Origin of the sequence: Maribacter vaceletii, assembly GCF_003634105.1 — a bacterium.
In the GTDB taxonomy this organism is placed as follows: Bacteria; Bacteroidota; Bacteroidia; order Flavobacteriales; family Flavobacteriaceae; genus Maribacter_B; species Maribacter_B vaceletii.
Genome location: NZ_RBIQ01000007.1, coordinates 230687 through 346029, shown reverse-complemented (window position 1 = coordinate 346029; position 115343 = coordinate 230687). Strand labels below are relative to the sequence as shown.

The following is a 115343-nucleotide window of genomic DNA, read 5'->3' as shown; positions in this document are numbered from 1 at the left end:
CGTGTTTTTCAATTTTTGGGTGGTTAATTATATAACAAATATATATAATATAAAAATACATATATAGCTGATTGTCAGTATTTTTATGTAAAAAATTGAATTTTAAAAGTAAATACTATTTTATGATAATTATCATTTTTTATTTAAAATAATTTATATAAAAAATGAGTTTATATTACGATTTTATTATAGTTATTAATAAAATAGTGAGTTAGATTTTTGTCTTGTGTAAAAAAAAACAATTACTCCGTAATAAGTATTCCGCTTTTCATTTCTAATTCTGAAGGTTTTTCGAACCAAGTTTCCATAAAGTCAAAATTTTCCTGACTCACTTCAAATTCAAAAGTTTCTCCTTTTTCTGTATTTCTTTGAAATACTCTTTGCAGTCTTATTTCTTTAGAAATATCTAAAAAATGCGTAGTTGTTTTAAAACCTTTTGATGTAGCAAACGTTCTAAATTTTTCACGGTGTGCTAATTTAGAAAGACCTAAATCTAAAATAGAATCTACACCTGAAGCTTCTAATTGTTCTATTAAATTGCAAATCATTTTTTCTGCTCTTTCAATCCTTTCTAGGAACCAGTTTAATCCATCGGTTTCTTTTTTGTCGGCAAGAAACAAAGTATTGTTCCATGTATCTATTGAAAAAATGATACCATTGTTTTTTGTTTTTAAAGAGTTAGAGTATGTTGTTTTTCCAGAGCCAGTATTGCCAACAATTAAATGTATCATTCTATTTTTTTAAAATTATATACTATCTTCCTTATCACTAAAACGCATTTTTTTCTCCACTTTTTTAAGCATTTGTGCTATTCTATTAGCTTTAGTTTCTTCGGTTTTAGCTTGGTATATCCAATCTACATAGGTTTTTTGTTCTCCTTGGGTAAAAGAAGTGAAATTTTTAAAAACTTGTTTAGGTTCGTTTTTAAAACATTCTAAAATCTCAGCCGGAATTTCTAAAGAAGATGTATCTGCATATAAAACAACATGGACATAATCTCCTGCTTGCTTTTTAATTTTTTTCCGAATCTCCGCTTTTACTGGTAAAAACAATTTGCTATTCCCCATGGGCATTAGCTTGTATTGTTTTAGAGAATACGAATCAATGGAACCTTTTACTTTTACCCATCCAAAAGGGTTGTTTTTGTTTTGAAGGACCTCAGGTATTTCGGCATAGGTCCAGCCACCTTTACCGTGAAATTTTTGAAGTAAGTACTCTTTATTTACTAAAGGCTTTTCGTCTTGCATTATTTGCTATGGTACTAATAAACAAACCTAAAGATATAGAATTTGTTTGTTATTTAGCTAAAGCTTTTTTTCTTTTTATACGTTCTTCCGTACCAAAGTAAAATTCCGGTAACTGGTAAGGTTGCGGTAAGTAGGCTAACTAAAAAAGCAATTATTTTACCAATAATGCCACCTATAGCTCCAATATGAATATCATAATGCATACGTAGAATTTTATCTGCTACTTTAGCATTTTTATATTTGCCATAGATGCTGGTTGTCTCTAATTCTTCTAAAGTGTTTTGGTCAAAAAAACGAAAATCAGAATCGTAAAATGTACTTTTATTGTTAGAGACTTCTATATAAATACTTTCTTCTTTTGTTTTAGGGTAATGTAACTCAAAACTTTCGGCTTCTGGAGACTCTTTTAAAAGTTTAGTAATTAAAAAATCCATAGGAACTGTTTTTTCATCAATTACAGGTTCGCTTGTGTTTTCTGGGATTATAAAACGAGCATCTTTTTCTCCTCCGGATGAAATATAAACTACATATTTAAGCCAGTTATAAGAAATCATAGAACCCGTAAAGGCAAGAATTAAAGCAAAGGAACAAATGTAAAAACCAACTACGGTATGTAAATCAAAGTTTTTACGTTTCCATTTGGTGGTATCTTTCCAATCCAATTTTAGGCGTTGTTTTAAGTTTTTTCTTTTTTTAGGAATCCATAAGATAAAACCAGAAATAATAATAAGAATAAAGATTAATATGGATGCACCTACTACTTGCTCTCCAATATCTTTAGGTAGCCATAAACGCATATGTCCTTTTAAGGTAAAAGCAAAAAAACCTGAAAGGTGGTTGTCTATTTGTATTACTTTTCCAGTATACGGATTTAAAAAAACACTTTGATAAAATTCTGGTTCTGCATCATAGAAAATAACCTCAATAGCATCATCTGCTTTTCTAAAAATAGTGCCATGAATTGTATTTTCTGGAAGTTCTTTTTCGGCATATTTTTTTGCTTGTGTTGGTGTTAATATAGCTTTATCTTGTATTTCAACCTTTTTGTAGTCATCATATATACTTTCTATTTCTTCTCTAAAAGCCCAACAGCAGCCAGTTATAGAAACAATAAATACTACTATGCCAGTAGCTAAACCTAATATTTTATGGAGTTGAAATATAACTTTTTTCACTTTGTTATTTTGTTTACTCGATAATCGAGATTTAAATGCTCCGAGGCTTGCCTCGAAATCAAAATTAGTTTCCTAAAATACCTCATGGGCTTACCCCGAAGTAGATTACTAAAAAAGCCTAATTATAGGTGTGGGGAATGCCACCTATAATTAGGTTTAAAACTAAAATTTATAATTTACTGCTGCTAAAATTACTCTTTGTTGTTGTGGGGTTACAGTGCTCCATCCAGAGTAATATGTTTTGTCGCTTAAATTGTTTCCTTTAAGACTAAATCTAAAGGTATCTGTTTCATAATATACAGATGCGTTAAAAATGGTATATCCAGGAATGTAAAAACTGCCAGTGACAGACTTATAATCTACCATAGTGTCATATTCAGATGCACCATTGAACCCTGCTCCAACTCCAAACTTACTTAGGAATTTATAGTCTGCCCAAAAGTTATATGTAATTTCTGGGCCAGATTCTCCATAACGGTTGCCTTCTAAACCTGTAGCAGAAGGAGAGTCTTTAATTTCAGAATCGTTATAACTAAATCCGCTATGTAAATTTAACCCTTTAATTGGGCTTGCATTTAGTTCTAGTTCTATTCCTTGGCTATTTATTTTAAGGTCTTGTGTTTTTGTAGCCCAATAATACTTGTTATCTACATTAATATTATAGTAGCTTAAAGTAGTTTCTAACTTGTTATGAAATAAGTTGGTTTTAATACCAAATTCTAGTTGATTAGCTTCCTCTACATCATAGGATTGTAATGTAGTTTCTCCGGTACCAAAATCTGTTATGTATTGTGGGTTAACATATGAAAATCCATTTTGGTAGTTTGCAAAAACAGATACTTGATTAAGTATTGGTTGATAAACAATGCCAAATTTTGGAGACCAAGTAGATTGGGTATATTCAGTATCATCATCGGTATCTGTATTTTTATCTCCCAGATAATTAAATCTATCATAACGAACACTTCCCATAATAGATAAAGAAGGAAGTATATTTATTACATCAGAAACATAAGCGCCTAAAATATTTTGACGAATATCACTATCTAGGTTTCCTATGCCATTTAAAGCAGTATTAAGGTTTGTGGCATTAATTTCTGGCTCTCCAAAAATTAAATCTCCATCAATATTTATGGTGTGTAAATATCCCCAGTTAGAACTATTGTCTATAGTTTTTGTATCTAGATAGTCTACCCCAACAAGTAATTTGTTTTTTAAATCTCCTAATTTAAAATCTCCAGTAAAGTTTTGTTGCAGATTTAGGGTTTTTGTTCTTGCATCTGTGTCTTGGGCATATAGGCTAAAATTTTCTGTGCCAATAGGAGCTGCTGGGTTTGTCCAGTCTGCAACATTCCATAAGTAGGTATAATACCCTTTAGATTTTGCAATACCACCAGCAATAAGAGTTTGTGAAGACCAATTGTCTGTTAATTTCCATGCAATTTCTCCGCGGTAATTTTGTGTTACATTATCTATGGTTACATCATTATTGGTGAACGATAAATTGGTATCGTATCCTAATTCATCAATAGTATTAAATGCTATAGGGCCATATCTATTTAAGAATAAAAAGGTTTCATTAGTTTGTTCGTTACTAGAGGCTTCATAAGAAAAGTTAAAAGCCAATTTGTTATTTACTTTATAAGTTAATGAAGGGGCAATAAAAACCGATTTTTTAAAACCTGCATCTTGAAAACTATTATCTTTTTGAAAACCGGTATTAAAACGTAAGGATAGTTTTTCGGTGTCCGAAATATTTACATCTGCTATAAGTTTAGCAAAATCATTAGTACCGCCAGACATTGTAATTTCTCCTCCCGTACTGTTATATGGTTTTTTAGTAATAATATTTATTAAGCCACCATAAGACGTTACGGAGCTTCCAAATAAAGTTCCTGATGGGCCTTTAATAACTTCAACTCTTTCTACGTTAGAGGGGTTTATAAAACCATTGGTAATACCAGCAACACCATTTACAAGTTGTGGTTGTACTGCAAATCCACGACTAGAATAGTAACCAGCACCATCGCCACTTCTACCAGTAGAGGACCATAGTTTAGAAATTCCAGCTGCATTTTTTAATGCATCTTCAAAGGTATTTACAGACTGCGATATTAATAATTGGCTAGTAATTGTATTATAAACCTGTGCATTTTCTATGTTTTTTAAAGGCATTTTAGAAACGTATGCACTTTTCTTTCTAGAAAATTTATTAGTTCGGCTTCCTTCAACAACTACTTCATTAAGCATTTCATTCCCTTCTAATAGGAAAATAGGTTCTAGGTTTACAGAAGTATTATTGGTAATGTTAATTTTAACTTCTTTAGTTTTAAAACCAATGTAAGATATAGAAATAAGATATTCTCCGTTTGCTACATTTTCTATAATAAACTGCCCATTTTCATTAGTCTGAGACCCGTTTGTAGTATTCTTAAGTATAACATTTACACCAAATAGTGGTTCTTTAGAATTGTCAGTAATACTTCCCGTTATACTTGTACTTTGTGAAAATCCTATTTGTGTTGCTAGAAAAAGTAATAGGATTAGTAATGGTTTGTTCATTTATATTTATTTAGACTCGTTAAAAATAATTTAATTTTCGAGCAAATGTATTCTTTGGAAATCACACTTCCAAATTATTTATAATAAATCTAAATAAGAATTTTGTAAAATGCTGTTTTACTTAAGAATGGCTTTATTTATTAGCTTCGCCAAAGGGTATAATACCCCAAGGCTTGCCTCGAAATTGAAAATTTATTTCCTTTAAATACCTCTGGGCTTGCTCCGAGGTAGTTTACTTTGTAGAAAATAAGCTAATTGTATAGTCTAAAAGTTCTATACCGCCTGTTTTTCCATGGCCAGGAATAACAATTTTCACCCCTGGTTTTTCTTCTTTTATTTTAGAAACAGTTGCAGACCATTCTTTTACATTAGCATCTCCCAAATAGCCTTTTGTTGCATTAAGAGTTTTAATTAGGCAGCCTCCAAAAAGAACATTTTCTTCAGGAATATAGCCTACCACATTGTCTTTAGTATGACCTTCTCCATAAAAGCTAGTAAAAACAGGTTTTTTGCCAATAATTAATTTTAATCCTTTGGTGAACCCTTCTTGGGGTAACACTTTAACCTTATTTTTCTTTGCTAATGAAATAGTTTTAGTACTAGCGTAACTTTTTGTTCCGTTTGCATGAAACTCCTCTAGTCCTCCTAAACAATCGTTATGAAAATGAGTAGCTACTACAGCAGTAATTTTCTTTTTTTGTACGTTTTCAATCCAATGTATAAGTTGTTTAGAAATCGTGTTGTTTGTAGGAGTATCAAAAACAATAGCTTCATCTTCATTAAAATATACCATGCCATTACATGGGACATTTCCAAAGTCATTAGTTTGTAGATAGGAGGTATGAACAAAAGTGTTAGTGCTAACTTCTTTTATTTTTAAACTATCTGTAGTTAACCCTTTTACAGTTTTTTTTGGGGCAGAACAGGAGTAGCAAAGAAAAATACTGAGTAATGATAAAAATGTCTTGTTCATAGAAAAGTATATTTTTTTATTATATAAGATTTATTGGATTTAATTTTCCTGGTTATATAACTCTATTGCCTTTAAATATTTTTGCCCTCCTTTTTTAGTTTGGTCATAGATAAAACCATCCAGTTCTGGATGTTTTTTGCTAACCCAGTTTAATAGTTTTGTTCTGTTTTTAATAAATATTGTATCCTTAAAATCTAGATAATCCGTTGTTTCAATACTACTTATTTTAGTATTTTTAAAATGTATAGTTTGCTTGGTAACAATTGGTTTTTCATGTAAAAATAATATTCTCTTATCCATTTTAGAAATGGTGGCTTTAACAACTTCGTTTTCTTCTTTAATGTCAAGTGTTATGTAAGTAGGTTCAAATATAGCATCCCATTGGAGCCATTCTTTATATTCTGCTATAGAAAAAGTTTGTTTATAATTACTTTCTTTAGTTAAGAGGCTGTCTCTTAATAAAATTTCTATTCCTACATCATTAGAATTGTTAAGGGCTTTGTAGTATTCTTTTGCAATGGTAAGTTTTTCAATTTTTTCATCATAATTTTTACAGGACATAAATCCTATTAATAATAGCATTACAATTATACGTTTATTCATAAGTGATATATTACTCGATAATCGAGATTTAAATGCTCTGGGGATTGCCTCGAAATCAAAATTAGTTTCCTAATAAATACCTCGTGGGCTTGCCCCGAGGTAGTTTACTATTTCTAAGAAGATTTAGAGTCTTGTTTTATGGTATTATATACTTGTTCTAGTTTTTCCCAATAGGTGGTAAACATTCGTTTATTAATTTGAAAATAAGCTTTTATGAAAATAGTTTTTAATTTATTTCTTTTAGATAAGGAGTTTAAAATGCTATTTATTAGCCAGTCCTCATCAAAACCAGTCCAGACACCTGCACCACTTAATAAGTTATAATGTAATACCGGAAAAAGCTCATAGGTATTAATTTCTTTTACTTTTTTTAAAGAGTAAGGACTTTCTATAATTTTTTTTGCAATAGATTTTAAAGTGTATTCTTCAAGTTCTGTATCCAGATAAAAATTAGATAAGGCAATCCAAATAGGTTTTCTTTCTTCTATGTTTAAAGTTTTACTCATTTAAGTAAAATGTAATGTTTAGTCTAAAATAAGTATATTTCTAAAGTAATTAGGTTCTCTTTATTTAATGGTAATAAAGTGTATTCTCTATACTAAGTATTTATCATAGAAGAACGATATTTTTTTGTAGCTTTTTGTAAATTTTCCGACAGTGTTCTTAACCAACTCATATGGTTAGATATTAAGAAAGCTTCTTGTAGACCATGAAGGGTATCTGTATCTATTTCTGTTTTCCCTTGCTCAATGTTTTTATCTCTTAAATTAGATAATTGCGTGTATTTGTCTAATAATTTTTCATGGGCATCTTCCATAACCTCTTCTGTAATTTTATTTTTATCTTCATTAGATTCTAGACTATTTAATGATACTTGTAAGCTTGTAGAAATTTTTTTAATAAGATTATTAAAGTCCTTAGAGGCAGGAGTGGTTTTATGGTTTATTATAAAATTTCCTATAGACGCAATAGCAGAAATCATGGTTTGGTTAAGGGTAACAATTTCATAAATTAATTGAAATTCTTTTTGTTTAGATTTTGGGTCTTGGGTTAAACGTTGGAAAGCCGCATTTAAATTACTAATAGCTAAGAAGGCTTCTTTTCTGGCTAAATTATACGGTAGTCTGTTTTTTGTGGGTTCTTTGTAAAGGTTTTGCATTGCTAAAAGATATTCCCTGTTCATTTTTAAAGTCTCTAGAAGCACCTGTTTTATAGTGTTTACTTCCCAACTTGGAAAGAGTAGGTAGTTAGCAACTACAGCTATGGTTGCACCAATAATAGTATCAATTACACGGTATTGTATTACTTCAAAAGCATTAGGATTAGCTAAAGAATATAGGAATATAACACTAATGGTAATTAAGAAGGCGGCAAATTTGTAATTCTGTTGAACTAAAGAGAAAGCCAAAATTAATGATACAATTGCTAGTATAGAATAGACAATCATGTTTTGCGTAATAAGTACAATACCAACGGCAACCACGGCACCAATAAGTGTACCTATAATACGGTCTTTAGAACGTTCTTTAGTTAAACCATAGCTAGGGCGCATAATAACAATAATAGTAAGTAAAATCCAATACGTATTTTGGATATTTAAAACAAAGCCTAGCAAATACCCAAAAACCAGTGCAATAGTAAGTCGCAAGGAGTGTCTAAACATGGAAGAATTTAAACTAAAATTCTGGAGGAGAATATTTATATTATATTCCTGTAGCGTTAAAAACTGATTAGAATCTTGTTTTTTTAAAGATACTTTGGAAGCACTTTTTACATTTGCCATTACACGTCTAATGGCTCTTATTTCATAAACAAGTTGTTCTTGATAATCGTATAAATTTTTTAATACTAGAGCTCCCTCACGCGCTTCGGGTAATTTTATAGTGTCTATATAATTAGTGATAGCGTTGTTAGTTTCTGTTAGCGCCTTTAATAGGGTATTTTTATTAGGAATTTTATCTTTCTGAATCAATAATTCTGATAATCGAATTAAATGATTCCCCATAATTTTATTTAACTTTTTAGAAGCTTTTAAAAATTCTTTACGCTCGCCAAAAATGGCATCAATCATTTTATAATCTAAATGTTTTGCTTCTATTAATTCTAAAATATTTATAGAAGAAATAAAGATTAGTAGTTGTTTTTCTTCGTATCGTGAGCGCCCAGAACGTTTACGCTCTGTAAGTAAAGCTTCTCTTAATGTTTCATGTTTTTCACTTATTTGATGTTGTAGTACAAATGTTTCTTTAAGAAGGTCATCACGTTTAGTCTTTTTAGTTAATAGTTTTCCTCGTAATTTTAAATATTGACCAATAAGTAAAAGTGTGTCTGATAGTAGCTGATTTTGGTCTTTTTTAGGTGTAATTTTTTTAAAAATAAAGGTTACAATTAAATACCAAAGACCGCCAATCCCCATTAATAAAATTTGTAGTAAAATCTCTTGCGGGGTTTCTTTTTGTATTGCAAAAGCTAATACCATTGCCAATAAGCCAGAAAAGGACACTAACGATGCCCTAAAACCATATATTGATATAAGAGAAACAAAGAAAGAAATTGCAGTAAGGACTAGTAGTAAAAGAGGTAAAAAAGGTTTTGAAAAAAGAATTATGGCAGTAATAACCATAGTTAGCCCTATACTAATTAATAGGGCATTTACTTTGCGTTTTGCGCTTCCAGGAATATCTCCAGGAACATTTAAAAATAGGCCAAGAACAACTGCCGGAGCGTATTCAAAATAACCTAATATGTAGAGTAGTGTAAAAGGAACGGCAATACCAAAGCCAACCTTAATTCCTCTTTCAAAGTCGGTGCTTTTTAGAAATAACTCTAGCTGTTTTAGTTTTTCTTTCAAGAGGTTTTACTCGATAATCGAGATTTAAATGCTCCGAGGCTTGCCTCGAAATTAAAAAAAAATAGTTTCTTAATAAATGCCTCTTGGGCTTGCCCCGAGGTTGTTTACTATTATACTACAAAGTTAAGGTAATTGAGAGGAAGTACCGTTTGCTAGGGTTATTTTTAAGTTATTGTAGTTAAAATAATATATTAGGAATAGTGCTGTTTTTTCTTTAAAAAACACCTAGAATTACACCATAGCTCCGTTAACAGGTAGTACTTGTCCAGAAATCCATTTAGAGTTATCGCTTGCTAAGAAAAGTACAACTTTTGCAATATCACTAGGTTCCGCTAATCGGTTAAAAGCATTCTGACTTATAAGTTTTTTTATCAGCTCATCAGATTTTCCATTTAAAAATAGTTCAGTACTTGTAGGCCCTGGAGCAATTGCATTTACAGAAATACCTCTTCCAATTTCTTTAGAGAAAACTCTGGTCATTTGTTCTACTGCTGCTTTAGATGCGGAATAAAGAGCATAAGTAGGAAGCATTAATTTTACAGTACTAGAAGAAACATTAATTATAATACCATTGTCTGATAATTTTGAAGCACATTCTTGCAAGGTGTTGAGCGTTCCTTTTACGTTTACATCAAATTGTTTCCTGTAGTCTTCCTCGCTATTGTCTTTAACTAGTTTATTTATCATTATCCCTGCATTATTAATTACTACATCTACTTTGCCATAGTGTTTAATTGTTTCGTTAAATAATGCTGTAACTTCATTCCTTTGTGCTACGTTAGCTTTAATTGCAATAGCAATGCCACCTGTCTTTTTTATTTCTGCAACAGTATCATTTGCAGCTTGTTTATTATTAGAATAGTTAACTACTACTTTTCCTCCGTTTTTTGCCAATAATTTAGCTATTTCTTTTCCAATGCCACGAGAAGCTCCGGTTACTATTATTACTTTGTCCATTTAGCAATTATTTTTTGGAGCTGTATATTTTAATAGCTCGTTCATTACCTATTTTTAAAAGCCAAGTTACACTAATTTGGCTACGCAATAAATATACACAAGCTTTTAGATTAAACGCTAAACTTCACATTAATTATACCCATTTTTGCACAACGTTTTCTATCTTCTTAACCCTTATTTTTTCCGTTGTCTTAGTTTTTTTTGAGCAAAAATTTCAACATATTTATAGGTTAAATAGGACGAGCCAATTATTAAAGCTAATAGTGTAAATAGCCAAAGAATTTTATGAGATATGCTGAGTGTACTATCGGGGTTTTTAGGTATAAAATATAAATCTAACCACATTACCCAAAGATATATCCAAAACAGATGAATTAAATAAATGGAATAAGAAATATCTCCTAGAAAAAGCAAAGGTTTAGAATTTAATAATCTAGATGGCAACCCATTGTTGAGCGAAGCACAAAGAATAAAACCTCCAAAAAATGGTATTACAAGCACATTAAATAGATTAAAATGCAGTACAGATAAAGCGCCTAAAACCATGATATAAAATAACCAATCTTTACGCCATATAGTTTCTTTATTAATTAGGGTTTTATATGCTTGATATACGTTCATGCCAATTGTAAAACCAAAAATACACCGAAGTGTACCTAAGCCATAAAATTCATCAAGGGTAAAATTTGGGTTTTTATATGCAATATAAACATACCCTAATAAAGCCAGTATAGTAAAAATTATACTTAAATGTGTTTTACTTTTATTTAATAAAGGAATAAGTGCAATTGCAAAAATGTATGTCCACCATTCTGCAGCAATAGACCACGAGCCAACGTTCCAAACAGGGCGGTCTATAATGCCGCTAGTTTGTAAAAAAAACAAATGAATAAAAAAGTCTGGTACGGTTCTAGTCCATTGCCATTTTTCAATAGCATACTCCGGAAATAGCCAAAATAAAACAATGGTTTGCACTACAAAAAGTAACATTATAAAAACATGTAAGGGGTAAAGCCTAGAGAATCTTGCCCATAAATATTTTTTTACTGCGGTTATAGTTTTATTTTCTAATTTCTTACCGTATGCATGGCAAATTACAAAGCCACTTAGAATAAAAAAAAAGTCTACCCATAAATAACTACTAGTTATAATAGAGGAGTATTTTGTGTTAACCAACCTGGGAAATCCGCGTAACATTAACCAAACATCGTAATGGAATAGTACAACAAATATTGCTGCAATTCCTCTTAATGGTGTTAAGGAAGAAATGTAAGTAATAGATTTAGGTTTCATAGTTTAGTTTCTAGTAACAATTTGATATAGTGTAAATTAATTGAATGAAACTGAGAAAAAAGTTGAACTTGTTCAACTAGGTAACTAATTTTCTATTTTTAATACTCTTCTAAATCTTTTGTAACCAAACAAGGAGGAAAGTTTTTTTAATTCTATGCGTTACTACGACTACTATTGGTAATTATGGAGCCTTTATTCAGGACGGGTCATAACGTTGTATAGCGGTCTAGTATATGAAAAGTAGCGTTTAAAAAAACGTTTATTTTTCGGAGTATAGGAAAGCATAATTTTTTCTAAAAAATACCAAATCAAAAAATTTGGGGGACTTGGTTAAAAAATCTAAACTTTTAATTAAGCACAGTAATGCTTATAAATTATAGTTGTTGTTGGTAGTAATTTTATTTTTTTAATTCCATATGTAAAGTAGGATAAGGTTTGCTAGAGGAATCCAATTCAGAGCGACCAGTTACTTCAAATCCGCAATGTTTGTAAAATCCTACTGCTTGTTCATTCTGTTCGTTTACATCAACTTTTGTTACATCCAATTGCTTAATTGAATAATACAGTAGAGTTTTTCCTATCTTTTTTCCTCTATATTCAGGGTGAATAAATAACATTTCCAAATTCTGTTCTGCAACACCAAGAAAACCAACTATTTTTTTATCATTATTCCTTATACATCTCAATTCAACGGCATCTAAATAAGTATTTAAAATTAGTGGTTTAAAATATTCAATATCTTCCTCTTTTAAGAAGTGATGAGTTGCCCTAACCGAAGATTCCCAAAGTTCAACTACATTTTCATATTCCCCTTTTTCTATTGTATCTATTTTGTTCATTATTTTTTTCTAACGGTATCGTATAAGAATAGTTGCGTCTTTACGTGCGAGGATTTTCCGAAGGAAAATCAGACGTAGTAAACTTGCAACTACCTTTGGTTAAGCCCAAAATTGAGCAATTATTTTTATACATTGTTGGCGTGTCGTTATTTTATTCAGTTTCAAATTCGCAAATAATTGATATATGGTCGCTTACTTTTAACCAATCACTAACCTTTCCAAATTCCATTTTTTTTAGTCCGTTTATAAATGCTTTACTGCCAAAAACATAATCGATATGATATGGCTTTTCTAATTTTCTATGCAGGAAAAAAGTCGGTCGAGTTTCGGTTCCTTGTTCTTCTTTCCAATATTTATGATATAAACTTTCAATTCCGATTTCGTTCAGTTCAGCCACAACATCAGAGTGATTCCACCATCTGTCCCATTTGTCCCAAATCTTGTTACTATTAAAATCTCCAATAATTAAACTCTTATTTAAATTCGGTTTGTTAACTTGAAGATATTTCCATAATTGTCCAATATACCCAAAAGTCGGTGATTTATTGCTGTGATTCCAAACAGCTAATAAGTCAAAATCTCCATTTACAGAACAAGGTAAAAAGTGTTTTACTTTATGGTCTTTAAAATTGTCTGACCAATTCAGTCTTTTTAATCCTATATTTTTCTTCGCAAAAATTCCAATTCCTTTATTTTTCGTGTCTCCAATCCATAAATAATTTTCCGCCCATTCATTGTATTCTTTGTGTTTAGTTTCCGCTGGATTTTCACACTCTTGAATTATATGTATGTCAGCATTAAAGTCCGTTAAATTCTCAAACTTTTTTCTTAATGCTCCATTACAATTCCAAGTAATAATTTTCAATTTAAGTTCTTTTTTTCTAATGCACGCCAACTCCTTATATCAGGAACTATTCTCCTTAATTTTCCTACGCTAAAATAAAGTAATTTTTTAATTAACTACTTAGTTTTTTAAATGCAAATGAGGGTTTTATCATCAATATTATGTTCTTCTAATTGCAAAGAACCTTTATGTATATTCTGTTAAGAGCGGTTATTTTTTGAGAATTTTGTTTTTTAAACCCAAAACAATTACGATATAATCACTACGTATTTATACGTAATTTTATATCTTGCATGCATAGAATATAAGTGTCCCATAATACAAAGACAATGCAAGAAAATAAGATTCATAAAACTATATGTAGCTATTGCGGTGTAGGCTGCGGCATAGACGTATCGGTAGACAATAAAGGAACCATTGCAGTTACAGGAGACCAGGACTATCCTGTTAATAAAGGCATGTTATGCTCCAAGGGCATGAATCTTAATTACGTAGCACAAGATACTACAGACCGTATTTTGTATCCAGAAATGCGTTATAGCCGTAACCACCCTATGCAAAGAGTCTCTTGGGATACTGCTTTTAAGCGTGCGGCTGGTGTTTTTAAAAGTATAATAGAAAAACACGGGCCTAATAGTGTTGGTTTCTATGTATCTGGACAATGTTTAACAGAAGAATACTATTTGGTAAATAAACTTACCAAAGGTTTTATAGGAACTAATAATATAGATACCAACTCGCGTTTATGCATGAGTTCTGCGGTGGTTGGGTACAAAAAAACAGTAGGGGAAGATTCCGTTCCTATTGCCTATGCAGATATAGAACTTGCAGATTGTTTTTTAATAGCAGGGGCAAACCCAGCATGGTGTCATCCAATTCTTTTTAGACGTATAGAAAAACACAAAGAAGAGAATCCAGATATTAAAATAATAGTAGTAGACCCAAGAAAAACACAAACTTGTGCCTCGGCAGATTTACATTTGCAAATTCTCCCAGGTACCGATGTTATTCTTTTTAATGCTATTGCTCGTTGTTTAATAGACAAGAAAAAAATAGATAAAAAATTTATAAAACAGCATACTGTAAATTTTGAAGCTTGTAAAGAAAGTGCGTATCAACTATCGGTTCGCCAAGCAGCAGAAAAATGTGGAATTCCCGCAGAAGATATTCGTAGAGCAGCCAAATATATTGGCGATGCTTCTGGGTTTATTAGTATGTGGACCATGGGGCTTAACCAAAGTATTATTGGGGTAGATAAGAATGTGTCTTTATTTAACCTTTCTTTACTAACAGGGCAAATAGGGAAACCTGGTTCTGGACCATTTTCGTTAACAGGACAACCAAATGCTATGGGTGGTCGTGAGGTTGGTGGTATGGCTAGTTTATTGGCTGCGCATAAAGATTTAGAAAACCCGGAACACCGAAAAGAAGTATCTAATTTTTGGGGCGGTAAAGAAATACAAGCAGCGCCTGGTTACACCGCTACCGAAATGTTTGATGCTTTAGATAAAGGCGATTTAAAAGCTATTTGGGTTATTTGTACAAACCCAGTAGTATCTATGCCTAATGCTAAAAAGATAGAACGTGCCCTTAAAAATGCAAGTTTTGTTGTGGTACAAGATATATCCCATAATTCCGAAACCGCTGCATATGCAGATTTACTTTTACCAGCAGCGGGTTGGTTAGAGAAAGAAGGGACTATGACCAATTCGGAACGTAGAATAAGTTATTTGCCTAAGGTTATAGATGCTCCTGGAGAAGCCTTACCAGATGCAGAAATTCTTTGGAAATTTGCACAGGCAATGGATTATGGTGGTTTTGATTATGAATCTGCTAGTGAGGTATATGACGAGCATTGCTTACTTACCAAAGGCACAAAAATTGATATTTCTGGTCTTTCTTATGATAGATTAAAGGAAGAAGGGAGCTTTCAATGGCCAGTACCACACCGAACACACCCAGGAACACCAAGACTTTTTGAAGATAAGACGTTTTATACAGGAGATAAAAAAGCACATTTTAATGCTCCAAAAAACATATATAATAAGTCCGAAGAAACTAATACAGAATTTCCTTTAATATTAAATACAGGTAGGGTTAGGGACCAATGGCACACACGAACAAAAACAGGGAAAGTAAATAGATTACTTACTCATATACCACAACCGTATCTAGAAATGAATAAGGTAGATGCCTATTTGCGCCAACTAAAAGAGGGGGATATTGCTGTGGTAAAAAGCCGTAGGGGAGAGGTGCAAGTAAAAGTTAAGATTAACTATGATATTAGGGAGAGTGTTGTGTTTTTACCAATGCACTGGGGAAAAATATTAAATAATGATTTTGGTAGAGCGAATAACCTTACCAGTGAGTTGGTAGACCCAATTTCTAAAGAACCAGATTTTAAGTATTGCGCGGTACAGGTTGCCAAGTTTACCAAAAAAGAACAAAAAATTATTGTAATTGGAGCGGGAGCAGCTGCCTACCGTTTTATACAATCGTATAGAGAAAAGAATGAAGTAGATAAAATTCATGTTTTTTCTAAAGAGAAAGATCCTTTTTACAATCGAGTACTCTTACCAGAATATGTAAGTGATGAACTTTCTTGGGAAGCGTTAGAAAAGCTTAAAAAAGGAGAGTTAGAAAAGCTAGAGGTAGATTTGCATCCTGGAAATGGAATAGCAAAAATTAATGCAGAAGAAAAAACTGTTATAGACGAAAAAGGAAATACCCATGAGTATGATCTGCTAATTATGGCAACTGGTAGTAGGGCTTTTATACCAGCAGATGTGCAAATACAATTACCTGGACGCTTTACTATGCGAGAGCGTGGCGATGCCGATAAACTAAAAAAATATTTAGGAGATACGGGCTTGCCAGCGCAAGAGCAACATGTAGTAATTGTTGGTGGTGGTTTATTAGGTTTAGAACTTGCTGCTGCTCTTAAAAAAAATAACGTAAATATTAGTATTGTACAACGTGCACCACGATTAATGGAACGCCAATTGGACCGTGTAGCTAGTAGGTTGTTAGCCGAAGATGTTTTAGAGCGTGGCATACAAATTTATTTTGATAATGAAGTAAGTACCGTTTTTCAAGAAAAAGAGAGTAAGCATTCTCTTTTAGTAAATTTAAAAACTGGCCGTACTATTAAATGTAACGCAATTGTATATGCCATTGGTACCAGACCAAATATAGAACTTGCAAAACAAAGTAATCTAAAAACTAGAAGGGGTGTAGTGGTAAATTCTTATTTAGAAACTAGCGAGCCTTCTATTTTTGCTTTAGGAGAAATTGCAGAATTTAATAGTTCGCTTTTTGGAATAACATCAGCCGCAGAACAACAAGCAGATATTGCTGCAAACTATATCTTGGGAGATTATGGTAGTATGTATTCTGGCTCTGTTTTAATGAATATTTTAAAGTTCGAAAATCTAGACCTTTGTAGTATTGGTATGGCATATGCTCCTGCAAACGACCCTAGCTATGAAGAAATTATTTTGATGGATGTGAGCAAGCGTTTTTATAAAAAATGTATTGTAAAAGATGATATGTTAAAAGGCGCTATTTTAATGGGCGATAAAAATGAGTTTGCAGAATTTAAAAGACTTATAGAAGAGGAAATAGAATTATCAGAGAAAAGAAATGAGCTTCTTCGTGGTGCTACAAATACAGTGCCTTTAAAAGGAAAATTAGTTTGTTCTTGTAGCCAAGTAGGCGAAGGTAATATTATAGAAGCAGTCCAAAATGGTTGTACAGAATTTTCTAAATTATGCTCTGAAACAGGTGGTGGATTAGGTTGTGGTAGTTGTAAGCCAGAGATTAAAGATATTTTAAATTCCCAATTAGCAACAGTTTAAAAAGAAGTGGTATGAATGATGATTTGCATAGAATTTTAATAAAAGGCGGTATTACTTCTCCAGGAGAATTAAAAGATAGCATTACCATGCTAGAAGCTGCTGGTTTAAAAGAAGTGTATTTTGGTTCTCGCCAAGATTTGCTTTTTCCGCTTAAAGATGTAAGTGAAAAACAATTAGAAAGCTTATCGCAGTTTAATACCGATATAGAATCGGAAAGAGGCTATCAAAATATAGTGTGTTCTTACGTTTCTGCCGATATTTTTAATATGACGCATTGGTTAAAAGGTTCTACCTACCTCTATATTTTAGAAGGGTTTAATTACCAACCATTACTTAAAATTAATATTACCGACCCAAAGCAAAGGCTGGTACCAATTTTTAGTGGGAACTTAAATTTTATAGCATCAGAAAATGAAGATTATTGGTATTTATATATAAAATTACCAGAATGGGAAGAGGGTGCTTACTACCCTGTTTTAGTCTACAGTTGGGATATTACTAAAATATCTAGTGCTATAGAGGAAATTTATGAGGAGGTAGCATCTATAGACGATATCTTTTTTCTATTAAATAAAAAACTAGATACCAACAACAAAATTATGGAAAAGGAATTGCAAATTCCGTATTTAACTTTTCCGTATTATGAGGGGATGAACCGTATGGGACTAGATGAGTATTGGTTAGGTTTATACTGGCGCAACAATAAATACGATTTAGATTTTTTAAAGCATTTTTGTGATTTTTGTTTGGATAATAGTATTGGTAAAATATGTATTACCCCTTGGAAATCTTTTATTGTAAAAGGAATAAAAACAGAAAGTAGACCACAATTAGAGCGTTTTTTAGGGCAATGGGGTATTAATATACGTCATTCACAACTAGAAATGAATTGGCATTTACCTGTAGATGATAAGGAGGCTTTAGAGTTAAAAAAATTCCTAGTTCGTAGTTTTGATCAGAATGATATTAGTACCTACGGACTTACTTTTGGTATTAGTAATTCTCCTGGTAAAAGAACGCATTTTGCATCGGTATTAATAGAGAAAAATACACCGCCAACTATTGTAAAAGATTATGAGGTAAGGCCAACGTATAATGTGCTGCATTTTAAAAACTTTGACCCTAATACACAAGTGTATCAAATGTATGCCCAAGATGTAGATAAGATAGAACTTCCAGGCTTGTTAATGGAGCTTAGTAAAAAGTATTTTGGACAATTAGGAAGTGTATCGGTACCAACTAAAAAGAAAATTAAGGCAAACCCAGAAGAACCATCAGAAGTGTATCAATGTAATTCTTGTTTTACTATTTATGACCCATTTTATGGCGATAGTAAAAGAAATGTAAAAGCAGGAACCTCTTTTGAAGCATTACCAGATAATTACTCTTGCCCTGTTTGCGAGGCACCAAAAAGTAGTTTTAAAGAAACGCATTTAGTATTAGGTACTAAGTAGAAGGGTTTCCATAATAAATTAGGTTGGTCATAAAATCTAGTTCTTTAGCTGCTTTTTGGGCAAAAGAAAACAAGCTTATAGCACGGTCTAAATTTTGGTTTTTGTAACTAACTTTGTAATATTTATTCCCGTTCAAATAATCGGTTAAGGCTCTTAGACCATGTATAAAAGGCATAAAAACAACACCTAAAGGCAACGTTTTTATTTCTTCATGGGTTAAGAAATTAGAATTGGTTTTTAAGCCATTTACAAACGCAATAAATAACTCTTTGTTAAAAGTTATTTTACTCAATTCTTTTTCGTCTTCTGGAGCAGTATTTACTATGGTACGTACGGCATCTCCAAAATCATAAAAAAAATATCCTTTCATAATAGTATCTAAATCTATAAGACAAAGCGCTTTAGTATTGGTTTTAGAAAATAAAATATTATTGAGTTTAGTGTCGTTATGGCAAACTCTAGCAGGTATTTTTAAATCCTGAAGAGGGCTCAATATTGGAAAAAGAGTATTCGTAAATGTAATTGCTTTTTTTGCAGTTGTTTTTTGTTCTACAGAGGTAGTTTCTAGCGCTTTTAAAAATTGTTTTTTTCGTATTTCTAAATTGTGAAAATCCGGAATACTATCTTTATACTTTGTAGTATCTTCTTTTTCTAAAAGAGAATGAAATGTGCCAATAATTTTACCAGCTTCAAAAGCAACTTTGGTATTAGTGGTTGTGTTATAAACAACAGTATTATTTATATAAGTTAATACTCGCCAATCTCCATGCGTTGTAGAAACGTATTTTTTGTTTTCTTTGGATTTTAAAAACTCAATTTTAGCATAAGTATTGTGCTGCAAAACACCAATAGCATTGTTTATGTTTTGCATTAGAGCAGCTGTGTCTAGAAAAACGTCAGAATTTACTCGTTGTAAAATATATGTAGGGTAATTATTGGTATCTGATACTAAAAAAGTAGTGTTAATTAATCCGTTTGTTATAGGAGTAAAATAATACTTTTGAGCATTATCTATAAAGTTAGATATTATGTTTTGTAATACAGTATTAGAATACGTTTGCATACTTTAATCTTGCCACATAGGAACAGGGTATTGTTCATTATCTGTTTTTTCTTTTAGAGCTTGTACCACTTCTTCACGGTCTGCTGCGTAAGTAATACCAAACCACTGCTCGTTAGAAGGGATAGTTTTAATAGTGTCTTCGCCAGAATCCATTATTTTCTTAATAATTAGCGGTAAGTATAATTCACTGCTTTTTACTAATTTTTTGTCTTCTAAAAAGGTGATAAATTCTTCTTCTATAGTTTCAAAAATTTCTGGTTGACATACCCAAAAATTTAAACTAACTAATTCTTCTCCACTAAAATTTGCTCCAGTAGTAATATCCGTAATTACATTGGCTTTCTTTTCAATCTTTAAATGCTCATTTATAGCAATTAAATTATTGTCCCCATCTGTTTTACAAATTCCCCTAGAAACAGAACCATTAGTAGATAAGGTTTCTTTTAATGTATAGCCAACCAAACCATAGCTATTTTCGCTATCCGGATTATTTAAGAATTTTGCAGCATTAATAAAAGCTTCTTTGCCATAATAATCATCCGCATTTATTACCACAAAAGCATCTTCTATTACATTACGAGCAGACCATACGGCATGCGCAGTACCCCAAGGTTTTTCTCTATCTTCCATAAAAGCAACCCCATAAGGAATGTCTGAAGTTTCTTGTGCAATTACATCTAACTCAATATCTTCTGGAATACGTTCGTCTAAGTGGTTGTGTGTAAAGTCTACTTTATCTTTTTGGGTAATAACCACAATTTGTGTAAAACCGGCTTCTATAGCATCAAAAATACTATACTCCATTAAGAGCTCGCCATTTGGGCCTAAATCATCAAACTGTTTTAATTTTCCATATCGACTTCCGCGTCCGGCAGCCATTAATAATAATGTCATAATTTAAAAATGTTAAAAAGTAGTATTTATACTACTATAAAGATATTTCAAAATTTGGTTAGCATTAGAATTTAACGTTAAATCTAATATTTTGTTTTGTGTAAATAAAAGAAAATCATCAAAAAAAAGGTATAATAAAATAAAGGAATATAAATAGCTGTAATAAAGGCCTATTTACATGATAATTATCATATTTTGTAGAACTCTGTATGTCTATGTTTGTAGTGTAAATAACAGGTATGTGCAGTTTAATTAAAAAATATAATGTTTCGGGTCCTAGGTATACTAGTTACCCTACAGTTCCTTACTGGAATATAGATGCTTTTTCTGGTGTAAAATGGGAAACTACTCTTGTAAATAGTTTTAAAGAAAGTAATTCTAAAGAAGGAATTAGTTTGTATATACACTTACCTTTTTGTGAGAGTATGTGTACCTTTTGTGGATGCCACAAACGCATAACAAAAAAACACAATGTAGAGGAACCATATATAGATACCGTTTTAAAAGAATGGGATTTATATACCCAATTATTTTCTGAAAAACCTAAAATTAAAGAACTACATTTAGGAGGAGGAACACCAACTTTTTTTTCTCCTGAAAATTTAAAAAGACTTATAGAAGGAATTTTTAGAAAAGCTGAAAAAGCTGAAGGATATGAGTTTAGTTTTGAGGGACACCCAAATAATACTACTAGAGAACATTTACAAGCTTTGTATGATGTAGGTTTTAGAAGAGTAAGTTATGGGGTGCAAGATTATAATGAAACGGTACAAAAAGCAATACATAGAGTACAGCCTTTTAAAAATGTGAAAAACGTTACAGAAATTGCAAGAGAGATTGGGTATACTTCTATTGGACACGATATTATTTTTGGTCTACCGCACCAAACCTTAGACCACGTTAAAGAGACTATTCTAAAGACAAAAGAGTTGCGTCCAGACCGTTTAGCATTTTATAGCTATGCACATGTACCATGGTTAAAAGGAAATGGACAAAGAGGGTATAAAGACAGTGATTTACCAACACCAGAAGAGAAGAGAGAGCAATACGAAGAAGGAAAAAAGTTATTAGCACAAGTTGGGTACTCTGAAATAGGAATGGATCACTTTGCACTTTCTAAAGATAGTTTATATACCGCTATGAAATCTGGGAAATTACACCGTAATTTTATGGGGTATACGGCATCTAAAACAAAGCTTATGGTTGGTTTAGGGGCATCTAGTATTAGCGATAGTTGGTATAGTTTTGCACAAAATGTAAAAAGTATAGAGGAGTATAAGCATTTGGTAAATAATAATATAATTCCAATTTATAGAGGACACATATTAACCAAAGAAGACCAAGTAATAAGGAAACATATTTTGAACCTCATGTGTACTTACCAAACCTCTTGGGGGTATGATAATATGAGTTTTAATGATGTAGATACTGTTTTAGAAAACTTAAAAGAAATGCACTTAGATAATTTAGTGCTTATTTCGGAAAATAAATTAGAAGTAACAGAAAAAGGCAAGCCTTTTATAAGAAATATATGCATGGCTTTTGATGTGCATTTGCATAGAAAAGCTCCAGAAACCAAATTATTTTCAATGACAATTTAAACCCTACAATCATGAAAAAAATAATAGTACTTATAGATTTTTCAGAACAGTCAGAAAATGCATTAAAAGTGGCTGTTTCTTTAGCAAAAAAACACGATTCAGAAATTTTAGCATTGCATATGTTAGAGCTTAACTCTGCTTTAATTTCGTCGGAAGCAGGAATGCATCCAGAACAAACGGTGTTTTTTTTAAAGCTTGCAGAAAAACGTTTCAAAGATTTTTTAAATAAAGACTATGTAAAAGATAGTACAATAACGCCAATAATTAAGCATTTTAAAGTTTTCTCTGAAGTTAATGAGGTAGCTAAAAAGCACAATGCAGATATGATTATTATGGGCTCTCATGGTACAGATGGCTTAAAAGAAATATTCATAGGCTCTAATGCTGAAAAAGTGGTTAGAAATGCTGAAATACCAGTTTTGGTAATTAAAAAAGAGCATATAAACTTTAAAATAGACCGTTTTGTTTTTGCGTCTGATTTTAAAGAAGATAAACTACCAGCTTTTAAAAAGGCTAAAGATTTTGCAGCAATGTTGCGTGCAAAATTAGACTTGGTTTATATAAATGTGCCTGGAGATAATTTTCTAAGTACTGCGGATGCTTATGAACAAATAAATGTCTTTTTACAAAAAGGTAATATAGGAGCTGAGGTTGCTATATATAACGATTATAGTGTAGAACAAGGAATTTTAAATTATAGCGAATCTAGTGGTGCAGATATTATTGGTATTCCTACACATGGTCGTAAAGGATTGTCTCATTTTTTTATGGGGAGTATAGGAGAAGATATTGTAAACCATGCTAATATGCCCGTAGTTACATTTAAAATTTAGTGATTTTTTTAACATAGATTTTAGTTGAAGAAGAGGAGGGAGGTTGTAGTTGGCCTCCTTTTTTTGTAAAAAAAAGTAAAATATGTATTCTATAAATAATAGTATTAAAGAAACCAAGTTTAATGGCTTGCAGGTTCATAAAATAATAAAAACAGACACTATAGAAATTCTTAGTATTTGTTTAGAAAAAGGAGCTTTGTTTCCAGAACATAGTTCTCCTTTAGATGCGCAATTAATTGTTTTGGAGGGTAACATTTCATTCTCTATAAATAATGCGGTTTATAAGCTTACGGAACAACAACATTTTAGTTTCCCAAAGAATGTAGAACATTGGGTTAAGGCTAATGAAAATTCTAAATTTATAATAATTAGATAAGCCCCTAAAGGATACACAAGACTTGTGTATCCTTTAGGTTTTTTTATTGTATCTTATCTATTGTTGAAGATAAAATATTTAATTCTTCTTTTTGTTTTGTAAGTGCTTTTAAAAAAGTAGGGTCTTTACTAAAGATTGTTTTGTAATATGTTAAGCCATCTAATAAATTGTTTCTAAAAACAGATAAATATTTAACCTCTTTAGGAGTACTTAGTGTGTTGGTCTCTTTAATTTTTTCTTTTAAAAAGGAGTTATAAATGCCTAACTCTTTAATAAACATATGTGGGCGATCTTCTCTTTTAATAACGTTATTGCGCCCATAAATATGGTCCGTAATCTCATTTAGGTTCATTGTTTTAGAAAAATAAGCCATATTTGGTCCAGGGCATATAGAAACACCATCTCCTTCGGTTTTTGTATCTAACCCATAAGCTAGTAAAGCAGAAGTTCCTAGGCCAACACAGGTGCAAGATTTTTCTATAATTTTTTCGTATTGGATGGTGTATTCTTTAGGAGTTAAGGTGTCTTTTTTTAGTTCTAGTATTTTTAAATGTTGGTACTCTCTAGAGGCAGTACATAATCCAGATTCTTTGAAGTCTTTATTTAAAGAAACAAATTTTTTAGGACAAGAACTTCCAGGCCTGTTTTTGGCAATGTTTTTTTCTTTTTCTACATCCTTAGTATTTCCTTTTAAACTATGAAAAGGTATTCCTAAAGGCGATATATTACTTAGGTATAGGTCATTTTCTTTGGCTTCTACTAACTTTTTTACAGTTGCTTTATCTACGGTTGTGGCTTCTGGAACTAATAAAAAAGGGGTTCCCCAACCTACAGAATCTACTTTGTAATGGTTTAGTATAAAATTATGTTCTTCTGCTGTTCCTACACCACCTTGAGCCGTTAATTTTATAGGAAGTATATTTTGCGGAACAGTTTTTTCTTTTCTTTTTAATGCAGAAGTTAAAATGGAATAAATAGAGGTTGCTAGAGACTCTTTCTCATTTTTAAACTGTTCTAGTATAGGCCCCATTAAATAGCCATCTGTAGCAAATGCGTGTCCGCCACAGTTTAAACCAGATTCTATTCTATACTCCGATACCCAAAGACCTTTTTTTGCTAAAAATTTACCTTGGATTAAGGCAGACCTAAAATCACTAACCTTAAGAACTATTTTCTTTTTTATATACCCATTAGAATCTGGAAAAAAATCATCAAACTGTTCTATGTAGCTATACAATCTAGGATTCATTCCAGCAGATAAAATAAGAGAAGAACTAAGGTTGCTTGTGGCATATCCTCTAAGTGCGGCATGGGCATCATTGTACTCTGTTGGTAGTTGTTCTTTCTTTTTATAATTATCTTTATCTACCTTGGTCATGATATTTACATCTATACTACCCATAGAAAGATTTTCTTTAAGCCAATGTTTAATTTCATTTACATTAAAATTAGCTTTAGTTCGTTTATTAAATTCTTTTTTTAAAGAAGAAGTGTCTGGGAGGATAGAAAAATACTTTTTTATTTCATTGCTAGATTCTAGTGTAGCAATTTTTAAAGTTTCAAACTTTTCTTCTGCTAAATTTTGCATTAGATTTAAGTAAGATGTTATTCTTTTTGCTCTAAAGTCTTCCATTTTTTCTGTTATTTCTGAATATGGAAGCTTCGAAATTTCGCAATACATTTTGCGTAATTTTTCTAATAGAATATCATCTACTAAAGAAATGACAGAATCAATACCTAAGTGCGAAACCTTTAAAGGAGAATCGATAGTAAAACCAATTCCCATTACAGGAATATGAAAAGAATGTGTATTTGCCATGAATATTTTTGTTTTACAGTTTTATGAAAATAACCAACTGCAAATTTTCTATTATTCTGGCTCTTAGAATATGATATATATCAGTTCTTAAAAGGGTTTTGTTTTGTTACACCCTGTTATTTAACAATATTTTACCTACGACATTTTTTGTTAGATGCAATTGTTTTATACTTTACGTTTCGTAAAAACAAATACTCATGTTAACACCAAAAAAAACTTTTGAATTTTGCATCTTTTTATATTTTGTTTTTACCCTAAGTTCTTGTTTTGGCCAAGAAAAAACAATAAAATTAAACGGAAAAGTACAAAGCATAAGTAATGATGTTTTATTTGTGCTCATTGTAAATAAAAACTCAAAAAAATCGACAATCACAGATTCTTTAGGGCAGTTTACTATTGAAGTAAAATTAAAGGACTCGCTTCGTTTTACGGCAGTTCAATACCAAACAAAAGAAATTAGTATTACCAGTAAAATTTTTCTAGAAAAATTACTTGTAGTGGATCTTGTAGACAACGTAATAAATTTAAACGAAGTTACAGTAACCCCTTATAATTTAACCGGTAAGATAGACTTAGACATTGAAAGGTTAGCTATTGCACCTAGCGTTACTTCTTCTGTATTAGGATTGCCTAATGCAGATGTCGAAAAAATGTCTCAAAGTGAACGACTTCTAATAGAGGCAGATAGGGGTAAGTATATGCGTTTTTATGTAATAGCACTAACTATAAATACACATAAAATACTGAATAAGTTATCTGGAAGAACAGATAGAATGAAAGGGATGGTAGCTCGAGATAAAAATATGGAGATAGAAAAAGAAATAATTGCCAAGTTTTCAAAGAAAACAATGTCTGAAAGTTTTAAAATTCCTGAAGAAAAAATTGATGGATTTCTTACATTTTGTTTATCCCAAACAGACTTTTCAGAATTATCAAAAGCAACTAACACAGAAGAGATTTGGGAATATCTAAAGTTAAAAAGTATTGCGTTTAAGGAACAAGGTTTTATTAAGAAAGAATAGTTGTTTAAAAGTGTTTGTATGTAGAAAATAATGCAACCTATAATTAATACCGTAGTTTGCTGTTATAGTGAAGAGTTTATACAGTTTTTTTGTATGATTATTTAAGTAATCTAATTAGATACTTTAATTAAATAATGCCAGGTAAATTTTTTAGGTACTAATTATATTTAATATGTTATACTATTTTTTTAAAATTACAATATGAGAATACTATTACTTTTTTTAAGTGTAACAAACTTTGTTTTTGCTCAATATATGGGTGGGCAAGAGGTTAATGAGTCTGATTTTTCTAAATGGGTGCCAAAATTTGAAACTGAATACGCTGGGGTTTATCATTTTGGAGAAAGCGAGAGCGAATCTGATTTTTATTTGTTCTTTTCAGAAGGTTCTATAACTGGACAAGTAAGGAGCGGGTATTGGGAGGAAAAAACAGGAGATAGAAAGAGTAAATACATAACCCTAACTAATATAAAAATTGATAAAGTAGGACATTTTACGAGTGATCAGCATTCAGGGCAATTTGTTACATATAAAACCAAAAAAGGAGAATATTATAAAGCATTAAAGATTGATAATCCTTGGGCAAGTTGGATTGATGCTAGTGATTTTGAAATTGGAACAAAGATAGAACTTGCATTTGATGATATTTTTTACGGAAAGTATGGAGAAACATCCTATAGGAAACTAACAAAGGATGAACTAAAAAAAATAAATACTCAAGAGCTAATTATAATGAGAAATGAAATATATGCTCGATACGGATATATTTTTATTAAGAATGGAAAGATGGATAAATATTTTAAAAAGCAAAATTGGTATAGAGCAGAGCATAAGGAAGTAAGTGTTTTTTTAACAGAAATAGAATGCTATAATATAAAATTGATTAAGGAATTGGAGTAAAACACTACTTTAATAAATTCTTGTTGTGGTATAATATTATTTGCGAATTCCTCTACTCTCAAACATTTTCATAAATAACATAGTAGACATTTTTTGCGCTCTATTTTTTGCAATCCAGGCGGTTTCGCCATCAAACAAATCATCTATAGTCGCAAACCAGGTGTTTAACCAAAGCCCAAAATGCTCTGAGGTAATTGTGCCATTAGTCTTAATATCTACTTCTTGGTGTGCTGTAACAGGGTTTCCGTAGTATTTGCGCTTTAAAAAGAGTTGGGTTTCCCAAAAGTCTGTCAATAAATCTAAATGGGTATCCCAATCTTTAATAATGGCGTTAAAAATTGGGCCCAAAGTTTCGTGGGCTCTTATTTTATCATAAAAAGTATGCACAAGGATTTTTACATCGTTTCTATCTTGAATATCTTGCTTTTGGGTCATAAGCTATCTAATATAATGGTAAGATAGTTAATTATGGCATTCCATTTTTGCAGAAACAATTTCGGTAACTGGTTTTGGAGAAATATAAGGTATGCCAAGCCCTAATCCTCTTAAAATAAATAGAACTCCAATTATAATTACAAAAGCTGGAATTAATTTTTGCACCTTTTGCCTAGTAACGCCTTTTAATAAATTACTAAAATAAATTGCGGTTGTCATTAAAGGAATAGTCCCAATTCCAAAAAGCAGCATATACAAAGAACCTTCCCAAATGTTTGCCATGGCAATGGCTCCAAATAATGCCATATATACTAATCCGCATGGGAGAAAGCCATTTAAAAAACCTATAGTTAAAAAAGTGTCTGGAGTTTTTTTTTGTAATTCTTTACCTAGTTGCGATTTAACTTTGCTGATTACTTTGTAAATGGGCTTGGAAAAATTGTATTTATTAAACGTTTTGTAGGGAATAAGAATTACCAATATCATTACCACACCAATAATAATGGAGAGCTTTTGTTGTAGACCAAATACTTGTAAGCTTTTACCTAATAAACCAAATAATAAACCCATAATAGAATAGGCTACTAATCTTCCAAAATGGTAAATAAAAATTTGCGTAAATTTTTTAATATTACTTTCTCTATCTACCGGGAGCATAAATGCAATGGGTCCGCACATGCCTACGCAGTGCAAACTTCCCATGAGTCCTAATAATAAGGCAGATAGTATCATTTTTTTATTTTATATAGGTAATGCTTTCTTTGTGTAAGTAGTCTTTTTTATTATAATTCCAGAATATTTTAATATCCCAGCGACCATCTAACAAGCGTTTGTCAGGTATGAGCAAATGTGAATTGGACAGACGTAATGGTAAGTCAAAATCCAAGTGCTTATTAGATGGTCTGTAAAGGGATACTGAACCAGTAATATTTTTTTCTTCTATATTTTCTGGGAATTTAATAGATAAACCTTCTGCGGTTTTTGCAATTTCTAATTTTATATTTTTAGCATTAATGGTAGCATCTATTTCATTTTGATAGCCTAGTTCTGCTTTATAATATTCTTCAATTACTAAATCATGATTAGCTTTATGATCGGTACTCATTTTAAAAACAAAAAAGAGTATAAAACTTATAAAACCTATAAATGCGATAATAATACCTGTTCCCCAATTAATTTTCATAACCACTATTCTTTAAGGTTTGTTATTTATAACTTCTAGGCGCTAAAAAACGAGCGGAAGTAGTTTCTATGAGTTTGTCTTTACTGTAAATTCCTATTTTTAATTTGTCTTTATCACCATTTAAAGCGGCATTATTTATTTCTATAAATAATGTTCCTTCTGCTAAATCTTGTGCAGGTACCGTAAAATCGTTATGGCGAACTAACTCTATAGTGCCCTTATGAGATAAGAGTTTAAAGCTTACATCATTAATGTTCTTAGAAGTCTTGTTTACTAGTTTGTAGGTGTATACATTACTAATAATGTTCCCTTCTTTATGTTCGTATAATTGGCCTGGTAATCGCAAAATATTTGCTTCCACTTCATTTCTTAAAAAAAGCATACCTGCAAGAATTCCAATTAAAATAAAAAGTACAGCAGAGTATCCTTTTAACCTTGGTGTAAACTTAAATTTTGCTTTTTTCTCTATATTATCTTCACTTGCATAGCGGATTAACCCTTTTGGAAGATTTACTTTTTCCATAATAGTATCGCACTCATCTATACAAGCAGTACAGTTAACACATTCTAATTGTGTTCCGTTACGAATATCAATACCTGTAGGGCAAACATTTACACATTGAAAACAATCTATACAATCGCCATTACCAAGCGCAGAACGGTCTTCGTTTTTTCTAAATTTTTTTCTTCCATTTTCTCCTTCTCCTCTTTTATGGTCATAGGCAACCACAATAGATTTATTGTCTAAAAGTACGCCTTGCATTCTACCATAAGGGCAGGCAATAATGCAAACTTGTTCTCTAAACCATGCAAAAATAAAATAGAAAACTCCCGTAAATATTAACAATGAAATTAGGGTGCTTATATGGTTTAAAGGGCTGTCTGTCACATACTGTATTAAGCGGTCACTACCAATTAAATACGCAAGAAAAACGTTAGCAATAAGAAAAGAAATGATAAAGAAGATGGTCCATTTTAAAACTCGTTTTCTTAATTTTTCGGCATTCCAAGGCTGTCTTTCTAGTTTTATTTGTGCACCACGGTCACCATCAATCCAATATTCTATTCTTCTAAAAACCATTTCTAAAAAAATAGTTTGTGGACACATCCATCCGCAGAAAATACGACCAAAAGCTACCGTAAAAAGTGCGATGAATAGTACACCAATGATCATTGATATTACAAATAAATGAAAATCTTGAGGCCAAAAAGGAAATCCGAATATGTTAAAACGTCTTTCTAGGACATTAAACATTAAAAATTGATTTCCGTTTATCTTAATAAAAGGAGAAGCAACTAAAAATAAGAGAAGACCATAGCTAACCCATTTGCGATAATCATAGAATTTACCGCTTGGTTTTTTAGGAAAAATCCAAGCGCGTTTACCCTCTTCATTGATGGTGCCAATTGTATCTCTAAAATTTTCGTTTTGTGCCATTACAAACCTTTCTTTATGTTAAGAATTAGTATTGTTTGGTTGATTGTTATTCTTGCGTTGTATCTGGGTCTTCCCAAATATCTCCTTCGGGTGCTTTAGGATTAGCGGGTTCTTTTCCATTAATTTCTACTAAAACGTAACTTGCTACCTGAGCAATTTCTAAAGGTTTTAGGTTTTGTTTCCATGCTACCATTCCTTTTCCGTCCCGGCCACCTTCAGAAATAGTATTAAATATATTTTTAATACCACCACCAAGTATCCAATTCTTATCGGTTAAATTAGGGCCAATACCTCCACCACCATCTGCCATATGACAGGCAACACAATTTGCAGTAAATAGAGCTTCTCCGGCTTTTATGTCAGAAGCTTCTGTGAGAAGTTCTACAGAGTTAGCATCGACTAAATTTTTTGCTGTTTTTTTATACTCTTCAATTGCTATTTGTGCTGCAGCAACTTCTTGCTCATATTCTAAATCTTGGTTATAGTCATTAAAAACATGAAAGCGAAGCAAATAAACTACCGCAAAAATTATAGTACCGTAGAACATATAAACCCACCAAGGCGGTAAAGTGTTGTCTAATTCTCTAATACCATCATAATTGTGGTCTAGAACAATCTCACCTTCTTTTTCTATTGGTTTATTTCCGGTTAGTTTTTTGTATACTTTAGAACCATAAGCCCATTGCCATTCTTTATTTTTAGACGCTATATATTTTTTTTTCGCTTCTTCAGAAAGGGTTTGGTAAAGTACATTTTCTATAGCTTTTAATATTATTTCTATTGCTAATAAAATAAGTAGTACTAATAATAAAAAAACTAGGCTAATAGGGTATTCTATAAATGCAGGTTTGTCACCAGAATCTATGTAATATTCCATTATTCCAAAAACAAGGAAGAAAATTACAGGTATTCTTACCCACCAAGGTGCTATATTTTTCATAGTTTTTATTCTTTAGATTGGTTGTGGTTATCGTTTTCTAATGGAATATTACTTACTTCCTTTATATGTTCTTTTGATGCGGTTATTACCCATAAAAAAAGAACAACAAAAAATAAAAAGAAGATTAGTAAAGACAGCATTGGGTATGTTGCAACGCCATCTATAGTTTCCATATATCCTTTTACAAATTTGAACATAGCTTATTTATTTTCTGAGATTAGTTCTCCTGTTTCTTTAACTTTAATATCGGTTCCTAAACGTTGTAGGTAAGCAATAAGAGAAACTATTTCTCTATCTCTCATTTCTACAAAATCTTCTCCGTTTTCAGAGGCATATTTTTTATCTGCTTCGTAGTTCTTAGCAAAATCTGGATCTGCGTAAAGATTCTTTTCAATCTTTTCTGCTTGTTTGTCCATGGAGATATTTGCAAGTGTAATTTCTTCTTCAGTATATGGTACACCTAAACTCACCATAGCTTCCATTTTTGCTTGTATGTTACTACGGTCATGTTTGTCTCTTACCAACCATTGGTAAGCTGGCATAATAGAACCAGATGAGGTACTTTGTGGATCGTACATATGGTTTAAATGCCAGTTATCTGAGTATTTGCCACCTACGCGTAATAAATCTGGCCCAGTACGTTTACTTCCCCATAAAAATGGATGGTCATATACAAACTCTCCTGCTTTTGCATATTCGCCATAGCGTTCTACTTCGCTTCTAAATGGTCTTACCATTTGCGAATGACAACCCACACAACCTTCTCTTATATATAAGTCTCTACCTTCTAATTCTAGCGGTGTATATGGTTTTACACTTGTAATAGTTGGTATGTTAGATTTTACCATAATAGTTGGTATTATTTGTATAATACCACCAATTAAAATTGCAACAGTAGCCAAAATGGTTAATTGTATTGGTTTGCGTTCTAACCAAGTATGAAAAGTTTCGCCAGCAGTTCTTTTTTTAGAAACTCTAGTAAGCGGAGCAGCCTCTGCTAATTCGTCTTCTACTTTTACACCAGATTTTATAGTTAATATAATGTTGTACACCATTACTAATGCTCCAATTATATACATGCTACCACCAATGGCACGCATCCAATACATAGGAATAATTTCGGTTACAGTTTCTAAGAAGTTACCGTAAACTAAAGTTCCGTCTGGGTTAAATTCTTTCCACATTAACGCCTGTAGAAAACCAGCAACATACATTGGCAGAGCATAAAGAATGATTCCTAATGTTCCTATCCAAAAATGGAAGTTAGCTAAGCCGTTAGAGTATAATTTTGTTTTAAACATTTTTGGAGCTAACCAATAAATCATACCAAAGGTCATAAAACCATTCCATGCTAATGCACCTACATGTACATGGGCAATAATCCAATCACTAAAATGGGCAATGGCATTTACATTTTTTAAAGAAAGCATAGGTCCTTCAAACGTAGCCATACCATAACCAGTAATGGCTACTACCATAAATTTTAAAGTTGGGTCTGTCCTTACTTTGTCCCAGGCACCTCTTAGAGTTAATAAACCATTTATCATACCACCCCAAGAAGGTGCAATAAGCATAATAGAAAATGCAACCCCTAAATTTTGAGCCCAATCTGGTAAAGAAGAATATAATAAATGATGAGGTCCTGCCCAGATATAAATAAAGATTAAAGACCAAAAGTGAACAATAGAAAGTTTATACGAATACACAGGTCTGTTTGCTGCTTTAGGAACAAAATAATACATAAGCCCTAAGAACGGCGTAGTTAAGAAAAATGCTACAGCATTATGACCATACCACCATTGTACCAAGGCATCTTGTACACCTGCATAAACAGAGTAGCTTTTTAAAGCACTTACAGGAAGTTCTAAACTATTAAATATATGAAGTACGGCTACTGTAACAAATGTACCCGCATAAAACCAGATGGCAACATATAAATGACGTTGTCTTCTTTTTATCATGGTGCCAATTAGGTTTACTCCAAAAGCTACCCAAACTAAGGCAATAGCAATATCTATTGGCCATTCTAGTTCTGCATATTCTTTAGAGGTTGTGTACCCTAATGGTAAGGTAATTGCAGCTGCAACAATAATAAGTTGCCATCCCCAGAAATTAAATTTACTTAGAAAATCGCTAAACATCCTAGCTTTAAGTAAACGTTGGGTAGAGTAGTAAACTCCAGCAAAAATTGCGTTACCTACAAAAGCAAAAATAACTGCGTTTGTATGTAAAGGACGTAAACGACCAAAACTTAGCCAAGATATGCCATCTGTTACATTTGGGAACAAAAACATAAAAGCTAATAAAAGCCCTGCCGACATTCCTATAATACCCCAAAACATAGTGGCGTAAAGGAAATTTTTTACGACTTTGTTATCGTAATAAAACTGTTGTACTTCCATAATTATTTACTCTTTTTTATTTAGTTGGATTTATTTTTGGAGTCTTTTCTTTTGTAGTTTTTACTACTAGCTCATCTTCAAAAAGCATACGTACAGATGGGGTATAGGAATCCTCATATTGTCCATTTTTAACGGATATAATAAATGCTACAAAAAATAGAATAGCAACAATAATACTAATGGTTAATAACACATATATAACACTCATACCTACCTGAATTATAGTGTAAAATTACGCTTGTGATTACACCTGTAATATGACTTTTGTCAGGTTTTGAATTTATTTTTTTAAACCTGTGTTTTAACGTAATTTTTTACCTAAAAAGTTTGTTGCAATTGTTGTAAAAGCAACTACGCTTATAGAACTTAAAGGCATTAATATGGCTGCTATTACTGGCTCTAGTTGCCCTGTAATTGCAAAATATAATCCTACAATATTGTACAATAAAGAGAGGAGAAAACTCCATTTAATTATATTCATGGCTTTTTTTGAGACAAGGATATAAGTGTATAATTCCTGAAATTTTGTAGCATCTAAAATGCCATCGCAGGCAGGAGAAAATACATTTACATTTTCTGAGATTGCAATGCCAACATTACTCTGTGCTAAAGCTCCAGCGTCATTTAAACCATCGCCAACCATCATTACCGTTTTTCCTTGGTCTTGTAACGATTTTATAAACTCTAATTTGTCTTCTGGTTTTTGATTAAAATATAGCGGAGTAAGTTTTGGAAGTAATTTTTCTAGTCTAGATTTTTCGCCAGAATTATCTCCAGAAAGTATAGCTAATTTTAATGTTTTAGACATTTTGGAAAACAAATTAGAAACTCCTTCTCTGTATTCGTTTTTAAAAATAAATCTACCTTTATAAGCATCATTACTACTTATGTGTACCGATGTGTTTTTAGCATCTTTAGTGCTAGTGTTTTTCACAAAACTTGCCGAGCCAATTTTAATCGTAGCATTTTCTTTAGTACCTATTATTCCTTTTCCTAAATGTTCTTCATACGCATCTAGAGTTACAATATTTTGTTCAGAAAGCATACTATATAAAGACCTGCTTAATGGATGATTAGAAGAGCGAAGTGTATTTTTTAATAAAGCTTCTTCTTCCTTGGTGAGGGAATAACCTTCATAGCTGGCTGTGCTCTTTTTAGCTGTTGTAATGGTTCCTGTTTTATCAAAAATTACAGTGTCTATTTTTGCAAGTTGTTCTATAGTGTACGTGTCTTTTAGATAAAATTTATTTTTACCATAAATGCGGAGCATATTTCCAAGTGTAAATGGGGAAGCTAGCGCTATTGCGCAAGGACAAGCAATTATAAGTACTGCTGTAAAAACATTTAATGCCATACTTGGATTATAAAACAGCCAAAATAAAGTTGCTAAAAAGGCAATGCTTAAAACACCAATAGTAAAGCGTTTTCCAATACTATCTGTAATAGATTGGAACCTACTGGTTTTATTAGTTTTAAAAATAGAATTGCTCCATAATTGGGTAAGGTAACTTTGAGAAACTGTTTTTAAAGCTTCCATTTCTATGGCGCTGTGTAACTGTTTGCCACCAGCAAAAATTTTATCTCCAGAGACTTTGGTAACAGGTTCTGATTCTCCTGTAACAAAACTATAATCTATTCGAGAAATGGGACTTATTAAAACACCATCTACTGGAATTAATTCTTCGTTTCTAATAAGAATTTTGTCCCCTTTTTTTATATCATGAATAGGAGCAGTTTCTTCCTTTTTATTGGGTAAAATACGTGTTACGGCAATAGGAAAGTAAGATTTGTAATCCCTTTCAAAAGATAAAAAAGAATAAGTTTTTTGCTGAAAAAATTTTCCTAATAATAAAAAGAAAACAAGACCTGTAAGACTATCAAAAAAACCGGGACCCCATTGTAGTATAATCTCTGTTGTGCTTCTTAAAAACAAAACTAAAATTCCAAGTGCAATTGGAACATCAATATTTAAAAGTTTAGAACGTAATCCTTTATATGCCGAAATAAAATAATTTTGCGCAGCATAAAAAACTACTGGTAAAGAAAAAGCAAACATAATCCACCTAAAAATATCCTGGTATTTATTTAGCCAAAATTCGCCGCCATTTTTGGCACTAGAAGCTAAATCAAAATACTCTGGAAAGGATAAAAACATAACATTGCCAAAAGCAAAACCTGCAATTCCTAGTTTATAAAGGAGTGTGTTGTTAGTACTTTTTTTTGGGTTATTATAGTCTTCTAAAGAAATAGTGGGTTCATACCCAATATGCGTTAATAATAGTACTACTTCTTTTAAAGAAATAGACTCTGGATTATAGCTTATACGGACTGTTTTTTTAGGAAAATCTACTTGAGAATTACTAATGTGTTGGTTTAGTTTATTCAGGTTTTCTAATACCCAAATACAAGAACTACAATGTATATGCGGAATGTATAGGTTTATTATTTGTATGTTGGTATCCTTAAATTCTAACAGCTTTTCTGAGATATCAGTAGTATCAAGAAAATCATACTTGCCTTCTACAATATTCGGTGTAGCTCCCGCAGAAGTTTCTATATCATAATAATAAGATAAATTGTTGGTAGAGAATATTTCATAGACGGTTTTGCACCCATTACAGCAGAACTTTTTCTCATCAAAATCTACTATAGTGCTTGTACAATCGTCGCCACAATGGTAACATTTTTCCATTTTATTTAAACATTTGCTAATACCTGATACAAAGGTTGTTATATATAGAAGGAGAAAACATGATATATGTCAGGTTTTGTTTACCTTGTTAGGTGTAATTTTGTTGTGTCAGGTAAAAAGTGGTAATTATGGAAACAAGATGTGAAAATTGTATAGTCCGGAAATTTAATTCTTTAAGAGCAATGAATAAGGAAGAGTTAAAACAAGTTTCTGATGCTAAGGTTACTAAAAAGTTTAAAAAAGGCGATGCTCTTTTTGAAGAAGGCGAAAAGTTAAACGGAGTTTACTGTGTGCGAGATGGCGTATCTAAACTTTCTAAACTTAGTGCAAATGGCAAAGACCAGATTGTAAAATTAGCAACCACAGGTGAAGTTATGGGGCAGCGTGCCGTAATTGTAGAAGAACCTACCAATTTAAGTGCTGTAGCTGTAAATGATATGGAGGTTTGCTTTGTTCCTAAAGAGATTATTGTAGATAGCATGCATAAAAACCCCGATTTTACTTTAGAAGTTTTACGGCATATGGCACATGATTTAAAAGAGGCCGATGATGTTATTGTAAATATGTCTCAGAAGACGGTAAAGCAACGTGTAGCAGAAGCTTTTTTATATTTAAAAAATAATTATGGGGTAGATGAGGAAGGATTTTTAAACCTTACTTTATCTAGAGAAGATATAGCTAATGTGGTTGGTACAGCTACAGAATCTTGTATTCGTATTATATCGGAATTTAAGAAAAAAGGATTTCTTAAAACTTCAGGAAAAAGAATAGGTATAGTTAAAGAGAAAGAACTACAATCTTTAATAGATGGTTTCTAAAAAAACTAAGTAGAGCTAAAACTGACATTTGTCATAGTTTTAAAAATACTCTAAAGCTAACTTTACAACTCAGTTAAAAGAGTAGCATGAAAAAAATAGTAATACCCACCGATTTTTCGGATAACGCTTGGAATGCAACTAAATATGCATTGGAACTTTTTAAAGAGGAAGAATGTACTTTTTTTTTAGTTAACACCTATACTCCAGCAATAGCAAATAGTCGCTTTATGGCCGCAGCTATAAATGGAGTAACAATAGAGGATAGTGTTTCTTTAGCATCTAAAAAAGGCTTACAAACAGTAGTAAAAAAAATAAAGAAAAATTACGATAACCCAAGGCATAAGTTTAATATTATATCTTCTTTTAATTTATTAGTAGATGAAATAAAAGAAATTGTAGAAGAAGAGAATATAGACTTAATAGTAACAGGTACTAAAGGAAGTTCTGGTTTAGAAGAAGTTTTTATGGGTAGTAATACAGTGCGTATTATTAAATCTATTAAAAATTGTCCAGTTTTAGCAATACCAGAGCTTTTTGACTATAGTAGCCCTATAGAAATGGCATTTGCAACAGATTTTAATCGGTTTTATTCTCTGTCAGAATTACAACCATTAATTACTTTGGCTAAAACTTTTAAATCTGTAATACGTATTGTACATGTGCAATATGAGATTAAGGCATTAACAGAATTACAGCATTTTAACTTAGGAATGCTTCGTAAATATTTTAATGAGGTAGAGCATTATGTGCATACCGTGTCCGAGTTAAATTCTGTCTCTAAAACATTAGAAATTTTTAGCTCAGAGTTAGATATTCATTTATTGGCTATGCTTAATTACCAACATAGTTATATGGAAAAAATGACAAGAGAACCTGTTGTAAAACGTATAGCTTTTCATACCCAAATACCACTATTAGTAATTCCTGAACTAGGAATGGCTCCACCATCTAATGCTTTTAAAAAAGAACAAAAAGTTCTAGTTAAATAACAAGCCTTAGTTAGTTTTCCAAAACTTATCAGCTTCAGGAATGTTTTTATTGTTTCCTAAAGTAAAAGGGCTAAACTTTAATTGAGAAAAAAGATACCAAGCAGAGGAAGATATTGCAGGAGTAAGGTCTGCATGATCCCAAAGTAGACCGGCTCCATACGTTGTTCCATGGTTAGTAGTGTATGGTATTCCTTGTGCGCCTTCCAAAGAAGTACTAGTAATAAATGTTTTTTCTAAATTTTTAATAATATCGTTTGCTTCTTTATCTTTATTTTTTTGTTGAAAAGCAACTAAAATTTGTGCGGTACCTTCTAACCAAATTACATCTTTATCCTCGTCAAAAGAATAGCCTGTAATTAACTCACCATTTGTAGTGTTAATTTGTGTGTTTTTGTAGCGGTCTAGTTTAGTTAATGCTTCAATAGGAAAATCCGGAAAAATACCAATACTTAAGCCATGCAAGTCTAAAGCGTATTTGTAATCTGGGTTTTCTGGCCAAGCAGTTACTAATTTTTCAGAGCTATCCCATCTATTTAATTTTAAAAAAGAAAGAATATTAGTATGGAAATTATCATAGCCAGGTACCGCATTAAATGCGGTTATTATGCCTTCGGTTACTTTTGGAATTTCGGTTCCATCTTCATTATAACCTCCTATTAAACTGCCATCTTCTTTTTGTAATGAACGTAGCCATTGCTCTAGAGCATTAGCCATTGCACTATATTTTTGTGTTTGGGTAGCTTCATGATAGTGGTTAAGAGCAATTAGCAGCCAAGCATTATCTCCCATCCAAGTTCTACTGCCTTGTTCTCCTTTATTATTTCTAAATTGGTAAAAACCTCCAGTACCATGTAGTAATTCTGCATTTAATTTGCCATTAAAAAAATTAAATATTTTTTCAGCTTTTTTAATTTCTCCTTCTTTTATGTAGACTAAAGCAGCTAAAGAGTTATCGTATAAAGAAACAAAATTTGTGTTTTCTGCACTTTCTAAAAGTCCGTTAGCTTGTTGCATATTAGAAACCCATGTATTGGTTTTAGATGCTGCCGCAGATAAATTAATAACGTTTGGTTCTTCTATTGGAATAATTTCTGGAGTTAACTTGTCTTTAGCTATCTCTTCAAAAATTACTTCTTCTTTAGAACAAGAAGTTACTACTAAGGAAATACAAATTAGAAATAAATTAAACTTACCCATAACATATTTATTACTATATGTTTACAAAGGTAAATTCCCTTAGAGCTACATGAAGAGAATTACGTTGTAGTGTAAGGTTTTTCGTTCCATGGACGTTTTTTATTTCATAAACCCCTTTTTTTGCTTTTCATCTAGATTCAGGTATTGCCGGTTAGTACAATAGTATCGGTGAATATACTTTTCTAATGGTTTACAGGTATATTAGTTATGCTTGTTTTCTTTAAAAACTAATGTTTAGTATATTGAATTAGATAAATACTTTAGTATCTTTGATGCGTTGTGTTGTGCTTCAAATTTATTTGAAGCCAAGGTGTAGATATCGATGGTGATCGATACTATCCAATGAAAGGCTTTCCATAATGGGAGGCTTTTTTTGTGAACTGAGGTTAAATATTGATATTTAGGTGCTTATGTTTTCTTAAGACAAAATGAATCAAAGAAGAGGCTAATTTTGCTGTTTGATTATCTCGGTCGTATTTGGGATTAAATTCTGCTAAATCTAAAGAAATAAGTTTTTTTGATGCTATGATTTTATGAAGACTTATTAAAACAATATCAGGAGCAAAACCCATTGGTGAGGCAGCACTAACACCTGGAGCGTATGCCGATGAAAAGCCGTCTAAATCTATAGTTACATAAATTGCATCTACTTTATTTATAAAGGAATCCAAAATGTTATTTATTGCTTCTATATTTTGTAAGTTAAAATCATTATTATAGATAAAATCTACATTAAATTCTTTTGCGGTTTCAAATAATATTTTGGGATTAGCGTCTTCTCTAATACCCAAACATAAATAATTAAAAGGAAGATTTTCGGCAAGACAATCTTTTGCAATTTGATAAAATGGTGTTCCAGAATTTGGTCTGTTTTCATCGGAACGTAAATCAAAGTGTGCATCAAAATTAATAATACCAATACTTTTATTATTTCCTAAGTGTTTTTTAATACCATTGTAATGTCCGTAGGCAATATCATGACCACCTCCAATACCAATAGGAAAGCAATTGTCATGTAATATTTTGGCAATAGAGGTTGCTAAGTTTTCTTGCGTTATTTCTAAATTATTATCTAAACAGCTTATGTTTCCAAAATCATATAAAGATGTACTATTAGCAAGTGGGTTAGGCATTGGTCCTAGAGTTTGTTTAATCCTATCTGGTCCATGTATGGCGCCAACTCTTCCTTTGTTGCGTTTTACACCTTCATCGCAAGCATAACCAATAATTCCAAAACCTTTAGAAAGTATTTTTTTAGGATTAGAAAATAAATTTACGCACTCTATCTTTTCGTGAATATATTGTTGGTCTTCGGAGGTTCTTCCTTTCCAATTTTTTGATATGGGAGGTGCGTAGTTTTTCATTGTAACAAATTACTAAAACAGATTCTCTAAAAGTTTGTCTTCTACTAAATTAGGTAGTGTGACTTTAAGTTCTGGCGTGCGTTCCATTTCTCTTTTTATAGCAAACATAGCCTCGTTATTACGTGCCCAACTACGGCGAGAAATACCATTATTTACATCGTAAAACAACATGTTTTTTAACCGTTTAGATGCTTGTTTGGAGCCGTCTAAAACCATTCCGAATCCACCATTTATGACTTCTCCCCAGCCAACGCCTCCGCCATTATGGATAGAAACCCATGTAGCTCCACGGAAACTATCTCCTATAACATTGTGTATAGCCATATCTGCTGTGAATTTACTGCCGTCATAAATATTACTGGTTTCTCTATATGGAGAATCGGTTCCACTAACATCATGGTGGTCTCTTCCTAAAACTATAGGAGAAGAAAGCTCTCCAGATTGTACTGCATTGTTAAAAGCATCTGCTATTTTTGCTCTTCCTTCTGCATCGGCATATAAAATACGAGCTTGGGAACCTACCACAAGATTGTTCTTTTCAGCTTCTTTAATCCAGGTAATATTGTCTTGCATTTGTTGCCGAATTTCCTCTGGAGAATTCAATTTTATTTCCTCCATAATTTGGCATGCAATAGCATCGGTTTTTTGTAAATCGGAGGCTTTTCCCGAAGTGCAGACCCATCTAAATGGCCCAAAACCATAATCGAAACACATAGGTCCTAAAATATCTTGTACATAAGATGGGTATTTAAAATCGATATTATTTTTAGCCATAACATCCCCTCCTGCACGAGAAGCTTCTAGTAAAAAAGCATTACCATAATCAAAAAAGTAGGTTCCTTTTGCAGTATGTTTATTTATGGCTTCTGCATGTCTCTTTAAGGTTTTCTGGACTTCTTTTTTAAAATCTTCTGGTTGATTGGCCATCATTTGGTTAGCATCTTCAAAAGAAATATCAACAGGATAATACCCTCCAGCCCATGGATTATGGAGAGATGTTTGGTCCGACCCTAAATGAACGTAAATTTCCTCTTCATAAAAGCGTTCCCATACATTCACAATATTGCCAATAAAAGCTATTGAAACGGTTTCGTTTTTGCTTTTTGCTTCTTTAGTTCGTAGAACTAAATCGTCCATATTTTCAATAAGCTCATCTACCCAGCCTTGTTCGTGTCTTTTACGAGCGGCAGTTTCATTAACTTCCGCACAAATAGTAATACAGCCAACAATATTTCCGGCTTTCGGCTGAGCACCACTCATACCGCCCAAACCAGCGGTTAAGAATATTTTTCCATTAGGATTTTCATCTTTGTGGAGTACTTTTCTAAAAGCGTTCATTACGGTAATAGTTGTGCCATGTACTATACCTTGAGGCCCAATATACATATAGGATCCTGCAGTCATTTGTCCGTATTGCGTAACACCAAGGGCATTGTATTTTTCCCAATCGTCTGGTTTAGAGTAATTAGGAATCATCATGCCATTTGTAACTACTACTCTAGGAGCTTCAATGCCTGAGGGGAATAACCCCATAGGGTGACCAGAATAAATATGTAGCGTTTGTTCCATAGTCATGGTTGCCAAGTACTGCATGGTTAAAAGGTACTGTGCCCAATTCTGAAAAACAGAACCATTACCACCATAAGTAATAAGCTCTTCAGGATGCTGTGCAACGGCGGGGTCTAAGTTATTCTGAATCATAAGCATTATGCTGGCTGCTTGGGAGTTTTGCGCAGGATATTCAGAAATTGGTCTGGCATACATTTTATATTTAGGCATAAAACGGTGCATGTAAATGCGACCAAACTTTTTTAGTTCCGTTGCAAATTCTGGCGCAAGTTCAGCATGCCATTCTTCTGGGAAATATCTTAGAGCATTGCGAACGGCTAGTTTTTTTTCATCTTCGGAAAGAATATCTTTTCGTTTAGGAGCATGATTTGCTTCTGAAGAAAGTATTCTTTTTGGAGGTAATTTAGATGGAATTCCTTGAAGTATTGTTGTTTTAAAATCAATCATACTATTTATGCTTATCGTATACTAAAGTTCCATTTTTCCATACCATACAAGGTTTTAAGTTACCTTGGTTGTATAGAATTTCATTGTAATTATCGGTATGAAAAACGCTAAAATCTGCTAGTTTACCTTCTAATAATTGTCCTCTATCCTCTAATTGTAAAGCTGCAGCAGCACGGAACGTAATCCCTGCTAAAACTTCTGCATTCGAGAGTTTTTCAAAAGTACCTAAAATAGCCGCTTGCGTTAGTAAATCTCCCATAGGAGCAGAGCCAGGGTTATGGTCACTTGCAATTGCTAAAGAACCACCGGCATCTAGTATTTTTCTTGCAGGAGTAAAGGCACATCCCAAGCCTAGAGAAGCTCCTGGTAAAGCCATAGATATAACATTACTTTTAGCTAAAAGTTGAATTTCTTTTTCGGTACTTGCTTCTAAATGGTCCGCGCTTACAGCATTATGCTCTATTGCTGTTTGGCTGCCGCTTGTAGAAAATTGGTCTGCATGAACAGTGATATCAAAACCTAAATCTTTTGCCTTTTTAAAGTATGGGGCAATCTGTTCTTTAGAGAATGCACTTTCTTCTATAAAGGCATCTATTCTATTGGTAAGATTCTCCTCTTTTAGTAAAGGAAAAAGTTCAATACTTATTTCTTCTAAGTACTCCTCTGCTGTACCGGTATAATCTTTAGGCAACATATGAGCTGCCAAGCAAGTAGGTACCAAATCAGAGTCCGTTTTTTCGTTAGCCTCTTTTATGGCATACAACATTTTTAATTCTTCAGCTACGGAGAGTCCATAGCCGCTTTTAACTTCGATAGTTGTAACGCCATTTTTTAAATGGCGATTGGCTCTTTTAATCGTACTTTTCGTAAGTTCTTCTTGCGTAGCTTTTCTGGTTTGCATAACCGTGTCCCAGATGCCACCACCGGCTTTTGCAATTTCTAGATAAGACTTTCCAGCATTACGCATAGCATAATCATTAGCTCTTGTTCCTCCAAAACAAATATGTGTATGGGCATCTATTAAACCGGGTAGGCAAACATGTTTTCCTTTAAGTGTAATTACATGTGCATCGCTATACGTTTTTTGCATTTCGGAGTAGTTCCCTATAGCTTTAATTCTTTGATTGCTAATAAGAACACCACCTTCTTCAATCGGGTGTATTTGGTCATCATTCAATTTCCTTTTTAAAGGAAGTCCAGCCATTGTTATTATTTGCGAAAATGGCCCTATTAGTGTTAGTTTTTGCATGGGATTAATATACTTCAAATTCGTTGGAATAAACAGTTTCAAGAGATATGTTTTCTCTTTCGCATGTTTTATTGATTACATTAATAATGGTTTTATTTTGAATCATTTGAATACCTTTTTCAATGTCATCAGAAAAAACACGGTCTTTATCTGCAAAGGAAACTTTTGTTCGAAGCTCTTTATGAATTTCATCTAAAAGAATCCCAGATTTCATAGGTTTTCTAAACTCAAACGCCTGGGCAGCTGTTAGCAATTCAATGGCCAGAATTTTTTCTACATTTTCAATGACCTGTAACGCTTTTCTACCACCAATAGATCCCATGCTAACATGGTCTTCTTGCCCAAGTGATGTAGGAATGCTATCTGCACTAGACGGGAAACATAATCCTTTGTTTTCACTAGCTAAGGCGGCTGTTGTGTATTGTAAAATCATATATCCCGAATTAATTCCGGTATCTTCCATTAGTAATTTTGGTACCCCAGGGCTATTACCTTCTAAGGCTAAATATATTCTACGGTCGGATATGTTTCCAATTTCAGAAGCTGCTAAGCAAGCATAATCTAGAGCCATGGCTAAAGGTTGTCCGTGAAAATTACCACCGCTAATAGTTAATTTCTCATCTATAATAATAGGATTGTCGGTAACTGAATTTAGTTCTGTTTCTACCAATTCTTTTAAATGTAACCATGCATTTCTAGACGCTCCATGTACTTGAGGAATACAGCGTAAAGAATAAGGGTCTTGCACACGTTCGCAATCTATATGGTCTTCCATTATTTCGGAACCGTGCAAAAGAGATTTTACTCTAGAGGCAACATGTATATTTCCTTTAAAAGGACGTAACTCATGCAGCTCTTTATAAAATGGCTTAATGGAGCCTTGAAGGCCTTCAATCATCATAGCACCAATAATATCTGCTTGAGAAAGGCAGCTTTGTAGTTTGCCTACAACTTTAACTGCGTGTGCAGCTATAAATTGAGTTCCATTTATTAGGGCTAAACCTTCTTTTGGACCAAGTTCTATTGGTTTTATATTTTTTGATTGAAATAGTTCGGAGGTTTGCATTGTTTCTTCATTAAATTCAACCTTGCCTAAACCTATTAAAGGAAGAAATAAATGAGATAACGGAGCTAAATCTCCAGAAGCTCCAACGGAACCTTGCGAAGGTACAACAGGAATTATGTCATTATTAATAAGCCATAAAATTCTATCTATTGTAGTTTCTGCAATACCTGAAAACCCTTTAGTTAGGGATTGTGCTTTTAAGATGAGCATTAGTTTTGCAATCTTTGTTGCAATAGGTTTACCAACACCAACGCTATGACTTTTTAAAATATTGGTTTGTAATATTTGAGTTTCTTCTTTAGATATTTTAGTGGTGCATAATGGACCAAATCCTGTATTTATACCATAAACAGCTTCACCTTTATTTACAATGGAGGTTACTTTTTTGGCACATTCTTTAATTTTATTTCTTTGTTCAGAGGAAATTACACCTTTAGTAGTACCATTGGCAATAGATAGTGCAATACTAGTTGTAAGCCAATCTTCGCCAAAACGAAATGTAGGAGGAGTAGAAATCATATTTTTACTTTTATGAAGATAAAAATATTAATTATTTTTGATGCTCACCAATACCATTTAATTCATTTATAATAACTATGGGTTATCAAATAGAACTACGCCATTTTAAATATTTTTTAGCAGTAGCTGAAGAATTGCACTATCGTAAGGCGGCTGAGAAACTTTTTATATCGCAACCTGGTCTTAGTAGACAAATAAAACAAATGGAAGAAATTCTAGATACGCAATTGTTTGTCCGTAGTAAAAAGAAAGTGGTTTTAACTAAAGCTGGGGAGTATTTAAAAGTAGAGTTAGAGTTTATTTTAAATCATTTAGAAGTTACTACCAAACAGTTAAAACATATTGATGGTGGGGAATATGGTGAGGTTCGTATTGGTTTTTTGGGTTCTGCTATGCAAAGTGTAATCCCTAATTTATTGGTAAAACTAAAGGATAACTTTCCTAAGATAAAAACTAGCCTTGAGGAGTTATCTAACGGAGCTCAAATAAGTGCTATTGTAAAGGATAAATTAGATTTGGGGTTTATACGCTTATCTAGGGTTCCAGAAGGGTTACATATGAAAACGGTGCAGGAAGATACTTTTTCTGTTGTTTTACCAGAATCTTATCCTGTGTTAACCCGAGATTTTAATAGTGTGGCTATTTTAAAGAACGAAGATTTTATATTGTTTTCTCAAGACTATAGTCCTTTGTATTATGAAACGGTAATGAGCATTTGTGAAGATGCTGGTTTTACGCCTAAAATATCACATAAGTCTGTGCATGCGCATACCATTTTTAAATTGGTAGAGAATAACCTTGGGGTTGCTATAGTTCCTACCGCTTTGCAAAGCGGATTTCATATGCGCGTAAAGTTTATAGAATTAATTAATATTCCACAGAGAGCAGTACTTTCGGCTGTTTGGAAAGAGGATAATAGAAACAAGGCATTATTTAATTGTGTAGAGATGTTATTAAGAAACACCTAATTCATGATATAAAAAAGTCCTTTGAATACTATATTCAAAGGACTTTAGGTAAAGGGTTTATTATTCTATAACAACACTAAATGTTGCGCTAATATCTGTTTCTCCACCCGCATCTTCACTGCCAGTATTCGGTTTTTTAGGCTCATGACGTAAGATGAAAGTAATATTACCAGAACTAGCTGCTCCGGTTGTTAATGTAAACTCAGTTCCTAAATTCTCTCCGTTAGAATCAAAATTAGTATACGTTGTAGTTGCATTTAGACCACTACTAATGGCATAGAAAAACTGGTGCTCATCGCTTTCTTCTTCAACTTCTTCTGTAATATTTTCTGCAGGACTTTCTGTTTCATTAAGAAGAACAATAGTACCTTCATATGTAGTGTCTGCAGCTAAATTACCAGAAACTGTTACCACTGGGTCATTTGGCCCATCACCGTCTAAATCTTGTGTTTTTAAGGTAATGGTATCTGTACTATTACCGGGAACTAGGGTAGCAGTTAGTGTAGTTATTACTTCTTCTTCATTTACTATTTCTGAAGCTTCATCATCGTCAGAACAAGCGGTAAATGCTAAAGAAGCTAATATAGACAGACTTAATAATTTAATTGTTTTCATTTTAAAAGTTTTAATAATTGAATTTAATGTTTAACGAAAAATTTCGCCCTAAATCGTCTGCGTAATAACGCAGGCTGTTTAAGTAATCTCTGTAGGACGTATTTAAGAGATTGGTGACGTTAAAACCTAGTGTAAGATTAGAGCTTTTAGAAATGGAAAAATCCATACTAGATCTAAAATTAAGTAAGTGATAAGCATCTGGAGGAGTACTTACATCTACAAGTTCCCAATTTTCGGTTTCTGGGATATAAACCTCAAAATTGTTGTTTGGGTACTCGTTTTGACCAAAAACAAATTCACTTTGCAATGCTATTTTTAAGTTATTAGCTTTTGGGTTTTGGTATGTAAGTTCATTGGTAGTATTTACAGGTGGCATGCTAATTAATGGCTCATTTAATGTGCGATCATAGCCTTTTACTAATGAAAATTGATGGTTGAATCTTAAATTAGTAGCAAAGGTATAGGAGGCATCAATATCTAAACCTAATAATTGAGCATTGGTTTGTCTGTATTCCCAAACCTGAAAATTTCCTCTAATGGTTTGTTCTACCTCTGTTGGTTCAATAGTTACAAAATTACTAATGGTATTCATATAAGGTTGTATAGAAAAACCAAAAACATCACTCTTTTTCTGTAATGTCAAGGATAATTTGTTAGAAACTTCAGAAGTAAACTGTAAATCTCCTAACTCAATACGTGAAGCGGAATGATGCAAACCTTCGCTAAACAACTCGGAAGGGTTAGGAACCCTGGAAGCCATGGAATAATTAAAAAACAATTTGTAATCATCATTTATTAAATACGTACTTCCCAATGTTGCCGAAAGGTTATTGAAATCATATTCAGGATTCGTTAGAATTTGATTTGCAAATTCCTCAACAACAATCTCAGGGTAAAGTACATCATAGTTTCTAGATTCCCAGAAAGATGTTCTATAGAATTTAAAAACATCCATATACGTATAATCAAACCTTGCACCAGCTTCAATTAGCCAGCTAGAGTTTAATTGATAAGTACTAATGCCGTAAACACCTAAATCATACTTCTCATAATCTGGAATAAGCCTTCGGACACCTGTACTAGGGTCCGCAAAATTATCTTGATAACGAGCTGATAGACCCGATTTTAAAGTAATTTTTTCAGACAGTTTACTATCTAAGTCCACTAACAAAGTATGGGTTTTTAATACTAAATCTAAGGCAGGTTTATCGGCATCATCTCCAACACGAATATCATATTCTAACCTATGGTTTTGTTGAAAATCATATTGTATATCTAGTCTACCTAAACCATCGAATTTCTTAAAACCTTTTATACGCGCTAAATGATGCGTAATATCTTGTTTAGGGTTGTTTAAGGCATAAGTAAAATTGTTTATAACTAGCGGAACCGTACTATTAATTGCACGTACCTGGTCTTCTGCTCCTCCAATATGAGAAGCAGATAATATTCCTATTTCATTTTTAAAAAAGGAATAATACCCTTCTAAACCGTAATTAAAACGATTAACACCAAAACGTAAAGATGCATTACGTTCAAAAGCACCAGTATTACTTAACACATAATCTGGGGCTTTAAAATCTCCGTATCGTTTTAGTGTACCTTGGATAGTTGCAAACCATCCATTTTCATAGCTCTTGGTAAGTTTAGAGGTTAAAGTACCTCCTTGCCCATTAGAACTAAGAGAAAGTAAAGTTTTACCATACAGACTATCTTTAATAAAAACTTTACTAGGTTCTGTTATAATTACTCCAGCAATAGCATCGCCACTGTATTGCAAGGCACCTGCACCTTTAATCAAGGTTATATTCTCTGCGGTATTAACATCTACATTAGGGGCATGCTCTACACCCCATTCCTGGTCTTGCATGCGCACACCATTATTAATAAGAACTACACGACTACTGTGTAGACCATTAATTATTGGTTTAACTACTGTATTTCCTGTGTTTAAGGAAGATACACCAGAAATAGTATTTAAAACATCCCCTAAAGAAGCATTGCTAAATTGTTCAACTTTATCTTTAGAAATAGTCTCTTCTAGCACAGAATTGAGTTTTGTATCCTGCGATTTTCCATTAACTATTATTTCATTTAATTCTTCTAAATGATGTTCTAGTTTAAAAACTTTGGAAGTATCACCATCTACCTTTATTTTAAACCCTATAGTAGAGCAAAATGGGTGAGATATTTGAATAGCATAGGTTTGGTTACAAAGGTTAGGGATTGTAAAAGTTCCGTCACTATTGGTAACTACCATTTGTTCTGTACCTGCAACAATAATCATGGCTTCTTTTAAAGCGGTACCGTCATGTAAATCAATTACTTTTCCGGATAGAGAATTATTGCAATTTTGCGAAATAGAGGTAATACTAGTAAATAGCAGTACCATCAAGGCATAAATACGCATAAATATTCTTGATTAAATAATAAAAAAAGGTTTTTTTAATTAAGCAAGAAATTGAGGTGGCCCCCTTAATGAAGTATTGTTATTAATAAAAGTAGTAAGAACTATAACTCTTAAACTAGCAACTAGTTTTGAGGGTGTAAGTGTTTTTGCTAAGTCTGAATATTCATAAATATCATAGGAAAAAGAAAAGAAGTGAAAATCGCAGATGTTACATTCTACTACTTTTTTATGAATATGAACACTTTTTTCTGTACACTCAAAATGATTATGAGCATCTAATGTATGGATAAACTGAACAGCAGTAGGCAGCAGTAATAGCCCTAGTAATACTAGAGATAGGAATGCTTTACTTTTTTTTGTTCTTGCTGTCATTATAGAATAACTATAGTTGGGCAAAGTTAAACAAAACTATTTAAGACTTAAGTAGTATAAGTGGCTTTATATTTTTTTCTTGTAATTTGCTAAAAAAAAGAATTTTTGACGCTAAATAAAGACACATGATTTTTGATATTATAAAAAATAGACGTTCCATTTTTCCTGCACAATATAATAGCAAGCCCATAGATAAAAGTGATATAGAGAAAATTTTAGAAGCAGCTAATTGGGCTCCTAGTCATAAAAAGACAGAACCATGGCGTTTTAAAGTTATTCAAGGCGATAAAAAAGCTGCACTAGGAGAGTTTTTATCGAACACCTATATAGATATTACTGCGAATCCTAAGCAAATAAAGTCAAAAAAGTTAATTGAAAACCCTAAAAAGGCTGCTGTAATACTAGCTATTTGTATGCAAAGAGACCCTTTAGAAAGTGTTCCAGAATGGGAGGAAATTGCTGCTGTAGCAATGGCAGTACAGAATATGTGGCTTTGCTGTACAGAAATGGGAATAGGGTCGTATTGGAGTTCTCCTGGACTTATAAAATATATGGATGAGTTTTTTACTCTAAACGAAGGAGAAAAATGTCTTGGTTTTTTCTACATGGGCTATTCCGATGAAGAGCCACTTGAAGCAGAAAGAAAACCTATAAATGATAAAGTAGAGTGGTTGTAATAATATACTAGCGAAATAGATTAATTTTTTAAAGTTATGATTATGAAAATAAAAAATGTAGTAGTAATTGTTTTAGGTATTTTCTTATTAGGTTGCGATGGAGACCTTAAACAAGGAAAGTGTGAAGAGGGTTATTTTGAGCAAGATACTCCTGAAGGTGGTAGTTATTGTGTGCCTCTAGGAGAACAAGATAGTGATGTAAAAACAAAATCTGATGTTAAAGATTTGAATAAGGGGGATTAAGAAGTTAGTTTATAAAAGTAAATAACACGTTTTTATACTCCCATGTTTTAGAGATAAAGAGGCCTAAAAAAACTATAGAAACCACAAATTTTAAAAAGGTTCCGGTAAGGAAACCAAGAAAAGAACCAAAAGCAGCCTTAAGGGCTGTTTTTTGGTCTGCATTATTTACAAGTTCACCAATTAAAGCACCTACAAAAGGTCCTACTATTATACCACCTGGGATAGGTGCAATTAATCCAACAATTAACCCTATAGTAGTTCCAATCATGCCAGCTTTAGTGCCTCCAAATTTTTTTGTACCTATTGCAGGAATAATATAATCTAACGCCCAAACTACAAGTGCAACGGCTAATGTAGTGCCTAGTAGCCAGTAATCTTTTGGAATTACATTGGTTAAATAAAGCATTAATATTCCCAACCAGCCTATTGGAGGCCCTGGAAGAATAGGTAAAAAGCTACCTATAATGCCAACAAACATTAAAACTAAACCTATAATTACTAAGAAAATATCCATTTAACCTTTTTTCTATAAGACGAAAATAGTGTGTTATTGTTACATAAGAGCAAGGAATTACGAATGTTTTTAAAGTTTAAACTAAAAAATTAGTTTAAACTAGTTTTTTAGTTATATTTGTTGAACTAAAACTTTAGTTCATTATGAAACAACTAACAAAAGCAGAGGAAGAGGTAATGCAAATTATATGGCAATTGCAGAAATGTAATGTAGCTTCTATAATAGAGGAATTACCTGAACCTAAACCAGCATACAATACAGTATCTACTATAGTAAGGATTTTAGAGAGTAAAGGTTTTGTGGACCATGAGAAAGAAGGAAAAGGACATTTTTATTTTGCTCTTGTACCTAAATCAGATTACAGTAATCAATCTATAAACAAATTAGTAGATGGTTATTTTCAAGGTTCTTTTAAGAGTATGGTGTCTTTTTTTATGAAAAAGAATGAGATGAGTCTTACAGAACTAGAGGCTATTTTAAAGGATATTAAAAGCGAGGAAGAATGATACAATATATAGTAGAGTGCATAGCATTTCAATTATTGTTTTTGGTTGTGTATGACCTATTCTTAAAAAAAGAAACATTTTTTCAGTGGAATAGAGTGTATTTAATTCTTTCTTATGCATTGTCGTTAGTGCTTCCATGGATAAAAATAGCAGCTCTAAAAGCAAGTTTACCTGAGGAGTTTATATATCCGGACTATTTGTGGGAAAGAGATATGCCAGAAATAATAGTATCCGAAACAGAGGTTTCTGATTTTTGGAATATTTCTTTAGAAAACGGAATTCTATATGGTGGGATGCTCATAGCAATACTGATATTTGGCTATAAAGTGTATAAAATACAGGCTTTAAGGGCAAAAGGAGAAGTACAGTTTTTTGATGCTTTTACTAAAGTATTAGTTAAGCAGAGTACTATAGCTTTTTCGTTTTTCAAAACCATTTTTATGGGCGACCAAATAAGAGAGAAAGACTATGAAAATATTCTTAAACACGAGCTGGTACATATACGGCAAAGGCATTCTTACGATTTGTTATTTTTTGAAGTTATGCGAATTATAGGATGGTTTAATCCATTAGTATATCTATACCAAAATAGAATTTCTGATTTACATGAGTTTATTGCCGACTCTAAAGTTGCTAAAACAAACAAAAAAGAGCAATACCAGTTGTTGCTGTCTCAAGTTTTTCAGACTGAAAATATATCCTTTGTCAATCAATTTTTTAAAACCTCATTAATTAAAAAACGAATAGTTATGTTACAAAAACAAAAATCAAAAAAGAGTCAGAAATTTAAGTATTTATTATTAGTTCCAGTAATTGTTGGGATGCTGTTTTATACTTCTATAGCACATGGAGAAGGGACTTCTACCAATACTGAGACAAGTAATCCAGAAGATACAGCCTTAATCTCTAAAATTAATAAAGAGATTGATGAGGAACTAGATGAAGTAGGCTCTATGGAAAAAGTTTCTAGAAATTTTGCGAATAGGGTAAACAAAAAGAATGAAGAATATATTTTTTCTAAATATGAATATTTTAAATTCCGGATAGTAAATAGTAAGATGTCAAAAAATGTGAGATTTGGAGACGATGTAAAGAAGGATTACAAACCAAGAAAACAAACACTGCCAAGTACTTCGGAGTATGAGTTTTATGTAAACAGAAAAAAGGCTTTTCAGATTCTAGATAAAAATTTGGATATATCCATTCCAATAAAAACACACGATGCAGTTTTAGTAGAAAAAGCTAGGAACTATTCTAAGGAGAGTTATGTATATAAAGTAGCTAATATTAAAGATTTGTCTGGAGCAGAAGTAAGGGTTTTTAATAAAAAAGTGGAAGAGATATTTGCTCAAGAAAGTCAGCATAAAGATATGGTAATTACAGATGGCGAAAATGCCATTCGTGTATTTAGAAAAGTGAATACACAAATATTGCAACAAGAAATGAAAGACAAAGTCCCCTTTGCGATAGTAGATAAAGTTCCTGTTTTTCCAGGATGTGAAAACGCAGTAGATAAAAGAGCTTGTTTTCAAGAAAAAATGCAAGAACATATTAGTAAACATTTTAAGTATCCTTTAAAAGCACAGGAATTAGGTATTCAAGGGAGGGTGAGTATTTTGTTTACTATCTCTAATGAAGGAGTAATTCAGGACATTAGAAAAAGAGGGCCTCATGAATCATTAGAAACAGAAGCAGAACGTATCATTTCTAAATTACCAAAAATGAAACCAGGTATTCATAAAGGAGAGAATGTTTCTGTAGCTTATTCCATGCCAATAACCTTTAAGTTAAAGCCAACTAGCGAAATATATAAAAAATCTAGTGGTATAGAAGTTAAGGATAACACGTTTAAACTTAAAATGGATAACCCGGCATTAATTTTAGTAGATGGTGTAGAAACTATCAAAAAAGAAATGGAAAATATAGATACTGATGTGATAGAATCTATTAACGTTCTTAAAGACGAAGCCGCTACTAAAAAAAATGGTGATAAAGGTAAAAATGGGGTAATAGAAATAACCTTGAAGAAGTGAAATGAAAATATAAAGCATAATTATTTTAAGATGAATCGTCTTTTATTGAATTTATACTATTAAATACATTAATTTTTTATAGAAAATGAGAGCTTTTATATTTTTTTTTACCCTCTTTTTTTTTTCGTTTTATTCCCTATGGTCACAGACTTACGAAATAAGAGGTACCCTTGTAGATGAATTTTCTGTGCCTCTCGAAGCTGCTACAATTTATGCCGAGACAAAGAATACCAATAATTTGGTTTCTTATACAATAAGTAATGCATCGGGTATATTTGTCTTGGACTTGAATACTAAAATAAAAGGAATTAATCTTTATATATCATATATCGGCTTTAAGAAAATAACTAAGAAAATTAGCCTTTTTGACCCTAAGTTAGATTTAGGAGAGATTGTAATGGAGTCTGAATCGGAACAACTTTTAGGGGTAGATGTTATTACAGATCGTATACCTGTAATAGTAAAAAAAGATACACTTGAATTTAATGCCGATTCCTTTAAGACCAGACCAGACTCGAGTTTGGAAGATTTACTTAAAAAACTACCAGGTATAGAAGTAAGTCCAGATGGAAAGATAACAAATAATGGGCAAGTAGTTAGTCAAATTTTAATAAATGGAACGCCCTTTTTTGGTAATGATCTAAAAATTGCTACTAAAAATATTCCAAGAGAAATAATAGATAAAGTTCAGATTACTTCTACGAAAACAGAAAAGCAGAAATTTACAAAACAGGAGTCATCTTCAACAGATAAAACTATAAATGTTACTATCAAAAAAGATAAAAATAAAGGGTTAATAGCAAGGGCTTCTTTAGGGTATGGAACAGAAAACAGATATCAAGTTAATAGCATTGCCAATTATTTTAACGGAAAAGAAAGGTTCAGTGTTCTTGCCGGAGCAAATAACATTAATAATTCAGGTTTTTCTTTTGATGAAGTATATGATATGATAGGTAGCAAAAACACTCATAATGTAAGTCGAGGTAATGGAGAGCGATTCAATTTGGACAATATTTCTTTCGGTTTTGAAGAGGGGATTATCACATCATCTAATGTTGGTGCCAGTTATGTAAATCAAATGAAGGATAATTCTGATGTAGCTACAGACTACTTTTTTGGAGCTTCCGAAGTAAGAAACTCTACGACTGTAAGACGTGATAATCTCCTAGCAGAGAATAGTTTTTTTTCCAATTCAAAATCAGATTTGATTGGTTATTCAGATTCTCATAGATTCAATGCTCTTTATACCTTTAATATAGATTCAACAATTAGAATAAGCCTCCGTCCAAAGTTTATTTTATCTCAAAACAATTCTGATAATATTTCTGAAGAAGTTACAACCGATAAGGATCTGAATATTATAAATTCTAGTAACATAGAAACTAGTTCAAAAAATAATAAACGTGATTTTAATAATCAGTTTGGCATAATTAAGAAAACGGATTCTAAGGGTGGTTTTCTTAGTCTAAATATTAAAAATGCGTTCATACGAGATGATTCGAATTTAGATTATTTATCAATTCTTAATTCTTCCGATACAGGTATAATAAGTAGTATAAATCAATCCAAAGAAATAGATGAAAAAGTGGAGAAATATAATATTGGCTTAGCATATAGAATGCCAATAGTTAAAAACAAATTGTTTCTTGATTACAATCTTGATTACATTATAACTGACCAAAAAAATAAAAAAAATGTAAATGACTTAAACCAAAATGAAAGCCAAGAAGTTATTTTTAACCCTGATTTAAGTTCTGATTTTGAATATCGAAGCAATGAATTTCAACCAAAAATTGGTTTGAGTTTACAGGGAGAAAAATATAGTTTTAATATAAATACTCAATACAGAAATATACAATTAAAAAATAACGATGGGATACAAAACATAAGCCGAAGAAGTAACGATAATTACATTTTCTTTGGCGGGCTTTTTAGAGTTAAGTTAAGTAAACGCTCTGCTTTATTTGTTGATTACAAAGTAAATAATACTTTACCTTCTATTACAGAATTACAACCTATCTCTAATGTTATAAATCCTTTAGAAATTGTGATTGGCAATCCATACTTGAAACCAGAAACGCATAAAACTGTTAGATTGAATTATTCAGGATACAATTCTAAAACAAAAACTAGTGTATTTGTCTTTACACAATCTGAATTTTCCAAAAATAAAATAGTAACCTCTGTTAACACGAATAATAATTTTGTAAGAAACACTACATTTATCAATGTAGATGATTACTACAATAACTTTGGGGGTTTTAGTATTACCAAAAATGTAAAAAAAGATAGTATATACTCGTTAAAATTAAAAATAGGTGGTGGTTATGTCTATCGACGAAATATCATCTTAAATAACGATTTAAATTTTAGAAGTAAATTGTTTAGAATAATTCCAAGAATAGGATTTATATTAAATTACAAAGAAATATTTGATTTGGAGCCTTCGTATAGATTTTCATTCAATAATACATCTTATAATTTAGACAATCTAAATGATATTAATTTCAAAATGCATAGTCTAAAGTTACGAGCTACAACATATTGGGCAAAAGGGTTAGTTCTTGGAAATGATTTGACATATAATTACAATGGCAATATTCAAGGTAGTTTTGATAAATCATCACTTTTTTGGAACCTAAGTTTAAGTATAGAGGTTTTAAAAGGTAAAGGGAACTTAAAAATTACCGCTTATGATTTACTAAAACAAAACAATAACGTAAAACGAACGGCTTTAGATAACTATATTGAAGATAGACAAACTACTATTTTACAGCAATATTTCATGTTTAGTTTCACCTACAAATTTAATAATTTAAGAAAAAAAGGATAAAGCATTTTATTTTCTTAGTTTTTCAGTAATATAATTTTAGGAATAGGGATATATCGTTAAGCAAATTCATTTTAACAAAGATTAAAGTCCTTAAAAAATTGTAATTTTCCCATCAGAATAGTAGAAAATGAAAAATCTTTGGGTCTTAATGGTTGTGTGTAGCTTTGCTTCCTGTAATCCTTTTGTGTCTAAAGAAGAAAAAACTATGGAATTAGTAAACCAAGAGTTATTACAAATGGATTGGAATACTATAGATAATTATCCGCTATTTTATACTTGTGATGAAACCGCAACTAAGGAAGAACAAAGAGTTTGTTTTGAAGATGAATTGGTTTCTCATTTTTCAAAAACCCTAAGAGAATTTGAATTTACCATAGAACCAGGAATAGATTCTACAGCTTATGTTGTTTTTGTAATAGATAAATTAGGAAAAATAAGGGTGCTAGATATTGAAAAAGATATAGCCATATTAGACCAAATGCCAGAGTTTGATGGCGTAATAACACAAAGTCTTAAAAGTCTTCCAGAAATAGACCCAGCTTTAAAAAAAGGTATTCCGGTAGCTACAAAATTTAGAATCCCAATAGTATTACACTCTAACTAAAAAAATTGACAAACGAAAAAATTATATTAGGTATAGATCCTGGAACCACTATAATGGGTTTTGGTGTAATTAGAGTGGTGAATAAAAAAATGGAATTTGTTCAAATGAATGAGCTACTCTTGCAGAAGTATAAAGACCCATATACTAAACTAAAACTAATTTTTGAAAGAACTATTGAGCTTATAGATACCTATCATCCAGATGAAATAGCTATAGAGGCTCCTTTTTTTGGTAAAAATGTGCAATCTATGTTAAAGCTAGGAAGAGCACAAGGAGTTGCTATGGCAGCGGGTTTGTCTAGGCAAATACCAATTACAGAATATTTGCCTAAAAAAATAAAAATGGCGGTAACTGGTAATGGTAATGCTAGTAAAGAGCAAGTAGCAAGAATGTTACAAAGTGTACTAGGGTTAAAGACACTTCCTAAAAACTTGGATAGTACAGATGGACTTGCAGCTGCTGTTTGTCATTTTTATAATTCTGGCAGAATTGAAGTTGGTAAAAGCTATACAGGCTGGGATGCTTTTGTAAAGCAGAATGAGTCACGGGTATCGAAAGTAAAAAGTAAAAAGTAAAAAGTAAAGCAGTGTCAGGAATCTACATTCATATACCTTTTTGTAAACAAGCATGTCATTATTGCGATTTTCATTTTTCTACTAGTTTAGGAAAAAAAGAAGCTATGATTTTAGCGCTTTGTAAGGAGTTAGAATTGCGAAAAGAAGAGTTTAAAAATGAGCAGGTAGAAACTATTTATTTTGGCGGCGGTACACCTTCGGTTTTAGAAACGATAGAAATTGAACAGATATTAAATGTAGTTTATACTAATTATGAGGTAACAAAGAATCCAGAAATTACTTTGGAGGCTAATCCGGATGATTTAACATCAGAAAAACTAAAACAGCTTAATGCATCAGACATTAATAGATTGAGTATTGGTGTACAATCTTTTTTTGAAGACGATTTAAAATTAATGAATAGAGCACATTCTAGTACACAAGCGCATCAATCTTTAAAAGAAGCAACGGCACTTTTTGATAATATTTCTATCGATTTAATTTATGGTATGCCCAATATGACTAGGGAACGCTGGAAGGAAAATATAGAGACAGCATTGTCTTATGGTGTTCCACATATATCTAGTTACGCTTTAACCGTAGAGCCTAAGACTGCTTTGGCAAGTTTTATAAAAAAAGGGAAATTAGCACCTTTAGATGAAGAATTGGCACAAGAACATTTTTTTATATTAAAAGAACGATTAGAAAAAAAAGGCTTTATTGGGTATGAAGTTTCGAACTATGGAAAGCCTAATTATTTTTCTAAGAATAATACAGCCTATTGGTTGGGTAAAATATATATGGGTATAGGCCCTTCTGCACACTCTTATGATGGTAAAAATAGAAGTTGGAATGTAGCAAATAATCCCAAATATATACAAGCACTAGAAAAAGAAAAACTTCCTGCCGAGATAGAAAAACTAACTATGGTAGATAGGTATAATGAGTATGTAATGACAGGCCTAAGAACTATTTGGGGTGTTTCTTTAGATAGAATACAAACCGAATTTGGTGAGGATTATTACCAATATATAATACATCAATCTAAAAAGCATATAGATGAAGGTTTGTTGGTTGTAATCAAAAACGTTTTGCTGGTTACCACTAAAGGTAATTTTTTAACAGACGGAATTGCCTCCGATTTATTTAGGATTACAAAAGATTAGAATTTATCTTTAGCTAGTAATTAAATACTACAAAGTGTTAGCAACTATTCAGCATAAGACCAAGACCGTAAAAATAGATTTATCTAAACCATTAGATATTTCTATGCCTTTAAAAGGAGTGGCATCTAATGTAAATGCTTGGTATGTAAAACATCCAACAATAGAACCCCATACAGATGGCGATTATGTGGGAAAAGTTAGTGAAGGTAGTTCTACCAATTTTAATAACATTACATTTAATCCGCATGCGCATGGTACGCATACAGAATGTTTAGGGCATATTACAGAAGATTTTTATGCTATAAATGAGCAGTTAAAGAAGTTTTTCTTTTTGGCTGAGGTTGTTACAGTAGCACCAGAATTGTTAGAAAAAGATTTTATAATATCTAAAAAACAATTACAGTATGTTCTTGGTAATAAAAAAAGAGAAGCCATAGTAATACGTACACTTCCTAATTTAAGCGATAAAAAAGAGAAGCAATATTCTAATACCAATCCGCCATATTTAACAGAGGAAGCGGCATTGTTTTTGGTAAGTAAAGGTATAGAGCATTTGTTAATAGATTTGCCTTCGGTAGATAAAGAAAAAGATAACGGAGCGCTTTTAGCACATAAAGCATTTTGGAATATAAATGAGAATCCTAGAAAACAAGCAACAATAACAGAATTTGTTTTTGTAAATAATAGTATTCATGATGGCACCTATATGTTAGATTTACAGGTGGCACCTTTTCATAATGATGCATCGCCAAGTAAACCTGTTTTGTATAAAATTATTACTAATGAAAAATAGTCTAAAAATAGAAGAGCTTTGCATGTTTTTCCTTGGCATTTTTATGTTTAGTATTTTAGGTTACCCTTGGTGGCTTTTTTTAGTTTTAATTTTAACTCCAGATATAGGAGCTCTTGGATATGTAATAAATTCTAAAGTTGGGGCTTTTAGTTATAATTTATTTCATCATAAAGGAGTAGCAATTGTATTATATTTTATTGGAATATATTTGTCATTTCCTCTTTTACAACTAGCAGGTACTATTCTGTTTTCCCATTCTTGTTTGGATAGAATTTTTGGCTATGGTTTAAAATATGAAAAAGGGTTTAAGTTTACACATCTTGGAGAAATAGGAAAAAAATAAAAATACTATGTTAGAAAGTTTTTTAGGATTACTTCTTGGTGTTGTAGGTACATTTTGGGGATATTCTATTTTTAAAAGAAAAGAAAATAAAGAACTAACAACACACCAATCTACCGTATTATTAGAAAAGATTAAAAGTGTGTGTAAGTTAATATCTGTAGAAGGGGACTTTGCTGAAATATATAGATATGAAAATACTAAAGAACGTTTTTTAAGTCTTGTAAGTAGTAAAAAGAAAGCATTAATTGTAATTAATGCTAAGGCACAAATTGGATATGACCTTAAAAAAATATTTATGCATGCCGATACTAAAAATAAAAAAATTATTTTAGAGCAATTTCCGCAACCAGAAATTTTATCTATTGTTCCAGAATTGGAGTTTTATGATATTAAAAATGGACTTTTTAACTCATTTACGCCAGATGATTTAACATCATTAAATAAAGAAGCAAGAAAACATATTGAGGAAAAAATACCAGAAAGCGGATTAATGGATACTGCTAGGAGAGAGGCATTAGAAGCAGTTTTAGTTATAGAAAGTATAGTGCAAACAATAGGTTGGAAATTAGATTATTCTGCCCTTGAGTTAACAGAATCGCAAAGAAAATTATTAGAAAAATAAATAAAATGAAAAAGTTACTTATAATTGCAATAGTATTAATTAGTTCCGTAAAAAGTTACGGACAGACAAAAGAGAACATGAAAGAATTTGATTCTAATTTTGCACATACCGTTTATTTTTGGCTAGAAAACCCAGATAAAGAAGAGGACCGTAAAGCCTTTATTGCATCGTTAAGAAAATTTTTAAATGCATCTAAGTATGCAAAAACTAGTTTTATAGGCTACCCTCCAAAAGCAAGTAGAGATGTGGTAGATGGTTCTTTTACTTTTTCATTAATAGTATCTTTTGCCTCTGCAGAAGCACAACAAAACTATCAAGATGAAGATGTGCATTTAAAGTTTATAGAAGAGTCTAGTAAACTATGGACTAAAGTAATAGTTTATGATTCTGTAAGCGCAGAGTAAATATAAACTAATGAATGTTGAAGAATTAAGAGAATATTGTATTGCAAAAAAAGGAATTACAGAAGAATTCCCTTTTGATGAGCACACCCTTGTCTTTAAGGTTATGGGTAAAATGTTTGCTTTATGTTCTTTAGAAAGAAAACCACCGCAAGTTAACCTTAAGTGTAATCCAGAACGTGCAATAGAGTTAAGAGAAACGTATGATGGGGATATAATAGCAGGATATCATATGAGTAAGGTACATTGGAATACTTTATTTTTAGACCAGCTACCTAGAGATTTAATAAAAGAGCTCATAGACCATTCCTATGAACTAGTAGTCTCTAAGTTTACAAAGAAGCTTAAGGCGCAATTAGATACTCTTTCTTAATACTTCTAATATTTAATTATAACCCCTTTTATGCAGGAATTAATTTCCTTTTATACCCAAGAAATAAGTAAGCATCAAGATAAACTGGCACGTATAAAAAAACAATTATTCGCATCGAGTATGTTGCGTTTGTTAATTTTTTGTATTGCAATAGCAGGACTCTATTTTTTTTACGGAAACACAAAAATTATTGTTGGTATTATTTTGTTAACTGTAGTAGTATTTCTGTATTTAGTTACCCGGCATGGTGGGTTACAAAAGAAAAGGGATAAAATAAAAGCGCTTATAGCTATTAATGAAACAGAGGTAGAAGTTCAAAAAAGAGATTTTTACAACTTGCCAGATGGAAAAGAATATAAAAACCCATTACATGCATATAGCCAAGATATAGATTTATTTGGTCGAGGTTCTTTTTATCAATATTGTAATAGAACAGCTTTAGTACATGGTAGTGAAACTTTGGCAGGTTTATTTTTAGAGAATGATATAAACGCAATAAAGGAGAAACAAGGCGCTATAGAAGAGCTTAGCCAAATGCCTAAATGGCGACAAGAATACTCTGCAATAGCCTCTATGACCAAAACAGAAACCTCTGTACATGTTATTGAAAAATGGTTGGGTAATTACACACCATTTATGCCTAAAATAATGCAATACATTCCTTTGGTTTTTTCTATTTTATCTATTGGAGTATTTTGTTTTTATTTTTTAGACAAATTACCAGAATCCTCTTTAATAATTTGGTTATTTGTTGGTTTAGCAATTACAGGTATTTATACCAGAAAAATAACTAGGTTGGGTGCCAATGCATCAAAAGTTCAGAACACCTTTGAACAATACAACCAGTTACTTACAATCATAGAAAATACAGAATTTAAATCTTTATTACTACAAGAAAAGAAAAAACAAATTATTGCGGAAAATATAAAAACTTCTAAAGTTTTGCATGAGTTTTCACGCCATTTAGGAGCTTTAGACCAGAATAACAATGTTGTTTATTTACTCTTTGGAAATGGCTTTTTTTTAAGAGGATTAGCAACCTGTTTTAAAATAGAAAAATGGATAGCAGTTCATGGAAAAGCTGTAGAAAAATGGTTTCAAGTAATTGCTTTTTTTGATGCCTATAACAGTCTTGGAAATTTTGCGTTTAACCATCCAAAATATACATATCCTATTATAGAAGACAATAGCACAACAATTCTTAAGGCAAAAGAGGCTGGGCACCCACTGCTAAACCCTGAGAGTACTATTTTAAATAACATAGACATACAAAAAGAACAGTTTTTTATTATTACAGGAGCTAATATGGCAGGGAAAAGTACTTTCTTAAGAACGGTATCCTTGCAAATAGTAATGGCAAATTTAGGATTGCCTGTTTGTGCCAAAGAAGTATATTATTCTCCTATAAAACTAATTACAAGTATGCGAACCACAGACTCGCTTACCGATGATGAATCTTACTTCTTTTCAGAATTAAAAAGACTAAAGTTTATTGTAGATCAAATACAGTTAGATCGTTATTTTATTGTTTTAGATGAAATTTTAAAAGGAACCAATAGTACAGATAAAGCAATTGGGTCTAGAAAATTTATAGAAAAATTAGTTCGTTCACTGTCTACAGGTATTATTGCAACGCATGATTTAAGTTTATGCGAAGTATCAAAAGAACTTTCGCAGGTAAAAAATTATTATTTTGATGCAGAGATAATAAATAATGAATTACATTTTGATTATAAATTTAAAGAAGGCATTTGTAAGAATATGAATGCATCATTCCTGCTTAAAAAGATGCAAATTATAGATTAATAGCTGTTTGTTTTTTTTGAAAAACTATAATAGCTTAACCTTGATTTTACTTATTGCTCATCGTTTAAATGCATAGTTTAATTCTAATCTTATCTTTATTTATTTTCCATTCGTCTATAGTAAATTGCATTTTACCGTTAGATCATTTTTTTATTCCAACAAAAAGTAGAGATTTGTAGTATAAATCTTATGATATGTTAAATGTACTATTTATTGAAGACGATGCTATTGAAACAATGAAACTTAATAGAACAGTTTCTAAGTTACAATTAAAGCACAAAATTACGGAAGCTAAAAACGGTGAAGAAGGACTTGACTTCTTAAAGTCTGATGAGGTCTTGCCAGATATTATTCTTTTAGACTTAAATATGCCTAAAATGAGTGGCATAGAATTCTTAGAAATATTAAAGGCAGATCCTGTTTTAAAATATCTTCCTACAATTGTTCTTACAACATCTGAAAATAGAGCAGATTTGTTAGAATGTTATCGTATTGGTATTGCTGGTTATGTTATAAAGCCCTTAAAATATGAGGATTACGAGAAAAAATTGGAAAGTGTTTTTACATATTGGGATAATAATGAGTTAGTTAAAGCCTAACAAAAAACTACGTTTCACAACAATATTTTTAAAAAAAGAAGTATAATTCCTACATTTATTCAAGAAATTTTATATATTTTTTAGAATGAAAGGAATTGTTTTTACTGAATTTTTAGAAATGGTGGAGTTAGAATTTGGCTTAGAAGTCGTTGATTCCATTATTGAAAATTCAAATTTACCTTCAGAAGGTATCTATACCTCTATAGGTACGTATGATTTTAATGAGATGCTAAGTTTAATTACAAACCTTAGTACAGAGGTTAAAGCCCCCGTAGATGATTTAATCTATGCCTTTGGCCTTTTCTTATTTAATAGTTTAGTAACTGCACATCCTGAGGTTGTAGAAAATTACAAATCTCCTTTAGGTCTTATTTATGCTATAGAAGACCATATTCATGTGCATGTGAAAAAATTATATCCAGAGGCAGAATTGCCTACTTTTAAAATCTTAGAAACTACACAAAATTCTATATCCTTAATATATGGTTCTTCAAGAGGGTTATATAGATTAGCGCATGGTTTAATAGAAAAAACTTTTGAGCATTTTAATACTACAGCAAAAGTAAAATACACACTTATTAAAGAGGACGGTACTGAAGTTAAATTTGATATTGTGCAAAATGGATAATAAGGAAGTTACATTACTTAAAAAAGCCTTAGAACGTCAAAAGAAAGCTAGGCAACAAGCAGAAAGAATTTTAGAAGAGAAGTCTAAAGAATTATATGATGCTAGTTTACATTTAAAAGAGACTAACAAAATTTTAGAAAATCTTTTAGATCAAAAGACAGCAGAGATAGATAATGTTTTTGTAAACATTATTGACCCTTATCTAATAATGGATTTAGGAGGTAAAATTATAAAAATGAATGGTGCTGCCGAAGAATTTTTAGGATTTACCAAGGATGATAATGTAAAACTTACAGAACTTATTCATCCAAATTATAAAGAATATTCTAAAGCCTCTTTTAAATCGCTATACACAACTGGATTAATTAGAAAATTTAGACCAGGAATAATAACAAAACATAATGAATTAAAATTTATTGAAGTAAATGGTAGTTTAATAAAAGATAAAAAAGGAAATGTAAGTGGGGCGCAAGGTGTATTTAGAGACGTTACCTCGGAATTAGAAATGAAAAATCTTTTAGATTTACAAAGACAACGTTTAGATATAATTGTAGAACATTCTCCTTTAGGTATATGGTTAACGGCTAATGATGCATTAGTAAAAGTTAATGCTACCATGCAGAAAATGCTTGGTTATACAGAAGAAGAGTTGCAAACTATTAATCCAATGGATATTACATCTTTAGAATCTTTGCAAGCTTCTAAGGACTATAGGCAAAAAATGTTTAATGGAGAAATAGACGACTTTTCGGTAGTAAAAAAGTATTTGCGTAAAGATGGCACTTCTTTTTCTGCTAAAACATCTGTAAATGCTGTAAGGAACAATAAGGGAGAACTAAAATATGAAGTAGCTTTAATAGAAGATATAACCCAAGAAATTGCGCTAGAAGAAGAAAAAAAACAGTTAGTAAAAGATTTAGAATCTAGTAATAAAGGATTGCAAGAATATGCACATATAGTTTCTCATGATTTAAAATCCCCTTTACGAAGTATTAGTGCACTCACCACTTGGATGTATGAAGATTATAAAGACAAGTTAGATGAAAATGGTGTTTATAATCTAAAAATGATGCAAGATAAGGTAGAGTCTATGGACAAACTTATAGATGGAATTTTAAAATATTCTACCATAAAGAGTGATAATTTAGACAACTCTATTGTAGATGTAAATGAGGTAGTACAAGAGATAAAGGATATAATTTTTATTCCAGATCATGTAACGGTAAAAACAGCAAACAAATTACCAACAATTTATGCAGATCGCACTAAAATTCATCAATTAATACAAAACTTTTTAAGTAATGCAGTTGTACATATAGAACGTGAAAAAGGTTTAGTAGAAGTTGGCTGTGAGGATCGGGACACCCATTGGGAATTTAGTGTAAAAGATAATGGTGTTGGTATTCCTAAAGAATATCACGAAAAAATATTTAAAATATTTCAATCTATAGGGAATAAAGAAAGGTCTACAGGAATAGGACTTTCTATCGTTAAAAAGATTATAGATTTATACGAAGGAAAAGTTTGGTTAGAAAGCGAAATAGGAGTTGGCACTACCTTTTTCTTCACCTTAAAAAAACAAGATGAAAATACAACAAGCAATTAAGGAAGATAATAAAGAGTGGCGTTTTTTAGGTAATAATGAACAATTAACTAAACCTTTAGTATTAGTTTTTGGTAATAGATTTTTATTAGAAAATAGGCATATTTATGAAGAAATTAAAACACTTTTTCCAGATGGCGAGATTGTATTTGGTTCTACTTCTGGCGAGATTTTAGGGGGTAAAGTAATAGATCATAGTATTTGTTTAACTGCTATAGAATTTGAAAAAAGTACGTTTAGAATAACAAGTGCTAATAGTAAAAATTATAAAGATAATACTGAGGAATTAGGAGCAGAGCTTTTAAAAACATTACCCCAAGAAGGCCTTAAACACGTCTTTGTAGTATCGGAAGGTAGCTCCGTAAATGGAAGCACTTTAATTTTAGGATTGGAAAAGAATTTAGATAAAAATATAAATATTTCTGGCGGACTTTGTGGCGATGATTCTAGGTTTGAAAAAACTTTAGCAGCATATAATAAAAATCCCGAACAAGGTGAGGTTGTTGTAATAGGGCTTTATGGAGAAACGCTAGAGGTTAGTTGTGCAAATTATGGTGGCTGGACAGGCTTTGGTCCAGAAAGAATAATTACAAAATCTGTAGATAATATATTATACGAATTAGATGGGCAACCAGCTCTAGATTTATATAAAAAATATTTAGGTGATAAAGTAAAAGAATTACCAGAGGCAGCATTACTTTATCCGCTTAGTGTAAAAGTGCCAGGAGAAAAAGAAACAATAGTACGTACTATTTTAAACATAAGTGAAGAGGATAATAGCATGATACTGGCAGGAGACGTACCAGTGGGATCTACAGTACAATTAATGATGGCAACCGTAGATGATATTGCGGAAGGTGCTTTTACAGCAGCAAATTTTGCTATGAGAGATAGAAAAAAACAGCCAGAATTAGGTCTTTTAGTTAGTTGTGTGGGCAGAAAACTTGTAATGGACCAAAGAACGGAAGAAGAAGTGGAAGAGGTAATAGATGTTATTGGAGAACAAGCAAAAGTAGCTGGTTTTTACTCTTATGGAGAAATGGCACCTTTTGCGGGGCAAGAAAAATGTAAATTGCATAACCAAACCATGACATTAACCCTTATAAGTGAATAATGCACTCTTTACTAAAAAGACAAATAAGAAAATTTTTACCCGATAATTTAGAGGGCTCACCAGAAATGGAGGAGTTTTTATTGGCCATAAGTAAATCGTATTATAATAACGATGAAAAGTTAGAAATGATACAAAGATCTACTACGATTAGTTCTAAAGAACTTTCTATGGTAAATGCAGAACTAAGGGAAAAAATAGAAGCTCAAAAAAATATATTTATTTCTTTGAGTAAAGTTGTAAAAGTAATGGATGATGATTCTATAGATGCTGTAAATTATGAAGAAGAACATATAGATCCATTAAAAATAGCAGCAAGTATAGAGGAACAAACGGATAAAATTATTGATTTAACAGCAGAAAGAAAAGAGTTACTAAAAGATTTAGAAGAACAAAATGAGTCTTTAAATAATTATGCACATATGGTTTCTCATGATTTAAAGTCGCCAATAAGAAATATGCACACTTTAATGAGTTGGATATCTGAAGAAGAAAAAGAAAATTTTTCGGAGGAAAGTAAATTCAATTGCTCTTTAGTTATTCAAAACCTAACAAAAGTAGACAATTTAATAGATGGTATATTAAGGCATGCAACTTTAGAAGCACATGAAGAGGAAAAAACTAATATTTCTATAGCTCATTTATTAAAGGAGATAAAAAATACGATTTATATACCTCAAAATATAGAACTTATAGTAGAGGGAGAATTACCTGTTTTATTTAAGGATAAATATAAATTAGAACAGTTATTTAAAAATCTAATAACAAACGCGGTTACAGCAACAGAAGATGTTAAAGAAGGAAAAATAATAGTAGAATCCATAGAGAAAAAAGAATATTGGAAATTTAGTATTAAAGATAACGGAAAAGGAATACCAGAAAAATACCAAGAAAGCATATTTAATATGTTTAAAAAATTGGAAAATAATGCAAATGCAACAGGTATTGGGTTAGCTTTAGTTAAAAAGATAATTAATATTTATGAAGGAGAAATATGGCTAGAGTCCCAATTAGGAAATGGAACTACTTTTTATTTTACAATAAAAAAATAAAATTATGAGTGAAGAGCAACCAAATTTAAATTACGTAAAAGAATTAGCCGGCGGAGACCAATCCTTTGAGCAAAAATTTTTAGGAATAATAAAAAGCGAATTCCCAGTAGAAAAACAAACGTATATAGATTGTTTAGCAAAAGAAGATTATAATGCTACAGCAGAAATAGTTCATAAACTAAAACATAAATTTAATATCTTAGGCTTGCAAAAAGGGTATCGTTTAGCAGTTGGTTTTGAAGAACAACTAAAATTTGGAAATAGTAAGCTTAAGGATGATTTTTTAAAGATACTAATTACCATAGAAAATTATATTTTAAATATTTAATATGAAATGCATTATTGTAGATGATGAGGCAACCGCTAGAGCAGTGGTCGCTAAATTTTGTGAAGATTCCCCCGAAATATCTGTAGAGGAGGACTTTTCTAATGCAATAGACGCAATAAAGTTCTTAAATAAACAAGAAGTAGATGTTGTTTTTTTAGATATACATATGCCAGGGTTTACTGGTTTTGATTTTGTAGAGACTTTAAAAAAACCCCCCAAAATAGTTTTAATAACATCGGATAAAGATTTAGCACTACAGGCTTATGAGTACGAAGCCATTGTAGATTATTTGGTAAAACCCCTTACTAAAGAACGTTTTATTAAATGCGTTACTAAAGTAAAAACGGCAATACAAAACCAAGCAATTATAGAAAGTGCTTCTAGTGCTAATAATTCTCTAGGTTTAGGGGAGTTATATATAAATATAGACCATCGCTTAATTAAATTAAAGTTCAATGAGATACTTGTAATACAAGCTTTAGGAGATTATATTAATATAAAAACAGAAAATACCGAATATAAAGTACACAATACTTTAAAGAAAATAAAAGAAAAATTACCTACCGATATTTTCTTGCAAATACACCGTTCCTATATAATAAACTTTACTAAGATTATAGATATAGAAGATAATAGTGTGTTAATAGACAAAAACGTTATTCCAATTAGCAGGTCTAATAAGCCTAAACTTATGCAGCATTTAAATCTTTTAAAGTAATAAGATTGTAGCGTTACTTTAACGCTATTTGCTTTTGTAACTTATTGTAAAATAATGGCTTTTTAGTAAACAACCATTTTATTTTTAATCCTATCTCTGTAAACTGAAATCCTGCTGCGGTTGCAGAAGCTATATTACTGTACTTACCATATACGGAACCGTTAAGTCTCTTAGAGAACTCATGTTGTATCCCAGTTTCTGCTCTAAAAATTACAGTCATTGGGTCTTTTTCTACTTTCTGGTATCCAGAAGCAGCACTAATCATAGCTGTTGTTTTTTCTGAGAACTTTCCTCTAATATCTGCGAATAATTCTACCGCTTGGTAAATAGATGGGCTAAAGTATATAGTAGGCACTTGGTTGGCAAAACTTAAGTACTGGTAGTTAACACCAACTTTTACAGCAGGTTTTTTAAATAGATTATAATATAAAGAACTAAATAATAAATTTCTTGTGTTACTATCTGTTTGTTCTGTGTACATAAGTTGTGTGTACCATCCTAAATTAAAAGTAGTTCCTAAATTATAGGTTAAGCCATAATGGTTCATAACAATTTCTCTTTCAATAAGGTCGGCATTAAAACTCTGTACTTCTCTTGTGTAAATAAAGTCTAAGTTTTGTAAAATAAATGGTTGTGTTTGTAACCTAATATCTAAAACAGGTTGTGAAAAATCTGTGTCTATAGATATAGACTTGTTTATACCAATTAAGGCTTTAAGATTAGTTTTTGGAATAAGTTTATATTCCAAGCCAGCTGTCATTACATGAGAAGTAGCTTTATTTAGGTTTAACGTATTTTCTGTTGTTCTAAATTGATAAGAAAAGAACGAAGCAAATTTTGTGGATAATGCTAGATTTGCCGAAGTTTTACTAGAATATGCGGTATTATTGCCATTGTCAAAAGTATAGCTTGCATGCTCTTCTACACTAGGGGTATATTTTAAATCTAATTTTTCAATAAAATTAGAAGCATCTTTTTGTTTTTTATAATAAACTAAAGTTTGTTTAGCTGCTTTATAAGCAGGTATAATTTTGTCAGATGCAAATAAGGCATTTGCTTTTCCTAAATTTCCATCAAAAGAAGCACTGTCGTTTTTAAGTATTCTATCATAATTGTTAATGCTTTTTTTAAAGTTTGCGGTGTACATGCCTAAAGTAGCATCAAGAGCCATAATCCAATTTCTATTTGGTGTTGCCTTGTTAAGACTATCTATTTTTAATCTAGCTTTTTTATATTTTTGGTTCCATATTAAAGCTTGTATATATCTATTATAAGTGCGTTCTGTTAACTCTGTGTCTTTTAATTGTAATACAGCTTTTTTTGCCTTAGAAGCAATATTTAATGCCTCTTTATCTTGTTCTCCAATATGTTCTGCAAGGGCAATGCCATTTAGTGCAACTATAGAGTCTTTAGAATTAGTAGCATATCTTTTATAGGTTCTTTTCGCTTTATCTACACTTTTAGTAATTAGATAAAGATTTGCTAAATTTTTTAAGGCATCTTTATCTTCTGGAAAGTCTTTAAAAATACTTTTTAAGTATGTTTCTCCTTTTGCGTATTGTTGGTTATTAACAAATTCATTTGCATAGCCTAAACGCATATACTTTTTAGAAACTAATGCACTTTGGTTTTTAGGGTCTAACGATATAGCTTTATCTACCCATTCTAGAGCTAATTTATATTCTTTAAGATTACTTAAAGTATTAGCGTATCCTAAAACAGCACCAAACTTATCCGGAAAGTCGGCAACTAATTTTTTGTATAAAGGTTTGGCAGATTCATAATCTTTAGACCATAAATAAGATTCGTTGTAATTAATTTCTACTTCAAAATCTCCAGGGTACTCTTTAAGTAAATCTGAAAATAAAGCATTTGCTTTTTTTGGTTCTCCACTTAAACCAACTGCTCTACCATAACATAATCTTGCTGTTTTATTTGTAGGATTATTTTCTAAAATATCTTTGAAAAAAGACTCTGCATTTTCAAAATTTCCGTTTTCTAGAAACTTAAATCCTTTGCTCATATCTTCTTGAGACCTTATAATAAGGGATATAAATAGAAATAGGAGGACAGTATATTTTTGCATTTTTATAAAGTAAGTAATTTATTACATTGTGATAACGAAGGTTTCTTTAAAATATGCGGTAATTATGTAATAAATTTTTTATATAAAAATTATTGTTTTTATTTAACTTACTGAAATATATAGTTTTAAATTGTATTTTGTGTGTATTTTATATCTATTGTATAGATAATATATCTTTTCTATTTAGAAATCTATTTTTTAATTTTCGAATTCAACTTATTGAATATCAATTAATTAATTGATATTTTATAATAAAATAAGAAAAAACTTACAATTTTTTAAACAAATTACGTTATCTATTATACTGTAATTAATAGTGCAGGAAATAAATCTTAACCTATAATAATTAAATACCTATGGCAATAGAAATTAAAGAGAATAGTGGAATGTTTGAAATTTTGGGAAATATCTCTTCTCAGAATATGACATCTTTAAAAAATTATTTTGAATCTATAATTCCAATATCTGAAAGTATTACTCTTAATATAGAAAAGGTAGGCGCTATTGACAAAAGTGGTGCTTATATGTTAGAAAAATTATATAAAGGTGCTGTTGAAAAAAATAAGATTATATCTATAATAGGTAGGCAAAACAAGAAAATAGCTTCTATTATGAAAAATACTAAAACGCATTATATTTTAAGCAATGACCGCGTTTAAACTTGTATTAAAAAAAATATCCCCCGAACAATGGTTTATGGGTAGTGTACTTCTAGTAAATGGAGGGAACTACCTGTACAATCTTTTTTTAGGAAGAATTTTAGGCCCGGCAGCATTTGCAGAAGCAGCTCTTTTAGTAACCTTATTACTAGTGTTGTCTTTCATGGGAATGACTTTTCAGTTAGCAACTGCAAAATTTGCAGTTATTTTTGCAGATGAAGAGTGGCAAAATTTTAGAAACAAAATATATAAACAAGCTAGTTACGTAGGTCTTGTTATTGGTTTGCTAATTTTAGTTTTTGCAAAAAAACTGCAAATAATTTTTAATACAGAAAGTCACTGGATGTTTGTAGTCTTTGCTATAGGTATACCTTGTTACTTTTTTATGAGTGTAAATAGAGGTACTTTTCAAGGGCAATTAAAGTTTAATAAATTATCTATTACTTACCAAACAGAAATGTGGAGTAGGTTATTAATTACCATTGCTTTAATTTATTTAGTGCCTTTACAGCCAGGAATATTAGTGGCTTTAGGAATATTAATATCGTTTTTATTTGGTTTATTTCCTTCAGATGTTAAAGGGCTATCCTTTAAGAAAGTAGGGGAGATGTTACCAGAAAACACCAAAAAAGTTTCTCAATTTATTTGGTTAACAGCGTGTTATGAACTTACTCAAATAATAATTAATAATAGTGATGTTCTTTTAGTAAAACATTACTTTAATGCTTTAGATGCTGGTTTGTACGCTTCTTTGGCTTTAATTGGTAGGGTTGTTTATTTTGTAGCTTGGATGTTTGTAATGTTGTTACTACCAACGGTAGTGCAAAAACAAAAAGACGGAGAGCCAACGGCACCAATTTTATTTAAATATGTTTCCTATATAAGTTTACTATCGGCCTGTATAGTTGTAGTGTGTTATCTTTTTCCAGACTTAATTATTACGCTAATGTTTGGAGACGCTTATATATCTGTAGCAGGTTTGTTATGGCAATATGCTTTAGCAACATCACTTTTTGCAATCTCTAACATCTTTGCTTATTACTTTTTGTCTTTAGACCACTACGTACCAGTAATACTTTCTGGTTTGTTAGGAATGTCACAAGTACTATTAGTTGCATTTTTTCATGAAAATTTAGAAATGGTAGTACATATGCAAATAATTGCAATGACTATACTTTTGGTAGTACAGCTTATATATTTTATCAATAAAAAGAAAATATCTAAAAAAATAGAATAATAAACCCAAGTTATAACCTAAACCTATAAATATGAAATTAGCAATAGTAACAGCCTACCCACCTAGTAAGGTTACCTTAACTGAGTATGGCTACCATTTAGTAAAGCATTTTAGATTACAAGATCAAGTAACAGAAATTATCTTAATAACTGATAAAACTAAAGAACGTAAAGATTTAAGTTTTGAAGAAAAAGGTTGTAAAATAACTGTAAAAGAAGCCTGGGATTTTAATAGCTATTCTAATATTTTTAGAATTAATAAAGCAATTTCTGCTACCAAACCAGATGCGGTATTATTTAATTTACAGTTTTTAAAGTTTGGAGATAAAAAAGTACCTGCAGCATTAGGTTTACTTTTACCTTTTATATGTAAAATGCGTGGTATACCAACAATATCTTTATTACATAATATTTTAGAAAAGGTAGATTTAGCAAATGCTGGATTTACTAATAATAAACTATTACAAAGAATATATAACTTTATAGGAACAACGTTAACACGTTTTGTTTTAGCATCAGATATTGTAGCGGTAACTATTAGTAAATATGTTACTACATTAAAGAAAAAGTATAATGCTACAAATATTGCTTTAATTCCTCATGGAGCTTTTGAAACTCCTCCAGAGCCAGATTATAATTTGCCAGATGGGCCAAAACAAGTAATGGCTTTTGGAAAATTTGGAACCTATAAAAAGGTCGAAATATTAATAGAGGCTGTAGAGGAAATTAGAAAAAGAACATCTGAAAATATAGAAATAGTAATTGCAGGAACTGATAGTCCTAATACTCCTGGGTATTTAGATGAAATGGCTAAGAAATATGCGCAAGTTTCCCAACTAAGATTTACAGGATATGTGGCAGAGGAAGATGTGCCTAAAATCTTTGGAGATAGTGCTGTAGTTGTTTTTCCGTATACCTCTACAACAGGTAGCTCAGGTGTGTTACACCAGGCTGGTAGTTATGGAAAAGCAGTTTCATTGCCAGACTTAGGGGATCTTAGTATTTTAGTAAAAGAAGAAGGGTATAAAGGAGAGTTTTTTGAGCCAGATAGTGTAAATTCTTTAGCAAACGCAATAGAAAGTATCTTAACTAATGATGCGTATAGAAGAAGTTTAGGTAAAGCAAATTATAAAGCAGCGTGTTCTTTACCAATGTCTGCGATTACAGAAATGTACATAAATCATTTTAACAATATTATTGCTAAGAAAACAGGTTCTCCTGTTTTGGAAAGTAAGTAAAAAATAGAGTTCGTTTAGGTTAGTTGAAAAAGGAAGGTAATTTTAAATTATCTTCCTTTTTGTGTTTAAATACTTTTTACTCAATAATCGAGTATTTAAATGCTCCGAGGCTTGTCTCGAAATCGAAATTAGTTACTTAATAAATGCCTCGTGGGCTTCCACCGAGGTAGTTTACTTTATAGATAAGGCTTTAAAAGCTGGTTTTTTATTGCCTAAAGAGTCTAAGCAACCAAAAAAATGTTGTTTTTTAGATTTCCATGGCAAGCTACCTGCAACAGAACTAGGGACATTCTTAAAATCATAGAGTGTCCAGAACATATATGGTACGTTTTCTTGTTTAAGAATGTTTTGCATTTCATTGTAATATGCAAGTTGCCCCTCTTCGTCTGCCCCTCTATAAAAATTCCATAATCCTTTATAAGAAGACATACCGTATTCTTGTAAGAGTTTTGGCTTTGTAGGTATTTTTCCTTTTAATACATTATACGCTTGTATAAACTTACTAGGTTCTCTATAGTAATGAAAAGAAACAAAATCTACAGTATTGGCTAGCTCTATTCCAGCTTCAGGAGAAGACCACCCTATAGTAACCGGATGATTTTTATCCCATTTTTTTATATTCTCTACCATTTGTTCCAGCCAGCCTAAAACCCGTTCTTTTCCACGAGATTCAAAATCTAAATCGGGTTCATTTTTTATATCCCATGCAAGTAAAGCAGGATGGTCTTTTACAGCTTTAACAATTTGCTCTGCATGCCTATGTGTTAAAGTCCAGTTAGACACATCATAGTCGCCATAAAAATCAAAAAGAGTAATTAAAACCTCTAAATTAGTTTCTTCTGCTAAATCTAAAACCTTTTTTAGTAATGCTAATTTTTTTGGGTTAACTCTATTTTTTCCAAAATCTTCATATTGTATAAAAATTCTTAGCGTATTTAGTCCCATACGCTGTATTATTTTTAAATCATTTTTAATAATACTGTCGTTAAATCGCTTCCCAAAAGTATCCCAAGAAGAATCTTTGGGGTAGTAATTTATCCCTTTTATATTCTCTATTTTTTTTAATTTTCCTTGAATGTTTCGTAACTCTATTTTAGTAGTGTCTTTTGGGGTGGGTATTTCTTTTAAATGTCTTATGCGCCAAAAACCATCTTCTAATAGCATCATTACTTGGTAGCTTGTAGTATCTTTTTCTTTAAATAAAAGTTTTTCTCCTTCATAAGTTTCTTGGTATTCTTCTACATTATAATCCTTAAAAACTACCATGGTGCCGTCTGCAGTATAAAAATCTAAAGAAGATGTGTGGTTTAAGGTTGTTCTCTTATACCAGTTATTGTTTTTAAGGTTTAAATCTATATGATCATATAAACGAACTCTAGCACTATCGGTATAAAAATCTTCAATACCATAGCGGTCATTTTTTTTATAAGCTATATTGCGAACATGCCAAGCATTCATATAATCATTAGTTATTTCACCTAACGCTTGTTTTTCCATTGGCCTTCCTGGATTATCTAAATTAACCCATTCCATGTTTGGTTTATAAACATCTTCCATAGGCACTTCTAAGTGAAGCATAGAGGTTTTGTCTGCTCCAGTATTCATAAATACCCAGGCAGCCCCTATCCCTGATATTATAAGGGCATTTATAGCAATGAAAGTGGCTATAAGCACAGTTCTGTATAAGGCTTTATTTAGTTTAATTGCCATGGATATTTTTTTTAAATTCTTTAGATATTCCTGCGGCTTTTAGTTTTAAAATATAATCTCCTTCAGGTAAAAAGTGTTCTCCTAAAAAAATAATACAAACCCCATTTTTAGTGGTGGTTTTTTTGGTTTCTATAAAATTTCCGTCTTTATCATGAATATCTAATCTCAAAAGAATACCATCTGGGACTAGTTGTTTCATAAAACTCTCAAACGGTCCAATATCTATATTCCTATTTCCTTTAGAAAAATGGACTGGAAAGTCTTTAATAGCAGATTTAAAATTATAAGCTATAGTATTACTTTCTGCGGCACCTGTTATAAATGCTTGTACTTCCCAATTTGTAGCTTTATCAGGGTGTAATGTTTTGGCTTCTACTACACCATTTAGTGTAGTTCCTATAGTGTATAAGTGGGCATCTTTTTCGTTTTTAATAACAAAGGTTACCAAGGTTCCATTGCTAACTGTATTCCCAAATTCATCTTTAATAATGTTTGATGTAAAAGTTAGTATTTGATTACCATCTGCGTAGTTATGAGCACTAGAAGCACTTATAGAAAAGTTTGTTGCATTAGAGGGGTAAACGATAGTAGCAAGTTCTTTAGAAGTAGTTGCATTACATTCTGAGGTTACTAAAATTCTTCCAGATTTTAAGGTAGATCGTACATTATAAAATGCAAAAAAGTTTTGCGTAGTAATTTGTAGTTCTGTTATGTTTTCTAAAAATTGATATTTAACGGTAACCTCTGTACCATCATTTAAGGGGTTGTCAAAATAATCGGTTGGAGAAATTGTTAGCATAGAATAATCATTATACCCTGCGGTAACACTTCGTGGTCCAAAGTAAGATTCTATATAGGTAGCTTTAGGTTCGTTAGTTTCTATATGTAATTTACCATGTAGTATGGTTTTGTTTTCGTGTATAATTTTCCATCGGCATGGGCCAGCTAATCTTGTATAGTTTTTTGGTAAAGTAAATAGTATTTGGTTATTCTCTTTTTTTATGGGAGATAAAAGTGTGTTGCCATAGGCATTTTTAACTTGCAGTTTTACACTATCCTCAGTCGTTTTTATTTTAAAAAGAAGTGCTATAGAATCGCCAGCAACAAAACTATTTTTTTTAGACACTAGTTCTATTTTAGGTGTAGTTTTTTGTTTGGGTTGTTGTTCTTTTTTAGAAGAGCAACCCGCTATAATTAGACAAAAAATGATACTTATCCTAAAATACATACTACTTGGGATTACCTATATAACTGTTAATCTCGAACTTTAGATATTCATAACCTTTTCCTTTAAAGGGTTGGGTTTGTCTTACACCATGGTCTTTTTTTCTATTTGGAAATATTTTTTCAGAAATAGCTTCGTTTGGTAAACCATTTACAAAACAGTTTTTTAAACTACTGTTTATTACTTGGAGACTATCTAGCTCTAAAGGTTTGTAATTAAAAAATTGTTTTCTTTGAATACGAACTCCTTCCTTTATAAATTTATGATCTACCCAAAGTAATTCTTCATTCTCATCATAATAAGAAATTATTAACTGCGGAATTGTAACTTCCTGTACGCCAGAATTAAAAAGTACGCCATTAAAACCCTGGTCTGTATATTCTAAATCTTGTAGCGCTACATGTTTATATAAATCTGTATTTGCAGTGTTCCCGGCAGATTGTAAGTTAAATTTAGTGGGTTGTTCCTCAAAACTAACCGGTGTAAACTCGTCTGGGTTAAAAGTTGGCGGCAAGGTATCTTTGGTAGAAGACCATGCAATACCTTCAAAGTTTATTTTAAAGGTTGTTGTTTCCTTGGGCATTAACTTATGTTTAATTTGATGTTTGGCATTATAATTTGCTAGTTCTTTATTGTTATCATTATAAAGTGTGGCTTTAAGAACTATATCTGCAGGGGTGTTATCCACATTCTGAAGTTCTCCTATAATACTATACTGCCCTTTATACTTCACCAATTTTGCTGCTAATATTTCTAATACAGGCTGTTTTAATACATCTTCATGATACGTTTCTTGGGTGGTTATTTTTCTTCTGCCATGGTTATAAAAGGTAGTGCCATTAGCTGTAAAAAGTTGGTCTGGTGGAATATCATTATCAACTTTTATAGACTTTATATACCATTTATTTTTTCTTTTTATTAGTTCGTGAAAGTCATTGTTAAATACATTTTCTAAGGGGGTAATCCATCTTGTTGCAACTTTTGCTTTTGCGCTGTTTTCTGTTTTATCATAAATTTCTATACCCAAAGAATCTAATTTAGCATAGGAGCTTAAAATACCATCGGTTACAGAAACTTCTAGCATGTATTGCGCAATATCAATATTATCCTCAGGATCAATATAGGAATGTGCTCTAGAAAATTCTTTAAAATCTAAAGCATCATAATAAGATTCTACAACATTGTTGGGGGATAATTGTGTAACGTTTTTAATATAAAATATATACATACCGTATCCTATACATATTAAAATAAGTAGGGACCACCAATGAGAAAATGTTAAAAGTTTAGGTGGAAATTTATTATAAGGGAGTTCTAGTTTCATAAAAGAATGTTCTTCTATTTTTCTAGACTTTAATAAGCGTACCCATATCATTTGAATATTAACAAATATTGCTATTAATACCGTAGAAAGCGGTATTATGCCCCACATAATTTTCATTATAGTGGGTACATCTTGTTTGGGCATAATTTGCGGTATGGGAGCTACATTTAGTTTTTCCCAAACCATAATGCCATTTTCTAATTGTTGCAAGCGTTGCCAACCACAATAGTATAGAATTGGGTCATAGAATTTATCATTAGAGAAAATATATTTTAGATTATATTTTTCGGGTACGGTTAAAAATTGCTGCAAGGATCCAATACCTTCTACACCTCTAAATTTGGAGTTTTCTATACGCTCTATAGCTCTTGTTGTAAGTTCTGGTAATCTACGAGCAGAGTGGTAATTACCATCTACAGTCATAGCACCAGTTTGTGCAGAAAGCCATGCCATTTGGTCTCCAAAGCCTAATGGTAAATAACGCCACGCATCATGGGAATCTGCTCCAAGAAAGTTTACAATAGGTAGCATTTTAATTTTAGCAGGTTGGGATGGCCTAAAGTAGCCTAATGTCATAGTGAATAGTACCATGAACAACATTCCGCCAGCTATTAACCCACCTAAGACTCTGTGATAAACACCTCCAAATTTTTCTTGTACTAAGGTTTTTAAATCTCCTTCTACCATGCGGTATGCAAACTCTGCAAAAATGGGAAGAGCCATAATGGTAGCCCATAATGTAAACCTATCTAATGTAAGTATATTAAAGGCCATTTCGCCTAACATTAAACGTGGAACAGGCGTAGTGCCTCCAGTTCCTAAAATTGTTAATAATGTAAAAGATAATCCAAAGAAAAGATACCTTTTACTAAAATACCTATAGAAAAAATAGGGTAGAATAAATAAAAAAACACCCCAGGGTATTAAAAAGAAAACTAATCCAGAGGAAGTTATTTCTAAAAAGTTGTCTCTTGAGCCATGCGGAATAGCTACTTGGGTAATTGGATTTCTTTTAGAGTTGTACCAATAAGGAAAAATACAAAAAACCAATAAAAATATGGCAGTGCCACCAAACTTTGCTATGCGCCAAAAGTGTTGTAATGTGGTTTTCCAGAATACTTTAAAAGAAAGTTTTTTATAAGAATCTACCTTTTCTCTAGCAGCATCCATTACGGTCATTCCCATTAATGGAGCTATAAAAAATACCATACCAAATAGCGGGGTTACATGATGCGATGTAACCGTCACGGCAAGCATAGTTGCCGATGTAATAAAATAACGTGTTTTGCCAGTTTTAATATACAGGTATATTTCTGTCATGGAATGCAGCAAAATGGAAAGGGCAGATACACTGGGTAATTGTCCAAAAATATGTAACGTTTCTACAAACGTAGAGGAGAAAACGGCCAAAACAGCACCATAGCCTGCAATTCTTCTACTACCCGTCATTAATAAAGTGTACCTATAAGCTCCTGTAATGAATAATACAATTGCAATTAATGCCACAGTATACATTCCAAATTTTAAGCCGCCAATATAAGAGAGTATTCCAATGAGTTGATGTACTAAAGGAGGGTAAGATTGAACCGTAAAGCCAGTATACCATCGGTATTCCCATGGGTCAAACCAGCTATCTGCGTAATGGTCTGCAAAGAAAAGATGGATTAAAGCATCATAGGTGTATTCTAAAGTAAAGAAAATAGCAGAACCATGAAAGGCAAGCCCAACTATAAGGGCTAAAATTAAGAGAGTGTTCGTTTTTTTCTTCAAAAGCTATTAAAAATCCAATTCTGTATAAAGATATAAATAAATTTATGAGATGTACATTACAATAAAAGATGAATAACTTGCGTTTTATGAAAGAAATTACTTACAAATTGAGTATATTACTCTATATTTTAGAGAATTAGAAAATATTTTTTTAGAGTGAGGCTCTTTTGTAAAGTACAATTTTTTTTAAAAACCCAAACTTATTAAACAAGAACCTTAAAAAGGATCATGTTATAAACTTAAAAATGTATTTATGAGAATCCTCGCTATTGATGACCAACAACTAATACTATTATCTCTGGAGAAGAGATTAGTAGAGTTAGGGTATGATATTAAAACAGCTAATTGTGGTAATGATGGTAAAGTTTTGTTTGAATCTTTTAAACCAGATTTAGTAATAGTAGATATTAATATGCCAGACATGTCTGGATTAGAAGTGGTTAAACATATTAGAGTAGAAAAAAAATCTGATACTCCAATAATGGTTATGTCTGGTAATACAGATGAGAATGTAATTATGGATGGTTTTGATCTAGGAATAGATGATTACATGAAAAAACCAGTGAGTTTAAATGAGGTTGCAGCTCGTGTTAAACGTATTTTGGGAGATAATAAAACTTCTGTTAAAAACACGGAAGAAACTTCTTCTAGAATGTTACAGGAATACTGTGTTGGTGTTGTTATACCATGTTATAACGAAGAAGAGCGTTTATCTGGAGTAGAGTTTAGAGATTTTGCTCATCGTAATTTAGGATACCATTTATGTTTTGTAAATGATGGTAGTACAGATAAAACTTTAGAGGTTTTACAAGAGCTTAGAAAAGGAAATGAAGATACGATTAGTATATATGATTGCGAAAAAAATGGTGGTAAAGCCGAAGCAGTTAGGCAAGGGGTTTTACACTTAGCAAAAGACGAACAGTTAGATTATATAGGATATTTAGATGCAGATTTGTCTACAGATTTTAGAGATTTTGATGATTTGGTAAAAACGCTTCAAGGGTCTAATTTTAAAATTGTTAGCGGTTCCAGAATGAGTAGAATGGGAGCAAATATTACAAAAGAATCTGCAAGGAAGATTATTAGTATGACTATTAATCTTATTATAAGAACTATACTTGGAATGCCATTTAATGATACCCAATGTGGTGCTAAAATCATGGATAAAGACATTGTAGAAAATATGTTTTCTAAGAAGTTTATTACAAGATGGCTTTTTGATGTGGAAATATTTATGCGTATGCGTAAACATTATGGAAAGAAAAATGTGCAAAGTCTTATATGTGAACAACCTTTAAAAAGATGGGTGCATGCAGATGGTTCTAAACTATCTATGAAAGATTCTGTAAAAATTGTGGGGCAATTAGCAAAAATTGCTTTTCATTACAATACCTGACAGCGAGGTAATTAGTTGGTTTTGTAAAGTGCACTATAAAATAATAGTGCACTTTTACTTAAGCTTTACTAATATGCTATTTGTCTATAGTAAGTAGTTATTAGCCTTAATTTATAAAATAGTGGTTTTTATTAAATTAATTTAGAGGTGTAACTAAAACTAAAATTATGAATATTAAGAAAAAAAAGAAATACACTGGATTTATTTTAAATGATAAAATGAAAAAAATATACCAAATTCAAGAAATAAAATTAACAGATAAAGCTTTGATATTAATTACGCTTTAGAAAAGATACGAATAGTAGTTTCCCCGAGTCTTTACTATAAGACCAGTTTTATAAAACTGGTCTTTTTTTATGATTTATTGTTTTGTAGACTGTGAAATTTATTTGCTTGTACTATTAGTAGTTCTTCTGCTTTTTGCTTTTTATGATTAGAGACTTTGGTCTCTTCTTTTATTTTAGAATAGATTTTATGGTTAAGATAGGTATCTGTTTCTAGTATATGATTTCGTTGATTTATTTTCTGAGAAACCCATGTTTTAATACTGTTTTCTTGATCTTCTAGTTTCCAATCATATTCTCCTTTAGGAGCAATTAATTTTGCTATAATAGGAGAAGTTTCAATAGCTAGAAAAAGTAAAAAAATAAAAAATGATGGTAGCCAAGGAAGCTTGTTTAAGGCGTTTATTCTTGCCATTAATCCATCGAAACCATCAATTATAGGTTGGGAGGTATTTACAGAGGTTGTATATGCAGACTTTAGTTGTGCAATTTCATCTTCAATAGCTCGGATTTTAAAGTTGTTTTTTTCTTTTAATTGTTGCAATTCTGCCAAAGAAGCATCGTGTTTCTCTCTTTTTTCTTCATATACAGGTCCTTTACCTAGGAGTTTTGTTCCCGCAGTACCTTCTGCTTCTGATATATAGATAGAGTACAATGCATTCGTTCCGTTCTCTTTTAAAGCAATTTCATTTTTTAATTGTGCAATATCCTGTTCTAGCTTTTCTATTTCAGGAGTATACTGTTCTAGAATTTGTTTTTTATTGGCTAAGGTAAGTTGGTTTTTTTCTTCTAGTAAAACCTGATTTATTTCTTTTTCAAATATTTTTATTTCTAAAGGTTTTGAGATTACAATTGCTATAATTATTGCTAGCAATATTCTTGGAGTGGCTTGTAGAAACTCATGTTTAAAATGTTCTCTTTTTTTAATAGTAGAAACGATGAACCTATCCAAATTAAAAATTAAAAGTCCCCAAACTAATCCAAAAAATATGGATGTGTAAATTGTATCAAAGACTGTATATAGGGCATAGGTACTTGCTATAAAAGCCATTAATGCAGTAAAGAAAACCGTAGCGCCAATACCAGCATATTTATTTTGTTCTCCATTAGAACAAGTTTTTAAAATAGCAGAATCTGCTCCAGAACAGAGGATGAAAAATTTTTGCAGCATGATTTGATTGATTGATGAATTATATAGGACGCCAATCTAGAAAATTAGTTACATTTTTTTAATTTTTATTGCGTTAGGGATTGTAGTGGCATCCTTTTTTTCTTAAGCTTTTCTCTTAAGAAAGAAAGATATAACGGAAAGCCCGCCCTTTGGGAACGCCATAATAGTTGCTATATTTTTTATTTAGATAGTTCTGTAAAGAATTTATAAAAATAAGGTATTGTTTCTATGCCTTTTAAGTAGTTCCACACGCCAAAATGTTCGTTTGGGGAATGTATAGCATCACTATTTAGCCCAAACCCCATGAGTATTGTTTTACTTTCTAATTCCTTCTCAAAAAGAGCTACAATAGGGATGCTACCTCCACTACGTTGCGGAATTGGTTTTTTGCCAAAAGTAGTTTCATAGGCTTTAGATGCAGCACTATAGCCAATAGTATTAATTGGGGTAACATAGCCTTGACCACCATGGTGTGGAGTTACCTTTACGGTAACCCCTTCTGGTGCAATATTCTCAAAATGTGTTTTAAAAAGTTGTGTAATTTCTTCCCAATCTTGGTTGGGAACTAATCGCATGGAGATTTTTGCATAGGCTTTACTAGCTATTACCGTTTTTGCTCCTTCGCCAATATAGCCACCCCAAATTCCATTAACATCTAGTGTTGGTCTTATTGCATTTCTTTCGTTAGTGGAATATCCTTTTTCTCCATATACGGCATTAATGTCTAATGCATTTTTGTAATCCTCTAAATTAAAAGGAGCTTTAGCCATTTCAGCACGTTCCTCTGTAGATAATTCTTCTACCTTATCATAAAACCCTGGAATGGTAATATGATTATTTTCATCATGTAGAGAAGCAATCATTTTAGTAAGAATATTTATTGGGTTTGCTACTGCGCCCCCATATAAACCAGAGTGCAAATCTCTATTTGGACCAGTAACTTCTACTTCTACATAACTAAGACCACGTAACCCTGTAGTTATAGAAGGTATGTCATTAGCTATCATTCCTGTGTCAGAAATTAGAATAATATCATTAGCTAGTTTTTTTCTATTATTGGCTACAAAAACACCTAGGTTATTACTGCCAACTTCTTCTTCTCCTTCTATCATGAATTTTACATTACAAGGCAGTTGGTTGGTATTAACCATAAATTCTAACGCTTTTACATGCATGTACATTTGGCCTTTATCATCGCAGGCGCCTCTTGCAAAAATGGCTCCTTCTGGATGTTTGTCTGTTTTTTTAATTACAGGCTCAAATGGTGGGGAATCCCATAGTTCAATAGGGTCTGCTGGTTGTACATCGTAATGTCCATATACCAAAACTGTAGGTAGTTTTTTGTTAATAATTTTTTCCCCATATATAATAGGGAATCCATCGGTTTCACATATTTCTACTACATCGCTACCAGCATGCAATAAAGTTTCCTTGATTTTTTGCGCAGTTTGAATTACATTTTTGGAAAAAGCAGGGTCTGCACTTATGGAGGGTATTTTTAATAAGTCAAAAAGTTCAGATATAAAACGTTCTTTATGCTCTGATATATAAGTTTTTACGTCTTGCATTACATGTTTTAATTAGTCATGCTAAAAATACAAAAGAACTTTTTTAAAGATAGATTATTTTAAAATTGATTTTTTACTTTATATTTGCACTCCTTTTGCAGGCGTGGTGGAATTGGTAGACACGCTAGACTTAGGATCTAGTGCCGCGAGGTGTGAGAGTTCGAGTCTCTCCGCCTGTACAACGAAAACCTTTCAGGAAACTGAAAGGTTTTTTTGTTTTCCATAGTTTTTGAGAGTTGTTTGTTTGGTGAGTCTCTTTTGTGAATTACAATTCTAAGACAAAATTATATAGGTGTTTTTTCAATATGCTTAAGCGTTATAGCTGGCTGTTTTTATCAAATATTAAAAATCAGTTGAAAAAAAGTATAGTTTTTTTTGAATTTATAAAAGGACTTTCATATTTTTACGAAAGGCCTTTTATAAATTATAAATATGGATGAGTTTCTTAAGCAGTTTGGAAGATTAGTTGGAGCTTCTAGATATAGACGTATAAGTGAAAAATTATATATAGAAGGAGATCGTATATATAAAGTAGCGGGGATAGATTTTAAGACAACTTGGTATCCGGTATATTATACTCTGGCATGTGCTGAAGAAAAGTTGACAATAAATGATATTGCTTTAGAGGTTGGTTTTACACATATAACTGTAAAAAATGTACTAAAAGAGCTTGAGCAAAAAGAACTGGTTTTTATTAATATTAATCCAGAGGATAGGCGCTCTAAATTAGTTTGTTTATCGGATAATGGTATTGCGTTATTAGATAGACTTGTCCCAATTTGGAAAGAATATTCTAAAGCTTTGGATAGTATTTATAATAACAAGCATCAAGAAATTATTGAAATATTTGAAAGTATAGAATATGAAATTGATAAAATGCCAATTATTGATAGGATGACGATTGCTTCTAATAAGAATAATAAAGTGGAGAGTTTATAATAAATATTCAAAAGTGTTATAGTGAAATCCTAAATTATTTGTAAAGTGAGAAAGAAAATTACATTTGAAATATCTGGAAAACAAAGTAATTGGATAGATTCTTTAATTCAGCAAAATAAAATTGAAAATTTGGAGAATTATATTAAGAGTTTAATTGATAAAGAAATGTCTCTAAATGATAAGTGGATTAGTGTTTATAATGCTATTGAAGAAAGAATTGAAAAAGAAGATAATTTTTAATTATTTATAGTTTAAAAAACAAAAAGCTCCTTTTTTTAAGGAGCTTTTTTGACTTGTCAAAATCAATTTTTAAACAATAAATAGGAAGTTAATTTGGGGAAATCTGTGTTTTTAATCTAAAAAACACCAACGGCCCAAAGAATAAGACATACTACTACAGTAAGTAAAATACCAACTAAAGTAATTACGGTTAAACTAAGGAATCCGTTCAGTAATTTTGTACCGAATGTAATTTCCTGTTCCATAATTATTATTATTTGTTACAATGTAATGTTTTAGGAATAAATAAAGCTGCTTTTTTAAAGATAATTCGACTAAATACTTAATTTTTAGTATGTTGCATCGGTGAAATACGTGTTTTTTCGATAAAATAACAAATTTTAATCAAAAATTTAGTTGAAATTAAAGAAGATAAATGTGTGCTATTTTAGTGTTTAAATGCAATTATTGGTTTTAAAGTGTCTTTTTTCTTAGTGTTCTTTTTATTTATAGGGGAATTAATTTTTTGTTTATTTGGTTTTGATTTTTTATTGCTTTTAGAATTATCGCAAGAAAAAAGCCAAAGAAAGCTAAGCATTATAAAAAATGTAATTTGGGGTAACTTCATATGTATTGTAACAAAATGTTATAATAATTTACGAAGGTAATCTAGTATTTGGACGCTTGCTCCAGTGTTATTAATCACATAATTTTTGTTAATAACACTAGTTTCGTTAAATAATTTTTTGTCTGAAAGTAATAGACTCATTACTTCTTTAAATTCTAAAGTATTTATTATAGGTAATATTCCTTTTTGTTTAACAAGGTCTTCTACTTCTTTAAACCCATTATAATTAGGGCCAATTAGTATGGGAATTCCAAATACAGCAGGTTCTAAAGTGTTGTGTAGGCCAGTTGTAAATCCTCCACCTACATAAGCAATGTCTGCATAACTATAAATTTTAGTTAGTAAGCCAATAGTATCTACTAGTAAAACATCATAGGAGTTAATTGTTGTATGTTCTATTTCAGAATATAGTACTACCTTTTTTAAAATAGATTTTTTTAACTTATTTATGTGTTCTCCTTTTATATTATGTGGTGCTATTACATATTTTAAATTAGATTCATTTTTATTAATGTATTCTACAATTATTTCTTCGTCTTCAGGCCAAGAGCTACCAGCTATAAAACATTTAGAATTTCCTTTAAAATTCTGCATAAAATTTAGGGTGTTGTCTCTTTGGAGTATTTCAGAAACTCGGTCAAATCTAGTATCTCCACTTATAGTTGTGTTACAATAATTAATACTATCTAATAGCGTTTTAGAATTGTTGTCTTGTACAAAAATATGAGTGAATTTAGATAGTGTATTTCTCATGAAATCACCATAACTTTTAAAATATAATTGCTCTTTTTTAAAAAAAGCAGATATGAGTATGGTAGGAATTTCTCTCTTGTGAAGTTCTCTTATGTAATTAGGCCAAACCTCATACTTTACAAAAATAGCAAGTTTAGGTCGTGTAGCATTAATAAAATTCATGACATTAGATTTAGTGTCTAATGGCAAATAGGTTACTAGGTCTGCAACTTTAGTATTTTTCTTTACTTCATAACCAGAAGGGGAAAAGAAAGTGACTAAAATTTTGTAGGAAGGATAACTTTCTTTTAATTTTTCAATTATAGGAAGCCCTTGTTCAAATTCGCCAAGAGAAGCTACATGAATCCATATTACAGAATCATTTGAAGTTAGTTGTTTTTTTAATATTGAAAATACATTTTTTCTGCCCTGAGTAAAAAGAGCAATTTTTGGGCTAAAAAGAGCAATAACTCTAAGGAGCAGCCCTGCAAGTAAAACTATAATATTATAAAAAAAATGCACCTATTTGTGGTTTGTTGCTAAAATACACTTCTTTCCATAAAATCATTGGTAGAGCTGCCTTAATTTTTTGTAATTTTATACACTTAATAAGAGCAAATGAGAAAAATTCAGATGGTAGACCTCCAAGGGCAATACCAATCTCTTAAAGAACAAGTAAATACATCCATTACACAAATTTTAGAATCTTCTACATATATCAATGGGCCTCATGTACATGCTTTTCAGAAAGAATTAGAGGAGTATTTAGGCGTAAAACATGTAATACCATGTGCTAATGGTACCGATGCTTTACAAATTGCAATGATGGGCTTGGGGCTACAACCCGGAGATGAGGTTATAACAGCTGATTTTACTTTCGCGGCAACTGTTGAAGTTATAGGTTTGTTGCAACTAACACCAGTTTTGGTAGATGTAGAGTTAGATACTTTTAACATAGATCCGATAGCTATAGAAAAGGCAATTACGCCAAAAACCAAAGCTATTGTCCCGGTACATTTATTTGGGCAATGTGCTAATATGGATGTAATATTAGAAATTGCAAAAAAGCATAATCTTTATGTAATTGAAGATAATGCTCAGGCCATAGGTGCAGACTATAAATTTAAAGACGGTAGTAAACAAAAAGCAGGAACAATTGGGCATGTAGGTTCAACAAGTTTTTTTCCATCGAAAAATTTAGGTTGCTATGGAGATGGTGGAGCAATTTTTACTAATGATGATGCTCTAGCACATACCTTAAGAGGAATTGTTAATCATGGAATGTATGAAAGATACCACCATGACGTAGTAGGTGTAAATTCTAGATTAGATTCTATCCAAGCAGCAGTGTTAAGCGCAAAGTTGCCAAACTTAAATGCATATTGTGAAAGCAGAAGAACAGCTGCAAGAAAATACTCAAAAGCTTTTCAAGGGCAAGAAAATATAATAATTCCTGTTACAGTAAATAATTGTGATGGAATTTGTGATGAGTGTGATTGTCATGTTTTTCATCAATACACATTAAGAATAACTAATGGAAAAAGAGATGCATTAGTAAAACATCTTAATGAAAAAGACATTCCTTGTGGGGTTTATTACCCTATTCCTTTACATAAGCAAAAAGCCTATGTAGATGAAAGGTATTTAGAAGAGAATTTTACAATAACCAACCAACTTGTAAAGGAAGTAATCTCTTTACCAATGCATACGGAGTTAGATGATGAGCAGATTAGCTATATAACTAATGCAGTTATCGGTTTTGTTAATGAATAAACAAGCTTAATAGTATTATTGCAAAGTCTAAACATTTACCATAAAACAAAAATAAATGAAAATACTAGTTACTGGAGGTCTTGGGTTTATAGGCTCGCATACTGTAGTAGAATTACAAAATGAAGGTTATGAAGTAGTAATTATTGATGATTGCTCTAATTCTTCAGAAAAAGTTTTGGAAGGAATTACTTCTATTACCGGAAAGACTCCTTTATTTGAAAAAATAGATTTAAAAGAAAAATCTAAAGTAGAAGATTTTTTTAAACGTCATGCAGATGTAAAAGGTGTTATTCATTTTGCAGCATCAAAAGCAGTAGGAGAAAGTGTAGAAAAGCCATTGTTGTATTATGAAAACAACATAGGGACATTAGTATATTTGTTAAAAGAGTTAGCTGCTAAAAATAAAGCTAGTTTTATTTTTAGCTCTTCTTGTACAGTTTATGGGCAAGCAGATGAAATGCCAATAACCGAAAGTGCTCCGGTAAAACAGGCAGAATCTCCTTATGGTAATACAAAACAAATGGGAGAAGAAATAATAGCAGATACTTGCAAAGTAAATGAAAACTTAAATGCAATTGCATTACGTTACTTTAACCCAATGGGGGCGCATCCGAGTGTTATGATAGGGGAATTACCAATTGGAGTTCCTCAGAATTTAGTTCCTTTTATTACACAGACCGGTGCAGGTCTTAGAGAGCAGTTATCGGTTTTTGGAGACGATTATCCTACACCAGATGGTACATGTGTTAGAGATTATATATATGTTGTAGATCTTGCAAAAGCACATGTTTTAGCATTAAAGAGATTGTTAGAAGGTGATAATTCTGATAATTATGATGTTTTTAATGTGGGAACAGGAAAAGGGAGTACGGTTTTAGAAGTAATTAAGAGCTTTGAAAAAGTATCTGGAAAAAAACTAAATTATAAAATAGTAGATAGAAGAGAGGGAGATATTACTACTGCTTACGCAGATACAACTAAAGCAAATGAGGTTTTAGGATGGAAATCACAATATTCCTTAGACGAGGCAATGAAATCTGCTTGGGATTGGGAGCAAAAAATAAGAAGCTAATTAAAGAGTATGTAATTATATTAAACAGGGGAAAAATATTTATATTTCTCCTGTTTTTTTTATTTAAGAGAATAGGTGTTTTTGGAAGAGAACTTTAATAATAGCAACGAGCTAATACAACAAGCAATAAAGGAATTGTTGTATACTAAATTAATAGCGCAACTATTAAAAGACTTCTCTTTGGCAAATATTCCTTTTGATGTACCAGAGAATGTTAAGAGTAAAGAGTTGCAAAAGTTGCTTCATGAGAAATTGTATGTGCTTATTATGGAGAAATTTAATGACTATCTTAATTTGTTATATGTTGTAGATGTTCCTGAAAAAGTGTTTAAAGGAATTAAAGTAACAGATGTTGTGGAAGTAGCAGAACAAGTTTCTTTTTTAATCTTAAAAAGAGAATTTCTAAAAGTAAGACTAAAGGCAAAGTATACATAGTTTTTTAGAAATAGACTCTTACAAAAGGCATCCATGCATTAGCATAAATACTTTTGTTGTCATCATATAATACATCGTATCTAATTCCAAAAGTAACATTATTACTTCTGTACCCAGCGCCTAAAAATAAAGCAGGAGACCAATAATCGTTTTCAAATAGTGCATTACTTTCATTAACCCTTAATTGTTCTATTTCTGCAGATAGTTGTAATAAAGGTATTGGGTTATAAAAAGTAACAATACTACCACCGTAAGCTAAAAACTTATTAGCATCATATTTAGCATAATTTACAGATAGACCAACACCGGCAGAAAAATAAGTATTTACATCATAAATTGCACTAGGAGATATAGACCCATTAAAACCTCCATTGGTAAATCCTAAACCTATACCACCTCCAAATCTTACTTTTTCCCAAAAAGAATTTTGGGAAGTAATGTTTTGCGAAAAGCAAAAATTGTTACACAAGGCAAAAAAAATAAATATAATTAGAGTTTTTGATAAGATTATTAGCTTTTTTGTCATAAAAGTCTATTTATTACTAATATAAATGATTAAGATACCACTAGAAATGGTAAAAGTTGTATTTTTGATGAAATTTGTTCTAAAGTTACAGAAAAAAATTCATGGATAAATATTCCTTTTTAAATGCTGTGCATACCTCTTTTTTTGCAGAGTTATATGACAAATATTTAGTAAGCCCAGATAGTGTAGAACCAAGTTGGAGAGCATTCTTTCAAGGGTTTGATTTTGGTATGGAGAGTTCTATAGATGAGCTTGATATTGCACCTAGCAGTGGGGCAATAATTGATGCCAATGGGCAAAAAATAGAAGTCCCAGAATCCTTACAAAAAGAATTTCAGATAATAGGCTTAATAGATGGGTATAGAACTAGAGGTCATTTATTTACAGAGACTAACCCTGTAAGAGAAAGACGTAAGTATACGCCAAGCTTAGATATTGAAAACTTTGGCCTTTCAGAAAACGATTTAGATACTGTTTTTAGCGCTGGAGAAATAATTGGTATTGGACCAAGCTCCTTAAGAGAAATTATTAAAAACCTAAAAAGTATATACTGCGATTCTATTGGTGTAGAGTATATGTATATACGTAATCCTGAACGCGTTAAATGGATTCAGGATTGGTTAAATGTTAATGATAATAGACCTAAGTTAGATGCTGATGGAAAAAAGCATATATTAAAAAAATTAAATCAAGCGGTTTCTTTTGAAGGCTTTTTGCATACTAAATATGTTGGGCAAAAAAGATTTTCATTAGAAGGGAATGAGTCTTTGATACCAGGTTTAGATGCAATTGTAGAGAGAGCTGCAGAAATGGGTGTAGAGCAATTTGTTATGGGAATGGCTCACCGTGGAAGATTAAATGTATTGACTAATATTTTTGGTAAATCTGCTAAAGATATTTTTAGTGAGTTTGATGGAAAAGATTATGAAGAAGAAATTTTTGATGGAGATGTAAAATACCATTTAGGTTGGACCTCGGACCGTATGTCTGATAATGGTAATAAAATAAAAATGAATATTGCGCCAAACCCATCACATTTAGAAACGGTTGGTGCTGTTGTGGAAGGTATAGCAAGAGCTAAACAAGATGCACATTATAAGGATAATTTCTCTAAAGTATTGCCAATTGTGGTGCATGGAGATGCTGCAATTGCAGGGCAAGGTTTGGTTTATGAAGTTGTGCAAATGGCAACTTTAGATGGGTATAAAACTGGAGGTACAATTCATGTAGTGGTAAACAATCAAATAGGATTTACTACAAATTATTTAGATGCTAGGTCTTCTACGTATTGTACAGATGTTGGTAAAGTTACTTTGAGCCCTGTTTTACATGTAAATGCAGATGACCCAGAAGCTGTAGTACATTCTTTTCTATTTGCATTAGAGTATAGAATGCGTTTTAGTAGAGATGTATTTATAGATTTACTAGGATATCGTAAATATGGGCATAATGAAGGGGATGAACCTAGATTTACACAGCCTAAACTATATAAAGCAATAGCTAAACATAAAAATCCAAGAGATATTTATGCAGCTAAATTAATTGCAGAAGGAGTAATAGGTGCAGATTATGTAAAAGAATTAGAAAACGAATATAAAGCTTCTTTAGAGGAAGAATTGGTAGATTCTAGAAAAGAAGATAAAACGGTTATAACCCCTTTCATGGCAGATGAATGGAGCGGATTTGAAAATGTTCGTGAATGGGAAATGATGAAGCCTATAGATACTACATTTAGTACTAAAGATTTAACTGAAATTGCTAAAGTAATTACTGAGCTTCCATCAGATAAAAAATTCTTAAGAAAGGTTGAAAAGTTAATAAGAGATAGGAAAAAAATGTTCTTTGAGTCTAATAAATTAGATTGGGCTATGGGAGAACTTTTGGCTTACGGCTCTTTGTTAAAAGAAGGCTATGATGTAAGAATGTCTGGCCAAGATGTAGAAAGAGGTACTTTTTCTCACCGTCATGCGGTAATGAAAGTAGAAGAAAGTGAAGAAGAAGTTTTATTGTTAAACGCCATTGGTGGTGATCAAGGAAAGTTTCAAATTTATAACTCTTTATTATCAGAATATGGTGTGGTAGGTTTTGATTATGGTTATGCCATGGCAAGTCCTAATACATTAACTATATGGGAAGCACAATTTGGAGACTTTAGTAATGGAGCTCAAATAATGCTAGATCAGTATATTTCTGCAGCAGAAGATAAGTGGAAATTACAAAATGGACTAGTAATGCTTTTACCTCATGGTTATGAAGGGCAAGGAGCGGAGCATTCTTCTGCAAGAATGGAGCGTTATTTACAATTGTGCGCAAGAGATAATATGTATATCGCTGATGTTAGTACGCCAGCGCAAATGTTTCATATTATGCGTAGACAAATGAAAGCAAATTTCAGAAAGCCACTAATTATTTTTACCCCTAAAAGTTTATTAAGACATCCAAAAGCAGTTTCTACTGTTGAGGAATTTGTAGAGGGAGGTTTTCAAGAGGTTATAGATGATACTACTGTGAGTGTTGCAAAAGTAAAATCGGTAGTATTCTGTACAGGGAAGTTTTATTATGATTTGTTAGCTGTAAAAGAAGCAGATAGCAGAGAGGATGTTGCTTTGGTTCGTGTAGAGCAATTATTTCCTTTGCCAGCAGACCAAATGAAAGCAATTATTAGTAAATATAAAAATGCAGATGATTTTGTTTGGGCACAAGAAGAGCCTAGAAATATGGGAGCATGGAGTCATATGATGATGCATTTTAGTGATGCTCATAAACTTCGTGTAGCATCAAGACGTTTTTATGCTGCACCAGCTGCAGGTAGTGCTGTGCGTTCTAAAATGAGACATCAACAAGTAATAGATTATGTTTTTGATAAAACCAAAGACAATTTAACAAGACAAAAGAAATAATAATACATCAAATTAGATAAGTAATGATTCTAGAAATGAAAGTTCCTTCTCCGGGGGAGTCTATAACAGAGGTAGAAATAGCAGAATGGTTAGTAGAAGATGGTGATTATGTAGAAAAAGACCAAGCCATTGCTGAGGTAGATTCAGATAAAGCTACTTTAGAATTACCTGCAGAACAGAGTGGTATTATTACACTAAAAGCCGAGGTTGGTGATGCAGTTGAGGTGGGTGCTGTAGTTTGTTTAATAGATACTAGTGCTGCAAAACCTGAAGGTGGTGCAGCGGCGGCGGAACAAAAGAAAGAAGAAGCTCCAAAAGAAGCTCCTAAAAAAGAAGAGGCACCTGTAGTAAAGGAAAGTTATGCAACAGGAAGTGCGTCTCCAGCGGCTAAGAAAATACTAAGTGAAAAAGGAGTTAGTGCTGCTTCAGTAAAAGGAACAGGAAAAGATGGTAGAGTAACTAAGCAAGATGCGGTTAGTGCGGTTCCATCAATGGGGACTCCGTCTGGAGGTAGTAGAGGGGAAAGTAGATCTAAGCTTTCTATGCTACGTCGTAAAGTTGCAGAGCGTTTAGTTTCTGTTAAAAATGAAACGGCAATGTTAACTACTTTTAATGAAGTAGATATGGGGCCTATATTTGCATTGAGAAAACAATACAAAGAAGATTTTAAAAATAAACATGGAGTTGGTTTAGGTTTTATGTCCTTCTTTACTTTAGCGGTAGTACGTGCATTAGAAATGTATCCTTCTGTTAATTCTATGATAGATGGTAAGGAGATGCTTTCTTATGATTTCTGTGATATTAGTATTGCTGTTTCAGGGCCAAAAGGATTAATGGTTCCTGTAATTAGAAATGCTGAAAATTTAACCTTTAGAGGAGTAGAGGCAGAGGTTAAGAGATTAGCTATTCGCGCAAGAGAAGGAGAGATTACTGTGGATGAAATGACTGGTGGTACCTTTACAATTACAAACGGAGGTGTATTTGGTTCTATGTTATCTACGCCAATTATTAATCCACCGCAAAGTGCTATTTTGGGAATGCATAATATTGTAGAAAGACCGGTTGTAAAAGACGGAGCTGTAGCAATTGCACCAATAATGTATGTGGCGCTTTCTTATGATCATAGAATTATTGATGGTAAGGAATCTGTAGGTTTCTTAGTGGCAGTAAAAGAAGCATTAGAAAATCCAGAAGAAATACTAATGGATTCTAACGTTAAAAAAGCATTGGAAATGTAGTTTTTTAGCTATAATATTTATAAAAAAAACCTAAAGATTATTTCTTTAGGTTTTTTTGTTTTAGGTAGACGCATTTCTTTTTGTAATCTATTATGGCTTTTGCTTTTTTAAGTACATCTGCGCCAATTATGCCATCTACAGGTAGGCTATTGTGAGATGCTAATGCGTTATTCACGTGTTGTAAATCAAACAAAACTAGTTTTAGTTTTTTAGTTCCCCAAGCCTTAATCTCTATATTATTTTTAGTAGAAACTAGGGTTTCCATCTCGGTAGCTCCTGCTCCTGCAGCTTTAATTTTAGATTCTTTAGTGGTAAGGTTAAAAAAAGTTATTTTATCAAAACCTACACATGTGTTAGATGCCCCTGTGTCTAAGATAAAACGGCCCGTAACTCCGTTTAGAGATGCTATTATTTCAAAATGATTTGTAGCGGTAAGCGTTAAAGGTATTTTTATGTAGTTTTTCTTGTTTAAGAAACTTTTAAGGGATGTCATTTAATCTTTTTTATAAAGATAACGCTATTTTTACAAGATGATTATAACAGATACCCATACACATTTATATAGTGAAGCTTTTGATGAAGATCGTGCTGAGGTTGTTCAAAATGCTATTGATAATGGAATAGAAAGATTTTTTATCCCAGCAATAGATTCAACCTATACGCAATCAATGATAGAGTTAGAGAAATCTTTCCCAGATAATGTCTTTTTAATGTCTGGATTGCATCCTACGCATGTTAAGGAAAATTTTAAAGAAGAATTGCAACATGTAGAAGAACAATTAGAAAAAAGAAAATATTATGCAGTAGGTGAAATTGGTATAGATTTGTATTGGGATAAAACCTTTTTAAAAGAACAGCAAGAGGCTTTTAGGGCTCAAATACAGTTGGCTAAAAAATATAAACTTCCAATAGTTATACATTGTAGAGATGCTTTTGATGAAGTTTTTGAGGTTTTAGAGCTAGAGAGAGGAGAAAACTTGTTTGGAGTATTTCATTGTTTTACGGGAACATTAGAGCAAGCTAAAAAAGCTATTTCTTATAATATGAAGCTAGGAATAGGTGGTGTGGTTACTTTTAAAAATGGAAAAATAGATACTTTTTTAAATAAAATAGACTTAAAATATATTGTTTTGGAGACAGATGCTCCCTACTTGGCTCCAGTGCCATATAGAGGTAAAAGGAACCAAAGTTTGTATGTTTTAAATGTGTTAGAAAAAGTAGCTGCGGTATATGAAAAGACAAAAGAAGAAATTGCGTTACAAACAACATTAAATTCTAAAGAAGTGTTTGGTGTGTAAATTTTAGATTAAAAAAAGAAGGAACAATCATGAGTTTAATAAATAGCAAAAGTAAAATACTATTAATTTATACCGGTGGTACTATAGGTATGGTTAAAGATTATGAAACTGGAGCTTTAAAAGCATTTAATTTTGATGAACTCTTAAATAGAATACCAGAACTTAATCAATTAGATTGTATCATAAGCACTGTTTCTTTTGAGAATCCAATAGACTCATCAAATATGAATATAGAGCATTGGGTAAGTATAGCTTCTATAATAGAAGATAATTATAGTACTCATGATGGATTTGTTGTGTTGCATGGTAGTGATACTATGAGTTATACTTCTTCTGCATTGAGTTTTTTATTAGAAAATTTAGCAAAACCAGTAATATTTACGGGGTCACAATTACCAATAGGGGATTTGCGAACCGATGCTAAAGAGAATTTAATTACTTCTATTCAAATTGCGGCATTAAAGGAAAAAGGAAAAGCTGTTGTGCAAGAAGTGGGTTTGTATTTTGAATATAAGTTATATAGGGCTAATTGTACAACAAAAATTAATGCGGAACATTTTGAGGCTTTTGCATCTTTAAATCACCCTCCGTTAATTGAATCTGGAGTTCATTTAAAGATTTATGAGGAAAATTTGTTCAAACAAAAAACATCTAAAAAGTTTTTTGTGCATAAAAAAATGAATAATAATATAGCTGTATTAAAACTTTTTCCAGGTTTAAGCCCTCAAGTTGTAAAATCTGTTGTTAAAACATCAGGTTTAAGAGCAATAATTTTGGAGACTTATGGTGCAGGAAATGTTTTTACAGAAGAATGGTTCTTAGAATTGTTAAAAAAAGCAAAAAAAAACAACATATTAATTATTAATATAACACAGTGTTCTGGAGGTAGTGTAATAATGGGACAGTACGAAACTAGTAAGGCGTTAAAGGATATGCAAGTTATTAGTGGTAAGGATATTACAACAGAAGCAGCTATAGCTAAGGTTATGTATATGTTGGGTAGTGGTGTATCTTTAAAGTCCTTTAAAACTATTTTTGAAACATCCCTTCGAGGAGAAATGCGTTAAAAATAACTTAGAATATTTCTTTAACTAATATTTTTTTTGTTATTTGGCACACCTTTAAGGCTAATCTAGAGAGGTGGCCGAGTGGTCGAAGGCGCACGCCTGGAAAGTGTGTATACCCCAAAAGGGTATCGAGGGTTCGAATCCCTTCCTCTCTGCAGAATTTTTTTAATTATAATATAAATTTTAATTATCTTTAACCCTATTAACTAACTAAATTTAAGTTTGAAAAAAATGAAAAGATTATTCTCTACCCTAGCAATGACTGGGTTATTTGTTCTAAGTGCAAATACAGTAAGTGCAAAAACATCAGCAGCAGTTGTAATTTTACAAGGAGATGCTGAAGCAGCAAAAAGCTTTACACAAGTATTAAAAGAAATGTTTATCACTGGGGGCGCTGGCTTCATGGGGATAGTACTTTTGTGTTTAATTTTAGGTTTAGCGGTTGCAATTGAAAGAATTATTTATTTAAACTTGGCGAGTACAAACTCTTCTAAGTTAAAGCAGCAAGTAGAAGATGCTTTAGCTTCAGGTGGTGTTGAGGCTGCAAAGGAAGTTTGTAGAAATACAAAAGGACCTGTTGCTTCTATATACTACCAAGGTTTAGATAGAGCTGGTGAAAGTGTAGAATCTGCTGAGAAAGCTGTTGTAGCTTATGGTGGAGTACAAATGGGTCAGTTAGAAAAAAATGTTTCTTGGTTATCTTTATTTATCGCAATTGCTCCAATGCTTGGTTTCATGGGTACGGTAATTGGTATGATTCAAGCCTTCCAAAAGATTGCGGCTGTAGGTAACTTGAGTGCGTCTCTTATTGCAGGTGATATTCAAGTAGCATTATTAACAACAGTATTTGGTCTTATTACGGCTATTATTCTACAAATCTTTTATAACTACATTATCGCTAAAATTGATAGTATAGTTAATGATATGGAAGATTCATCAATCTCTTTGATTGATATGTTGGTAGATCACAAAAAATAAGTCGGACTAAATTCAAATAATGTCATGCATAAAATATTAAAAATAGTATTAATCGTAATAGGCCTTATTGGAGCTGTATTGTGGTTTATGCTTCCAGATAGTGAAATGCCAGTTGCTGAGGCGGCTGAAAATGGCGCAATGGGCGCAATGTTCTTAATTACTTATTTATTGCTAGGTGCAGCAGTTGTATTTAGTTTAATATTTACTATTAAGAATTTATTATCAAACCCTCAAGGTATAAAGAAAGCTCTATTTGTTATAGGTGGATTTTTCTTAGTTGTAATTGTTTCTTACGTTTTAGCTAGCGGTACAGATGTAGATGATAAGGCTATGGCTATGAGCGATGAGAGTACTGTGAAGAAGATAGGAATGGGATTAAATATATTTTATATCCTTACTATAATTGCAGTAGGATCTTTGGTAGTACCAGCAGTAAAAAAAATGTTTAGTAAATAATAAAATAACAGAACAACTATGGCAAGAAGAGCGGGAGCACCAGAAGTAAGCGCCGGTTCTATGGCAGACATAGCATTCTTATTGTTAATCTTTTTCTTAGTAACTACTACTATTGAAACAGATGCAGGTTTGGATCGTATGTTACCGCCAATTGAGCCGCCAGAGACCGATGTTGTAATTAAACAGAAAAATATTTTTCAGGTTAATTTAAACAAAGATGGTCAGTTACTAGCCGATGGAGAGTTAGTAAATTTAAATCAGTTAAGAGAAAAAGCAACAGCTTTTCTAGATAATGGAGGAGCAGTTTCAGGATCACCTGATTATTGTAACTATTGCAAAGGGAAAAGAGATGCAAGTTCATCAGATAGCCCTGCTAAAGCAATTATCTCTGTAAAGAGTGATAGAGAGACCAAGTATGGTACTTATATAACAGTACAAAACGAATTGGTTGGTGCTTATAACGATTTAAGAAATAGAGAAGCACAGCGTTTGTATAAAAGAAATTTTACAGACATGGAGGCAGAATATCTTAATCCAGAAACGGATGCAAGTGTAAAGGAGGATTTAAAGAAGAGAGTTAAGAGAATACAAGAATTGTTTCCTCAAAAGCTTTCAGAAGCAGAAACTTCTTCTTCATCTAATTAATAAAAGTTAAATAAAACAGTATGTCAAAATTTGCAAAAAAGAAAGATGGTGAAGTGCCTGCAGTATCTACTGCATCCCTTCCAGATATTGTATTTATGCTTTTATTCTTCTTTATGACGGTTACCGTTATGAAAGATAGTTCTGTGAAAGTTGCTAATGAACTTCCACAGGCTAATGAGATTAAGAAATTGGAGAAAAAAGATAGGGTAATTACTATATATGTTGGTGCGCCCACAAAGGAGTACACCAAGACATTTGGTACAGAACCTAAAATTCAATTGAATGATAAATTCGCTAATCCAAATGAAGTTGGAGATTATATATTAATGGAGCGCGCTAAGAAATCGCAAGAACTTCAGAATGTATTAACTACTTCTTTAAAAGTGGATAAGAATGCTAATATGGGTTTAATATCTGATATTAAACTAGAATTAAGAAAAGTAAATGCCCTTAAAGTAAATTATACTACTTACGAAGGAGATGCATTTAAAAATTAAATTAGTTAGTAAAATTTTTCAAACTTTTATAAGCGCTTCAAATTTTGTTTGAAGCGCTTTTTTTATTTCTGTAACTTTACCTTATGCTGCGGATTTTATTTTTTCTTGTATTTTCTTCTTTTTTTGTAAATGCACAAAAAGAAATAGATTCAACATTTGTTGATCCTAATTTTTTGGAAGACCAATTTTATATTGGTGTTACCTATAATTTCTTAGTGAATAAAGATAATGCTATTAACCAAAGAAATTTATCTTACGGTTTGCAAGGTGGTTTTATAAAAGATATACCATTAAATAAATCTAGAAAGTTAGCTTTAGGTGTTGGTCTGGGCTATGCTTTAAATAACTACTACTCTAATCTTAGGGCTACTGAAACTGATTCTGGTATAGAGTATTCTATATTAACTAATACTGGAAATTATAAGCGCAATAAAATAGAATCTCATGTAATTGAAATGCCTTTAGAATTTCGTTGGAGAAATGCTACTGGTACGGATTATAAGTTCTGGAGAATTTATGCTGGTCTAAAACTAGGTTATGTGCTAAGTACAAGGTCTAAGTATATTGGCAACATTATTAGATCTTCATTTTATAATAAAGACACTTCAAATTTTCAATATGGTGTGTCTTTTAATTTTGGGTATAATACCTTTAATATTCATATGCACTACTCGTTAAGTAATTTGTTTAATGATTCTACTGTTTTAAACGGAGAGAGTATAAATATGAAACCATTAAGAGTGGGTTTAATTTTTTATATTTTGTAAGTAAGTGTAAAATATAACTCTTTTGCTCAACCCATTATCTTTTGCAAACAGATAGCTTTAATAATGGAGAAAACTTCTCTATAGCTCTTATAATGCACTATAAGCTATTATAAAGCGCAGGTGTTATTGGTGTTTTATATTTTGTTGAATAGTAATTTATATTATAGCCAAAATTTAATGGTAAGTAGTTGTGAAAATACACCTACAAAAAAGCCTATTAGAATCTCCGCTTTACTATGTGCTTTTAAATATAACCTTGATGAAGCAACTAGACCGGTAGCAATTGTAAAAAAACAAAGACCAAGAATAATATTTATTTCAAAATGGACGCTAAGGCTAATTAAATACATTAATAAGCTACCCATGCTTATTAAATGCATGCTGCTTTTAAAGTTAAAAAACAGTAAAAGTAAAGAGCTAAAATAAGCACCTATAAGCCCTAAAAAAAAATAATATAACTCACTAGTGTAATTGTATGGTATGACCTTATAGACTATTATGAATAATAATGTAATGTTTATGTACAGAGGATATTTTCTTTCCTGTAAAGAAGGCATAAATATAGTATTTACTATGCCTATGTTTTTAAGGATAAAGTAAGATATAATAGGGATAACAATGGTTAGTATAAAAATTGGCAATATGCTACTGCTTTGGAGCTGAATTGGACTGTATTTTGGGGTCAATAAAAAATAAGAGAGTGTGCCAATTATAGGTGTAAATAATGGATGAAATATATAAGAAATTACTTCTTGAAAATTCTTCATTAAATCTTTTTACGTAATCTTGCTACAGGGATTCCTAACTGTTCTCTATATTTTGCAACAGTTCTTCTAGCTATAGGATATCCTTTTTCTTTTAAAATTGCAGCTAATTTATCATCTGTTAATGGTTTTTTCTTTATTTCTTCCTTAATAACAGTTTCTAAGATTTTTTTAATTTCTTTTGTAGATACATCTTCTCCTTGCTCATTTTTCATAGATTCGGAAAAGTATTCTTTTATCAATTTTGTGCCGTATGGGGTGTCTACATATTTGCTATTAGCAACTCTAGAAACTGTAGATACATCCATTTGAATTTCATCTGCAATATCTTTTAATATCATGGGTCTTAAACTGCGCTCATCTCCAGATAAAAAATATTCTTTTTGGTAATGCATTATGGCATTCATAGTAATAAACAAAGTTTGTTGTCTTTGTCTAATAGCATCAATAAACCATTTTGCAGCATCTAATTTTTGCTTAATAAATAATACGGTATCTTTTTGCGCTTTAGACTTCTCTTTAGAGTCTTTATAGCCTTGTAACATGTTGTTATACTCTCTGCTTACATGTAATTCAGGAGCATTTCTACCATTTAAAGTTAACTCTAATTCGCCTTCTACAATTCTAATAGAAAAATCTGGCACCACATGTTCAACAAGTCTGTTGTTACCTGCAAAAGAACCTCCCGGTTTTGGATTTAGTTTCTCTATTTCGGAAATAGCATCTTTTAGTTGCTCTTCTGTTATATTATGCTTTTGAATAAGTTTTTTGTAGTGCTTCTTTGTAAATTGGTCAAAAGACTTTTCAAGAATAGTTATTGCTAGTTCTATGTTTAATGTTGCTTCTTTTCTTTTTAGTTGTATTACTAAACATTCTTCTAAGGATCTAGCAGCAACACCCGGTGGGTCTAATTCTTGAACAATTTTAAATACTTTTTCAATTTTGTCTTCATCCGTATATATATTCTGGGTAAAAGCTAAATCGTCTAAAATATCGGCAACGGGTCTTCTTATATAGCCACTCTCATCTACACTGCCGACTAAAAATTCGGCAATAGACCATTCCTCTTCTGTTAGGTTAACTGTATTTAATTGGTTTATTAAATATTGATTAAAAGTGGTCCCTGCGGCATATGGAATACTTTTTTCATCCTCATCTGCACTATAGTTATTTGCTTTTGTGCGGTAATCAGGGGTTTCATCATCACTTAAATAATCATCAATATTTATGTCTTCAGCAGTTATAGTTTCGCTATCCGTTTCCTCATAAATATCGTCATAATCCTCTTCAGTATTTTCAGTATCTTCTTTACCCTTTTCTAATGCAGGATTTTCTTCTAACTCTCTTTTTAGTCTTTGTTCAAAAGCTTGTGTAGGTAGCTGTATTAACTTCATCAGCTGTATTTGCTGTGGAGATAACTTTTGAGATAATTTAAACTGTAAATGTTGTTTAAGCATATATTTATCTTGTACTATCTACTAAATTAGTGAAATTGAATTAAAATTCGGCATTTTGTGGAGTTCTCGGAAAAGGAATAACATCTCTAATATTACCCATTCCTGTGGCAAAAAGCACTAAACGCTCAAAGCCTAATCCAAATCCGCTATGAACAGCACTTCCAAATTTTCTTAAATCTAAATACCACCAAAGTTCTTTTTCATCAATTCCTAAAGCAGCTATTTTTTCTTTTAAAACATCTAAACGTTCTTCTCTTTGAGAGCCACCAACTATTTCTCCAATACCAGGGAAAAGAATGTCCATAGCTCTTACTGTTTTACCGTCTTCATTTAAACGCATATAAAATGCTTTAATATCTGCTGGGTAATCAAATAAAATTACGGGGCATTTAAAGTGTTTTTCAACTAAATAGCGTTCATGTTCACTTTGTAAATCTGCTCCCCAACCATCTATTGGGTAGCTAAATTTTTTCTTTTTATTTGGTTTACTATTTCTTAAAATGTCTATAGCTTCGGTATAACTAACTCTTTTAAAATTGTTATCGGCAACAAATTTTAATTTTTCTATAAGAGGCATGTCACTACGTTCTGCTTGTGGCTTAGTTTTTTCTTCGTCTAGTAACCTCTTTTCTAAGAAAGCCAAATCTTCTGCACAATTTTCTAAAATGTAGTTAATTACATCTTTAATAAAATCTTCTGCTAAATCCATATTAGCATCTAAATCATTAAAAGCAACTTCTGGTTCTATCATCCAAAATTCTGCTAAATGCCTAGATGTATTTGAGTTTTCAGCTCTAAAAGTAGGGCCAAAAGTATAAACTTTTCCTAATGCCATTGCGTAAGCTTCGGCTTCTAATTGTCCAGATACTGTTAAGTTGGTTTCCTTTCCAAAAAAATCTTCTTTATGGTTAATTTCTCCTTCTTCTGTTAAAGGTGGATTTTTTTGATCTAGAGTTGTTACTCTAAACATTTCTCCAGCACCTTCTGCATCTGAACCAGTAATGATTGGCGCATGAAAATAGTTAAAATCGTTTTGTCTAAAATAATTATGAATTGCAAAAGATAATGCGGAACGCACACGCATTACTGCCGCAAAAGTATTAGTACGAATACGTAAATGAGCTTTTTCTCTTAAAAACTCAAGTGAGTGTTTTTTTGGTTGTATTGGATATGTTTCTGGGTCTGCAATACCATGAACATAAATATTTTTAGTTTGTATCTCTACATTCTGACCGCGACCTTGACTTTCCACTAAAGTTCCAGTAATTTTTAAAGCAGCACCAGTTGCTATTTGTTTTAAAATGGAGTCATCAAATTCTTCAAAATCTACTACACATTGTATGTTGTTAATAGTAGATCCATCATTTAAAGCAATAAAACGATTACTTCTAAATGTTTTTACCCATCCATTAACAGTTACTTCTTGTAATAATAAGTTGCCAGATAGGAGTTCTTTTACGCTAGTAGATTTCATATTAAAATGCATCAAAATTTAAAAAGTCAAAGATATGCTTTTTAATAAAAATTTGATGTTTTCTAAGAGGTATAAATAGTATTAGTTTCTATCCTCTTCTTTAGGTAAAATGTCTATCTGAGGCTTTTTTAATACTTGTTTGTTTGCTATGCTTCTTTCTAAAGAAAGCAGTAGAGAGGGGAGTAGTATTAAATTGGCAAGCATTGCAAAAAGTAATGTTGCAGAAACTAAAGCCCCTAGGGCTACCGTACCACCAAAATTTGATATAATAAAAACTGAAAAGCCAAAAAATAAAACAATAGAGGTGTAAAACATGCTAACTCCAGTTTCTTTTAAAGCGGCATATACAGATTTTTTTATTCTCCAACGATTTGCTATTAGTTCTTGTCTATATTTTGCTAAAAAGTGTATAGTGTCATCTACAGATATGCCAAAAGCAATGCTAAATACTAAAATTGTAGATGGTTTTATTGGTACTCCAGCAAATCCCATAACACCAGCAGTTACAACCAGCGGTAAAAGATTAGGTATTAAAGAAATAACTATCATTCTAAAGGAGCGAAACAAATACGCCATAAATAATGCAATTAATAAAATTGCAAGTGCTAAAGACATAATTAAGTTTTTTACAAGGTATTTTGTGCCTTTTAAAAAAATTAAAGCGCTACCAGTCATGTATACTGTAAACCTTTCATTTGGGAATATTTTAGCAATATTTTCATTTAATCTTGCTTCAATCTCTTCCATTCTGCTAGTTTTTACATCTTTCATAAAAGTTGTAATTCTTGCAGTTTGTCCAGTACTGTCTACAAAACTTTTTAGCATGTTGCCATTATCTGCAGATTTGCGAGCAACATCCATGATAAAATTATTCTCTTGCGTAGTTGGCAATTGGTAATATTTAGGAATACCATTATAAAAAGCCTGTTTAGAGTATTTTACTAAGTTTACTACAGATACTGGTTTAGAGAGTTCTGGAATTTCTTCTATAACGGTACTTAGCCTATCTATTCTTTTTAATGTTGCAGGTTTTAAAACACCTTTAGGGCGTTTTGTGTCTACAACAATTTCTACAGGCATTATACCATCAAACTCTTTTTCAAAGAAACGAATGTCTTTAAAAAATTGTTCTTTTTTTGGCATATCCTCGATTGGGCTACCAGAAATATCAATTTGATAAATTCCTATAATACTAACTACTAATAAAACTATAGAAGTAATATAAACTGTAATTCTTTTGTGTCTAACAATACGTTCTGTCCAATTTACAAAAGCATCAACCCATCGTTTGTTTAAATGTTTTAAATGTTTTGTTTTAGGTAAAGACATAAAACTATAAATAATAGGAATTATAAGCAATGATAAAATAAAAATCCCAATAATATTTATAGAAGCTACAATACCAAATTCTTTTAAAAGTTTACTGTCTGTAATAATAAAAGTAGCAAAACCAGAAGCAGTGGTAATATTTGTCATTAATGTAGCATTACCAATTTTAGAAATTACACGTTGTAAAGAAAGTGCTTGGTTGCCATGTTTTTTTACTTCTTGTTGGTATTTATTTATTAAGAAGATGCAATTTGGAATACCTATTACAATAATTAATGGTGGTATTAGAGCTGTAAGTACAGTAATCTCATACTGTAAAAGACCTAAGATTCCAAAAGCCCACATAACACCAATTATAACAACACACATAGAGATAAATGTTGCTCTAACACTTCTAAAAAAGAAAAAGAAAATTAAAGAGGTTACTCCTAAAGCAGCTAATATAAACTTCCCAATTTCATCAATAATGTTTTGGGAGTTCATGGTGCGTATATAGGGCATTCCTGATATGCGAACATCTAAACCAGTTTCTTCTTCAAAATTATCTATAAGATGTGTCATATCTTTTAAGATAAAATCTTTTCTTACCGAGGTGTTAACAATGTCTTTATCTAAGTACATTACGGTACGTAGTGTTCCACTTTTTTTATTGAATAATAAATTTTCGTAAAATGGTAAATTATTAAATAAATGATTTTTAATACTATCTACAGCGGCTTGCGTTTTGGGGGCATTTTTTAATAATGGCTCCATTACAAACTGCATTTTAGTAGTGTCTTTTTTTAGTTCCTGTAAATTATCTGTAGATAAAACAAAATCTACTTCCGGAAAAGCACCTAATTGCTTGCTAAGTTTGTTCCAACGATTAAAATTATCTGTAGTAAAAAAGGTACTGTCTTTTATTGCAAATACAACAGCATTACCTTCTTCACCAAACTGTTTTAAAAAAGAATTGTATTCTAAATTTACAGGGTGGTCATCTGGTAATAAATTTGCTTGGGAACTGGAAAAGCGCATATTTTTCCATTGCATACCCATAAAAACAGTGAAAGCTACTATTAGTAGTAAAATTAAAATTCGATTTCTAAGGATTATGTTTGCTGTTTTAGCCCAAAATCCTTTTGTAAGTTTAGCTACCATTAATTAACACTTGTTTTTGTAAAAGCCATTGTAAAATTGCATAGGCAAAGGTAAATAATGATACCTTCTGTTCCTAAAATTACCTAGTTAGAATAGTCTTAAAAGTACAAAAGCGACCATTAAAGTCGCTTTTGTAAGAAAAATTTGTAGATAGATTATACTTTCATGATTTCTGCTTCTTTTAACACAAGAAAAGCATCAATTTTTTTAGTGTATGTATCTGTTAATTCTTGTATGTCTGCTTCTGTGTTTTTCTTTACATCTTCAGAAGCATCCTCTAAATTTTTAACTTCTTTGTTACCATCTTGTCTTGCAGAACGAATACTAACCTTTGCGTCTTCAGCTTCCCCTTTTGCTTGTTTAGCTAAATCTCTTCTTCTTTCTTCAGTTAAGGGCGGAACATTTATGATAATACTTTCCCCATTATTCATAGGGTTAAACCCAAGATTTGCAATCATAATTGCTTTTTCTATTTCTTGCAACATGTTTTTTTCCCAAGGCTGTACTGTAAGCGTTCTTGCATCTGGAGTGTTTACATTTGCAACTTGAGATAATGGTGTTTGTGATCCATAATAATCTACCATTACACTAGAAAGCATTGCAGGAGTTGCTTTTCCTGCACGGATTTTTAAAAATGCTTTTTCTAAATGTAATAAGGCAGATTCCATACTTTCTTTAGTAGCGTCTAGTATAAATTGTATTTCTTCGTTCATCAGTTAATTTTTAATATATCTAACAATAATAAAACTAAATTTATAAGTTTACTACCGTTCCAATGTTTTCACCGTTTACAAGTTTTATTAAATTACCTTTTGTATTCATATCAAAAACAACAATTGGTAATTCGTTTTCTTGGCTTAGAGTAAAAGCAGTAGTATCCATTACTTTTAGGCCTTTGTTTAATACTTCTTTAAAAGAAATAGTATCAAACTTAGTGGCAGTTTTATCTTTTTCTGGGTCAGAGGTGTAAATGCCATCTACACGAGTGCCTTTTAAAATTACATCTGCTTCAATTTCAATAGCTCTAAGAACAGCAGCAGAATCCGTTGTAAAATAAGGATTTCCTGTTCCTCCTCCAAAAATAACAACACGGCCTTTTTCTAAATGGCGCATAGCTCTTCTTCTAATAAAAGGCTCGGCAACCTCATTTATTTTAATAGCAGTTTGTAATCTTGTTTGTACATCTTTTAATTCTAAGGCGCTTTGTAAAGCTAATCCATTTATTACTGTTGCTAACATGCCCATATGGTCACCCTGTACGCGATCCATACCTGTGGCAGCACCTGCTACTCCTCTAAATATATTACCACCGCCAATTACTATAGCAACTTCAATACCTTTTGCTACAACTTCTTTAATTTCTTCGGCATATTCCGATAGTCTTACTGGGTCTATACCGTATTGCTTTTCTCCCATTAGTGCTTCGCCACTAAGTTTTAAAAGTATTCTTTTGTATTGCATGTTATATAATTAGTTGCCGCAAAAATAATCAAAAATATTTATCCTTGTAGTATTGTTTTTGGCATATGATTGCCTTAATTATTTCTAAATACATCTGGAATACTCTATTAAATTTTATATCCTTGCATTTAAGAAAATAATATAGCCTTTAGGCTACTTTAATTTAAAATTAAAAAGCATAATGAGAAAAATAATTTTTGTAGTAATGTTGGGGATGTTGTTATATAGTTGTGGTGCAACAAAAAATGTAAGTACGGTTACTAATTCTACTATAATAACGAATATAGATATTTTAAATGTTGTAGAGGATAAAGTTTTAGTTACCATTGATCCAGGAGTAATACATACAGATAAGACAACATTTTTAATTCCTAAAACAATTCCTGGTACGTATAGTATAGATGATTATGGTAAGTATATTGAGGGTTTTAGGGCGATAGATTATAATGGAAACGAATTATCTTTTACACATAATGATGTTAATTCTTGGGTAATATCCGATGCAAAAAAAATGGATAAAATTATGTATTATGTAAATGATACTTACGATACCGAGGCACAAGTATCTGATGCCGTTTTTTCTCCCGCGGGAACAAATATTTTAAAAAACGACAATTTTGTACTTAATCTTCATGGTTTTGTTGGTTATTTTCAGAATTTAAAAGAGGTGCCTTATGAGTTGCATATAACAAAGCCTAAATCTCTTTTTTCTACTACATCATTAAAGGCTAAGAGTACTAAAAGTTTACAATTAGAGAAAGATGTTTTTACTGCTAATAGGTATTTTGATGTTATTGATAATCCAATATTATATGCTAAAGCAAATACCGAAAGTTTTCAGATTAATGATATTACGGTTACTTTAAGTGTATACTCTCCTAATAATGTATATACTGCTGCTAGTTTAAAAGAGCGTATGGAGAAAATGATGACAGCTCAAAAAGCATTCCTAGGAGATATAGATGGAACAAAAGAATATAACATTCTTTTGTATTTATCTAAAATGGATAATACAGACGCAAGTGGTTTTGGTGCTTTAGAGCACCATACTTCAACGGTAGTTGTTTTGCCAGAAGCTATGCCTAGAGAAAGATTAGAACAAGCAATGGTAGATGTTGTTTCTCATGAGTTCTTTCATATAGTAACACCTTTAAATGTACACTCTAAAGAAGTGCAGTATTTTGACTTTAATGATCCAAAAATGTCACAGCATTTATGGATGTATGAGGGAACAACAGAGTATTTTGCTAACCTATTTCAAATTCAACAAGGTCTAATTACCGAGGATGAATTTTATAAAAGGATAATGGATAAGATAGCAAACTCTAAAAGTTATGATGATGCTATGTCTTTTACCATTATGAGTAAAAATATATTAAAAGAACCTTATGAAAAAAACTATGCAAATGTGTATGAAAAAGGAGCTTTAATAAACATGGCTTTAGATATTACATTGCGTGAATTAAGTAATGGTGAAAAAGGAATTTTATGGTTAATGAAAGAACTTTCTAAAAAATATGATGTTTCTACTCCTTTTGAGGATGAGAAATTAATTGATGAAATTGTAAAGATGACGTACCCGGAACTACGCACCTTTTTTGATACTTATGTTATTGGGAATACTCCAATAGATTATACTACTTATTTTACTAAAGTTGGTTTGGGAAATGTTACAGAGCAACAACAAACTGGCTATTTTTTGGCTGGAGAAATGCCATTTATAGGTATTGACCAAGAAAATAATAATGCCGTTTTTGTAAGGGAAGGGATAGAGTTGAGTTCTTTTTATACGGATTTAGGTATGCAAGGAGGAGATGTTATAAAAAGTATTAATGGTACTCCAATTAATTTAGAAGCAATAAGACCTATAATAGGAGAGAGCTTTGGTTGGACTCCTGAAACCTTAATTAAGATGGTTGTGATTCGTAATGGAGAAGAGATTTCTATTGAAGGAAAAGTTGGCTCTCCAATTTTGAATGTAACTAAACTATCTAGTTTGGATTCTGTATCAGAAAATAGTCTAAGTCTTAGAGAGGCTTGGTTAAAGAATTAATTGGTTACTCGATAATCGAGATTTAAAAGCTCCGGGGCTTGCCTCGAAATCAAAATTAGTTTCCTAATAAATGCCTCGTGGGCTTGCCCCGAGGTAGTTCACTAAAAAATTAAAAATGCTGCTTTATAAAGCAGCATTTTTTTTGCATAAAAAAACCGTCTCTAGAGACGGTTTTAATAATTGATATATTGTTGTGGTTTACTTATCCTAAAGCAACACGCTTAAAGCTTGTTACAGATAAATCTCCAGCAGAAGCAACATATTTAGCAACATTTATTTTCTCATCCTTAATAAAGTTCTGATCTAATAAACATTGTTCTTGATCTAAAGTAGTGTTATCTGCAATAAATCTTTGCATTTTACCAGGAAGAATTTTATCCCAGATTTTCTCTGGTTTTCCTTCTGCGGTAAGTTCTGCTTTTGCAGCTTCTTCAGCTTTAGCTAAGGCTTCATCAGTTAATTGTGCCATAGAAATATATTGAGGTACGTTTTTAAGAGTTTTACCTAAACGACCTAATTCAATATTATCTTTTTCTATAACTGCAATTCTAGCTTCGGTTTCAGAAGCAATGTATGCAGGGTCAAAATCCTTATAAGATAAAGTTGTTGCGCCCATAGAAGCTACTTGCATAGCAACATCTTTAGCAACTACTTCGTTCTTAGAAGTTAAACCAACTAAAGCAGCAATTTTGTTAATGTGAACATAAGTGCCAACATAAGGAGCTTCTAACTTCTCGAAAGAGTTAATTTCTAATTTTTCGCCAATTACACCTGTTTGTTCTATCAATTTATCAGCAACTGTCATTCCTCCGAAATCAGAAGCTAAAAAATCTTCTTTGTTGTCAAAATTTATTGCTTTGTCAGCAAGTTCATTTGCTAAAGCAAGAAAGTTTTCGTTTTTACCAACAAAGTCAGTTTCACAACCTAGTACAATTGCAACACCAACAGTGTTATCTGCATTTACTTTAGAAACTGCAGCACCTTCAGATGAATCTCTATCTGCTCTTTTAGCAGCAACTTTTTGTCCTTTTTTACGAAGAACTTCAATTGCTTTGTCAAAATCTCCTTCTGCTTCTACTAAGGCTTTTTTGCAGTCCATCATTCCTGCACCTGTAGCTTTTCTTAATTTATTTACTTCTGCGGCGGTAATTTTAGCCATTTTCTTTTATTTTTTTTGATTATGTAAAATAAGACACAATTATTGTATCCAGTTTTAGGGTAATGTTAAATTATAGATATTTTGATGTATCTATAAATTTATTCTACACCACCTTTTACGTTATCTTGCCATTCTTTAAGTTCGTCCCACTTACCATCAGCAGCCATTTGTGCTTGCTTTGGCCAAGAAGTTGGATCTAAATGAGCCATTCTTGAGCTTGCTTCAGTTAAGATTGTTTTAATCTTTTCAGCATCACCTTTAGCTAAGTCAGCGAAAGTAACAAATCCAGCGTTCACTAAAGCTTCAGCAGCTTTAGGTCCAATTCCTTCTACTTTTGTTAAATCGTCTGCTTTTGCAGGAGCAGCTTTAGCTACTGGAGCAGCAGGTGCTTCGGCCTTAGCTTCTTCTTTCTTAGGAGCTTCTGCTTTTGGAGCTGCTTCTTTTTTAGGAGTATCTTTCTTTGGTGCTTCTTGCTTGCTAGATTTACGTTCTGCTAATCCTTCTGCAATTGCAGCAGTAACTTGCTCCATAATAATGTCTATAGATTTAGATGCATCATCATTTGCTGGTACTACATAATCAATATCTCTTGGGTCACAATTTGTATCTACCATAGCAAAAATTGGAATATTCAATTTTTGAGCTTCTTTAACAGCAATGTGTTCTCTCATTGTATCTACAATAAAAAGAGCGCCTGGTAAACGAGTCATTTCAGAAATAGAACCTAAGTTCTTTTCTAATTTAGCTCTTAAACGGTCTACTTGTAAACGTTCTTTTTTAGAAAGAGTCATGAAGGTACCATCTTTCTTCATACGATCAATAGAAGCCATTTTTTTAACAGCTTTACGAATAGTAACAAAGTTTGTTAACATTCCGCCTGGCCATCTTTCTGTAATATAAGGCATGTTTACCTTAGATACTTTGTCAGCAACTATGTCTTTAGCTTGTTTTTTTGTTGCTACAAATAAGATTTTTCTTCCAGATGCAGCTATTTTATGTAGCGCTTCGTTAGTTTCGTCTAATTTTGCAACCGTTTTGTAAAGGTTAATTACGTGAATTCCATTACGCTCCATGTAGATGTAAGGAGCCATGTTTGGATTCCATTTTCTTGTAAGGTGTCCAAAGTGTACACCTGCTTCTAATAATTGTTTTACTTCGACTTTCGCCATTTTTGTTTTAGTTTACGTTCTTATGAATTAGCAATACTAGAGTGGTATGCATATACATGCAAGCCTCTACTATTTAGATGCTAAACTAAATGGGCGATTTTAAAAACCTACCCTTACTTATTACTATTAGAAATGGTAATAAGATTTTTAAGTGTCTCTTTTTTGAGACTTTCAATGAACTAGTTATAAAATATAAAAAAGGGTATTCGAAAGAATACCCTGGTGATTCTGTATTAACGTTTAGAGAACTGGAATTTCTTACGTGCTTTCTTCTGACCAAATTTCTTACGTTCTACCATTCTTGGGTCTCTTGTTAAAAGACCTTCTGGTTTAAGAGATAATCTGTTTTCAGCGTCTACTTCGCACATAGCTCTAGATAAAGCTAAACGAATAGCTTCAGCTTGGCCAGTGTTACCACCACCATAAACATTTGCTTTAACATCATAACTATCAACAGTGTCAGTTAATGCAAAAGCTTGCTTAATTTTGTATTGTAAAGTTGCAGTTGGAAAATATTCTTTTAAATCTCTAGAGTTTATAGTAATATTTCCTGTTCCTTCAGAAAGATAAACACGAGCAACAGCTGTTTTTCTTCTGCCAATTTTATGAATTATCTCCATTATTTAAATTCGTTTAAATTAATAACAGTTGGTTTTTGTGCTTCTTGTCCGTGATTAGGACCTACGTTTACTTTAAGGTTTCTGAATAACTCAGCACCCAACCTAGTTTTTGGAAGCATTCCTTTAACAGCCTTTTCCACAATACGCTCAGGAGTCTTAGATAACATATCTTTTACAGATGTATGACGTTGACCTCCAGGATATTCTGTATAACGACTATAAGATTTAGTATCCCATTTGTTACCAGAAAGGGTAATTTTTTCTGCATTAATAATAACTACGTTATCTCCACAATCAACATGAGGAGTGTAATTTGTTTTATGCTTTCCTCTAAGTATTTTTGCTACTTTAGAAGCAAGTCGCCCTAACGTTTCTCCTTCAGCATCAACCAATACCCATTGCTTGTCTACGGTTGTTCTATTTGCTGAAACAGTCTTATAACTTAATGTATCCACTACTGCTATTTTTTTCTATTATACACTTCTTTCCCTTTAAGAGGGCTGCAAATGTACAACTATTAAGTTGAAATACAAATGGTTGTTTCTTATTATTTTTTATTTTTTTATTCAAGATTGTAAAATTATCGATTTTCCTTTATTTTATATACAGTTTGTTGTTGTTTTTATATTGTTTAGCCAGTGCAATATTGTTTATTTGTTTACGTTTTGTTCTAGTTACCAGTAAAATAAATAACCAAATACCAAACCAATGAAAAAATTATCTTTAACTATAATTGCAATAGGTGTTCTTTTTTCTTCTTGTTCAAAAGATGCAATTTCTGATAAATTAGATGAATTAACGGGTAAAGATGCTCTCGTAGGAAAATGGGAACTTGTAGAGTTTAATGTAGATGAAGAAGCTGCAGGTACATATTTAAATTTAGCAGAGGATGCTTTAGAGAAACTTATTGAAGAAGATTGTGCTATTGTAACTTTTGAGTTTAAGGAAGATGCAACTTTAGTAACTGAGAATGCAATTGATTATCTAGAGTTCAATGCTGGTCCTACAGGATTAATAGTTGATTGTCCAAGTGAAAAAGATATTGAAACAACAATGTACACTTATGTAGACGGAGTACTAAAATTCAAAGATAAAAACGGAGAAGAAATTAGTGCAAAAGCTTCTATAGAGGCAGATGTAATGACAGTAGATGCAGAAGGCTTAGATTTACCTAATTTTAATACTAAAGGCGAGCTTATATTTAATAGAAAATAAGTACGCTCATTTTATAATATATAATAAACCGTTAAGAATTTTCTTAACGGTTTTTTTAATTACTCGATAATCGAGATTTTACTGCTCCGAGGCTTGCTTCGAAATCAAAATTAGTTTCCTAATAAATGCCTCGTGGGCTTGCCCCGAGTTAGTTTACTTTTTAAAAATTTTTGCTTGTACTTGTTCTTTGTTGGAATGTATAATAATTATGTATACGCCAGAAGCAAGTGAAGAAACGGGGATGTTTATTGCGTTGTTTTTTATTTGCCAAGAATGTTTTAATACAATATTTCCATAGGTGTCTAATACTTTAATATTTGCA

104 protein-coding genes and 2 tRNA genes (2 of these 106 running past the window's edge) are annotated in these 115343 nt (G+C 31.6%); 53 read left to right on the top strand and 53 right to left on the bottom strand.

What is annotated here, in order from left to right; all coding sequences use genetic code 11:
* From nrfH to CLV91_RS01550, 13 genes are all read right to left on the bottom strand, one after another.
* Positions 1-12, bottom strand: the beginning of a protein-coding gene (gene nrfH, locus CLV91_RS01610; protein WP_121063311.1) for a cytochrome c nitrite reductase small subunit. 585 nt of this gene lie to the left of the window's left edge; the window shows 12 of its 597 coding nt (coding positions 1-12); its start codon is at positions 10-12; its stop codon lies beyond the left edge, outside the window.
* A 230-nt stretch (positions 13-242) separates the two neighbouring features.
* Entirely contained in the window at positions 243-731 is a 489-nt protein-coding gene (locus CLV91_RS01605) for an AAA family ATPase (RefSeq protein WP_121063309.1), read from the bottom strand.
* A 15-nt stretch (positions 732-746) separates the two neighbouring features.
* Positions 747-1247, bottom strand: coding sequence for a YdeI/OmpD-associated family protein (locus CLV91_RS01600; RefSeq protein WP_121063307.1), 501 nt, complete (start codon positions 1245-1247; stop codon positions 747-749).
* 53 nt (positions 1248-1300) lie between these two features.
* Positions 1301-2422: a PepSY-associated TM helix domain-containing protein gene (locus CLV91_RS01595; protein ID WP_121063305.1), complete on the bottom strand. Its 1122-nt coding sequence runs from the start codon at positions 2420-2422 to the stop codon at positions 1301-1303.
* A 162-nt stretch (positions 2423-2584) separates the two neighbouring features.
* A complete protein-coding gene (locus CLV91_RS01590) occupies positions 2585-4984 on the bottom strand; it encodes a TonB-dependent receptor (RefSeq protein WP_121063304.1) in 2400 nt (799 codons plus the stop codon).
* A 232-nt stretch (positions 4985-5216) separates the two neighbouring features.
* Positions 5217-5957 (bottom strand): subclass B1 metallo-beta-lactamase, encoded by a 741-nt coding sequence (bla, locus tag CLV91_RS01585; protein WP_121063302.1) that lies wholly within the window; start codon positions 5955-5957, stop codon positions 5217-5219.
* Positions 5958-5996: 39 nt separating this feature from the next.
* On the bottom strand, positions 5997-6560 hold the full coding sequence (locus CLV91_RS01580; protein ID WP_121063300.1) for a hypothetical protein: 564 nt from the start codon (positions 6558-6560) through the stop codon (positions 5997-5999).
* Between the two features lie 113 nt (positions 6561-6673).
* The gene (locus CLV91_RS01575) at positions 6674-7066 is read right to left on the bottom strand and encodes a DUF7079 family protein (protein ID WP_121063297.1); all 393 of its coding nucleotides are present in this window, start codon (positions 7064-7066) and stop codon (positions 6674-6676) included.
* A gap of 92 nt (positions 7067-7158) precedes the next feature.
* On the bottom strand, positions 7159-9411 hold the full coding sequence (locus CLV91_RS01570; RefSeq protein ID WP_121063295.1) for an FUSC family protein: 2253 nt from the start codon (positions 9409-9411) through the stop codon (positions 7159-7161).
* A gap of 231 nt (positions 9412-9642) precedes the next feature.
* Entirely contained in the window at positions 9643-10368 is a 726-nt protein-coding gene (locus CLV91_RS01565) for an SDR family oxidoreductase (protein ID WP_121063293.1), read from the bottom strand.
* 174 nt (positions 10369-10542) lie between these two features.
* Positions 10543-11661, bottom strand: coding sequence for an acyltransferase family protein (locus tag CLV91_RS01560; RefSeq protein WP_121063291.1), 1119 nt, complete (start codon positions 11659-11661; stop codon positions 10543-10545).
* Positions 11662-12059: 398 nt separating this feature from the next.
* Positions 12060-12500: a GNAT family N-acetyltransferase gene (locus tag CLV91_RS01555; RefSeq protein ID WP_121063289.1), complete on the bottom strand. Its 441-nt coding sequence runs from the start codon at positions 12498-12500 to the stop codon at positions 12060-12062.
* A 151-nt stretch (positions 12501-12651) separates the two neighbouring features.
* Positions 12652-13365, bottom strand: coding sequence for an endonuclease/exonuclease/phosphatase family protein (locus CLV91_RS01550; RefSeq protein WP_121063287.1), 714 nt, complete (start codon positions 13363-13365; stop codon positions 12652-12654).
* Between the two features lie 308 nt (positions 13366-13673).
* On the opposite strand from CLV91_RS01550, the gene CLV91_RS01545 reads away from it, so the two are divergent.
* Positions 13674-17201 carry a nitrate reductase gene (locus CLV91_RS01545; RefSeq protein ID WP_121065634.1) on the top strand — a complete coding sequence of 1176 codons (3528 nt, stop codon included), beginning with the start codon at positions 13674-13676 and terminating at the stop codon, positions 17199-17201.
* 11 nt (positions 17202-17212) lie between these two features.
* A complete protein-coding gene (locus CLV91_RS01540; protein WP_121063286.1) occupies positions 17213-18655 on the top strand; it encodes a rubredoxin in 1443 nt (480 codons plus the stop codon).
* Here CLV91_RS01540 and CLV91_RS01535 read toward each other — a convergent pair.
* Positions 18648-19718, bottom strand: coding sequence for a phosphotransferase enzyme family protein (locus CLV91_RS01535; RefSeq protein WP_121063284.1), 1071 nt, complete (start codon positions 19716-19718; stop codon positions 18648-18650). The two genes, CLV91_RS01540 and CLV91_RS01535, sit on opposite strands and share 8 nt — an antisense overlap.
* Before the next feature lie 3 nt (positions 19719-19721).
* Positions 19722-20612 (bottom strand): nucleotidyltransferase family protein, encoded by an 891-nt coding sequence (locus tag CLV91_RS01530; RefSeq protein WP_245987117.1) that lies wholly within the window; start codon positions 20610-20612, stop codon positions 19722-19724.
* A gap of 239 nt (positions 20613-20851) precedes the next feature.
* On the opposite strand from CLV91_RS01530, the gene hemN reads away from it, so the two are divergent.
* From hemN to CLV91_RS01515, 3 genes are all read left to right on the top strand, one after another.
* The gene (hemN, locus tag CLV91_RS01525) at positions 20852-22213 is read left to right on the top strand and encodes an oxygen-independent coproporphyrinogen III oxidase (protein WP_121063282.1); all 1362 of its coding nucleotides are present in this window, start codon (positions 20852-20854) and stop codon (positions 22211-22213) included.
* Between the two features lie 11 nt (positions 22214-22224).
* Positions 22225-23046: a universal stress protein gene (locus CLV91_RS01520; protein WP_121063280.1), complete on the top strand. Its 822-nt coding sequence runs from the start codon at positions 22225-22227 to the stop codon at positions 23044-23046.
* Between the two features lie 82 nt (positions 23047-23128).
* Positions 23129-23422, top strand: coding sequence for a cupin domain-containing protein (locus CLV91_RS01515; protein ID WP_121063278.1), 294 nt, complete (start codon positions 23129-23131; stop codon positions 23420-23422).
* Between the two features lie 43 nt (positions 23423-23465).
* On the opposite strand, the gene CLV91_RS01510 is transcribed toward CLV91_RS01515, so the two are convergent.
* The gene (locus tag CLV91_RS01510; RefSeq protein ID WP_211333180.1) at positions 23466-25241 is read right to left on the bottom strand and encodes a hypothetical protein; all 1776 of its coding nucleotides are present in this window, start codon (positions 25239-25241) and stop codon (positions 23466-23468) included.
* A gap of 197 nt (positions 25242-25438) precedes the next feature.
* Here CLV91_RS01510 and CLV91_RS01505 point away from each other — a divergent pair, with 197 nt between their 5' ends.
* A complete protein-coding gene (locus CLV91_RS01505; protein ID WP_121063276.1) occupies positions 25439-26263 on the top strand; it encodes a carboxypeptidase-like regulatory domain-containing protein in 825 nt (274 codons plus the stop codon).
* A 201-nt stretch (positions 26264-26464) separates the two neighbouring features.
* Positions 26465-27163 (top strand): YARHG domain-containing protein, encoded by a 699-nt coding sequence (locus CLV91_RS01500; protein ID WP_121063274.1) that lies wholly within the window; start codon positions 26465-26467, stop codon positions 27161-27163.
* Between the two features lie 36 nt (positions 27164-27199).
* Here the strand turns inward: CLV91_RS01500 and CLV91_RS01495 are convergent, their stop codons facing one another.
* The 9 genes from CLV91_RS01495 to CLV91_RS01455 form a co-directional block, all read right to left on the bottom strand.
* Complete coding sequence (locus CLV91_RS01495) at positions 27200-27598, bottom strand: group III truncated hemoglobin (RefSeq protein WP_121063272.1); 399 nt, start codon at positions 27596-27598, stop codon at positions 27200-27202.
* Positions 27599-27625: 27 nt separating this feature from the next.
* Positions 27626-28330 (bottom strand): sulfite exporter TauE/SafE family protein, encoded by a 705-nt coding sequence (locus CLV91_RS01490; RefSeq protein WP_121063270.1) that lies wholly within the window; start codon positions 28328-28330, stop codon positions 27626-27628.
* Positions 28331-28334: 4 nt separating this feature from the next.
* Positions 28335-28781 carry a FixH family protein gene (locus CLV91_RS01485; RefSeq protein ID WP_121063268.1) on the bottom strand — a complete coding sequence of 149 codons (447 nt, stop codon included), beginning with the start codon at positions 28779-28781 and terminating at the stop codon, positions 28335-28337.
* 22 nt (positions 28782-28803) lie between these two features.
* Positions 28804-30219, bottom strand: coding sequence for a cytochrome c oxidase accessory protein CcoG (gene ccoG, locus CLV91_RS01480; protein ID WP_121063266.1), 1416 nt, complete (start codon positions 30217-30219; stop codon positions 28804-28806).
* Positions 30220-30265: 46 nt separating this feature from the next.
* A complete protein-coding gene (locus CLV91_RS01475; protein ID WP_121063264.1) occupies positions 30266-31159 on the bottom strand; it encodes a cbb3-type cytochrome c oxidase N-terminal domain-containing protein in 894 nt (297 codons plus the stop codon).
* Between the two features lie 5 nt (positions 31160-31164).
* On the bottom strand, positions 31165-31356 hold the full coding sequence (locus CLV91_RS01470) for a CcoQ/FixQ family Cbb3-type cytochrome c oxidase assembly chaperone (RefSeq protein ID WP_121063262.1): 192 nt from the start codon (positions 31354-31356) through the stop codon (positions 31165-31167).
* Between the two features lie 3 nt (positions 31357-31359).
* The gene (gene ccoN / locus CLV91_RS01465) at positions 31360-33561 is read right to left on the bottom strand and encodes a cytochrome-c oxidase, cbb3-type subunit I (protein WP_121063260.1); all 2202 of its coding nucleotides are present in this window, start codon (positions 33559-33561) and stop codon (positions 31360-31362) included.
* A gap of 16 nt (positions 33562-33577) precedes the next feature.
* Positions 33578-33769, bottom strand: a complete 192-nt coding sequence (ccoS, locus tag CLV91_RS01460) for a cbb3-type cytochrome oxidase assembly protein CcoS (RefSeq protein WP_121063258.1) — start codon at positions 33767-33769, stop codon at positions 33578-33580.
* A 93-nt stretch (positions 33770-33862) separates the two neighbouring features.
* The gene (locus tag CLV91_RS01455; RefSeq protein ID WP_121063256.1) at positions 33863-36253 is read right to left on the bottom strand and encodes a heavy metal translocating P-type ATPase; all 2391 of its coding nucleotides are present in this window, start codon (positions 36251-36253) and stop codon (positions 33863-33865) included.
* Positions 36254-36381: 128 nt separating this feature from the next.
* On the opposite strand from CLV91_RS01455, the gene CLV91_RS01450 reads away from it, so the two are divergent.
* Together CLV91_RS01450 and CLV91_RS01445 are read left to right on the top strand one after the other, a co-directional pair.
* On the top strand, positions 36382-37071 hold the full coding sequence (locus CLV91_RS01450) for a Crp/Fnr family transcriptional regulator (protein ID WP_121063254.1): 690 nt from the start codon (positions 36382-36384) through the stop codon (positions 37069-37071).
* Positions 37072-37157: 86 nt separating this feature from the next.
* Complete coding sequence (locus CLV91_RS01445; RefSeq protein ID WP_121063252.1) at positions 37158-38060, top strand: universal stress protein; 903 nt, start codon at positions 37158-37160, stop codon at positions 38058-38060.
* Between the two features lie 6 nt (positions 38061-38066).
* Here CLV91_RS01445 and CLV91_RS01440 read toward each other — a convergent pair whose 3' ends face one another.
* The 5 genes from CLV91_RS01440 to hutH all read right to left on the bottom strand — a co-directional run bounded on the left by CLV91_RS01440 (position 38067) and on the right by hutH (position 45471).
* Positions 38067-39257 (bottom strand): hypothetical protein, encoded by a 1191-nt coding sequence (locus CLV91_RS01440; RefSeq protein WP_121063250.1) that lies wholly within the window; start codon positions 39255-39257, stop codon positions 38067-38069.
* A gap of 386 nt (positions 39258-39643) precedes the next feature.
* Complete coding sequence (gene hutG, locus CLV91_RS01435) at positions 39644-40621, bottom strand: formimidoylglutamase (RefSeq protein ID WP_121063248.1); 978 nt, start codon at positions 40619-40621, stop codon at positions 39644-39646.
* Positions 40622-40633: 12 nt separating this feature from the next.
* Positions 40634-42637 carry a urocanate hydratase gene (locus CLV91_RS01430; protein WP_245987116.1) on the bottom strand — a complete coding sequence of 668 codons (2004 nt, stop codon included), beginning with the start codon at positions 42635-42637 and terminating at the stop codon, positions 40634-40636.
* Between the two features lies 1 nt (position 42638).
* The gene (hutI, locus tag CLV91_RS01425) at positions 42639-43886 is read right to left on the bottom strand and encodes an imidazolonepropionase (protein ID WP_121065624.1); all 1248 of its coding nucleotides are present in this window, start codon (positions 43884-43886) and stop codon (positions 42639-42641) included.
* A gap of 4 nt (positions 43887-43890) precedes the next feature.
* Positions 43891-45471, bottom strand: a complete 1581-nt coding sequence (hutH, locus tag CLV91_RS01420; RefSeq protein WP_121063246.1) for a histidine ammonia-lyase — start codon at positions 45469-45471, stop codon at positions 43891-43893.
* A 77-nt stretch (positions 45472-45548) separates the two neighbouring features.
* Between hutH and CLV91_RS01415 the strand changes: the two genes are divergently transcribed.
* A complete protein-coding gene (locus CLV91_RS01415; protein ID WP_121063244.1) occupies positions 45549-46439 on the top strand; it encodes a LysR family transcriptional regulator in 891 nt (296 codons plus the stop codon).
* Positions 46440-46499: 60 nt separating this feature from the next.
* Here the strand turns inward: CLV91_RS01415 and CLV91_RS01410 are convergent, their stop codons facing one another.
* The 3 genes from CLV91_RS01410 to CLV91_RS01400 are packed head-to-tail and all read right to left on the bottom strand — an operon-like array spanning position 46500 to position 49836.
* Positions 46500-47054 carry a type 1 periplasmic binding fold superfamily protein gene (locus CLV91_RS01410; protein WP_121063242.1) on the bottom strand — a complete coding sequence of 185 codons (555 nt, stop codon included), beginning with the start codon at positions 47052-47054 and terminating at the stop codon, positions 46500-46502.
* A gap of 10 nt (positions 47055-47064) precedes the next feature.
* Complete coding sequence (locus CLV91_RS01405) at positions 47065-49464, bottom strand: TonB-dependent receptor (protein ID WP_121063240.1); 2400 nt, start codon at positions 49462-49464, stop codon at positions 47065-47067.
* Positions 49465-49503: 39 nt separating this feature from the next.
* Entirely contained in the window at positions 49504-49836 is a 333-nt protein-coding gene (locus CLV91_RS01400; RefSeq protein ID WP_121063238.1) for a hypothetical protein, read from the bottom strand.
* Between the two features lie 125 nt (positions 49837-49961).
* Between CLV91_RS01400 and CLV91_RS01395 the strand changes: the two genes are divergently transcribed.
* Together CLV91_RS01395 and CLV91_RS01390 are read left to right on the top strand one after the other, a co-directional pair.
* Positions 49962-50513, top strand: a complete 552-nt coding sequence (locus CLV91_RS01395; RefSeq protein ID WP_121063236.1) for a nitroreductase family protein — start codon at positions 49962-49964, stop codon at positions 50511-50513.
* A 42-nt stretch (positions 50514-50555) separates the two neighbouring features.
* Positions 50556-50756 carry a hypothetical protein gene (locus CLV91_RS01390; RefSeq protein ID WP_121063234.1) on the top strand — a complete coding sequence of 67 codons (201 nt, stop codon included), beginning with the start codon at positions 50556-50558 and terminating at the stop codon, positions 50754-50756.
* 4 nt (positions 50757-50760) lie between these two features.
* Here CLV91_RS01390 and CLV91_RS01385 read toward each other — a convergent pair whose 3' ends face one another.
* Positions 50761-51270 carry a DUF456 domain-containing protein gene (locus CLV91_RS01385; protein WP_121063232.1) on the bottom strand — a complete coding sequence of 170 codons (510 nt, stop codon included), beginning with the start codon at positions 51268-51270 and terminating at the stop codon, positions 50761-50763.
* Between the two features lie 143 nt (positions 51271-51413).
* Here CLV91_RS01385 and CLV91_RS01380 point away from each other — a divergent pair, with 143 nt between their 5' ends.
* The 19 genes from CLV91_RS01380 to CLV91_RS01290 all read left to right on the top strand — a co-directional run bounded on the left by CLV91_RS01380 (position 51414) and on the right by CLV91_RS01290 (position 69343).
* The gene (locus CLV91_RS01380; protein WP_121063230.1) at positions 51414-51776 is read left to right on the top strand and encodes a BlaI/MecI/CopY family transcriptional regulator; all 363 of its coding nucleotides are present in this window, start codon (positions 51414-51416) and stop codon (positions 51774-51776) included.
* Entirely contained in the window at positions 51773-53809 is a 2037-nt protein-coding gene (locus CLV91_RS16970; RefSeq protein WP_245987115.1) for a M56 family metallopeptidase, read from the top strand. The genes CLV91_RS01380 and CLV91_RS16970 overlap by 4 nt, the downstream gene beginning before the upstream one ends.
* Positions 53810-53894: 85 nt before the next feature.
* Entirely contained in the window at positions 53895-56642 is a 2748-nt protein-coding gene (locus CLV91_RS01370) for a TonB-dependent receptor (RefSeq protein ID WP_121063227.1), read from the top strand.
* A 127-nt stretch (positions 56643-56769) separates the two neighbouring features.
* Positions 56770-57246: a hypothetical protein gene (locus CLV91_RS01365; RefSeq protein ID WP_121063225.1), complete on the top strand. Its 477-nt coding sequence runs from the start codon at positions 56770-56772 to the stop codon at positions 57244-57246.
* A gap of 5 nt (positions 57247-57251) precedes the next feature.
* Entirely contained in the window at positions 57252-57821 is a 570-nt protein-coding gene (gene ruvC, locus CLV91_RS01360; RefSeq protein ID WP_121063223.1) for a crossover junction endodeoxyribonuclease RuvC, read from the top strand.
* A gap of 11 nt (positions 57822-57832) precedes the next feature.
* Positions 57833-58966, top strand: coding sequence for a radical SAM family heme chaperone HemW (hemW, locus tag CLV91_RS01355; protein WP_121063221.1), 1134 nt, complete (start codon positions 57833-57835; stop codon positions 58964-58966).
* Positions 58967-59000: 34 nt separating this feature from the next.
* Entirely contained in the window at positions 59001-59759 is a 759-nt protein-coding gene (locus CLV91_RS01350; RefSeq protein ID WP_121063219.1) for a cyclase family protein, read from the top strand.
* A complete protein-coding gene (locus CLV91_RS01345) occupies positions 59749-60102 on the top strand; it encodes a DUF4260 domain-containing protein (protein ID WP_121063217.1) in 354 nt (117 codons plus the stop codon). The genes CLV91_RS01350 and CLV91_RS01345 overlap by 11 nt, the downstream gene beginning before the upstream one ends.
* A gap of 7 nt (positions 60103-60109) precedes the next feature.
* Entirely contained in the window at positions 60110-60724 is a 615-nt protein-coding gene (locus CLV91_RS01340; protein WP_121063215.1) for a DUF4230 domain-containing protein, read from the top strand.
* Positions 60725-60729: 5 nt separating this feature from the next.
* Positions 60730-61128 carry a Dabb family protein gene (locus CLV91_RS01335; RefSeq protein WP_121063213.1) on the top strand — a complete coding sequence of 133 codons (399 nt, stop codon included), beginning with the start codon at positions 60730-60732 and terminating at the stop codon, positions 61126-61128.
* A gap of 10 nt (positions 61129-61138) precedes the next feature.
* Positions 61139-61498, top strand: coding sequence for an MmcQ/YjbR family DNA-binding protein (locus CLV91_RS01330; RefSeq protein WP_121063211.1), 360 nt, complete (start codon positions 61139-61141; stop codon positions 61496-61498).
* A 30-nt stretch (positions 61499-61528) separates the two neighbouring features.
* Complete coding sequence (locus CLV91_RS01325) at positions 61529-63304, top strand: MutS-related protein (RefSeq protein ID WP_121063209.1); 1776 nt, start codon at positions 61529-61531, stop codon at positions 63302-63304.
* Between the two features lie 194 nt (positions 63305-63498).
* Positions 63499-63903 carry a response regulator gene (locus CLV91_RS01320; RefSeq protein WP_121063207.1) on the top strand — a complete coding sequence of 135 codons (405 nt, stop codon included), beginning with the start codon at positions 63499-63501 and terminating at the stop codon, positions 63901-63903.
* 85 nt (positions 63904-63988) lie between these two features.
* On the top strand, positions 63989-64531 hold the full coding sequence (locus CLV91_RS01315; protein WP_121063205.1) for a heme NO-binding domain-containing protein: 543 nt from the start codon (positions 63989-63991) through the stop codon (positions 64529-64531).
* Positions 64524-66137, top strand: coding sequence for a PAS domain-containing sensor histidine kinase (locus CLV91_RS01310; protein WP_121063203.1), 1614 nt, complete (start codon positions 64524-64526; stop codon positions 66135-66137). The genes CLV91_RS01315 and CLV91_RS01310 overlap by 8 nt, the downstream gene beginning before the upstream one ends.
* Positions 66115-67248 carry an FIST signal transduction protein gene (locus CLV91_RS01305; protein WP_121063201.1) on the top strand — a complete coding sequence of 378 codons (1134 nt, stop codon included), beginning with the start codon at positions 66115-66117 and terminating at the stop codon, positions 67246-67248. The genes CLV91_RS01310 and CLV91_RS01305 overlap by 23 nt, the downstream gene beginning before the upstream one ends.
* The gene (locus CLV91_RS01300) at positions 67248-68297 is read left to right on the top strand and encodes a sensor histidine kinase (protein WP_121063198.1); all 1050 of its coding nucleotides are present in this window, start codon (positions 67248-67250) and stop codon (positions 68295-68297) included. The genes CLV91_RS01305 and CLV91_RS01300 overlap by 1 nt, the downstream gene beginning before the upstream one ends.
* 4 nt (positions 68298-68301) lie before the next feature.
* Complete coding sequence (locus CLV91_RS01295) at positions 68302-68625, top strand: Hpt domain-containing protein (RefSeq protein WP_121063196.1); 324 nt, start codon at positions 68302-68304, stop codon at positions 68623-68625.
* Between the two features lies 1 nt (position 68626).
* Positions 68627-69343, top strand: a complete 717-nt coding sequence (locus CLV91_RS01290; protein ID WP_121063194.1) for a LytR/AlgR family response regulator transcription factor — start codon at positions 68627-68629, stop codon at positions 69341-69343.
* 13 nt (positions 69344-69356) lie between these two features.
* Here the strand turns inward: CLV91_RS01290 and CLV91_RS01285 are convergent, their stop codons facing one another.
* Positions 69357-71366 (bottom strand): tetratricopeptide repeat protein, encoded by a 2010-nt coding sequence (locus CLV91_RS01285; RefSeq protein ID WP_245987114.1) that lies wholly within the window; start codon positions 71364-71366, stop codon positions 69357-69359.
* Positions 71367-71785: 419 nt separating this feature from the next.
* Between CLV91_RS01285 and CLV91_RS01280 the strand changes: the two genes are divergently transcribed.
* From CLV91_RS01280 to CLV91_RS01270, 3 genes are read left to right on the top strand one after another with little or no spacing between them, the layout of a single operon-like run.
* Positions 71786-72088, top strand: a complete 303-nt coding sequence (locus tag CLV91_RS01280; RefSeq protein ID WP_121063191.1) for an STAS domain-containing protein — start codon at positions 71786-71788, stop codon at positions 72086-72088.
* Positions 72075-73325 carry an oligosaccharide flippase family protein gene (locus tag CLV91_RS01275; protein WP_121063189.1) on the top strand — a complete coding sequence of 417 codons (1251 nt, stop codon included), beginning with the start codon at positions 72075-72077 and terminating at the stop codon, positions 73323-73325. Before CLV91_RS01280 ends, CLV91_RS01275 begins: the two co-directional genes overlap by 14 nt.
* Positions 73326-73356: 31 nt before the next feature.
* Complete coding sequence (locus CLV91_RS01270) at positions 73357-74562, top strand: glycosyltransferase (RefSeq protein ID WP_121063187.1); 1206 nt, start codon at positions 73357-73359, stop codon at positions 74560-74562.
* 171 nt (positions 74563-74733) lie between these two features.
* Here CLV91_RS01270 and CLV91_RS01265 read toward each other — a convergent pair whose 3' ends face one another.
* The 3 genes from CLV91_RS01265 to CLV91_RS01255 form a co-directional block, all read right to left on the bottom strand.
* Complete coding sequence (locus CLV91_RS01265) at positions 74734-76272, bottom strand: glycoside hydrolase family 2 TIM barrel-domain containing protein (protein ID WP_121063185.1); 1539 nt, start codon at positions 76270-76272, stop codon at positions 74734-74736.
* Positions 76262-77398 (bottom strand): hypothetical protein, encoded by a 1137-nt coding sequence (locus tag CLV91_RS01260; RefSeq protein WP_147406395.1) that lies wholly within the window; start codon positions 77396-77398, stop codon positions 76262-76264. The genes CLV91_RS01265 and CLV91_RS01260 overlap by 11 nt, the downstream gene beginning before the upstream one ends.
* A 103-nt stretch (positions 77399-77501) precedes the next feature.
* Entirely contained in the window at positions 77502-80591 is a 3090-nt protein-coding gene (locus CLV91_RS01255; RefSeq protein ID WP_121063181.1) for a hypothetical protein, read from the bottom strand.
* Between the two features lie 253 nt (positions 80592-80844).
* Between CLV91_RS01255 and CLV91_RS01250 the strand changes: the two genes are divergently transcribed.
* On the top strand, positions 80845-81987 hold the full coding sequence (locus tag CLV91_RS01250; protein WP_121063179.1) for a response regulator: 1143 nt from the start codon (positions 80845-80847) through the stop codon (positions 81985-81987).
* Positions 81988-82341: 354 nt separating this feature from the next.
* Here CLV91_RS01250 and CLV91_RS01245 read toward each other — a convergent pair whose 3' ends face one another.
* Positions 82342-83442 (bottom strand): DUF4407 domain-containing protein, encoded by a 1101-nt coding sequence (locus tag CLV91_RS01245; protein WP_121063177.1) that lies wholly within the window; start codon positions 83440-83442, stop codon positions 82342-82344.
* 179 nt (positions 83443-83621) lie between these two features.
* A complete protein-coding gene (locus CLV91_RS01240) occupies positions 83622-85010 on the bottom strand; it encodes a dipeptidase (protein ID WP_121063175.1) in 1389 nt (462 codons plus the stop codon).
* Positions 85011-85107: 97 nt separating this feature from the next.
* On the opposite strand from CLV91_RS01240, the gene CLV91_RS01235 reads away from it, so the two are divergent.
* The 3 genes from CLV91_RS01235 (at position 85108) to CLV91_RS01225 (ending at position 86189) form a co-directional block, all read left to right on the top strand.
* Positions 85108-85189: transfer RNA gene (locus tag CLV91_RS01235), tRNA-Leu, on the top strand.
* A 253-nt stretch (positions 85190-85442) separates the two neighbouring features.
* Positions 85443-85949: a MarR family winged helix-turn-helix transcriptional regulator gene (locus CLV91_RS01230; protein ID WP_121063172.1), complete on the top strand. Its 507-nt coding sequence runs from the start codon at positions 85443-85445 to the stop codon at positions 85947-85949.
* 45 nt (positions 85950-85994) lie between these two features.
* The gene (locus CLV91_RS01225) at positions 85995-86189 is read left to right on the top strand and encodes a hypothetical protein (RefSeq protein WP_121063170.1); all 195 of its coding nucleotides are present in this window, start codon (positions 85995-85997) and stop codon (positions 86187-86189) included.
* Positions 86190-86814: 625 nt separating this feature from the next.
* Here the strand turns inward: CLV91_RS01225 and CLV91_RS01215 are convergent.
* Positions 86815-88050, bottom strand: a complete 1236-nt coding sequence (locus CLV91_RS01215; protein WP_121063165.1) for a 3-deoxy-D-manno-octulosonic acid transferase — start codon at positions 88048-88050, stop codon at positions 86815-86817.
* Between the two features lie 96 nt (positions 88051-88146).
* On the opposite strand from CLV91_RS01215, the gene CLV91_RS01210 reads away from it, so the two are divergent.
* The 3 genes from CLV91_RS01210 (at position 88147) to CLV91_RS01200 (ending at position 90808) form a co-directional block, all read left to right on the top strand.
* Positions 88147-89301 (top strand): DegT/DnrJ/EryC1/StrS family aminotransferase, encoded by a 1155-nt coding sequence (locus tag CLV91_RS01210; protein WP_121063163.1) that lies wholly within the window; start codon positions 88147-88149, stop codon positions 89299-89301.
* Positions 89302-89356: 55 nt separating this feature from the next.
* Positions 89357-90373 (top strand): UDP-glucose 4-epimerase GalE, encoded by a 1017-nt coding sequence (gene galE / locus CLV91_RS01205; protein WP_121063161.1) that lies wholly within the window; start codon positions 89357-89359, stop codon positions 90371-90373.
* Positions 90374-90448: 75 nt separating this feature from the next.
* A complete protein-coding gene (locus CLV91_RS01200; RefSeq protein ID WP_317124766.1) occupies positions 90449-90808 on the top strand; it encodes a hypothetical protein in 360 nt (119 codons plus the stop codon).
* 4 nt (positions 90809-90812) lie between these two features.
* Here the strand turns inward: CLV91_RS01200 and CLV91_RS01195 are convergent, their stop codons facing one another.
* Complete coding sequence (locus tag CLV91_RS01195; protein ID WP_121063157.1) at positions 90813-91334, bottom strand: alpha-ketoglutarate decarboxylase; 522 nt, start codon at positions 91332-91334, stop codon at positions 90813-90815.
* A gap of 101 nt (positions 91335-91435) precedes the next feature.
* Here CLV91_RS01195 and CLV91_RS01190 point away from each other — a divergent pair, with 101 nt between their 5' ends.
* Together CLV91_RS01190 and odhB are read left to right on the top strand one after the other, a co-directional pair.
* A complete protein-coding gene (locus CLV91_RS01190; RefSeq protein ID WP_121063155.1) occupies positions 91436-94234 on the top strand; it encodes a 2-oxoglutarate dehydrogenase E1 component in 2799 nt (932 codons plus the stop codon).
* Positions 94235-94257: 23 nt separating this feature from the next.
* Positions 94258-95472 carry a 2-oxoglutarate dehydrogenase complex dihydrolipoyllysine-residue succinyltransferase gene (gene odhB / locus CLV91_RS01185; protein WP_121063153.1) on the top strand — a complete coding sequence of 405 codons (1215 nt, stop codon included), beginning with the start codon at positions 94258-94260 and terminating at the stop codon, positions 95470-95472.
* Between the two features lie 37 nt (positions 95473-95509).
* On the opposite strand, the gene CLV91_RS01180 is transcribed toward odhB, so the two are convergent.
* Positions 95510-95965 (bottom strand): retropepsin-like aspartic protease, encoded by a 456-nt coding sequence (locus CLV91_RS01180; RefSeq protein WP_121063151.1) that lies wholly within the window; start codon positions 95963-95965, stop codon positions 95510-95512.
* A 37-nt stretch (positions 95966-96002) separates the two neighbouring features.
* Here CLV91_RS01180 and CLV91_RS01175 point away from each other — a divergent pair, with 37 nt between their 5' ends.
* From CLV91_RS01175 to CLV91_RS01140, 8 genes are all read left to right on the top strand, one after another.
* On the top strand, positions 96003-96770 hold the full coding sequence (locus CLV91_RS01175) for a TatD family hydrolase (RefSeq protein WP_121063149.1): 768 nt from the start codon (positions 96003-96005) through the stop codon (positions 96768-96770).
* A 38-nt stretch (positions 96771-96808) separates the two neighbouring features.
* Positions 96809-97837, top strand: coding sequence for an asparaginase (locus CLV91_RS01170; protein WP_121065618.1), 1029 nt, complete (start codon positions 96809-96811; stop codon positions 97835-97837).
* A gap of 67 nt (positions 97838-97904) precedes the next feature.
* Positions 97905-97992, top strand: a tRNA-Ser gene (locus tag CLV91_RS01165).
* 76 nt (positions 97993-98068) lie between these two features.
* Entirely contained in the window at positions 98069-98815 is a 747-nt protein-coding gene (locus CLV91_RS01160) for a MotA/TolQ/ExbB proton channel family protein (protein ID WP_121063147.1), read from the top strand.
* Between the two features lie 24 nt (positions 98816-98839).
* A complete protein-coding gene (locus CLV91_RS01155) occupies positions 98840-99271 on the top strand; it encodes a hypothetical protein (protein WP_121063145.1) in 432 nt (143 codons plus the stop codon).
* A gap of 18 nt (positions 99272-99289) precedes the next feature.
* Positions 99290-99916 carry an ExbD/TolR family protein gene (locus tag CLV91_RS01150; protein ID WP_121063143.1) on the top strand — a complete coding sequence of 209 codons (627 nt, stop codon included), beginning with the start codon at positions 99290-99292 and terminating at the stop codon, positions 99914-99916.
* Between the two features lie 20 nt (positions 99917-99936).
* Positions 99937-100413 carry an ExbD/TolR family protein gene (locus CLV91_RS01145; protein WP_121063141.1) on the top strand — a complete coding sequence of 159 codons (477 nt, stop codon included), beginning with the start codon at positions 99937-99939 and terminating at the stop codon, positions 100411-100413.
* An 83-nt stretch (positions 100414-100496) separates the two neighbouring features.
* Positions 100497-101180: a porin family protein gene (locus CLV91_RS01140; RefSeq protein ID WP_121063139.1), complete on the top strand. Its 684-nt coding sequence runs from the start codon at positions 100497-100499 to the stop codon at positions 101178-101180.
* Positions 101181-101946: 766 nt separating this feature from the next.
* On the opposite strand, the gene rpoN is transcribed toward CLV91_RS01140, so the two are convergent.
* From rpoN to pyrH, 5 genes are all read right to left on the bottom strand, one after another.
* Positions 101947-103401, bottom strand: a complete 1455-nt coding sequence (gene rpoN / locus CLV91_RS01130) for an RNA polymerase factor sigma-54 (protein WP_121063135.1) — start codon at positions 103399-103401, stop codon at positions 101947-101949.
* A gap of 40 nt (positions 103402-103441) precedes the next feature.
* On the bottom strand, positions 103442-104875 hold the full coding sequence (gene asnS, locus CLV91_RS01125; RefSeq protein WP_121065615.1) for an asparagine--tRNA ligase: 1434 nt from the start codon (positions 104873-104875) through the stop codon (positions 103442-103444).
* 81 nt (positions 104876-104956) lie between these two features.
* Positions 104957-107344, bottom strand: coding sequence for an efflux RND transporter permease subunit (locus CLV91_RS01120; protein ID WP_121063133.1), 2388 nt, complete (start codon positions 107342-107344; stop codon positions 104957-104959).
* A gap of 155 nt (positions 107345-107499) precedes the next feature.
* Positions 107500-108057: a ribosome recycling factor gene (frr, locus tag CLV91_RS01115; RefSeq protein ID WP_121063132.1), complete on the bottom strand. Its 558-nt coding sequence runs from the start codon at positions 108055-108057 to the stop codon at positions 107500-107502.
* Between the two features lie 40 nt (positions 108058-108097).
* A complete protein-coding gene (pyrH, locus tag CLV91_RS01110) occupies positions 108098-108805 on the bottom strand; it encodes a UMP kinase (RefSeq protein WP_121063129.1) in 708 nt (235 codons plus the stop codon).
* A gap of 181 nt (positions 108806-108986) precedes the next feature.
* On the opposite strand from pyrH, the gene CLV91_RS01105 reads away from it, so the two are divergent.
* Positions 108987-110858 carry a M61 family metallopeptidase gene (locus CLV91_RS01105; protein WP_121063127.1) on the top strand — a complete coding sequence of 624 codons (1872 nt, stop codon included), beginning with the start codon at positions 108987-108989 and terminating at the stop codon, positions 110856-110858.
* 202 nt (positions 110859-111060) lie between these two features.
* On the opposite strand, the gene tsf is transcribed toward CLV91_RS01105, so the two are convergent.
* The 4 genes from tsf to rplM all read right to left on the bottom strand — a co-directional run bounded on the left by tsf (position 111061) and on the right by rplM (position 114261).
* Complete coding sequence (gene tsf / locus CLV91_RS01100; protein ID WP_121063125.1) at positions 111061-112017, bottom strand: translation elongation factor Ts; 957 nt, start codon at positions 112015-112017, stop codon at positions 111061-111063.
* A gap of 98 nt (positions 112018-112115) precedes the next feature.
* Positions 112116-113186 (bottom strand): 30S ribosomal protein S2, encoded by a 1071-nt coding sequence (gene rpsB / locus CLV91_RS01095; protein WP_121063123.1) that lies wholly within the window; start codon positions 113184-113186, stop codon positions 112116-112118.
* 233 nt (positions 113187-113419) lie between these two features.
* Complete coding sequence (gene rpsI, locus CLV91_RS01090; RefSeq protein ID WP_121063121.1) at positions 113420-113806, bottom strand: 30S ribosomal protein S9; 387 nt, start codon at positions 113804-113806, stop codon at positions 113420-113422.
* Complete coding sequence (gene rplM, locus CLV91_RS01085) at positions 113806-114261, bottom strand: 50S ribosomal protein L13 (protein ID WP_121063118.1); 456 nt, start codon at positions 114259-114261, stop codon at positions 113806-113808. Before rplM ends, rpsI begins: the two co-directional genes overlap by 1 nt.
* Before the next feature lie 253 nt (positions 114262-114514).
* On the opposite strand from rplM, the gene CLV91_RS01080 reads away from it, so the two are divergent.
* On the top strand, positions 114515-115021 hold the full coding sequence (locus tag CLV91_RS01080) for a hypothetical protein (protein WP_121063116.1): 507 nt from the start codon (positions 114515-114517) through the stop codon (positions 115019-115021).
* A 153-nt stretch (positions 115022-115174) separates the two neighbouring features.
* Here the strand turns inward: CLV91_RS01080 and CLV91_RS01075 are convergent, their stop codons facing one another.
* Positions 115175-115343, bottom strand: the 3' portion of a protein-coding gene (locus CLV91_RS01075) for a T9SS type A sorting domain-containing protein (protein WP_121063114.1). It continues 167 nt past the right edge of the window; 169 of the gene's 336 nt are visible here — the last part of the coding sequence; the start codon falls outside the window, past its right edge; the stop codon is at positions 115175-115177.

Bases quoted from the DNA above. Each gene is read 5' to 3' on its own strand.
- CLV91_RS01400 (WP_121063238.1), bottom strand. From the start codon at position 49,836: ATGACAGCAAGAACAAAAAAAAGTAAAGCATTCCTATCTCTAGTATTA.
- CLV91_RS01305 (WP_121063201.1), top strand. From the start codon at position 66,115: ATGAAAATACAACAAGCAATTAAGGAAGATAATAAAGAGTGGCGTTTT.
- CLV91_RS01290 (WP_121063194.1), top strand. From the start codon at position 68,627: ATGAAATGCATTATTGTAGATGATGAGGCAACCGCTAGAGCAGTGGTC.
- CLV91_RS01330 (WP_121063211.1), top strand. From the start codon at position 61,139: ATGAATGTTGAAGAATTAAGAGAATATTGTATTGCAAAAAAAGGAATT.
- CLV91_RS01335 (WP_121063213.1), top strand. From the start codon at position 60,730: ATGAAAAAGTTACTTATAATTGCAATAGTATTAATTAGTTCCGTAAAA.
- CLV91_RS01275 (WP_121063189.1), top strand. From the start codon at position 72,075: ATGACCGCGTTTAAACTTGTATTAAAAAAAATATCCCCCGAACAATGG.
- CLV91_RS01590 (WP_121063304.1), bottom strand. From the start codon at position 4,984: ATGAACAAACCATTACTAATCCTATTACTTTTTCTAGCAACACAAATA.
- CLV91_RS01405 (WP_121063240.1), bottom strand. From the start codon at position 49,464: ATGCGTATTTATGCCTTGATGGTACTGCTATTTACTAGTATTACCTCT.
- CLV91_RS01520 (WP_121063280.1), top strand. From the start codon at position 22,225: ATGAAAAAAATAATAGTACTTATAGATTTTTCAGAACAGTCAGAAAAT.
- CLV91_RS01540 (WP_121063286.1), top strand. From the start codon at position 17,213: ATGAATGATGATTTGCATAGAATTTTAATAAAAGGCGGTATTACTTCT.
- CLV91_RS01270 (WP_121063187.1), top strand. From the start codon at position 73,357: ATGAAATTAGCAATAGTAACAGCCTACCCACCTAGTAAGGTTACCTTA.
- hutI (WP_121065624.1), bottom strand. From the start codon at position 43,886: ATGCAAAAACTAACACTAATAGGGCCATTTTCGCAAATAATAACAATG.
- CLV91_RS01560 (WP_121063291.1), bottom strand. From the start codon at position 11,661: ATGAAACCTAAATCTATTACTTACATTTCTTCCTTAACACCATTAAGA.
- ccoS (WP_121063258.1), bottom strand. From the start codon at position 33,769: ATGAGTGTTATATATGTGTTATTAACCATTAGTATTATTGTTGCTATT.
- pyrH (WP_121063129.1), bottom strand. From the start codon at position 108,805: ATGCAATACAAAAGAATACTTTTAAAACTTAGTGGCGAAGCACTAATG.
- CLV91_RS01410 (WP_121063242.1), bottom strand. From the start codon at position 47,054: ATGAAAACAATTAAATTATTAAGTCTGTCTATATTAGCTTCTTTAGCA.
- CLV91_RS01240 (WP_121063175.1), bottom strand. From the start codon at position 85,010: ATGCAAGACGTAAAAACTTATATATCAGAGCATAAAGAACGTTTTATA.
- CLV91_RS16970 (WP_245987115.1), top strand. From the start codon at position 51,773: ATGATACAATATATAGTAGAGTGCATAGCATTTCAATTATTGTTTTTG.
- CLV91_RS01535 (WP_121063284.1), bottom strand. From the start codon at position 19,718: ATGCAAACGTATTCTAATACTGTATTACAAAACATAATATCTAACTTT.
- CLV91_RS01575 (WP_121063297.1), bottom strand. From the start codon at position 7,066: ATGAGTAAAACTTTAAACATAGAAGAAAGAAAACCTATTTGGATTGCC.
- CLV91_RS01385 (WP_121063232.1), bottom strand. From the start codon at position 51,270: ATGGATATTTTCTTAGTAATTATAGGTTTAGTTTTAATGTTTGTTGGC.
- CLV91_RS01320 (WP_121063207.1), top strand. From the start codon at position 63,499: ATGTTAAATGTACTATTTATTGAAGACGATGCTATTGAAACAATGAAA.
- CLV91_RS01600 (WP_121063307.1), bottom strand. From the start codon at position 1,247: ATGCAAGACGAAAAGCCTTTAGTAAATAAAGAGTACTTACTTCAAAAA.
- CLV91_RS01250 (WP_121063179.1), top strand. From the start codon at position 80,845: ATGAGAATCCTCGCTATTGATGACCAACAACTAATACTATTATCTCTG.
- CLV91_RS01195 (WP_121063157.1), bottom strand. From the start codon at position 91,334: ATGACAAAAAAGCTAATAATCTTATCAAAAACTCTAATTATATTTATT.
- hutH (WP_121063246.1), bottom strand. From the start codon at position 45,471: ATGATTTCTACTCCTCCTACATTTCGTTTTGGCGAAGATTGGCTTACA.
- CLV91_RS01555 (WP_121063289.1), bottom strand. From the start codon at position 12,500: ATGAACAAAATAGATACAATAGAAAAAGGGGAATATGAAAATGTAGTT.
- CLV91_RS01300 (WP_121063198.1), top strand. From the start codon at position 67,248: ATGCACTCTTTACTAAAAAGACAAATAAGAAAATTTTTACCCGATAAT.
- CLV91_RS01345 (WP_121063217.1), top strand. From the start codon at position 59,749: ATGAAAAATAGTCTAAAAATAGAAGAGCTTTGCATGTTTTTCCTTGGC.
- CLV91_RS01510 (WP_211333180.1), bottom strand. From the start codon at position 25,241: ATGGCAAATACACATTCTTTTCATATTCCTGTAATGGGAATTGGTTTT.
- CLV91_RS01470 (WP_121063262.1), bottom strand. From the start codon at position 31,356: ATGTTCAAATTTGTAAAAGGATATATGGAAACTATAGATGGCGTTGCA.
- CLV91_RS01485 (WP_121063268.1), bottom strand. From the start codon at position 28,781: ATGAAAATTAATTGGGGAACAGGTATTATTATCGCATTTATAGGTTTT.
- CLV91_RS01430 (WP_245987116.1), bottom strand. From the start codon at position 42,637: ATGATTGATTTTAAAACAACAATACTTCAAGGAATTCCATCTAAATTA.
- hemN (WP_121063282.1), top strand. From the start codon at position 20,852: ATGTGCAGTTTAATTAAAAAATATAATGTTTCGGGTCCTAGGTATACT.
- CLV91_RS01210 (WP_121063163.1), top strand. From the start codon at position 88,147: ATGAGAAAAATTCAGATGGTAGACCTCCAAGGGCAATACCAATCTCTT.
- CLV91_RS01120 (WP_121063133.1), bottom strand. From the start codon at position 107,344: ATGGTAGCTAAACTTACAAAAGGATTTTGGGCTAAAACAGCAAACATA.
- CLV91_RS01245 (WP_121063177.1), bottom strand. From the start codon at position 83,442: ATGCTGCAAAAATTTTTCATCCTCTGTTCTGGAGCAGATTCTGCTATT.
- CLV91_RS01295 (WP_121063196.1), top strand. From the start codon at position 68,302: ATGAGTGAAGAGCAACCAAATTTAAATTACGTAAAAGAATTAGCCGGC.
- rpsI (WP_121063121.1), bottom strand. From the start codon at position 113,806: ATGGAGATAATTCATAAAATTGGCAGAAGAAAAACAGCTGTTGCTCGT.
- CLV91_RS01325 (WP_121063209.1), top strand. From the start codon at position 61,529: ATGCAGGAATTAATTTCCTTTTATACCCAAGAAATAAGTAAGCATCAA.
- ccoN (WP_121063260.1), bottom strand. From the start codon at position 33,561: ATGGAAGTACAACAGTTTTATTACGATAACAAAGTCGTAAAAAATTTC.
- CLV91_RS01395 (WP_121063236.1), top strand. From the start codon at position 49,962: ATGATTTTTGATATTATAAAAAATAGACGTTCCATTTTTCCTGCACAA.
- CLV91_RS01455 (WP_121063256.1), bottom strand. From the start codon at position 36,253: ATGGAAAAATGTTACCATTGTGGCGACGATTGTACAAGCACTATAGTA.
- frr (WP_121063132.1), bottom strand. From the start codon at position 108,057: ATGAACGAAGAAATACAATTTATACTAGACGCTACTAAAGAAAGTATG.
- CLV91_RS01445 (WP_121063252.1), top strand. From the start codon at position 37,158: ATGAAAAAAATAGTAATACCCACCGATTTTTCGGATAACGCTTGGAAT.
- hutG (WP_121063248.1), bottom strand. From the start codon at position 40,621: ATGAAAAACTACGCACCTCCCATATCAAAAAATTGGAAAGGAAGAACC.
- CLV91_RS01440 (WP_121063250.1), bottom strand. From the start codon at position 39,257: ATGGGTAAGTTTAATTTATTTCTAATTTGTATTTCCTTAGTAGTAACT.
- CLV91_RS01565 (WP_121063293.1), bottom strand. From the start codon at position 10,368: ATGGACAAAGTAATAATAGTAACCGGAGCTTCTCGTGGCATTGGAAAA.
- CLV91_RS01475 (WP_121063264.1), bottom strand. From the start codon at position 31,159: ATGAAAAATATAGCACCTTGGTGGGTAAGAATACCTGTAATTTTCTTC.
- CLV91_RS01175 (WP_121063149.1), top strand. From the start codon at position 96,003: ATGATTATAACAGATACCCATACACATTTATATAGTGAAGCTTTTGAT.
- CLV91_RS01545 (WP_121065634.1), top strand. From the start codon at position 13,674: ATGCAAGAAAATAAGATTCATAAAACTATATGTAGCTATTGCGGTGTA.
- CLV91_RS01365 (WP_121063225.1), top strand. From the start codon at position 56,770: ATGAAAAATCTTTGGGTCTTAATGGTTGTGTGTAGCTTTGCTTCCTGT.
- rpoN (WP_121063135.1), bottom strand. From the start codon at position 103,401: ATGCTTAAACAACATTTACAGTTTAAATTATCTCAAAAGTTATCTCCA.
- ccoG (WP_121063266.1), bottom strand. From the start codon at position 30,219: ATGGCACAAAACGAAAATTTTAGAGATACAATTGGCACCATCAATGAA.
- CLV91_RS01370 (WP_121063227.1), top strand. From the start codon at position 53,895: ATGAGAGCTTTTATATTTTTTTTTACCCTCTTTTTTTTTTCGTTTTAT.
- CLV91_RS01105 (WP_121063127.1), top strand. From the start codon at position 108,987: ATGAGAAAAATAATTTTTGTAGTAATGTTGGGGATGTTGTTATATAGT.
- CLV91_RS01505 (WP_121063276.1), top strand. From the start codon at position 25,439: ATGTTAACACCAAAAAAAACTTTTGAATTTTGCATCTTTTTATATTTT.
- odhB (WP_121063153.1), top strand. From the start codon at position 94,258: ATGATTCTAGAAATGAAAGTTCCTTCTCCGGGGGAGTCTATAACAGAG.
- CLV91_RS01230 (WP_121063172.1), top strand. From the start codon at position 85,443: ATGGATGAGTTTCTTAAGCAGTTTGGAAGATTAGTTGGAGCTTCTAGA.
- CLV91_RS01315 (WP_121063205.1), top strand. From the start codon at position 63,989: ATGAAAGGAATTGTTTTTACTGAATTTTTAGAAATGGTGGAGTTAGAA.
- CLV91_RS01310 (WP_121063203.1), top strand. From the start codon at position 64,524: ATGGATAATAAGGAAGTTACATTACTTAAAAAAGCCTTAGAACGTCAA.
- CLV91_RS01265 (WP_121063185.1), bottom strand. From the start codon at position 76,272: ATGGCAATTAAACTAAATAAAGCCTTATACAGAACTGTGCTTATAGCC.
- CLV91_RS01280 (WP_121063191.1), top strand. From the start codon at position 71,786: ATGGCAATAGAAATTAAAGAGAATAGTGGAATGTTTGAAATTTTGGGA.
- CLV91_RS01415 (WP_121063244.1), top strand. From the start codon at position 45,549: ATGGGTTATCAAATAGAACTACGCCATTTTAAATATTTTTTAGCAGTA.
- CLV91_RS01490 (WP_121063270.1), bottom strand. From the start codon at position 28,330: ATGATACTATCTGCCTTATTATTAGGACTCATGGGAAGTTTGCACTGC.
- CLV91_RS01190 (WP_121063155.1), top strand. From the start codon at position 91,436: ATGGATAAATATTCCTTTTTAAATGCTGTGCATACCTCTTTTTTTGCA.
- CLV91_RS01530 (WP_245987117.1), bottom strand. From the start codon at position 20,612: ATGACATTATTATTAATGGCTGCCGGACGCGGAAGTCGATATGGAAAA.
- CLV91_RS01515 (WP_121063278.1), top strand. From the start codon at position 23,129: ATGTATTCTATAAATAATAGTATTAAAGAAACCAAGTTTAATGGCTTG.
- CLV91_RS01495 (WP_121063272.1), bottom strand. From the start codon at position 27,598: ATGACCCAAAAGCAAGATATTCAAGATAGAAACGATGTAAAAATCCTT.
- CLV91_RS01500 (WP_121063274.1), top strand. From the start codon at position 26,465: ATGAGAATACTATTACTTTTTTTAAGTGTAACAAACTTTGTTTTTGCT.
- tsf (WP_121063125.1), bottom strand. From the start codon at position 112,017: ATGGCTAAAATTACCGCCGCAGAAGTAAATAAATTAAGAAAAGCTACA.
- galE (WP_121063161.1), top strand. From the start codon at position 89,357: ATGAAAATACTAGTTACTGGAGGTCTTGGGTTTATAGGCTCGCATACT.
- CLV91_RS01080 (WP_121063116.1), top strand. From the start codon at position 114,515: ATGAAAAAATTATCTTTAACTATAATTGCAATAGGTGTTCTTTTTTCT.
- CLV91_RS01285 (WP_245987114.1), bottom strand. From the start codon at position 71,366: ATGAGCAAAGGATTTAAGTTTCTAGAAAACGGAAATTTTGAAAATGCA.
- CLV91_RS01380 (WP_121063230.1), top strand. From the start codon at position 51,414: ATGAAACAACTAACAAAAGCAGAGGAAGAGGTAATGCAAATTATATGG.
- CLV91_RS01605 (WP_121063309.1), bottom strand. From the start codon at position 731: ATGATACATTTAATTGTTGGCAATACTGGCTCTGGAAAAACAACATAC.
- CLV91_RS01340 (WP_121063215.1), top strand. From the start codon at position 60,110: ATGTTAGAAAGTTTTTTAGGATTACTTCTTGGTGTTGTAGGTACATTT.
- CLV91_RS01160 (WP_121063147.1), top strand. From the start codon at position 98,069: ATGAAAAGATTATTCTCTACCCTAGCAATGACTGGGTTATTTGTTCTA.
- rpsB (WP_121063123.1), bottom strand. From the start codon at position 113,186: ATGGCGAAAGTCGAAGTAAAACAATTATTAGAAGCAGGTGTACACTTT.
- CLV91_RS01390 (WP_121063234.1), top strand. From the start codon at position 50,556: ATGAAAATAAAAAATGTAGTAGTAATTGTTTTAGGTATTTTCTTATTA.
- CLV91_RS01450 (WP_121063254.1), top strand. From the start codon at position 36,382: ATGGAAACAAGATGTGAAAATTGTATAGTCCGGAAATTTAATTCTTTA.
- CLV91_RS01150 (WP_121063143.1), top strand. From the start codon at position 99,290: ATGGCAAGAAGAGCGGGAGCACCAGAAGTAAGCGCCGGTTCTATGGCA.
- CLV91_RS01580 (WP_121063300.1), bottom strand. From the start codon at position 6,560: ATGAATAAACGTATAATTGTAATGCTATTATTAATAGGATTTATGTCC.
- asnS (WP_121065615.1), bottom strand. From the start codon at position 104,875: ATGAAATCTACTAGCGTAAAAGAACTCCTATCTGGCAACTTATTATTA.
- CLV91_RS01180 (WP_121063151.1), bottom strand. From the start codon at position 95,965: ATGACATCCCTTAAAAGTTTCTTAAACAAGAAAAACTACATAAAAATA.
- CLV91_RS01140 (WP_121063139.1), top strand. From the start codon at position 100,497: ATGCTGCGGATTTTATTTTTTCTTGTATTTTCTTCTTTTTTTGTAAAT.
- CLV91_RS01145 (WP_121063141.1), top strand. From the start codon at position 99,937: ATGTCAAAATTTGCAAAAAAGAAAGATGGTGAAGTGCCTGCAGTATCT.
- CLV91_RS01155 (WP_121063145.1), top strand. From the start codon at position 98,840: ATGCATAAAATATTAAAAATAGTATTAATCGTAATAGGCCTTATTGGA.
- bla (WP_121063302.1), bottom strand. From the start codon at position 5,957: ATGAACAAGACATTTTTATCATTACTCAGTATTTTTCTTTGCTACTCC.